Source organism: Vibrio sp. 1-2 (7-a) (assembly GCF_013048515.1).
Classification (GTDB): Bacteria; Pseudomonadota; Gammaproteobacteria; order Enterobacterales; family Vibrionaceae; genus Vibrio; species Vibrio diabolicus.
Genome location: NZ_VHSQ01000001.1, coordinates 807400 through 922742, shown reverse-complemented (window position 1 = coordinate 922742; position 115343 = coordinate 807400). Strand labels below are relative to the sequence as shown.

The following is a 115343-nucleotide window of genomic DNA, read 5'->3' as shown; positions in this document are numbered from 1 at the left end:
CGCTCTATATAAAAAATCTGCGACACAACAACAAATGCGATTTTTTATCGAGACGACAACTAAGCAAAACGAGAATTAAAATAGATGATACAAGATACAAAAATGCCGCTCATGTGAGCGGCAATGTCGTTTATTATTGACGAGCTTCTAATCTCGTTGCTCGAATTCGCAACGGACGAAGACGCTTAATGCTAGGACGCTGTTTGTTTTTTAGCTGGATATGACAAAGTTCCAGAATCAAACCAAATGCCATCGCAAAGTACACATAACCTTTATTGATATGAATTGCGAAGCCTTCTGCCATCAATAAGCCACCCAGTAAAACGAGGAACAGCAATGCCAACGTTTTAAAGCCGGGATAGCGCGTCACCAGATTATTGATTTTTTCAGCAGTCATTACCATCACGATTGCAGACGAGACAATCGCCGCGACCATAAGCGGGACATCACTTGTCAAACCGACGGCGGTAATCACCGAGTCCATTGAGAATACCGCATCCACAGCAACAATCTGCAGCAGCACTACCGCTAATCCAGTACGAGCATGAGTCGAGTGGCCAGATTCATTGTGATTTAACCAGCTCCACAACTCTTTCAGGCTTTTTGCCAATAGGAATGCACCACCCGCGATCATGATCACGTCTCTTCCGGTAAACGCTTGGTTTACGACGGAAAACAGTGGTTGAGTCAACTGCATAATCCAAGAGATAGAAAAAACCAATGCAATACGAGCAATAACAGCAAGGCCGATACCAAGGTTTCTTGCCAGTTTACGTTGATGCAGTGGCAATCTTTCACATAGGACGGAGATAAAAACGACGTTATCAACGCCTAAGACAACTTCAAGCGCAAACAAAGTGGCAAAAATCGCCCAAGCCTCTGGTTGCATGAAAAGTTCTAACATGAGTACGCCTCCAGTGATGGGAAGACATACGGTGAAGGGTTCTGTCGACTAAAGGGGTCGTCCATTAATTATTTATACCTCTGTTACTTAAGGATCTTGAGTAAATCACCAAACAATCAACAACACAATGGCTATTTTTATTAGGTAATGACGGCTTTTCATTCGTACACAAACTATTCAGCCCTCGCACTAGAAAGATAAATAAAATAGAAATTCTAAAATTGAAGAAAGAAAAACGCCAAAGACCTAACAAATCCAAGAGAGTTCTTTAATCTTACAAAGCTCAAATTATTTTTACGCAACACGTTAAATACATTGAGCTCAAAGCGAAAGATGCTCATTTACGAGATAAACAATAGTAAAAATTTGTTTCATCCTGATATACTGCCAAAAATCATAAGAAACCATGCTATTTATGGACTACATTGCTCTTTCACGCATTAGCCTAAAACATCTCACTGTATTGCATATGTTGTTAACCACTCACAGTGTTACGCTTGCCGCAGAGCGCCTGTGTGTAACACCTTCGAGCGTCAGTAAAACACTTGGGCAATTACGTGAAACGCTGAAAGATGACCTTTTCTATCGCGATGGTACTCGCTTGGTACCAACGGCATTTGCGCTGCACATTGGCCCCTCGATCCATGGCATACTCTCTAGCATGAATGGATTATTACATCAGGGCTCATTTAATCCAGCTTACTATCAGGGCAGTTTCTCATTAGCTATGCGCGAAAGTTCGTTTGAGCTTTTTGCGCCAGTTCTACAGCATTTATCTCAGCAACTCGGCAATCATGCACATTTGAATGTGCATGCAAAAGAGGAAATGAGTTTCGATGCGTTGGTAAGAGGCCAAGTGGACTTTTTGCTGCTTCCACACGATCTTAGTCAGCCGCCCACGCAAAACAAAGACTTGGTATGGCAAACCATTCTGAAAGACGAAATGGTTTGTTTAATGGGATCATCAAATCCACTCTCTAAACAGCCTTTGTCTGTTGAAAGCTACCTCTGTGCAAGACACATTGGGATTCATGATAAAGATCTCTCACAACCTTATTTCGAGCAGAACCTCACACAAAGGCACTCGAAGCGAAATATGGCTATGCGTGTAGCGGATTTTGGTTCAGCTGCAGTGATGTGTCAGCACTCAGATTACTTGTTCACCTGTTCCAAACTTTGGGCAAGGGCGGCCATGCAAGCAAAAGGCTTGGTTGAACAATCCCTTCCATTCGATTATGGACAGGTAGCCTACAGCCTCGTTTGGAACAAAGCGAGCTTGAACGATCCGGCTTTAAAATGGCTACAAAAACAATTGCTCGATGCCTGTGCCATGCTAGACGCGTGCGATGCGTGAGTAAGATAACGAATCAAAACTGCATTACGTGAGTACAGTCGGCACTGCGATGGGGTTACTCACGTAACGTAAAAGTTCTGATTTTAAGCGTTCGATATCATGGCGAGAGCACGCATCCCAGGTTAGCGCCTCCCCCATGACTCCGTGATGTTGAAATGCATTTAAACGGATAAGCACCGATTCAGGTAAAGTACTCAAATAGCGCCCAATCGCTACGATTTCTATATCTAAATCACTTTTCCCTGGAATATGCAGTAACCGAACTTCATACAATTTTTCATGCTTTGCAAGGTACTGAAGCGTTTTGAATACACGATGATTATCACGCCCAGTTAGCCACTGGTGCGTCTCTGTCTGCCACGATTTCAAATCGATCATCGCACCGTCCAGAAAAGGAAGCACACGCTGCCAACCTGTCACTGATAAAGAGCCATTGCTGTCGATGAAACAAGAAAGGTGCTGTAACTCAGGATCTTGCTTGATCCCTTTAAACAGCTCAATAATGAAAGGAAGTTGTAAGGTAGATTCCCCACCGGATACTGTAACACCACTGATGAAAAAGCGATGCTTGCGTATCAAATCGAGCATTGTTACCACAGAGTAGTCAGTAATTTTTGGATTAGATTGGTTCTGACATATCTCTATACAATGATCGCAGTGGGTGCACTCCTCTTTAAGCCAAACAACGTTGTTGTTTTCGTCGAACTTCAGTGCGTCTGCCGGACATTCACTCACACAATCACCACAGTGATTACAATGGTTTATTGTATGAGGGTTATGACAGTTCAAACACTGATAGTTACAACCCTGTAGAAAGATGACTAGACGATTTCCTGGCCCATCAACACAAGAGAAAGGAAGGATACGAGTGACTTTTGCCAAAAGGCTTCCACTTCGTCTAGACATCTTGTTCTTTCCTAAACCGACCTTTACGCCTGCGTGTAGGTCGGTGTCATTTCATGACTCACCACACGTGGTGAGCGATCTAAAATCCCAGTATTTTTTGCCGCCTCTGCTCCCAGAAACGTCGTATTGGTTCTCGAACCTTCTGCATCATATTTTGCGATATCAGAAAGTTTAACCATGTATCCCGTAACGCGAATCAAATCATTTGAGGCCACATTCGCGGTAAACTCACGATAGCCTGCATTTAATGCCCCTTTGCACAAATTGAACATCGCTTCTGGGTTTGATTTCACCGTTTCATCAATCGTCAAAATATCGCTGATACCTGCACGATAATACTGGTGATGCTCAGCTGTTGCTTGTACATAAGTGACAGGGTCTGGCTCCGTGCCATAAGGAAGACGCACACCTGGCGTAACGCCAAGATCTAAGCTAATACCACCTTGAGCATGTAAGAGCGCTTTACCATCCAAACCATATTTCACTGGGGTTGACTCCACTAGTTTCGCCAGTGTGGCTGAAACATCATGAGCAAAAGCATTCGCACGTTCATCTTTTCCGTACTGCCCCGTTTGGCCTTCTTTTTCGAACAGAAGGTTCACCGCTTCTGCCATACCATAAATGCCATACATTGGTGCGAAACGGGACTCTTCAATCAACCCTTCTTGCGTCAAAAATCCTTGAAAGAAATTGGACTTTTCATGCAAGTGCGTACTTCTAGCGTCCATCAACTCAACCATTAATTGATGGTATAGAGGTAAAACACTGTTTAAGAAGTCGTTACAATCCGATGCTCGTTCTGCGACTTCTTTTAGGTTCATTCGCACCAGCGTGTTTGAACCGCCAGCCAGTGGCAGTGAATTGTAGCAACTTACAATACCAAAACGTGAACCGCTGTAGGCTTTCGAATGCACAGGGTAATTGGCAATATGAGGCTTACTACACTCGCAAATATTCTGCGTCGCTTGACGAAGTAAATCATCAGGCGTGACCGACTCGTCGTACATGAACGTAAGATTTGGCGCAATCTGCTTGAGCTCGGCGTCCACTTTTAAAATAGTGCGACAAATAATGTTGTCTGTCGGTCCGACATTCACGTGCATAAACGCATCTGGCAATGTGCGATCCAACATGATCCAAAAATGTTTTAACTTTTTGTAAATTTGATTCTCTGTCAGGTCGCCTATGTAAGGCAGTAAGACATCATCCAACTGACCTAAATACACCGGAATATTCGTTACCGATGGAACATGATGGTAAATGATGGTGAGCATATTCAGCGCATCATCGAAATCGTCAGCTGGAAGCAACTCTAGATACTCAGAGCCTTGCGATAGGAACTTAGCGTAATCAGGCAGCACATAGCGTGGTTTGAAAGGTGCATGGCCTTCAAACATATCACAGATGATTCCTTCATCCATTGCTTGTCTTAGCGATGGGGAAATCGACATGTAAGGAATACATGCTTCCGCCTCCAAGGCCAAAAAGTTCGACTTTTGTTTTGGAGAAAGACGAACATCAGTCGCAATGTCTAGAAAACGTTGTTGTAGTTCAGAAAGGCTTTTCATCTGAGATGTCCCTGAAAAAGTAACCACAAACCCACAAGATAAAACATGGATTCTACCCCTAAAGAGTAACGTGATTTTACTCCGGCTTACCTGTTGCCACTAATGAAAATAAACAAAACGTCTATTTCCATAATGGAAATAAGCTAACGCTAAATTAGGTTATTGCAACTTACGCTATTGAAATAATCCAACCATGCACCGAACACGCACTTTCTCATCGGTTTGCCGTCGACAACATGACGCCCGCGCTAATAAATACTCCGCCAGTCAGGCGATTGAACAACTTGGCTCTTCCAGCGACAAACAGCCAGTCTGAAGCTTTTACACCTAATAATGCATAAAATGTTAGCCAACTTAGCTCAAACACCACAAATGTAGATGCAAAAATCGCGTATTGAGCCAACAAAGGCGCAGAGGGATCAATGAACTGAGGAAACAAAGCGGTAAAAAAGACAATCGCTTTCGGGTTACTAGCGCCAACAATAAAACCACTGGTGAACGCGCTGAGCGCATTCGAGGAGCTTTGGACGGCTGCCGTTTTGTCAAAATCCGTTTGAGAAGAGCGCAGCGCTTGAATGCCTAACCAGATTAAATAAGCGGCACCACACCATTTGATGATATTGAAGACCAGCTCAGATGAGGCAATCACAACCCCTAACCCGGTAAAAGAAAGCGTTAGTATAATAGTGATCGCTGATAAACTGCCTAGCGCAGTCATGAGGGCAATACGAAACCCACTGCTCACACCTTTACTTAAACACAGCAATGAGCTTGGCCCAGGCGATGCAGTAAGCACCAAAACGGCCAGAGTGTAAAAAATCCATGTATCAATTTGCATTGGCATCCCTTCCCGCAAAAAGTAGAGGGTTATACCTCAATCTTTATTGAGATATTCCTAGCTCAGTTTCCATCCATGAAACTCGATTCTTTAATAACCACCTAGTCCCTACATAATTTAGAAACCATTAATAGATAGTTATGCAATCAAAATACGCTCTGCATGCAAGGTTGTAAAGCATGTTTATTTTTCTTAATCATAAAAAGGCTTGGGATCGATTTCTAACGATGACGGAGCGACTGCTCTTTCTATTTTGTGTAGGCTATTTTTCAAATCGACCATCGCCACATCGATATAACGCTGATATTTGCGTGAGTAAAAACACTTCACTTCTGGCTTTAAAGCTTGAGAGTCATTTGAGGACCAAACAATACCAACACGCCCATCACTCAACTCAACAATAGAGCCCACTGGGTACATCCCAACGCAATTAATGAACTTGTAGACTAGGTCTGCATCTAAATGAAATGGCGTTAAACTCAATAAGATTTTAAACGCTTCTGCTGAGCTCATGCCTTTTTTGTAGCAGCGATCGGCCGTCAACGCATCGTAAATATCAACAATACAACTCATGCGGCCGTGAATCGGAATCTCATCGCCCTTCAAGCCTCTAGGGTAGCCATTGCCATCTAACTTCTCATGATGCATCAAACAGACATCGCGACTCACATCACTAAGGCCCTTTACATGGAGAATAATCTCACCAGCGAACACTTGATGTAGCTTCATGTGTTCAAACTCTTCAGGTGTTAGCTTTGCTGGTTTATGCAAAATCTTGTCATCAACTTTAATTTTACCTACATCATGAATGATGCCACCAATAGCGAGCTGCTTTAATGTCTGCTTATCTAACCCCAAGTACTTACCAAATGACACTAAAAGGCAAGCCACATTGACGGAGTGTTCCAACAAGTAGGAGTCTTTTTTTCGGAGTGCAGAAACACATTGCAACGCATCTGAGTCGATAAAAACGCTTTCAATGACATCATCAGCCCAAGCTTCTACCTCATCAACTTCAATGATTTTGCCTTCAAAAGTTTGATTCAATAGTTTCTGCGCCAGATCTTTTGCTTCCGCAATTAGCTTTTTGGCTCGTTTATGTTGAACATCTCTCGAGCGATAAGCGCGTTGAACCTTCGAAAAGTCAGAGGACTTGGGCTCTCGCTCCTCTTCTACGGCAACAATGGATTCATCCACAGGCTTAAAGACACACTTCTGAGAAGATAATGTTTGATCTACCCAAACATACTTCACGCCGCTCGCGGTAAGCTTCTTAATGCCCTCTGGGCTAGATATCCGCCCTGCATTGGCTAAATTTACGCGCTTGTTGTGCTCTATCGCGGTAACAAACATACCAACGCCGACATCAGCGAGCGCAATTTTGATTGAATTTTTTGGATCGTACTGCATAAAAAGAAAGCTTACTCGATATTAACGGCAGTATTATAAGAGATTTGATTAATTGGCGTGATAATAAATTAGAATTGATTACTATTAATGAGCATCCTGTCAATTAATAACCCATCGCGATCACTAAGCCCTTTTTGTTATTATGGTCTTTAGCCTAGCAAATATACAGATATGACACTCAAGAGCAGAACCTCTAACCGACACGTCTTAAAATAACTTGAGGATAATTATTCATAAATATTTATAGATTGCGGACAGCATCAATAACTGTATTTTATAAATGATTTTTACTGTTGACTATTTTTTATAAATGTCGATGATTAGCCGCCTAATCTTAGTATGTTATTAACCTAGTAGCGCATAAAATGATAGCCAAACAATTTGAACTGATACTTTTGTGATTGTAATGTACGCCAACAGATCAACTCTATGTTATCACCCCCACACACTCATCTCTGATGCTAACACGCTCGAGGAGGAAATATCTTGACCACCATATTTGACCAACAAGCCTCAGATAGTGACCGAGAGTTCCTGAAAATCGTTGAAGAACGATTCATTCATATCTTCGACGTATTTAACGAAGGCCTCTTCTACATGGATGAGTTTGGTACCATGGTATTTTACAACAAAGGCTTCTATGAACAGCTCGGTATTAACGCTGGCCGAATCAGTTTAGAGCAGTGGTTAGAGCTTGTTCATCCTCTTGATCGAGAAAGGCTGTCCACAAGGGTCGATGCGCACATCACGACCAACAATAAGAGGGTTACAACCACTTACCGAGTGCGTAAACCCAATGGACAATACGTCTGGATAGAAGGCGTAGCCATGACCAAAGAAACAGAACATGGCCATTACATGGTTGGCAGCCATCGCGATATTTCTGAGCGTAAGCTGATGGAAAGTTACATCCATCAAGTTGCATTTCATGACAACGCGTCAGGCATGGCTAACCGCGCCCATCTCTTGCTGGATATCGAGGACAGTGTACGTACCACCGATTCTTGCGCGTCTATTTGTTATATTCAGATCGAAGACATCAAATCTTACTTGAATCAATATGGCAGTGAACTGGTCGATGGGTTAGTAGAGAAGTTGCTACAAACTCTCAGTCACTTGCCCTCTCCAAACAGCTCGGTGTATCGCGTGCATGATGATGACTTTGCGATTTTGATTCACGATGAGTGCTCAATAGAAGCGCTACAGAGTTACGCTGAAAGTTTAAAACAAACCTACCATGAAGCGGTGATTGAAGAAGGCCAATACCTAGGTAGCAACATTAGCATTGGTTTGTATCCTTGTATTGACCCTAGTCACTCCGCAGAGGAAATTTTACGTAAAGCGGCAAGAACTTGTCAGTACGCGAGCGAACAAAATAGAGACCGCGTCGCGGTCTACAGTGAGAAGACGCAGCATGCCGTTGATCGCTACTTCTTTATTGAGCAAGGTCTTAAAAGTGCGCTAGAAAAACAGACATTAAGTGTTAAGTTCCAGCCAATTATTGACGCCAAAAGCTCAAAAGTGGTGAGCTTCGAATCACTAGTGCGCTGGCGTAGCAAAGAGTTTGGCGAAATTTATCCCGACGAGTTTATCCCTGTAGCAGAGAACAAAGGATTGATCGTCGAACTGGGATATCAAGTATTTGCCAAAGCGTGTGAATTCATCAAAAACTACCGTGAACGTTACCAAAACCAAGTTCGTGTTAACGTGAACGTTTCTGTACTTCAGTTGATGAACAGCGAATTCCCTACGCGAATTAAAGCCATGGCGGATGAAGCAGGCGTTGACCCCGAGTCTATTGTTTTGGAACTGACAGAAACGTTTATTTTGGATAATAACCAGACGGCCATTGCTCCCCTAAGCACGCTCAGGGAGTTAGGTTTTGCACTCTCGCTCGATGACTTTGGCTCTGGTTACAGTTCATTAAATAGCTTCTTCGACTTGCCGATGACACAAATCAAAATTGATAAGTCGATGGCATGGAAGACATTGACCAATCGCTCTTCTCAAGAGTATTTGAAGTTTCTTATCACTATGTGTCAGGAAAACAATATTGAAGTGGTGATAGAAGGCATCGAAGACGCAAAAATGTGTGACTTCTTTTCCGAGATGGGCGTCGATTATTTGCAAGGTTATTGGTTCTCTAAACCACTCTCTGTTGCCAGTGCCAGTCGCTATTCATTGAGCTAAACCGTTCTTCGGCGAAATAATCCCAGAATTAACGCTATTCCGCACGGCCACGTTAAGCATGCTGAACTACTCACAGTAAATTTCAGACACTAACTGGCCGTGACGAAAACAACCTTAGAGAGCCTTGATTAACGTAGGCGCTCAAAAACAACACTCTGATCTAAGTGTTCGTGATATTGAGTGTAATCTAAGCCCATATCAAAGATATATTGAGTCACCAAGTTTCTAACACACTCAATCAATTGGCTCGCTTGCCATGGCTTCTCAAAGTAGCGATCAATACCTGCGGAGTTAATCGCATTAATGGTATCCGTGTGCGTCGCCTGCCCCGTCAGAAGCACTTTACGTGTGCGAACAAAACGACTGTCTTTTGATACCTCTGTCAGTAGTTCCACTCCTGTTTTACCTGGCATGACATGATCGGAAATTATTAATGCGATCATCTCGCCTTCTGCATCAAGCTCATCCATCAGTTCTAGAACCTCACCTGCGGATTCGCAGTCTTCGATATTCAACCACTGATGTAACGGCTCTAAATCTTGTAGAACCGCGCTTAATACCTCTCGTTGGTCATCAACGCAAATTACATTAAGCTTCTCCATGTTCACCCTCTACTGGTAACTTGATTCTAAAAATTGTTTTTTCACTGTCGCTCTTTACCACAATAGAGCCGTTATATCCGGCGATAATGCGTTTCACAATCGACAGCCCTAATCCTAAACCAAACGACAACCCACCCTTTTTAGTGGTGAAGTTTGGCCGGAAAATTTTTCTGCGTGTCGCTTCATCGATTTCTGGTCCGTTGTTAGCAATCGTGACCAAAATTTTCCCCTTACTCTCTCGAGTATGTATTTCGATCCCCGGATCTTCGGTTTGACCAAGTGCATCACACGCATTCTTTAAAATATTGACCCAAACTTGGACGAGTTCGGTTTGAGAGCCGACAAAGTCCGGCAACTCCGCTGGGCTAAAACGTACGCTCACGCGTCTTAAGTCACTTTGCAATAGGGCCAGCGCTCGATTGATTGAGTCATTAATATTAAACGCTTCATCCAAATCGATATCCGTACGCCCCAATTGTTTCACTGAACGTACAATGCCAACAGTATGTTTAGAGGCAATACGCAAATCATGAAGGTCTCGCCCCATTTGCCAGAAACGTATCGCTTCTTCGGGTCTTTTTAACCAATGCTCCGACAGGAAATTATTTGGAACGGCACGAGCGAGATCACGCGCGAGATCCTTAGGTAAGCCGTAATATTTTTCGAAGTGACGCCCCCGCTTTCTCGCTTCGCTGGAAGCGACTTTCTGTCCTTGCATCAAACCAAAATCAAAAAACTGACTCGCTTCCGGATGAACTTCTTCAAGCAATTCCATGATGACCGACTCGAGTCGCTCAGATTTACTGCTTACCACACCAATAGCATTGTTCAACTCATGAGCAATACCCGCGGCAAGCTGCCCTAACGTTGTCATTTGCTCTGCGGTATGCAGCTTTTGTAACGCTTTTTCTTTAGCCAAGGCCTCTTGCATTGCACGCCGTTGACGCCGAGATAACTCGTTCACCATCACAGGCATAAATTGTGTCGTCAATGGTCCGTATGTCGCCTCTTCCACCGCGGGCGTATCACGCTGTATCCAAGCCAGTTCAACATCAGTTTGAGCAATAACTGTCGAAGAGGCCGTCCATGTACCAGAAAAGAAACTATGTACGCCAATAAACGCACCTTGAGACGCAGAAAATACCTGAATTGGCTTCTTATCATCTTCCGCATAATAGCCAGCCAACTCTCCTGACAGCACGTAGTACAACCGGTCGTTGTAGCCAGCTTGCTCGATCAGTACCGATCCGGATAAGACCGTTAATCGGCGTTCAAGATGGTTAAAATAGCGTTGTACTAACGCATCTAGTTTCGTTTCGTACATGGGTTACCCAATATGCCCAACGGTATGTAAAATCCAAACCATAACAAAACTAAGTAATACACCAATCACGCCCAGCACTGCACCGATACGAGCCATTTGGCTGCTTTCGACATGCCCAGTAGCATGAGCTAACGCGTTTGGTGGTGTACTGATTGGTAACGACATACCGAGTGACGCGGCAAATGTCACGACTAAGATCAGCGTCACTTCTCCACCCAATGGCGTTAACGAAGTCATCGAGGTACCTAGCGCAGCCATAATCGGCATAAGCAAGTTTGCAGTAGCCGTATGCGACATAAAGTTTGCCATTAGCAAGCACATGAAAGCCGCACCAAACAAGACCACATATGGCGAGAACTGATCAAACGGAATACTGTGTACCACCAGCTTCGCAAGCCCTGTTTTATCCAGAGCAAGACCCAGAGCGATACCACCTGACACCAACCAAAGCACGTCCCAAGAAATTTTCTTCAAATCTTCCTTGTTGATAATGCCCGTCAATGAGAATACCGCGACCGGAATTAATGCCACTGTGTAAGAGTTCATTCCATGTGCTGAACCCATCAACCAGAGAATAATCGTACCTGCGAAGGTGACATAGACAATCATCGCTTTTGGTGTTTTCAAAAACTTGCTCTTAATATTCAGATCGATGGTGGTTTGCTCGGCTTTATACAAAAAGCCAATCAGAAACCACGCTAGTGCCATCATTACAATGACGAATGGCACGCCAAATACCATCCATTCACCAAAGGTAATTAAATTGTCACCAACCAAATATTTCAGCGCGATAGCATTCGGGGGCGTGCCGATTGGTGTACCAATACCACCAATGTTGGCGGCAACAGGAATACACAAGGCAAACGCAATTCGACCGGGATCTTTAGGCCCAAATACCGCAATCACAGGGGTTAGAATCGACAACATCATCGCTGTTGTTGCGGTGTTTGACATAAACATGGAAAAGACAGCGGTGATCAACATCAAACCCAACATAACGAACTTTGGGTTTTGCCCAAATGGTTTTAGCAACACGCGCGCTAAGTTGACATCCAGCCTGTACTTTGTCGCCGCCATAGCTAAGAAGAACCCGCCGAGGAACAGCATAATAATCGGGCTAGCGAAAGTCGCCATTATCTCGTTATATTGCAACAGCTCACCAAAATGTGGCTGCCCTTCTTGCAAGCGAAAAAGCACGATGCTCTTATTCGAAACAAGCAATAATTCGAGCACAATGATAACGACCGAAGTCGCGTAGATTGGAATAGGTTCAAACACCCAGCAGAGTGCAGCAAGCAAGAAGATTGCGATCACTCTCTGCTGGACGATAGTAATGCCATCAAATGGGAATGCAGAGAGGGGCATTAACCAAATAAGCAATGGTATCAATGTTGGAATAATGTATTTGAGATAAGGGCGCATAGTACTACTTCTCTTCCTGAGATGGTTAGCCAGACACGTTTGGCGTTTGGAACGCCATTACCCACCGCAATACCGAGGCTTTTAGGCTCTGACTAAGCCTTCAGAGACGAAAAATGCAGTAATGGCTTGTTCCAGAGAAGATTATGCACACTGTTTTCAAACAAAACTTTGGTGCGAGATCAATGAACTTGTTTTCACATTGGAAAACATTTTATATCTGTGTTCAAGCTCACTAAATGCTCACGATTTCAGTGAAATATACTTTTCCATCATAAAGTTAGTTAAGGTTTCTCCCCTAACTTCAGCACGTTGCTGAACCTTAACTGTGAACCCCATTTTCTCGTAGAAAGGTCGTGCAGTGATACTCACCTCAGAGTACAGTCGCTCTATCCCCTGTACTTTCGCCTGTGAAAATAGAAAAGACATCAAATCACGACCAATACCTTGGCCTTGATATTCATGGTGACAAAAGAAATGGTCAATCAAGCCGTCACTTTGCAAATCACAATAGCCAACGACCTGCCCTTCTATTTCCGCAATATAGGGTTGAATAGCATCCATTGTGCGTTGCCATGAGTTGAGATCAAAATCTGATGGGGCCCAAGCTGAAACTTGTGATTCGGTATAATCGCGACGATTAATGACTCGTACAGTGTGGTAAAAAAGTGTCCACAATATTGGAGCATCCTCTGTGCGATAGCGACGTATTGAGAGCATCGGTTCAACCATTCCTATTCGATAAATACCAAGTATTAACGCAAAGTAATACTGGTGAACTCATCATTTTCAATACCAACCACTAAAGGCTTTTCAAGCTGATCGCTGTTCATCAATACGGTGGTATTCAGCTCTCGACTTGATCTGCGTATTTTGCTTTTTCTGATGATATGTATATTCACAATGTAATCGGAATATTCCTTCGTGACTCCTCCAGAAAACTCCACATGCTCACTTTCATTATCTTGGACCACATGAAATTTTCGATTTGCTTGAATATCAGCACTGAGTGAAGAGTCACCATAGTTCAGTACAATGGACGTTGGTTCACTATCTTGATTGGCAAAACAGCCAAATGCGAACATGCATAATGCAAGTATACTTTTTGATTTAAACATTGGTTATTCAATTTCTAGTTATTTTTCTGCCATTTGCATTACCAAACAGCACTCCTCAATAATCGACTATTGTGCCACAGGTGTACGCAAGTCTCTAAATACAGTAAAAGGATGTACGATGAAATTTCGCTAAAAATGGGGAAATCACAATGCAGCTGAGGATAAAACAGCCTATTTAATCGCCCCGAATAACACCCAAGCGATTGTTTTTATTGAATTTAAAAGTAATAAACAATGTAAGCAATATACGTACAAGCTCTTACTTTTTCATACGCAACTAAGCGAGTTAATAGAGAAAGACAATATTTTCTATGCCATATGTTACAAATCTACTCATCTCATTATCACGTATGATCCGATATTGTGGCACTAGCCTTCCCTTCTTTTTAACGAAGGGAAGTTTTAACAATAAGGCTTGCACCTATTTTATAGCTAAAATCAATAAAGCATTTCCAACATCAGTTGGTCTAGGAGCGATCAATGAAAAACTCTCTCAGTTTTACTCATCTATTAAAAGTTGGCTTGATATCAATCGCAGCTTTGATGGGTGGATGCACTCAAGGAGATTGGCGTACCGCAAGCAGAGAACCTGCCGGTATCGCGCCTGACCCTTCCAATGTGAAACATGCCGTAATTGAGTTTTATGCCGCAGATGCATTTGGTTGGCGAGGCTGGTTTGCGGTGCACACTTGGTTTGCGATAAAGCCTGAAAATGCGAACGAATATACCGTGTATGAAGTGGTCGGGTGGCGCGTGAATCGTGGACAACCCGCTCTGTATCAATACCAAACGGGCACACCAGATCGCTACTGGTATGGTGCGAAGCCAGAAAAAATACTCTCAATACAAGGTGAAAAAGCCGATAAACTTATCCCCAAAATACAAAGCGTTATCAACCAATACCCTTGGGCTGAAGAATACACGTTGTTTCCAGGACCAAATAGCAATACATTCCCGGCTTGGGTGGGCAAGCAAATTCCGGAGTTAGAACTCGACTTGCCATTTAGAGCAATTGGTAGCGGCTACGCCAACGAATAGAACAAAAGCTTGGTAACTGGCGCGTTTTACGTTCAGCGCATAGCACTATACCTATTGTGCGTCTTCACCCAACTCGGTTCTGTTTCTTCCGTTGCGCTTTGCTTTATACAGAGCGTTGTCAGCGTCTTTCATTACCGCTTCAATTGGCATATCGTTGCCTTTCCAGTGAGAAACTCCAAGTGATACCGTTACCTTACCAACGACCAGGAAATCGTGTTTTTCTACGTTATGCCTAATCCGCTCAGCGACATCAACCGCGTGATGAACATCCGTCGCTTCAAGGAACATCATGAACTCTTCCCCACCGGAACGGCAAAGATGATCATTCGCTCGGGCTTGCTCTTTCATCAACTGAGCGAATTCTTTGAGTAGATTGTCACCCACATCATGACCATAGTTATCATTCACGCTCTTAAAATGATCAATATCCAAAGCTAAAATAGAAAAAGCGGTGTTTTCTTGCTTAAACAAGCCTAGAACTTTGTCTAAGCCGCGTCGATTTAACAACCCAGTCATCGCGTCTGTTAGCGTATCCAGTTGCAGCTTATCAATGGTTTTTGAAACGATACCAAACGCTTTGAGGAAACTGAGCTTCAAATGTGAAGCCTCAAAATACCAAGACTTAACCAGCTTCAAATCATCGATGGATGAGGAGTGCTCTTCTACTCCTCGAACAGCGCCAGCCAATTGCCATAATGGTCTTGAAATAAGTAGAGAGAAGAACCAGATCAACAGCAGAGTTAATAAACCAATTGGAATCGATTTGAAAAATACACTCCACATCTGCTCATCTAGCACCATTAACGTCATTGATTTCGGGCGCTGAGCGACAATTCCCCACCCTGATGATTCAACTGGTGCATACCCTGCTAGCATTTCAACACCACGAGAGTTCACAATTTCTTTGTTACCACGCTGACCCATTGTCACGGCGTTAATTGCCATATTATCGTTGATCACTTCACCAACCCGCGATTTATCTGGGTGGTAGATCAGCGTATTGCTTTCGTCCACAACGTAAAGGAAAGAGCCATCTTTGTAAGCATGCTGGCTAAGTAATTCCGCAAGAATATTATCCTTCTCTAAATAGATAGTACCGCCGATATAGCCTAAATATTCATTGGACTGAGAAAATATAGGGTATGAGATCGTTAACAGATAATTTCCTGCGGGTGAGATGAATGGCTCAGTGACAACGGGCGCTTGAGCATTTAAAGATTGACGTTTTCTTTCACCAACGAGCTTTACACCTTTAACCTGAAGTGTCTCTGGTGATACAGAAATAATGACGCCTTTCGCATTAACGACAACCACAGAGTTGAATGATTTGGTTTGCTTTCTCAGCCTCTCCGCCTCTTCGTCAAGAAACTGAGCATCGTGCATCTTATCTTGTAGCAAGTTCGCACTGTATTTTAGCTGCGACATTGAGCTTTCTATGAAAGAGTCCGTCATTTCTGACATTTTTTGCGCATAAACGCGGTTGGACTCTAACGTGTTATTGATGATGAGATCTCGTTGCACTCGATAGATCGAATAAAACGCATTGATCAAAGTGACAAGCACACTGAAAACACACAAGATTACAATAAGGTTTCTAAGATTAAGTTTTTCTTTTCTTCTAAAGGACATTTGCCAACTGCCAGCTTCGATGGCTTTTTGTATGAATGAGCGTATAGGTTATATGAAATCGATTTAATTTTCAGGTAGGAAGTTGGGAGCAATATTAAATATTTTCTCACATAATAGGACGCAAAATGAGCTAATAAGAGAATTCAGTGACACAAAATAAATGCCGTGCCACTGTAATATCGCACAACTTTAAGCAAGCTCTGTGCTGGTCATTACCATTGTCTTTAATACATCGACAACAAGCTGATGATAATCTAACTGCGGTAAACCCGATACCGTCACAACCCCAATTAAACCAGAACCCATGATTCGAATTGGGAACGCGCCACCATGAGCACAATACTCACGCGCATCGAGATGTGGCTGATTTTCAAAATCACGCTGCTTTTGCTTATTGTACAGCGAGAGGTAGTAAGAGCTGTGACCATATCTCAATACTGAGTTTCGCTTTCTACGAACCCAATCCAAATGGTCAGCGCACGTTCCTGTCATCGCGTATTGAAATAGCGTTTGTCCAAAACCGTAGACCTCAATAGCCACAGCCGCGTCACAGGCTTCCGCCGCTTCTTTTAAAGCTAAACCAATAGACCACGCAACTTGATGGTTAAACTCTTTCAATTGAAGCTCATGCTCTTGTTGAGCGACGAGCTCAAGCGTTAAGCTCATGATTTCACCTGAATCGTTTTACCCGTTTTACTGCTTTCCAATGCCATCTCAATCAGAGCGATATTCTGTACTGCTTGAACGGCAGGAACCGGGTTATCAGTACCCAAACGAATGGCATCTGCTACACCAACAAAATAAGCTTGATACGCACCTCTCTCCGTTTTGATAGTTTGCGCACCGTCTTCGTCGTAGCGGACACCGTATAACGCCTCGTCCTCTTCCGACCAAGCATCGTTTTCCGGTAATCGGCCTTCTTTTAAGTAGCCTTCTTGAGGATCTAATCCGTATTTTTCATATTTAGCCTCAGTACCCAATACTTTATAACGCAGGTTTGGTTCTGGGCTGTATAAGTTTGAATGTAAATGCACAATATGGTCTGGGTAATGAAGCACTAAGTTGTAGTAATCAATCGTCGTCGCGCCCGGACGCATCATTCGACACTGTGCGTCTATCGCATCTGGCAAACCAAATAACACCAAGGCCTGATCGAGAAGATGGGGAGCAAGATCGAATAAAATACCACCGCCATCTTGAGCCTGCTCTCGCCAGCGTTGACGAACTTCAGGACGGTAGCGATCAAAGTGCGACTCAAACAGCCTCACATCACCTAACTTACCTTGTTCGATAAGCGATTTAACGGTGAGAAAATCGCCATCCCAACGCCTATTATGAAAAACGCTCAGAACCAATCCTTTTTCTTCTGCTAAGGCGATCAACTCATTCCCATCTTCTATGCGCGTTACAAACGGTTTTTCGACAATGACATGTTTCCCATTGTTCAACGCGCGCTTTGCGAGCTCGTAGTGCACGTCATTTGGCGCAGTAATAATCACAAGCTCAGCGTCACTGTCATCGAGTAAAGTATTGGCATCAGCAAACCACTGAGCATCTGGCCAATCATTTTGGACCGCTTCCTGTTGACGAGAACTTATTGCGCTCAACGTCAAGTTTGGCAGTGCTTTAATGAAGGGTAAGTGGAAAGTTTTTGCTGAATATCCGTAACCAATCACGGCGGTCTTTACGGGATCGTAAGCCATACTAAGATTCCTTATTTCGGTGAAACAACAATACATTCAATATCATTGTGGTCGAGAAGTTGTTGAAAATCTGATTGAGGAGCATGATCGGTAATAACGATGTCGATCTTTGACAAATCACATACATGGTGAAAATTGTCGCTTCCAATTTTGCGGGATTCACAAACGACAATGACTTGTTGAGCTTGCTCTATCATGGTTTGTTTCATGGTTGCTTCTAGCTCATTATTTGTCGTCAACCCTCGGGATGACAACGCGCACACACCAATAAACGCCTTATTCACATGATATTGCTTCATTTGCTGTTCTGCTTGTGCACCCAAGATCGCTCTGGCGTAGGGGTCAAAGTGTCCACCTAAGAAATGGACGTCCATTGATTCACTTTTTTCAGCAGCGATTAGTACGTCAATACTGTTGGTGACCACGTTGAGCTTATCTTCTTCACAGCGTGCTTTTTCTACGTAAAGTGGGAGCAAAGATAAGATAGTACTGGTATCAATAACAAGGTGGTCACGCTCATCCACAAGCTTAGCGGACGCTTGAGCGAGGCGATGTTTAGTGTCGCTAATTGCTCGACTGGAGTACGCCTCTGTAGAGGAAGATATCGGGGCAAGCATGACGCCACCTCGGATTCTTTGTAATCCCGGTAGTTGGCTCAACTTAACTAAATCTCGACGCGCTGAATCTCGCGAGATGCCAAAATACTCGCAGACTTCCGATAACGTTATTTTGTTTTGTAGCTCTAGCTTGGCTCTGAGCTCTATCAATCGCTCTTCTTGCGTCATTGCTTAAATTCACTTAAGTGGTTTTAAGCAATAATGCCACACAGCAATCAAATAACCAATACGGACGCACGCAATATTTGCTTATGCTGATACCAAACAGAATTGTTAAGTTGAGGAGATGAAGAGCGTTTTGCTCATCACCCCCTATCACAAAATGTTTGGTGTAATGTTTACGTTGGCTGGATCGCTACTTTTTCATCGCTTCTTTAAAAACTTGATTCCAATCTTGTTTCATATCGACAAACAACCAACCTTGCTCTTCACCCACTTTAAATGATTTGTCTAATTTCCCCACGTGAGAGTCTTTATCATACGCCCATTCACGCTTGTCATCCGTGTGATGGATAACCGCTGAAAATCGTGGGCCAGACCCCGCTTTAGTCCACTCTAGCATTTGTAAGTCACCGTCAGAATTACCAAATGCCATCACCGGGCGCTTACCAATGAAGTTCTGAATCGTGACAGGCTTCACCGCTTTATCATTCACAAAATCAATTTCTGGCAAGCGTTGAATCGCTGGCTTTCCATCAACGACCTGATACTCCGCTTTTAATGTCGTCCCAACGATATTTTGCGTTGGGATCCCGTACACTTCTGGTGCCCAAACACGCATGAAATCAATGCCACCTCCAGAAATTATATAGGTCTGGTAGTCATTTGCTCTCAAGTAGTCGAGTAACTCAAGCATCGGTTGATAAACCATTTCAGTGTATGGCTTTCCCGTCGTAGGATGCACGGCCGTTTTCATCCACTCCTTCACTTCTTGATGGAACTGATCAGTCGACATTCCAGAGTGAGTCGCCATAACAAGCTGCATCACACCTTCAAGGCCTTGCTTACCAACCCCCTCCAAGTCACCTTTTATTGCCGAAGCAAAAGGTTCTGTTGTTTTCCAATCAGGATGCTCAGAGGCCATCTCTTTCACTTTATCGATCGCAAAAAACAGCTGTAGATAAACGGGTTTTTCTGCCCACAGCGTCCCGTCATTATCAAACGTAGCGATCCTTTGGCTTTCAGGAACATAAGCGTCCGAGCCTTGAGTCGTCGTTTTAGTAACAAACGCCACAATAGCTTGCTTCGCACCGGTGTTGTTCCATGACGGCAGAGGATCTTGCACATCAGCAGCAATGCTATAGCTAGACAGAGCAAAACTTGTCGCAAGGACAATCACCTTTAACTTTATAGCCATTTTAATTCCTTATATTGAGGTACGGGATGCAAATCCAAATGAAAGTATAGTTCACGATTAACAAGCGCAATTCAGAGCAACATATGTAACGACACCAGAAAGTGACCTTGTAACTAGAAACACGCTTTAATTAAAGAAGCTTACTGATAAAGTGTTGAGTTAGCTGGCGTCAACCTGCTCTGAAGTACTTTGACGTCCCTTTTTCTGATTAAGCTCATCAATCACGTAATCAGGAGCCACTTTCTTAAGTTCCGCTAAACACTGTTCAGACTTGGGGTTATCGTACCGAATGTAGATATCACACACTGCATAAAGCTGCTCCGGCGCGCCAGAGATCAAATAAGCTTTTTCAAAAGCGTCCACAGATTTTTTAAGATCTAACTCTTCTTGCAGAACACCATTTAAGTACCAAAAATAACTGTTGTTCTTTGCCATGTTAGCGGCCTTTTCAATTTCGCTAGCGGCATCATGCTTCTCACCAAGTCTTACTAGCGCCAATGACTTCGAGTAATGCAAAGCCGCGTTATGAGGAAAAAGTGTGATTGCTTCATCAAGTACTTGGATAGCTTGTCGATCTTTTTGTTGCGCTCGAAAATTGTCCGCATAGCTTAACCAGACTTGCGGGTTACTTGGCATCAGCTTGGTTAGCTCTGGATAAATCAATACCGCTTTGTCCCACTCTCGATGCCAACGATATACATCGGCAAGGAGTAATCTAGAAACGTTGTCAGTTTTCTGCGACAAGTAGGATGTTAAATCAGTCACCGTGCCTTCAAGTGACTGTTGCTGCTCCGAACTTAAACTGGCGTAATCTCGAACCAAGTTTATCGCTGCGGTAATTCGAACCATTGCATCGTCATCACTTAGCAACGGGGAAACCAGACGCCAGCGATGCTCTATCATATAGGGTTGAGCTCCTACAATTGCTGCTTCACGAATTCCAGCATCTGCATCTTTCAAACCACGAGCGACGGCAACCAAAGCGTTTTGGCTGGGGTAGTTGGCCAGTTCACGTAAAGCATCAATACGCTTTTCTGAAGACAACTTTTTGTTTTGTGCATCATAAGACAACTTTTCGACTCGCTGTGCTAGCGTCATTGGTTCTTCTTGAGATGCTATCTCAACGGGTGAAACTTTATCTGAATTGAGCAGAGGTTTATCTTGAGCCCAAGCGCCTAGGCTTAACGCTACACTCATCGTGAACGTTAAAAGTGACTTCGTAAAACGCGTTATCTTGTGCATTGATGAGACCTTACTTTTATAAAACTGGACCAGTTGAATCTTAGAACTTAATGTCAAAAACAGGTCGATTAGACGCTTTCAGGTGCAAAGCCTTATCACTGTATTTGCCGTGTACCACAGGGTTGCCCATCGCTCGTAAAATGTACGCCATTGATTTGTCGACATGCGCAAAAAACTTCTTCCAACCTGCACATAGATAGTTAAGGCCGGGCTCACCTTCTCTGGTGCGAATAAAGCGGTTTTTAGGGCATTCTCCAAAGCATGCAAACTGATAATCGCAATGAACACACTGCTGAGGCAGTGTACGACTTTTAGCAAACCCGAATTTCTGCTGGTCAGGGCTATAAGCGAGAGTATCGAGTTTTTCACGGTGAATATTTCCGACCTTGTATTCCGGGTAAACATAGTGGTCACACGCAAAGACATCACCGTTTGGTTCCATTGCTAAACCTTTGCCACAGATTTCACCTAGCGTGCATAGTGGGTTTTTTCTTCCCATCCATGTTTCCAAACTCGCTTCAAAATACTGTACAAAAACGTTACCAATATCATGCACGACCCACTCATTGAATATCGCGATAAGGAAGTTACCCCATGCTTCATCCGCCACACAAAATGGCTCGACAACCGAATCCTTATGGCCGGGAATCAGACGTTTATCACCTTGCATTAGTTGCTCATTGGGCTTCCAAGTTTGTGGCGCTGTTATTCTGAAAGTTTTCTGCTCAACAATCGGAATAAACTGCATTTGAGGGGAACGTACTTCATCTCGTAAGAAGCGATACACTTCCAATGGGTTTCGGCTGGTCAAGTTGTTCACGCACGTGAGCGTCGCAAACTTCACTTCGTGCTTATGTAATAGCTCAACGGCGTTCATCACTTGTTTAAATGTGCCTCTTCCCGCTCGATTTGTTCGGTAAGCGTTGTGCATCATCTCAGGGCCATCGATGCTTAAACCGACAAGAAAGTGGTTCGCTTTTAGAAACTCGCACCACTCATCATTAAGAAGCGTGCCATTAGTCTGAAGATCATTAGAGATCGTAATACCATGAGGGCGGTATTGATCTTGTAGTTCAACAATTCTTTTGAAGTAATCCAACCCCAGCATGGTCGGCTCTCCACCTTGCCAAGAGAAGATAATTTCAGGTGTGTTCTGCCCTTCTATGTATTGGCGGATATAGCTCTCTAAGGTTTCGTCATCCATTATTGGCGAGCACCCTTGCTTATATTCCAACAAATCTTGTTTGCTTAAGTAATAACAATAAGTGCAATCGATGTTGCAGGCAGCACCAATGGGCTTTGCCATCACATGTAAACGCTTAGATGCTTTTCCGTTGAACTGCGGCCCTTGAGTTATGTGCATTCATCACCTTCTTAGTTGCTAACCTGTCCCCAATGATGTCAAACCTAATCATCGAGTTAATCTCCTAGGGTGATGATAATATTCAATTATTCTCGGCGCTTGTTATAGTGTGTATAACCGTTTGTTATGGTTTTGCTTGCTAGACTTTCTGACCAAAGTCGTTGACGGAGTCGCCGAATGAAGCATCCCAAAAGTAAGATTATTTCCTTTGTCTCAGCCATATCGGTCACGCTGATAATTAATGGGTGTGCAACAACCCCACCAAACTCTCTCGCTCAGAAAATCGATCAAGATATGGTTCTTGTCGAAGGTGGGCAGTTTACGATGGGCGCAGATAATCCATCAGCCAAAAAGTCAGAGGGCCCAGCTCGCACTGTTAACGTTGATGGATTCTATTTGTCAAAATTCGAGGTAACTCAATCGCTTTTTGAAGCTGTCACTGGCTCCTCTCTGAGCTACTTTCGAGATCCAAATACACCCGTCAATAACATTAGTTGGCAACAAGCCAATTATTTCATTAAGAAATTGAATGAAAAAACGGGCGAGCATTACCGTCTACCAACAGAAGCTGAATGGGAGTTTGCCGCTAAAGGCGGAATTTTAACTAAAGGCTTCACTTTTTCTGGATCAAACAATATTGACGATGTGGCTTGGTATGCGAATAACTCGCACAATAAGGCTCATAAGGTAGGTCAAAAGCAACCAAACGAGCTCGGGTTGTACGATATGACAGGTAACGTAGGCGAGTTTGTGATTGATGCTTTTGACGAAGGTTATTACAAAACAGCGCCCAGTGATAATCCGGTAAACGCAAAAGAGGAAAAAGAAAGCCTTGCACACAAGTCTGTACGTGGCGGCAGCTTTGCTTATGACGCAGACGAATCTGAAAACTATCGCCGCGATTTTGCCAGCCAATCCGTCATTATGTCTGACATGGGCCTTAGACTAGCGAAAGACGTAGACTAAACTAAGTAGAGAAAGTGGCACGATAAAGGCTCCACTTTTTACTATTGGTGTTTAATCTCTACAGATTCGCAATAGATGCTTTCAGCTGATCAATAGCCTGCTTAGGAGCATAATTACTCAGCTCTTTTAGACACCTATCGAAAGCAAAAGCGACAGCGCCGTTTTTATGATTCCTCGCTAGAACTTCGCATTGAGCATATAAATGTTGAGGGTTCCCACCGACTTTAAACGCAGTCTGCAATGCCTTACTGGCTTCCAGAACGTCACTTTTTTCCAAAGCTAGACCATAAACATACCAGTAGTGAGCGTTAGTCTTTCCTAGTTCTGCGGCATGTTTAAGTAGAGCTTTGGCCTCATCTTCCTTGCCTTGGCGTAACAAAGAAAGACCGGCACTATAAGGTAATGAGCTGGATTTAGGCTGAGCTTTCATCCCTTGTTGTAACACCCAGAGCGCAGCTTTTTCTTTCCCAAGGCGCCGATACAGGTCCGATAAATTCACGTAACTATTTTCGAAATAAGGCTCGATACTTATCGCTTCTTGGTACAACGCAATTGCCTTATCGATTTCGCCTAAGCTGCGGTATACATTTGCCAAATTGGTTCTGCCGAAACCACGATCGGCGTTAAACTTTTGAATGTCCATGTACTCTTCAAGCGGTGGTTGAATCCTATCTTTTTGTAACGGCGTCATTTGTGCATAGCTGGTCACTAATACCGAAGCCGCCTCCGCCCTCACTGAAAGTACGGGATCATCCAGCAGTGGTTCTAAAATTCGCCATCGATCATGAAACTCATAACCAGACGAGCCCGCGACTGCGCCGAGCCGAATCATTTCATTCTCATTTTTAACGGCCCTTGCGAGCGAAACTGTCGTATTTTGGTCAGTATTACCGCCCATTCGCTCTAATGCAGAAGCTCGTATGATGTCTTTTAATGATGAATCCTGAGCAGAATAAGCCAGAGCATTCGCCGCCCCTTTGTGCCCAATTGCATCGGCATAAAACGCGACAGCAAAGTGTTGTTGATTGCGGTATTGAGAGTGAGGAAACCATTCGGCTATCTGCGCATCCGCCCACTGGTTACTCTTATCCTCATGACAAGACGTACATACATTGGGCGTATCGATGTGTTTGCTCAAGTCAGGTCTAGGTACGTGCCAACTGTGGTCTCTACGAGGATCGACTTGCATATAAGTCGTTTCTGGCATGTGACAAGTCGTACATTGTGACGCTTTGGATCCCGCTTCATGGAAGGTGTGGTTTTCTGGGGTATATTCTGACGCAATATGACATTGTGAACATACCGCCTCTTCTGGGATGTTTAGTTTTGCCGAATGAGGATCGTGGCAATTGGTGCATGTTACGCCTTTTTCAGCCATTTCAGACTGAAGAAATGAACCGTAAACATAGTCTTCATCGTAAATTTGGCCATCGTGGTAGTAGAGTTCTGGAGTGATCAGGCTTAACCGATATTTATCGAAAAATGAGCCTTGAATGTGATCACCAGTCTCATTTAACTGCGTTCGACGGCTGTGACATTGTGCGCACGTCTGAACTTGATTTGTTTCTGCGATTGCTTTTGGTTGTAACGTTCTGTGACCCTTCTCAAATACCCACTCGGTTACCGCTTTAGATAAATTTCGGTCAAAACCATAGTGACTATCTGTATCGAAAGAGCCTCCTGTAGATGCGGACTTTTTCGCCAACTCGATGTGTCCACTTGCAGGGCCATGACACGCTTCACAACCAACATTGATCTCGGACCAAGACGTGTTGTAGGTATTTTTGATTGCTTCATAGTTCTTCTTTAAATTGGTCGAATGACAGTCTGCACACATGAAATTCCAATTTTGCCCAGTGTTAGTCCAGTAAAACTCATCTGTCGTTGTTGTCTCTGGATAGAGGTGAAACCAGCGCTGACCACCTTCCGATTTCGTCCTTGAATCCCATGCAAAAGGAATGAGCTGTACACGACCGTCTTCAAACTCCACCATATATTGCTGTAACGGTTTCCAGCCAAATGTGTAGCTAATTTTATAATCATGCCATTGACCATCAGGGCCTTGAATATTGACCCAATACTCCTCGCCTTGTCTAAAAAAACGGTTGGGTTGCCCATCATGCGTCACTGTGCGGTTATCAAAGTCACCTTGAACAGATTCTGAGTTTGCATGTTTCATTGCCATATCGTGATGAGAGCCCTTCCAAGCCTCCACCTCTTGTTGGTGACATTCCGCGCACGTTTGCGTGCCAACATATTCCAACCCAAGCTTCGTGGTATTTTGGGGGCTCTCTATCACTGATGCCTGGGAAAAAAACGAACCACTCACCATGACGATACCCAGAAATAGACACCGAAACCGACCTGACCACTGACTCATAACTATCCTTAGTATTTAGATGGTGCAACTTGAATCAATATAGTCGCTAACCCCTTGGTTATACAAATAATTAGAAGTGAAAGGCCTTCAAAATGAGTGCTCCATTCTTCGTCCCCCGATTAGGGAGTATCTCGGTGTTTTTGCTGAAACCTTATTCGTCTCACCAGCAATCTGCACTGGTGTTCATTAGTGACCCATCTCTATTTTTAAAACCTCCCCCAAATCATCAGAATGACAAGTATTTTTATTTAGAAACAAATAGTTAAATACCCTCGATAACTTATGGTTATAAAGAGTATAAGAGGATTTTTCTATACACATCATTAACTTATGCAGCACCTAAGCACAAGGTTTACTTGTGCTTCTCGTTACTCTCAACCACCTGGAGTTTTTTATGGCAAACCAATTGAGAAAAATCGCAGTAGGCGTCGGACTGTTAGCAACGTCCAGCGCAGCGATGGCGGCAGACAAACCCAACATACTTGCAATTTTCGGTGACGATGTCGGTTACTGGAACATCAGCGCATATAACCAAGGTATGATGCGTTACAAAACCCCTAACATCGATCGTATCGCGAACGAAGGGGCTTTGTTTACAGACCATTACGGCCAACAATCTTGTACTGCCGGTCGAGCAGCATTCATTACTGGCGAAGAACCATTTCGCACTGGCTTGCTGACGATTGGTATGCCGGGTTCCGACCATGGGATTCCAGATTGGGCACCAACTATTGCTGACTTACTAAAAGACCAAGGTTATATGACAGCTCAGTTCGGTAAAAACCACTTGGGCGATCAAGATAAGCACCTACCTACCAATCATGGTTTTGATGAATTCTTTGGTAACTTGTACCACCTTAATGCAGAAGAAGAGCCCGAAACCTACTATTACCCTAAAGACCCAGAGTTCCGTAAAAACTATGGTCCTCGTGGTGTAATTAAATCTTATGCCGACGGTAAGATTGAAGATACTGGCCCAATGACGCGTAAACGCATGGAACACGCGGACGAAGAGTTCCTCGAAAGCACTTTATCGTTTATGGAGAAAGCTGTTAAAGCAGATAAGCCTTTCTTCATCTGGCATAACTCTACGCGCATGCACGTGTGGACCCGATTACAAGAGAAGTACCGAGGTAAATCCGGTGTTAGCATTTACGCTGATGGCATGTTAGAGCATGACGATCAAGTCGGCGTATTGCTCGACAAACTCGATGAGTTAGGCGTTGCTGACAACACCATCGTTATTTATACAACAGATAACGGCGCAGAGACCATGACTTGGCCTGATGGGGGCGCAACCCCATTCCACGGTGAGAAAGGCACGACTTGGGAAGGCGGTATGCGTGTGCCTCAACTTGTGCGTTGGCCTGGTGTCATTAAGCCAGGAACGAAAATCAACGAAATGATGGCTCATCAAGACTGGTTGCCAACATTGTTGGCGGCAGCTGGCGTTCCTGACGTGAAAGAAAAGCTTGCTGAAGGTTACAAAGCAAATGGTAAAGACTGGCGTGTCCATATAGACGGCTACAACTTCATGCCATACTTCGAGGGCAAAGAAGAGAAAGGACCACGTGAGTCTCTGCTCTACTTCACCTCAAATGGTGAACTAAACGCAGTACGCTGGAATGACTGGAAACTTCACTTTGCAACTCTAGAAGGAAACCTAAGCGACGCCGTGCGATCTGTACCAAACTGGCCTAAGATCATTCACTTACGTGCTGACCCATTTGAAAAAGGACCTAGCGAGTCACAAATGTATCTACGTTGGATGGCAGACAACATGTGGTTGTTTGTACCAATTCAAGACGTTGTTGGCGACTTCTTTAAAACGTTACCTGAATACCCAATGCAACGCGGTACAACTATGAACCCTGCTTCTTTAAATTACGACTCTTTGCAGATGCAAGAAAAGATGCAGCAGTTAGAAATGCTTAAACAGGAAGTGAATAAAGTTAAGTAATCTAATTAATCACTCTAGATTGCGTTACTGAGCCAGCAGAGTTCTGCTGGCTTATCTGTATCTCGGGATGGGAACACACTTAGCTCGGTAGTTTACTCCATGCAAAGCGGGCCCATATTGAGAACACAGAAAAACAAAAAAGGAGAGCAAACCTGCTCTCCTTTGTATTTTAACCGTGAATAAACTAAGCTACGTTAACCGATTTAGTTAAACTATTGCTCTGAAAGAATTCATCATGCAACGCGCAAATCGCACGCTGATATTCTTTATCACCCACGACGAACTGAACGTTTACATTTCTCATTGATGAGTGAAGTGCAACTGGCGTTACGCCATTGTTCATCAAAGAAAGTACACCTTTCGCTAGTGTCTTGTTAGTGTCAATTTGAGAACCGATGGCTGAAATCAGCGCGACCATACGGCCTTTAATCGACGCATTCGGATAGCGTTTTTCAGCTTTATACAATACTTTGTTCAAGCTATCAGTACTGCCACCTAGATAGTAAGTAATAGAGTTCGCGTTCATCTCTTTACCAACTAAACTTACGCGAGCATCAGAGATAATTTCCATTAATTCGTAGCTAACGTTATCGGCTTTTCCCACCATCGCTTGGTCAAACAAATGCAGTGCGAACACCTTTTCTTTACCTGCGATAATTTCGACTTTGTCTTCTTCTGGGCGGTAGCTTGAAGAGATCAAAGTGCCTTCGTGTTCAGGTTCAAATGTATTTTTAATCTGTAGCTCAATACCACTCTCACGTAAACCTGCGGCTGCATTTGGGTGAATCGCTTCCATGCCAAGGTTAGCAAGTTGGTCTGCTACGTCATAGTTTGTACTACCAATTGGCAAAACTTTTTCAGGACCAACAACACGCGGGTCTGCAGAGCTCAAGTGATATTCTTTGTGAATTACCGCTAAATCCGCTTTTGTGATCGCTGCAATTCGGCTAAATGTCATCTCACTATAACCTCGGTCATAAGTGTGCATTAGGCCTTCCTTACAGTAAGCATAACCTGTAACGATTGGCAGTTCTTTTGACACATCGATATCAGCAAACGCATCACTGATCGATTCATCAAGGCTTCTTGGCGCTTGATTGTCCCAACCGGACAGGTCAACGAACTTAGCGTTAATACCCATATTTTTTAGTTTCAGTGCCGTGTTGTAAGCACTGTGCGCCTCACCGATAGACGACAGAAACTCTCGAATTTGAGGCAAATACTGACGTAGCGAAAACTGACCGTACTGACAAGTTTCTAAAATGTTCGCAATACAGTTTTTCGCTTCAGCAATACGTGAGCGAATGAATTTATCTGCACGGATACGATTCATTGGGTCCGCGAAAATATTTTCATTTGTGAGCAGCATACGGCTTTCAACGTATGCTAACGCTTCTTCCCATTTGTCATCACGTTTCGCGATAAGCTGATAAACACCTGGCTTACTGGTTTTTTTACATTCGAGTAGCGCGTCGGTCATACCGCCGTATGCAGAGACGACAAAGATACGATTGTATGGCGATTTAGGACGAAGAATAATGTTGTCGAGAACAGCATCAAATGCTGTCATTGATGTACCGCCGATTTTTTCTACGGTAAATGTCATGATAAGCCTTTTTTGATTGGTAACTTTAAAAGAAAAAAGAAGAGATAGTTGATCGTGGGGCGACAAGCACCCCACCTCTATCTTTTAGTCAACGAGAGGATAAACACCGTTTTCATCGTGCACTTCTGCGCCGGTAATTGGTGGGTTGAATACACACGCCATTACCATTTCTTTATTCTTATAAGCTCTCAAGTAGTGCTCATCGTGTTTATCAAGGATGTATAACGTACCCGGTTTAATCGGATAAGTTTCTCCACCAACGACTTCAATTTCACCTTCACCGCTCATACAAAAAACCGATTCTAGGTGATTTTGATAGTGAATGTGTGTTTCAGTACCTTCATAAATCGTAGTGATGTGGAAAGAAAAACCCATGTTGTCATCTTTCAACAACATACGGACACTTTCCCAGTTATCTGAAACCACACGTCGCTCACTGTTGCGACACTCATCGAGTGTTCTGACGATCATAATTAATAATCCTTATTAAGATGCTTGTTTGAAATGTTTCGCAGCAATGGTTTCCACTGCACTTTCAAAGATGCTTAGTCCTTGGTCTAGTTCTGACTCGCTAATCGTAAGTGGGCAGAAGAACTTAACGACTTCGTCGTCAGGGCCAGCTGTCTCAATTACCATTCCGTTTTCGAAACAGTTTTTCGCGATTTCAGATGCCATATCACCGTTGATACACTCAATACCAACCATCATGCCGCGACCTTTTTTCTGCACAAACATTTGTGGGAAGCGACGAACGCAGCGATCAATAACAGCACTTACTTTGTCTGAACACTGCTTGATGTGTGTTTCAAAGTCATCATTTGCCCAATAAATTTCTAATGCTTTCGCCGCGGTAATAAATGCATGGTTGTTGCCACGGAACGTGCCGTTATGCTCACCTGGCTTCCACTGGTCTAGCTCTGGTTTAAGTAGAACGACGGCCATTGGCAAACCGTAACCACCGATCGATTTCGATAGCGTCACGATATCTGGTTGAATACCTGACGGCTCAAAGCTAAAGAAAGTACCTGTACGTCCACAGCCAGCCTGAATGTCATCGACAATCACAAGAATGTCGTTGGCTTTACAGATTTTGCTCAAACGTTGTAACCACTCGTTTGAAGCAGCATTTAAACCACCCTCGCCCTGCACAGTTTCAAGAAGTACAGCGGCTGGTTTATCCATACCTGCAGAGTTGTCGTTTAGCATGGTTTCGAACAATGCTAGACCATCAACGCCAGCGTAACCTTCAAATGGAATACGAGTGACGTTACTTAAGCTAGAACCGTTACCTTGTCTGTGATGCTGGTTACCCGTTGCAGCCAGTGCGCCAGCTGTACAACCGTGGAAACCGTTGGTAAATGCAACGACGCTGTCGCGACCTTTTACTTTTTTCGCTAACTTAAGTGCTGCCTCAACGGCGTTAGTACCAGTTGGGCCAGTAAACTGAACTTTGTAGTCCAAGTTTCTTGGTTTAAGGATGTAAGTATCCAACGCTTCAAGAAACGATGCTTTCGCTTCTGAGTGCATATCCAAACCGTGAGTAATACCGTCCATCTCAATGTACTCAAGCAGTGCTTGCTTAAGTACTGGGTTGTTATGGCCGTAATTTAGAGATCCCGCTCCAGCAAGGAAGTCTAAGTATCGTTCACCTTGTTCTGTTTCCAGCCAGCAGCCTTTCGCTTTACGAAAAACCACTGGGAAATTGTTTGAATATGAGCGTACGTTGGATTCCTGCTTTTTGAAAATATCCATGATGAGACCGTTTTTAATTCCTATTGTTTGAGGATTATTTGAGAGGAATGCGATACAAATATTCTGTATCGTGTTTGCCTTTAAAGTGGGCTTTTTCATCCAAAAATGTGCTTACTTGGCCAGAGTTGCCGTTCATCGCATCTAACTTTTTGAACAATGCCCAAGAGGCTTTATTATCTTCCGTGATGGTAGTTTCTACCGATTTAACACCGCCCAATTCCTCTCGGGTGAGAAGTTCTTTCAACATGCGGAATGCTAAACCGTGACCTCTAAAGCGAGGTGAGACTGCAACTTGCCAGACAAATAAAACGTCTTGCTCGTCTGGTTTCTGATAACCGGAAATGAAACCTGCGATTTCGCCTTTTTGCTCAACCAAAATACTGGTTTTGCTGAAATGCGTAGACTGTAGGAAATTGCAATAAGATGAGTTCATGTCCAATGGAGGACAATCTGCAATTAAGCTGTAAATGTCGTCACCATCAGAGATTTTAGGCTCACGAAAAATCCATTTTTTACTTGAGTCTTCTCCAATCTCTGGATAAAGAACCCAAGGTGCTGATGTGATCATGTGGAAATACATATCCTTTGAGGTCTAATTAAATTTCCTTTTTATTATGGGCATCCCTCGCGACTAAAAATCAAATAATCCGCCTTTTTATCGGCATTTTTGTGACAATAATCACAAAAATAGGCCATTTAACCAAATCTTAAAATAGTTCGAGGTCTAATTTATTAAAAAATCACTTAAAGAATAAGTATAAAAAACGAACAGAAAAAACAGTCCTCCATGGTCTTCATTTCTCAGCAAAAAATTCAAAAATCAAAAAAAACGGCATGCTTTCGCATGCCGCTTTATTCAAATATTTAACTGCTGATGTTGGTTATTTCGATTTCTTCTTAGAAACCGCTTTTGGACGAGGTTCATCCATCAGGCCTTTTACTAGGGAAACCGTTGCAACAAGCAGAACAATCGTAAATGGTAGGCCTGTGGTCACGGCCATTGCTTGAGCTGCCGCTAGGCCACCACCAAGCATCAATGCAATCGCAACTAAGCCTTCAAACGTACACCAGAACACGCGTTGAGGCGTTGGCGCATCGACCTTACCGCCCGCAGCAATAGTATCAATAACCAGTGAACCAGAGTCTGAAGAGGTAATGAAGAATACCACCACCAAAATAATACCGACGAAAGATGTAATTTCAGCTAGCGGCATCACATCTAACATGGCAAATAGTTTTAACGGTAATTCCGCGTTGAACACGGCTTCATAACCATCGCTCACGTATTGGCTTATAGCGTTACCACCAAAAGCGGTCATCCATAACACACAAACAGAGGAAGGGATAAGGATAACGCAAATAATGAACTCACGAACGGAACGACCACGAGATACACGCGCAATGAACATACCGACAAATGGTGACCAAGAAATCCACCAAGCCCAGTAGAATGCTGTCCAACCTTGAGAATAGTTTACGTCTTCTCGTCCAAATGGCATTGATAGGGCAGGAATATTAGCCACATATGACACTATATTTTCGAAGAAACCCGTTAAAATCGCGATCGTCGGGCCGACAACAATAACGAAAAGTAGTAAAAGCGCAGCGAGACCCATGTTGATCTCAGATAAGATTTTCACGCCTTTGTCTAGTCCCGCAACAACTGAGATTAAAGCGAGTGCGGTGATGCCAATAATCAATAGTACCTGCGTAGTATTCGTCATTGGGACATCAAATAGGAAGTTCAAACCCGTTGCGGCTTGAGACGCACCGTAACCTAGAGACGTTGCCAGACCAAAAACTGTCGCTACAACGGCAAGAATGTCGATAATGTGACCAGTCCAACCCCATACACGCTCACCAAACAGTGGGTAAAAAATGGATCGCATGGTAAGTGGTAAGCCTTTGTTAAACGAGAAAATCGCCAAACCAAGAGCCAATAGCGCATAGATTGACCACGGATGAAGCGCCCAGTGGTAAATCGTCGCCGCCATGCCTAGTGCAGATGCAGCACTTGCATCGCCTTCTGCACCACCTAGAGGGGCCCAGTCAGTACGAACACCGTTCTCAACGTTCACGCCACCAATAGCAGAACTAAAATGAGACATAGGTTCTGATACACCAAAGAACACCAGACCGATACCCATACCTGCTGCAAAGAGCATTGCCAGCCAACCCGCATAGGAATAATCTGGCGTCGCTTCTGTACCGCCGATTCGTACCCGACCTAGCGGTGTAAAAATCAACCCAACACAGACAATGACAAAAATATTACCAGATGCGAGAAAGAACCAATCCAAATGGTGTAACAAACCCGCTCTTAGATCTGCGAAAAACGGCTCTACCTGTTCTCGAAATAATAGTGTTACTACAACAAATAGGATGATTGCTAAACCAGAAATTGCAAAAACACGGTTATGAATATCAAGGCCAAACGGGCCTACTTTTAACGCGACGTTATCCTGACCAATTTGATAGTCAGTGTCTATCGCGTTTACCTTTCCATCGGGGCGTTGAATGCCACCGTTATTATCGGTGCTCACGGATAATCTCCTTAAAAATACGTGACCAAATTTAAATTACTTTCGTCGGAGTTTGAGTGATGAAACCTCCCATCACTACCAAGCACATGTTCAAAAAACATAGTTCTTATAAGCGGTTACTCAGTCCGCCATAATAATCGCAAAGCCCCCTACCTTTCATTGCATTTTATTGTCTTAATCATAAACAACGCTTATTGCCAAATCGAAGAGATTGGCATGCTTCGATTAAAATGATATTGCAACTGTGCTTGAAACAGTTCAGCAGTTGCCAGCGCATCGGTCAAAGCATGATGAGGTTGATAAGCAGGAAGGCGATACCTTTCACGAGCATGCCCCAGCCTGACAGAGCCTGGCTTCTTACCTTTTAACTTATTGAATAGGCCACTGCATTCACGGCGCTGTATCGCATGTTCAATGTCTAGCGTATCGACAACGGGAAACTGTATTCCCTCCCCAATGTTATTTAGCAACGCGTTATTAAAAAACTGCCTTTCGATATTTTTATAATGAACAAGCACAACTTTGCCAGACAGCGCATCCAATATTTCCCCTAAAATGTGGGTTAATTGGGGCGCGTTTTTGACTTCAGAATCAGTGATGCCATGAATCACGACTGACTCTTCGTTTAACTCACGATTAGGGTTAACAACCCAATGCGCAGAGCCACTACATTGAACACGATCAATGGTAAACGGCACAAGTCCAATCGTGAGAATTGCATCCTCTTCCGCATTCAAACCTGTCGTTTCAAAATCTACCGAGACAAATGGCACTTCCTCAATTGGTGTTTCCCCATTAACCATCGGTGTCGAGTAATAACGTTTGAGCCTCTCGTCTCTTGCTTCTTTCGCGAGCTGTTTGAATAACGTTGACCACTCTGGCGTCCGAGACGTATCCAACAACGGCTGATCTTTTGCTGCCTTTTTTGAGAACCACATTATTTGCTACTTCTCTGGTATCGGAACTTGATGAAGTTCTGTGCATTACTAAGGATTTGGAAAGCAGCTTTTAAGTTTCGGCGCTCAAACTCTGACATGTTCTCTGGCTCAATGTTGTTATCTGGTTCATCTCCATTTTCGATATCGAGTGCTTGATGACGAATTCGAACCATGTAGATCAATTCCATTGCATCCCTCAAGTCCATTCCTCGACCTTTAGGTAAAATGCCCGCATCATTAATATCGTCTAATCGGTCAAACGAGTTTTGCGAACGGGAACCAATTGCCAATGAATGTACTCGAATCAAATCTGCCAATGGCGCAGTTCCTCTTCTTTTCAAGTTAATAGAATTGCGGTGACGACCATCTTTCTCCATAACAAAATCTTTGAAGAAGCCCAATGGCGGTGTACGACGTATCGCGTTGTAAGCCATACATGCAAGGAAACGGTTGTTTCTTTTCGCGCGCCTAACAATAAAGCTGCTTAATTGTTCCGCCCACTTCACTCGCCCATGAACACCTAATAAATCAAAAAAGATATTACTGTTTAACAACCTTTCAGGAGTTGGGTTATCTATCCAGTTGCCAAAGCACTCCTCCCACTCCGCTCGGGTTTTTCGCCACTCTGGATTGGTTGCCATAATGTCGCCAGTACAGTAAGCATAGCCGCATGCTGCTAAACCATCACAAACAAATTTGGCAAACTTTTCAAAGTACTCCCCGTGCATCTCAACATCATAACTGTTGTCGAGAATAAGGGCGTTGTCTTGGTCCGTTACAATTAACTGCTCATCCCTGGCCATCGATCCCATAGCGACCAAACAATACGGAATTGGCGCAGGGCCAAGCTCTTGCTCTGCTAATTCAGCCAAACGCTGTTTAAAGCTACTACCAATGACCGACATGGCTCGACCAATCATATGAGCGTTGGCATCTTCATTCACCATTCGCACAAAACAGTCTTTCACTTGTTCAGAAACTTGCTTGAGATCTTCAACGCTGGTTTGTTGGAAGATAGAGCTAACTAGCAGCAAGCTGTTTTGAGATTCATAACGGACAATATCCGTCATGCCAATAATTCCTATCGGCTTTTTATCTTTTAAAATAGGGAGATGGTGCACGTTGTAGCGCAACATGGTTAACATGGCTTCAAAGACATAAGCGTTGTAATCCAGAGACACCACGTCATAACTCATGACCTCACTCACTGGGATGTTGGTATCAATGCCCTGAGCTAATACGCGAATACATAGATCGCGATCAGTCAATATTCCAAGTAGTTGTTCATCGTCTTCTTCTGTGAGTTCTTCTGCTGGGCGAACAATAAGCAAAGAGGTGACATTTTCCTCCGCCATCAGTATCGCGGCTTCTTGAATCGATGCCGTCGCCTCCAACGTTACCGGATCTCTCGCTAAGATCTTACGTGCTTTGGCAGTGGTAAAGTCATTACTTTCTGAGCGGCTGGATATTGCGCTTCGCAAGCGCGCGCTGTCTTCCAGTTCCATATAGTCAGCAAAGTTTTCAAACTCATCACAAAGCTCGTTGAAAATATCCTCCGGAATACAGTAAACCAAGGTGTCTTCTATCGCTTTGGCAGGCATACGCACACGGTTGTTCATTAACAACCCCATCTGTCCAAACAGTCCACCAGCGTCAATCCTGTTATAGAGTTCGCCTTTACGTCGGTAGATCTCCACAGCGCCGCTTCTCACCATATATAAGTCGCGGATCGTGTCTCCAAAATTGAGTATCTCTGTGCCTTGCCGAAAGTATGCAACCTCGGCATTTAGAGCGATCTTTTTTAACTGCTCTTCGGGTAGATCATCGAAAGGTGGGTACTGGCTAATGAAGTTGAGCACTTCTAACTGTTCGGCTTCCATCTTTTATTCCATACGTTGCCTAAACTACAGCGATAAATATCACCAAGATTGAAATCAATCAATGAATAAATCTAAGAATAACAACACCTAACCTAGTTCGCAGAATAAAACTCCAACCAAAAATTAGAGCTCTAATGTTTTTAAATATAGACCTCTAATCTATTTCTCCTTATAGCTATGCAGATGGGCTGAGTTGAAATGTACTAAAAACTTCAAAATAAATTCAAACCAATGTCATGGAAAAGTTAAGCGAAGACAAAACCAACCGTAAATATCTATTTTTGTTAATAAAAACACTATTTAACCACACCACCTTCATTGTTTATTGTATGCACATAAAATCCGGTTAACCGAACCCCATTCGTTGAAAATTGAACTAAAATTAATTAGAGTACAAATCGTTAAACAGTTATAAACACACAAAAAAGGACAGATAACATGGATCCCATACTGGAAGTTAAGGGACTGTATAAAGTGTTTGGAGAAGACCCAGAAAGAGCCTTCTCGCTTATCGAAAAAGGTATCGATAAAGACGGTATTTTTGAACAGACAGGTTTAACAGTCGGCGTAAACGATGTATCTCTCACCATTAACGAAGGTGAAATTTTCGTAATCATGGGGCTTTCTGGTTCGGGAAAATCTACTCTCGTTCGACTCCTAAACCGACTCATTGAGCCAACGAAAGGCAGTGTTTATCTCAAAGGGAAAGATATTGCCCATATCTCTGAAGACGAACTTCGAGAAGTTCGTCGCAACAATATCTCAATGGTGTTTCAAAGTTTCGCACTTATGCCTCACATGACGGTGATCGAAAACGCTGCATTCGGTTTAGAACTTGCTGGCATTGATGTTAATGAACGTCAGAAAAGTGCCCTTTCCGCCTTGGAAAGAGTTGGCTTAGACCCTTATGCAGAATCTTTCCCTGACGAGTTATCCGGTGGTATGAAACAGCGCGTGGGTTTAGCAAGGGCATTGGCTTGTGACCCAGACATTCTATTAATGGACGAGGCGTTTTCCGCTTTAGACCCATTAATCCGTTCTGAGATGCAGGATGAGCTTATTCGTCTACAAAACGATGACAAACGCACAATTGTCTTCATCTCTCATGATTTGGATGAAGCAATGCGTATTGGTGATCGTATCGCCATCATGCAAAACGGTGAGGTTGTTCAGGTTGGCACACCTGATGAAATATTGCACAGCCCAGCAAATGATTATGTCGAAGCGTTTTTCCGCGGCGTAAACATCGCAAGTGTCTTGACAGCAAAAGATATCGCTCGCAAGAAGCCAGCCGCCGTCTTTAAGAAATCGGAAAATGATGGCCCAGGCTCCGCGATGCAGATTCTGATGGATCATGACCGTGATTACGGCATTGTCGTCGATAAATCTAGCCGATATTCCGGCATCGTGTCTCTTGACTCACTACGTTTGGCTCACAAAGAAAACCGCTCTCTAGCCAGTGCTCAATTGACGGATGAAGTCACTCTTCAGCCAGAGCAGTCAATCAATGACATTTTGGGGCTAGTTGCAGGCGTTCCTTATGCCGTACCTGTCGTTGATGAGCAAGGTACTTACTTTGGTGTCGTGACTAAATCACGTCTTCTACAAACACTAGATAAGGATTAACACGATGTCTTCAGAGCAAACTAACAATGATCCCTGGTCGAATACCGCTCCTGCACAAGATGATCCTTGGTCACAAGGTGCAGGTGCTGACGCTGCCCCAAGTAATGACTGGTTGAGCTCAGAAACTGTAGAGCAAGCGCCATTCGATATTATGAACCCATTCCAAGATGCGGTTCTACCACTTGATAGCTGGGTGGAATCGGGATTGAACTGGTTGGTGGAACATGGTCGCCCTGTTTTCCAAGCAATTCGAGTTCCAATCGACTTTATTCTTACCTCGTTTGAAACTGCTTTGGTGTCCACACCTGCGCCTATCATGGTACTCATTTTATTTTTGCTGGCGTGGCAGTTTTCCAATGTAAAACTCGGTTTTTCAACGCTTGTATCCCTTGTTTTTATCGGCCTAATTGGTGCTTGGTCACAGGCGATGACAACGCTCGCACTGGTTTTAACCGCCGTCTTCTTCTGTTTGCTTATCGGGCTACCGATGGGGATATGGTTGGCGAGAAGCCAAACCGCAGCCAAATTTGTTAGACCAATACTCGATGCAATGCAAACGACCCCCGCGTTCGTTTATCTAGTGCCAATCGTTATGCTATTCGGTATTGGTAACGTTCCAGGCGTTGTAGTAACCATCATTTTCGCACTGCCTCCCGTTGTGCGCCTGACTATTTTAGGGATTCAGCAAGTACCTGAAGAGCTGATCGAAGCGGGCCACTCTTTCGGGGCAAACAAAAAACAGATGCTTTATCGCATCCAATTGCCATTGGCGTTACCAACGATTATGGCAGGGGTAAACCAAACCTTGATGCTTTCACTTTCTATGGTAGTGATCGCTTCAATGATTGCGGTTGGCGGCTTGGGCCAAATGGTACTTCGTGGTATCGGCCGACTTGATATGGGTCTTGCTGCTGTCGGTGGCTTAGGCATCGTAATTCTTGCCATTTTATTAGACCGTATTACCCAAGTATTAGGGGTTAATGCGGGTAACACCAAGCTTCGCTGGTATCACACAGGTCCTGTTTCATACCTATTAAAACTGAAAACAAAGACGAACCAAGACGATCTAAAACTTAGGAGAAACATCAATGAATAATTCATGGAAGAAAGCGCTCTCTGTTGGAGCTCTAAGTACTATCGCATTTTCAACTTATGGTGTGGCAAGCGAACTACCGGGTGAAGGTGTGACTGTTCAGCCAGTTCAATCAACCGTTGCAGAGGAAACGTTTCAAACATTGATCGTAAACCGTGCACTTGAAGAGCTTGGTTACGATGTAAAACCAACTAAAGAAGTGGATTACAACGTAGGCTATACCTCTATTGCTAAAGGCGACGCTACTTTCTTAGCAGTAGGTTGGTTCCCTCTTCACGCCGATAAGTACACAATGTCTGGCGGTGATGATAAGTTTTTCCGCAAAGGTCAATATGTAAGTGGTGCTGCGCAAGGCTACTTGATCGATAAAAAAACCGCTGAAAAATATGGCATCACAAATATTGGTCAATTAAAAGATCCAAAACTGGCCAAGCTTTTCGATGCCAACGGTGACGGTAAAGCGGACTTAACAGGTTGTAACCCAGGTTGGGGTTGTGAAATGGTCGTTGAGCATCAGTTGGATGCGTTCAAGCTTCGTGACACAGTAACGCACAACCAAGGTAACTACGCTGCGATTATCGCTGACACGATTTCTCGTTACAAAAAAGGCGATCCGATTCTTTACTACACTTGGACACCTTACTGGGTAAGTGGCGTCTTAGTTCCGGGTAAAGATGTTGTTTGGTTAGAAGTGCCATTCTCTTCACTTCCTGGTGAGCGTAAGGACATCGACACAACACTAGAGAACGGTAAGAACTACGGCTTCGAGATGAACTCTATGCGCATAGTTGCGAACAAAGAGTTTACTGAAAAGAACCCAGCAGCAGCGAAGCTGTTTGAAATCATCAAGCTAAACATCAATGATGTTAGTGCGCAGAATATGATGATGAGCCAAGGTAAGAATAGCTCAGCAGACATCGAGTCTCATGTAAATGGCTGGATCAAAGCGAACCAGAAAAAGTTCGACGCATGGGTAGACGAAGCTAAAAAAGCAGCCATGTAATCGGCACGACCATTAAAATACGTGACACCTAACTTTAGAGCCAACCTATCACATCGGTTGGCTCTAATTTTATTCACCGTAGTAAAAAGGATTGCAACAATATTGAGCCCTGCTCCTCAGTATTTTCTTAAAGTTTCTACTTAATTTCATTCCTTAAGAGTTTCTTAAGTTTCGCGTTTTATTTTGTTGATAACCAATCAAACAAAGGAAGCGCTCATGAAACACCATGCACAAATTTCCGCAGATGGCTTTACTTTAGACATCGTCTATCCAATGCATCCGCTTTGGAGCCAAGTTATCGAGCATGTTTCTCAGCGTTATCAAGAAGCATTCTTTGCCGAGCTCAAACAGTTTATGCCGGCGTATTTAACCCTCATTGAAGGCGCTCACATTGTTTCCGTATGTGGCTTTCGCATCGCCGAAGATGAACCCTTGTTCCTTGAACAGTATTTAGAAGACGACGCCCAAAAGCTGGTTTCTAACGTATTTAACTGCGACGTAAAACGTTCGAACTTAGTGGAGTTTGGTCACTTGGCATCTTTCGCTAAAGGCATGTCATCTCTGCACTTCTACCTCATCGCAGAAATGCTGGTCAATCTCGGTTTTGAATGGTGCATCTTCACCGCGACAGACCCACTTCACGCCATGATGGCGCGCCTAGGATTGGAGCCTCATATCATCGCGCAGGCCGATCAAAATAAAGTCCCCGATGCCGAGTCCACTTGGGGGGCGTACTACGAGCATCAACCGCGTGTGTTAGCTGGCAATTTGCAAAAAGGACTCGAACGCCTTCGATTAGTCCAAGAAAGAAAACGCAAACAAGCCTAGATAGAAAAGTAAACGTCGTTAAAACCGCAAACACAACCAGAACAACTTGGTTAAACACCACGCCAGAATATAGGTGACGTATGAATATTCTCCTCGATGCCATTACAAAATGGGCAAAAACGACACCATGTCGAGTAGCACTTGTCGGCTACGAAGCGAATCAAACCGTTGAACTGACTTACTCTGAATTGTTAAACAAGATCGAACTCGTTGCCGCCGAACTTATTGCACAGAACATCAAAGCACTCGCGCTACGCGCAGAAAACAGCATCAATTGGGCCATTGTTGATTTGGCGGCGATGGCGGCAGACATAGTCGTCGTACCTATTCCGACTTTTTTCTCTGATGCACAGGTTGAACATACGTTGGAGCAATCACGCGTCGATGCTTTAGTCGGCGATTGGCAAGCATGGTTGGCTTCTAACCCTAAGCAAAGCTTTAATCAGCAAGACCATCCGTTTTCCATTACCAATTTGCCTTTGCTGCGTCGTAACCAGTTGGGAGATGAAGATACACAGGCAGCTTATCTACCAGAAACCGGAAAAATCACATTTACGTCTGGCTCGACTGGTCAGCCTAAAGGCGTGTGTTTAAGCAATGATCATTTGTGTTTGGTGGCGAAATCGCTCGCCGATGCAGTAAATAGCACGGCGCACTCGCACTTAGTACTGCTTCCGTTATCGACGCTTCTCGAGAACATAACCGGTGTTTATGTACCACTCATGTTGGGCGTGACGTCATATATTTTACCCGGAGAGCAAACCGGCCTACTCGGTTCAAGCCAATTCGAACCGCGTTTGTTTGCACAAGCATTAGCGACCATCAAACCAGAAAGTTTAGTGCTAACACCGGCTTTATTGCTTGCGCTCATTCACATCGCGAAACAGCAGCCCTCTCTTGTGGATTCTCTAAAATTTGTCGCCGTTGGCGGTGCAAGAGTATCGCCACAACTGATTAACACCGCGCATGCGCTGAACATCCCTGCATTTGAAGGTTATGGCTTGTCTGAATGTGGCTCCGTCGTTTGTTTGAATACACCAGCCGCATTTAAAGCAGGAACGTGTGGCAAACCGCTTCCCCACGCTCAGATTCGTATCGCGGAAGATGGTGAACTGCTCGTCAAAGGCAACGTTGCTCTTGGTTATTTGAATGAGCCGTTTACTCAAGAATGGTTAGCGACTGGCGACTTAGCCCAAATTGACGCACAAGGTTTTGTCACTCTCTCGGGGCGTAAGAAGAACCTTATCGTCACCGCATACGGCAGAAATGTCTCACCGGAGTGGATTGAATCAGAAGCGTTGGCGTATTTGCCGATGACGCCACTGATCGTTACAGGCGATAGCCAACAAACATTATGCGCTGTCATTGCCAATAGCGAAGACGTCGAAGCAAAGGTTCATGCATTAAACCGAACCCTACCCGATTACGCTCAAATCCGAACCTTATTGCTGCTGGACAACCCACGAGCCATCTCTGGTTGGTACACGGATAACGGCAAGCTCAAACGAAATCAAATCGAACATGATGTGGCTCAGTTATTAGCGTGCACAACGCCTGAATTAACGCTGCAAGTGCAAAAGATCCAACGCATCGATTTGCCCTTTCAGCAACACATTACATCTTTCCAAACTGTATCTTAGTTAACGGCTTCTTAAGGAGAAGGTTATGACTTTATTTTTCGAACAACTCAAACAAAGCACTGCCGCTGCTCAACAAGCAATGTTAACTGCGCCAGTCATCGCAGACGTTCAACAAGGCAACATTTCCAAAGATATGTATATCGCCTTTCTAACCCAAGCTTACCATCACGTTAAGCACACTGTTCCCTTGCTGATGGCGTGTGGAGGCCGACTATCTGGCGAATACGAATGGGTACGAGATGCCATTGCCGAGTACATCGAGGAAGAGAAAGGCCATCAAGAATGGATTTTAAATGACATCAAAGCGTGCGGCGGCGATGCCGAAGCAGTGCGCAATAACAAAGATGTAGGTCAAGTAGGTGCACCGATTGAACTGATGGTTTCCTACCTTTACCACAACATTGACCGCCACAACCCACTCGCGCTGTTTGGCATGGTGTGGGTATTAGAAGGCACCAGCGTCGGTATTGGTGGCCAAATGGCTGAAAAAATCCAGTCAACGCTAAGCCTACCGCCTTCGGCAATGACTTACCTAGTTTCACACAGCGTGTTAGACCAAGATCATCTGCAATTTTTTGAATCACTGATGAACAAAATCACCAAAGTGGAAGATCAACAAGTCATCATCGACTCCGCAAAAATGGTGTACGCATTGTACGGACAAATGCTGCGTTCTTTGCCTTCTTTCTCAACCCAACAAGCGGCGTGAGGTGAAGCATGATCATTAACAACAGCACCATTCTCTTGACAGGCGCAACGGGCGGAATTGGGCAAGCCATCGCGCAAGAGTTAGCAAAACGCGGTGCCAACCTCATTCTTGTTGGGAGAAACGAAGAGAGCTTGCAAACACTACAGCGTGAACTGTCGAATCCAGAGCGCCATAACCTAGTCGTTGCAGACATCACCTCATCAGAAGGATTAACTGCGATTAAAGATCGAGCACGCCAACATCAAAAAGTGGACGCACTGATTAACAATGCGGGCAGCAACGATTTCTCGTTGTTAAGCCACAAACGACCAACGCAGATTGCAGACGAAATCCAGCTCAATCTCGTTGCGCCGATGCTACTGTGCCAATCGGCGTTGACGTGGTTAAAGCAACCTGGGGTGATTCTCAATATTGGTTCAACATTCGGCTCAATTGGCTACCCAGGCTATACCTCCTATTGCGCGGCAAAAGCGGGGTTGCACCGTTTTACCGAATCGCTCGACAGAGAGCTGTTCGCAACCGGAATCCGTGCGCTGTATTTGGCACCAAGAGCGACAGAAACCTCGCTCAATAGCGATGCCGTCAATGAAATGAATCGACAACTGGGTAACAAAACGGACTCGCCGCAAGTTGTAGCCGATCACGTTGTCACCATGTTGGAAAAAGAAATGTCCGCGAAATGGATTGGTTGGCCAGAAAAGCTTTTTGCGCGCATCAATCAACTGCTTCCAAGTGTGGTTTCTTCTGCGATTCGTAAGCAGCAAGAAACCATTCACCAATACGTAAACCGAGTCAGTCACTGAAGAGGACATAGACGATGAAGGCCAAACAACTACTTTGCGCTTTGACAGTTTGTTCAACGTTAGCTTCGACCGCTGCGTTGGCAAGTAATACTCCACTGCAACAGGTTCAAAAGAAATGGGCGGAATGTCAGTACAGCACGCCCGATGGAGACGAAAAGGAACAATGCTTCCATCGCGCGATTGCCAAAACCAGTATTTATCTCGACAGAGAACCGGGCAATCCCGAACTCACTGTTTGGCTGGCAATCAATAAAGCATCGCTGGCTGGTGCTCAAGGTGGCTTGGGTGCACTATCACTCGCCAAAGAAGCCAAATCTTTACTCGAAGGGGTAATCGCAACTTCACCGCAAGCGCTTGATGGATCTGCATACACCAGTTTAGGTTCTCTGTATTACAAAGTTCCGGGGTGGCCAATTGGCTTTGGTGATGACGATAAAGCCGAAGAAATGTTGAAAAAAGCGTTAGAGATCAATCCAAAAGGCATCGATCCGAACTATTTTTATGGAGACTTCCTTGCAGAAGAAGGTCGAGACAAGGAAGCGAAAGTGTATTTGACTCGCGCAATGCAGGCGTCACCTCGCCCTGACCGACCTTTGGCTGATAAAGGTCGAAAACTGGAAATTGAAGCGACTCTTGGGAGTTTGAAATAATCCATGCGCTTATTACTCGTAGAAGATGACAAACTACTCGGTCAATCCATGGTGACTTCATTAAGTCGCCATGGGTACACCGTGGATTGGGTGGAAAAAGGCTCTGGCGTGACTAGCGCACTCAAAACAGAAGCGTTCACCGCCGTAATATTGGATCTCACTCTCCCCGATATCGATGGATTGGAAGTTCTGCGTAATATTCGCAAAGGCGGATTTAAGCTCCCAGTGATGATACTTACCGCACGAGACGACATTCGCGATCGCGTTCAAGGCCTTGATGGCGGCGCAGATGATTACCTCGGAAAACCGTTTGCACTCGAAGAGTTGCTCGCTCGCTTGCGTGTGTTGATTCGCCGTCAATCCGGTAGTGCAGAAGAAATCATTCAAGTTGGGCAGTTATCTTTATCCTTATCGGAACAAAGCATTCGCTACGATGACGCGCCGCTTAAACTCACACGCAATGAATTTAAAATCCTCACCAGCTTGATGACGAACGCCGGACGCGTGCAAAGTAAGGAGCAATTGCAACAATCACTGCACGGCTGGGATGAAGGTTCAAGCGACAACGCTATCGAAGTTCATATTCACAATTTGCGTAAAAAAGCGCCCAAAGTGGTCATTAAAAATATTCGCGGTGTGGGGTACATTCTTGAAAGATAAGAAGTCGTACTCGATCAAACGTCAGTTAACTCTATCAGTAGGCGTGTTGGTAAGTGTTCTCTTACTCATCTCACTTTATTTCAGTTTCCAATCTGCGAAGCACGAGGTCGAAGAAGTTTATGACGCTAGGCTTGGACAATCCGCAAAATTAATGTTGCTGACGCTCTCAATTTCAACGGAAGAGAGGGCTCTCGCTAACCATCGAGAATTATTTAATGAGTGGATGGAAAACATTGAGTCAATGTCAAAGTCTGACGATGACAATGTCACAACGTTCGGCCACCCTTATGAACAAAACTTGGTTTTTCAATTCTATCGAGACAACACACTAATCTGGAGCTCTGATCAAACCTTGCACGCACTCTCTACATCCTTTGATAATAACGGCTACGCTGATATCGTAAAAGACGGCACACAATGGCGTACATTTCAGATTTCACTGCCACAAACAAAACATGATAATGAATACGTCGTGGTTGCAGAAAAATACAAGATACGTAAAGAGATCATTCACGAAATTGCCCTATCCACATCAATAGAACAATTGCTGATACTACCAACTTTGTTGCTTTTGCTGTTTTGGTTGATCGATAAACATTTCCGACCGATTAACGACCTGCGCACCGCCATCACACAAAGAAACGTACACCGATTAGATCGCATTCATGTAAAAGACAACACCGTTGAGCTCGCACCACTTGTCGATTCGCTCAACTCTCTCCTCTCTGAACTAGAGTTAGCCTGGCAAAGAGAGAAACGCTTTACACGTGCTGCAGCGCATGAACTAAAAACCCCACTAACAATCCTTCGTCTTAACGTAGAAAATGCACTTGAAAGTAATGATCCGGAGCAACTGAGAGGAGATTTACACAACATTCTGCAAGGCATTGAACGCACTGACCGCCTTATCCATCAGCTACTGACTTTAGCTAAAGTAGATAGCTTATCAGAACGTGTATTCGACACCGTTGAGCTAACCCCTTTGTTGCAAACCGTTGTTGCTGATTTGGCACCGTTAGCATTGAAGCATAAGCAAGACATCAGTTTATCATCTTCCAACATCGCTATATCCGGTGATCGAATGTTGTTAGAGGTGTTATTTCGTAACCTCGTCGATAATGCGATTCGTTACTCCGGCGAGCGCAGTGACATCCAAGTCAGCGTCACAGAGAATAATAATACAATCAAAGTCTTAATTTCCGATACAGGCCCAGAGATTCCACAAGAAACGCGAGAAAGGATCTTTGAACAATTCTACCGAGGTCACTCAGAAAAAGGCGATGGCGCGGGGTTGGGAATGTCTATTTGCAAAGACATCGCTACGCTACACAGCGCAATAATAGAGCTGATTCCGAGAGAAAATGGCAAGAACACGTTTGTCGTCGCATTCCCAAAGTACTAGCGAAAAAAGACAACTAAAAAGGCGATATGGAGCACACTTCTATCGCCTTGTTTCGCCCCAGACATGAGACGCCTCCCACTCTTACATAGACATACGAATACTTACAATTCAGTCCATAGATTTTCATTATAATTCACGTTTATTTCACGCTCGCTTTGCTAGAAACGACACAACATCACGACTAAGTCCATCACAAAATAAATATGAAAAGTTCATCTAAGAGACCCATGTTTGGGCCATTGCAGCCTCTCGCTGTTTTTTCTTTGTTTTCACTTACATTTTTGTCCATATCACGCATTTTACTCGCCTTTTGGCAGTTTGATCGTATTGAATCCTTCAACGACTTCCTTTACATCCTAGGCCAAGGCGTGCGTGTTGATATCGCAACGTTATGCTGGTTGTTCATCCTCCCTGCTCTACTTTCTTCTTTCATGCCACTAAAAGGCAAGGTCGGAGAATGCTGGAAATGGGTATTGCGCCTGTGGATGGTCGCAGGGCTATGGATTCTTGTGTACATGGAGCTGGCAACGGCGCCATTCATTCAAGAATATGACCTGCGTCCGAACCGCCTGTTTGTTGAATACCTCATCTACCCGAAAGAAGTGATGAGCATGCTTTGGACTGGCTACAAACTAGAACTGTTTATTGGTGCAATCGGCACCGCTTTGACGCTAGTTTTAGGCTGGAAATCGAGCAAAAAACTGACCGATAGCGCGCAACAAATCAATTGGAAATGGCGCCCTCTTTTGGCGGTTTTCGTTGTGCTTCTTTGTGTTGCAGGCGCTCGTTCGTCTTTGGGACACCGCCCGCTCAACCCTGCTATGGTGGCGTTTTCGAACGATCCACTGCTTAACGACTTAGCATTAAACTCGTCTTACTCATTGCTATTTGCTGTCAACAATATGAAGTCAGAAAAGAGCGCTGAGCAGTTCTACGGCAAGATGGACAATCAAAAAATGCTGGAGCTAGTTCGCGCTTCGTCAAAAAAGTCCGACTTTGATCCAACATTGCTTCCAACCATGAACAGTAACCCTGCGACTTACCATGGTAAACGTAAGAACTTAGTGATCTTGCTACAAGAGAGCTTAGGAGCGCAATTTGTGGGTTCTTTGGGTGGTCTACCTCTTACGCCAAACCTGGATGAACTCATGGCTGAAGGTTGGCAGTTCACGCAAATGTACGCAACGGGTACTCGTTCTGTTCGTGGTATCGAAGCCGTAACCACGGGTTTTCCACCATCCCCTTCTCGCGCAGTGGTGAAACTAAGCAAAAGCCAAACAGGCTTCTTTACCATCGCAGACTTACTAAAAGCACAAGGCTATCACACGCAATTTATTTATGGCGGTGAAGCAAACTTCGATAATATGAAAACCTTCTTCTTCGGTAATGGTTTTGATCAAATCGTCGAAGAAGATGATTACAATAACCCAAGCTTTGTTGGCTCTTGGGGGGTCAGTGATGAAGACTTATACAACAAAGCAGACGAAGAGTTTGAACGCCTTTCAAAAAGCGACAAACCTTTTTTCAGCTTAGTTTTTACGTCAAGCAATCACAGTCCTTATGAGTATCCGAAAGGTAAAATTGAGCCATACGATTCTGAACACATGACGCGTAACAACGCTGTGAAATATTCAGATTACGCTTTGGGTACGTTCTTTGAAAAGGCGAAAAACTCATCCTACTGGGATGATACTATTTTCATTGTCATTGCAGACCACGATGCCCGCGTGTCTGGCGCTAACTTGGTTCCAGTTAAGCACTTCCACATTCCTGCATTGATCATTGGTAAAGACATTAAACCACGTAAAGATGACCGTATCGCAAACAACATAGATATGCCGCCTACGCTGTTGTCTCTTATTGGCGTAGACGCCAAAACGCCGATGATTGGTCGTGACTTAACGAAACCACTGGCTCGCGAAGATGAACGCGCAATGATGCAATACGACAAAAACTTTGGTTATTTAACGCGTGACAACCTAGTTGTGCTTTCTCCTGGTGAAAAAGTGTCGACCATGGAATACGACTTTGAAAGCCAAACCATGAAACCGCTAGAAGTCGATGAATCCGTTATTGAACGCGCAAAAGCAAACGCATTGTTTGCATCTAAGGCGTATCAAAACAACTGGTACGCTTCGAAACGTACCAACTAATATCCGCTGATTCAGTGAAAAGGGAGCCAACTGGCTCCTTTCTTTATTCTTACACTCTCCTTCGAATCTTCTACTGACAAAACCTGTCTTAGCCTTCCGTTAGATTCAACCTCATACTTCTAGTAAATTGAGAAACAGACCATGCTAACTATCAATTCATTCGTTCTATATGTTGAGGACATCCAAGTAAGCCAAGCTTTTTACTCGAAACTGTTTGATTGTGAGGTCACGTTTTTGTCTCCAACATTTGCTTCTATGCCACTCGCAAATGGCTTAAAACTGACACTCAAGCAAAGTGATGTTCTTTCCCCTTCCAGCGACATCAAAGGTGGTGGCACCGAGTTATCATTTGCAGTGCGCAACCGCCATACGTTAGAGCACGTTTACAACAGTTGGAAAAACATGGGCGTTGAGTTTGCTCAACCACCAATGACTTCGGTGTATGGGTTAAATTTTGTGGCTACCGATCCGGATAAACATCGCATTCGCGTTTTTATTAGTGAATAAAAATGCGTTAAAAATGCTTTTTACCCATTCCCAATGTGACTTCAATAAATTAGACTCAGGGAAACATCAAAAGCTGCGTTGTATATAAGAAGGAATGCCCATGAGCTCAAGTATGATCCTTAGCGAATCTCTAATCGAGAGTGGAAGAGATATCCCCCTCAAAGAACTGCTTTATGCAAAGCGCGTGCTGGATAACTACATGGCGGTAGCAAAAGAGAGCAGCCCACTTGAGCTGTTGACAGAGATGAAATCGGCAGCAAAGCAAGTGGAATACTTTACCACTACGAGTAACCCGTGTGAGGCTCGTAATGTCATCAGTCAGATGATTGATAAAATCGACACCGCGGAATCTTTTGAGTCGTTCAAGGCTTTAGCAGGCAAGCCCTCACTGGCTCTCAATGAACTGATTGAAGATCGCGCCCAACTGATTAAACATGAGCGAGAATTGCTGCTTGCTTCAGGCTATGACGCCTCGCGTATCTAAGAATAAACGCTAGCTCCCGAGTTTAACGCTAGCAACGAAAAAGGAGCTCTTAAAGAGCTCCTTTACTTTCCAAAACAGGTATAAAAGATCTAGAGGCCGATATCTTCAGTTATTGCTTTGATTTGCTTGAGATCCATTTTATAAACTTCAATCATTTGATCGACCTGACTTAGTCGTGAATTGGCTTCATCGTGTTTATCACACGCGTCCGATTTCACGTCCCAAGATTTACCTTCCAAAAACACATCACACTCTTTTTTGAGTTTCTCGATCTTAGGCAATAATTTCGCCCTTTCTTTCTCTAGAGACTCCAATTCTTGCGAAATTTTCAGCTCTTTTTGAAACACCTCGCGCGATCGTTCAAAGATAGTCGCTTGCATATCCGCTTGACGACTCAGCTTCTCATTTTCTGACTTTGTCGTATTGATCTTATCTGCTTGTTGTTTCAATTGAGACTCTAGCGACAGGTTAACTTTCTCGACCTCAGTCAATTGCTTTTGTAACTTCTTAAGCGCTTTCTCGTGCGCTTCATCTTTCGCTGCGAGCAGTTCAGTGACTTTATCTTGTATTTCTTGGTCGAGCGCTTCTTCGCGCACTTTTACTTGAGACACCAACTGCGTTTTATCTTGCGTCAACGCTTGGTATTTTTCTTCTAGCACATGATAAGTCGATTCCCACTTATTCGCAGTGACAATCGATCCAACAAGGCCACCAAATGCCAAGCCTAATACCGCAGCAATCGCGATATAGATATGAGTACGTTTGTCACGCTCTTCAATGACAACAACGTCGTCTTGTTCTTCCATCTTGTTCTGAGAACTCACCGTATACTACTCCAAGGACTCTTTTACTTTGCTAGCGGATCAATTCCGCAAACATAATCGATGCCGTATAAATCAGAAAGGCGCCAATTAATGTTATAACGGTCGCTTTTTGGACTTTTTCATTGGTTCGATAACGAAACAGCACAAATGCTACTGCAATCAACACCGCAATGGCTAATAATCTGGTCATACCGCCTCCTTGTCCACTCATGAAAAACTGCCTAGGTCCATAGACGGTTTCACAAAGATTTATTGTAACTCATTTATACGCCCCATAAGGTCAACTTAGCGTAGATTTTAAAATAAGTGCTTCGATTTTAATCAAATTTGTGTTCTCAATTGAATAACTTATGCCGTAATAATCGAAACACATTTATCGTTCTGAAGTGTGTTCTTGGTTCTATTCCCTAGCCCAATGAGTTTTGTTTATGCAGTTGCTCACACAAAAAACTTGGTAAACGTAGCTTCGTGAAAATAAGTAGGGTTATTTCGTTGAAAATAAATTGATATAGGGTGTTGAAATGGACCAAAAACATGATAGAGTTCACACGTTAATGATGACCAGCATCATTAACTAACCTTTACTCATTTAATTGAGTAATTGTTCCGATGAAGACTGCAGGAGAGTGGTTATTAATCAAATTTTAACATTTGATTAGCATAACTCGCCGAAGAATTAACTATTTCAGGTGCTACCTAGGTAGCGGGGACTGTAGTTGGAGGAACCTCTGGAGAGAACCGTTAAATCGGTCGCCGAAGGAGCAAGTCTTGCACTCACGCAAGGTGAAACTCTCAGGCAAAAGGACAGAGGAGTGGAAAGTTACAACCTAACTATTTTGCTTGGCCTTCCCGCCTACAACCAATAGCTTAGTTCTTTTAGAGATCGTTGATCTCGTCCTTTCCCTCTTCTCCTTATTAGTTGTTTTATTAAGGGGAAATCATGAACGACCTACAATCTTTACTACAAACCATCGATAATTTTGTCTGGGGTCCACCACTGCTTATTTTGCTAGTGGGTACCGGTGTTTACTTCACTTTTAGCCTCGGCTTGATCCAGTTTAAACATCTCCCAACAGCGCTAGCGATGGTGTTCAGTAAAGATAAGTCATCTGATAAACAAGGTGACGTTTCTAGCTTTGCAGCACTTTGTACTGCGCTCTCAGCAACGATTGGTACTGGTAACATTGTTGGTGTTGCCACCGCGATCAAACTTGGTGGACCAGGTGCCCTATTCTGGATGTGGCTCGCCGCCCTTTTCGGAATGGCGACTAAATACGCCGAATGTTTGTTAGCGGTTAAGTACCGAAGAGTCGATGATAAAGGCCAAATGATTGGTGGCCCGATGTACTACCTGCAATACGGTGTTGGCTCAAAAGCCCTCGCGATCATGTTTGCAGTGTTTGCTTTGGGTGTTGCTTGTTTTGGTATTGGTACGTTTCCACAAGTAAACGCGATTCTGGATGCAAGTGAGATATCTCTCGGTGTTGACCGTGAGCTCTCTGCCTTTGTACTGACTCTTTTGGTTGCTTTCGTAACTTTGGGTGGCATCAAATCCATTGCTAACGTTGCAGGAAAAGTGGTTCCTACCATGGCTGTATTTTACGTGTTGGCGTGTTTAAGCGTGATCATCATGAATGCAGACCAATTGTTCAATGCCGTTGAATTAGTGTTGGTCTCAGCATTTACATCAACAGCAGCGACCGGTGGTTTCTTAGGTGCAAGTATCATGCTGGCAATCCAATCAGGTATCGCTCGTGGCGTATTCTCAAACGAATCAGGTTTGGGTAGCGCGCCTATGGCAGCAGCGGCAGCGAAAACAGACTCTTGTGTGAAACAAGGCCTGATTTCAATGACAGGTACCTTCTTTGATACCATCATTATTTGTACCATGACGGGCCTAGCGTTGATCCTTACTGGCGCATGGCAAAGCGACTTTTCTGGTGCAGCAATGACGACTCATGCCTTTGCGGTAGGTTTGAATGCGGATACATTTGGCCCAATGCTGGTGTCAATTGGTTTGATGTTTTTTGCATTCACAACCATTCTTGGATGGAACTACTACGGTGAGCGTTGCGTTGTGTTCCTCTTTGGTACAAAAGCGGTGCTTCCTTATAAGCTGATTTTCGTTGGTTTGGTGGCATCAGGCGCGTTCCTCCATCTAGACATGATTTGGCTACTCGCCGATATCGTAAATGGCCTGATGGCGATTCCTAACCTAATCGGTTTGATCGCACTGCGTCACGTCGTGCTGGCAGAAACCAAGCTGTTCTTTAGCTCAGCATCGCAATCTGATGAAATTGAAGCAGTAAAAGCTTAGTGACATGACAAGTGTTCAGTAATGAACCGTCAATCGCTGAAAGTAAATTGGAAATGGTAAAAACATAAAGCCCGCTGGTATTCAGCGGGCTTTATTTTATCTTAAGTTTAGCGGTTAATCTCTCAACCATTGATGCTCAACCTTTTCTCCACGTTCTTGAAAAAACTTCGCATTTTTTTGCTTGAATTGATCCGACTTCAGCTCTGATAGCGGCCAGTCTGAAAACGCCTCTGTTACGAACGAATCTCCAACCCCAACTTCAATCGATTCAAGATGCTTCCCGATGTAGCGATAAAAGTAGCTCTGCCCCAGTGCATCACAAACCATCGGCACATGTCTCATGCGTTGATGGTTGACGGATACTGAAGCCCAAGTTGTCGTTTTAGGTTCGCAACTTTGCTCTTTTACAACATCAACTTCAAATTTATTGTCCATTGTTGTCGAGACAAAAACGACAATACCGTCATTCATATACACACGTCGAAGTAATAGCTGTTTCGTATCTTGAGTTCGCGTCTGTTGTATTCCATTGGAAAATGGCTCGAAATAGCCCCAGTGCCAAGACCAGGTCATGCCACGTTGCACAAACTGTACCTGTGGCCATGTCTGCCAAACAATGGCACCAACCACGCCAGTAATAAACACAACGAGTAATATCAAAAGGTGGTAAATATTGCGCATTACACGGGCTTTTCAATCAATAACTTTACGCCAAGTGCGACTAAGACAGCGCCCGTCGCCCCTTCCATCCACTTCATAAAGCTTGCATTCTTTAACAGGCTCTTAGCTGAGTTAAGTGCGCCAGCCAAACCACACTGCCAAACCATCGCAATAATAAAGTGCACGGATGCCATCATCATTGATTGAAGCAAAGGAGAACCTTCTGGATTCACAAACTGTGGCAAGAACGCCAAGTAGAAAACTGCCGTTTTTGGGTTCAAGACGTTAGAAAGAAAGCCCTCTCTAAAAGAGCGTTTGCCATTAAACACTTCATGAACCTGCTCCGTCACTGACAAACCATTCTTCGACGACATCAGAGCTTTTAAACTGCTCAGACCAAGCCAAATAAGATAAGCTGCACCAATCATTTTTACGATTTGGAATAACTCTGCAGATTGCGCCAGAATGGCCGAAATTCCAACCGCTGAAAAGAAAGCATGCACAAATAAGCCAAAGCAAATCCCTAAACTGGTTGTACATCCGTCTTTTAAACCCGCGCGACTGGTATTACGGATAACAAGGGCCGTATCTAAACCCGGCGTTAGCGTTAAAATAGTGATGGCAATAATAAATGCCTCAAAATTCAAGATATCCATATTATCGTGATAATTAATTGTTAATCCGTCATCAATACCGTCAATCCACGAGATTCGCAAGCTTCTTTTTTAAGAGAGCTATACAACTGAGTGAATTTATGGACAATGAGTGACGATTAATTGTTAATTATTAGTAAATTAACGCAGGTTGTTTCGTGCAACTCGACGTAAAGGACCCGTTATCGGGTGTTTAGGGAAAGAACAAAAGAATAAGAGTAGTCACATGAAAGCATTTACAAAACTCATTGAACATTCCAAAAAAGTGGCAAACTTTGAGCACCTCTCTGCCATCATAGGTTGGGACCAAGCAGCGGTCATGCCATCTGGTGGCGCTGAAGCACGCTCCAATGCTATGGCAGAGCTTGATGTACACATCCACTCATTGATGACTCAGCCACACTTGGGCGAGCTTTTCGCTCAGGCAGAAGAAGAGACGCTATCTGCGAGTGAAAAGTCCATCCTACGAGAAATGAAACGTGAATGGCAACAAGCTAACTTGCTACCAGAATCATTAGTTCAAGCTCAATCTCTTGCTGGCTCCAAATGTGAACATGCATGGCGTACGCAACGAGGAGAAAATGACTGGTCTGGCTTTGAAAAGAACTGGGCAGAAGTCGTCAAGCTATCGCAAGAAGAAGCGCAAATTAGAGCCGAAGCAAACGGCACAACGCCTTACGATGCCATGCTTGATATTTATGAACCAGGCACAACGTCTGCATCGTTAGACGCGCTTTTTGCTGACGTAAAAACGTGGCTACCTTCCTTGATAGACGAAGCGCTTGAAAAACAGCAATCAGACAACATCTTATTGCCAACTGCGCACTACCCTGCGGAAAAACAAAAAGCACTAGGGCTGGAAGTCATGAAGCTACTTCAATTCGATTTTGAACACGGTCGGCTTGATGAAAGTGTCCATCCATTTTGTGGCGGTGTGCCAACAGATGTGCGTATTACAACACGTTATGATGAAAGCGAGTTTGTCCAATCATTGATGGGGATCGTCCACGAAACTGGCCATGCCCGATACGAGCAAGGGCTACCAAAAGATTTAGCAGGAACGCCAGCTGGTCAAGCCCGCTCTATGGGAATTCATGAGTCACAATCGCTCTTCTTTGAAATGCAAATAGGACGAAACAACGCATTTATCGACCATCTTGCTCACATGGCTTCCAAGCATTTTTCTGGAGATGAGTTTGAAAAAGACAATCTAGCCAAAATCTACACTCGCGTAGAGAAAGGCTTTATTCGCGTAGATGCGGACGAATTAACATACCCTGCCCACGTTATTCTTCGATATGAGATTGAACGTGATCTTATGAACGGTGCCATCAAGCATACAGACGTACCAGAGCTCTGGAACGAAAAAATGAAAGCGTATTTGGGACTCTCAACGGAAGGGAATTTCAAAAACGGTTGTATGCAGGACATTCATTGGACGGATGGAAGTTTTGGATATTTCCCGTCCTACACTCTCGGTGCGATGTACGCAGCCCAATTCATGGCCGCAATGAAGCAAACGGTAGATGTGGACGCGGTTATTCGCTCTGGCGATCTGACGCCGATATTCGATTGGCTGTCGAAGAACATCTGGAGTAAAGGCAGCTTATTAACAACGGATGATCTCGTAAGAGAAGCAACGGGTGAAACACTAAATGCTAAGCACTTCCAAGCGCACCTAAAAGGCCGCTACCTGTAAATAGAAAAAGAATAGAACGTAAAAGCCCAAGGTTCGTATGTTCCTTGGGCTTTTTTAAGCTCTTTCTATGCTATGCCAAGCTAGGGATAAGTCTAGGCTTGTACAAACAATCCTCGCCTTCAGGTCTGGTTTTAAACCGACGGTGAAGCCACATATATTGGCTCGGACTTGCCATGATTGACGTTTCAACTATCTTATTCACGAAAACTGCCGCACCTTGAGGATCTTCTTTCGGGAAACCGTCGACTGGCGCACTAATCGTCAAGGTATAGTGTCCGTCCTTTCCTCTTACCATCGTAAAAGGCACGATGGCACAATCTGTCGAATCAACCAGCAGACTTGTACCTGTCGTCGTGCAAGCATTTTTAACGGCAAATAATGGCGCAAACGTTGAACGTCGGTTTCCATAATCATGATCCGGTGCATACCAGACCCGCTCACCCGTTCTAAGCGCTTCAAGCATGGCTTTAACGTTCTTGCGGTCAATAAGTGTACGATTAGAGCGAGAACGACCCTTGTATTGAAAGTAATCAAAACACGGATTGTTGTTTGGACGATAAACACCAGTTCCAGACTTTTTAATGCCAAAAGCACGAGCACCTAACTCTAAGTTCATCGAGTGTACGGCCAACATTAATGCCCCTTTGCCTGATTTTTCTAAAGCCTCGAGGTGCTCCATTCCTTTTATCGTAACGTGTTTGTTTACCCGTTTATCAGACCAAAACCATGCCATCGCCGTCTCAAATAGCGCAATACCTGTATTGTCGATATTGTCTTTTAAAATTGCTTCGCGTTGGCATTCTTCCATCTGAGGAAAGCAAAGCTCAAGATTGCGCCTAATCGTAATTTGACGTTTTTTCATGATTCGCATAGCTAAACGGCCAATGCCACGTCCTAATGCTAACTGAACTTTGAAAGGAAGGAGACTGAGTAAGTACATTACGCTGATGATAATTAAGGTTCCCCAGTAACGAGGCAAAAGAAATTCAGCCTTGAATTCAGGCTTTTGGTATTTATTCATGTGAGTATTGTCAGATGTGCCCATCTATAAGTGATAAAAACAATGATAATGGACTGCACTTTTATCATTGATAGCGCTAATAACATAAATTAAAGCGCGCGGATTCTATGGTTCTTCGACACACTACACAATAAGAACTTTGCAGAAATATGTAGGGGGATGAAAAAGCAGCAAAGATGAATCACCACGTTAACATCGATTGGAGTGATTAATCTACCGCACTTTCATAAAGTTTGGACAAACATAACTTTGTGTTTTCAATGCGCTAGATAATGGTGTTTTTTTAACCCCATAATGCAGCTGTCATGAAAATAACAATAAACATGATAATCATTACCCTGAACAAGTAAGACAACTTTCCGGTGCCACCTTTTGGCGCTTGGTTACAGCATCCCATTGTGTTTCTCCATCGTTTCATTTCGATATAGCATTAATGTACTCCTTGACCTTAGAGGAAAGTCAAACCTTTACCCAAAGGTTCTAGTTCACCGCTATAAGTGTTTATTTATCCGACATATCACTCGTTTATATCCCATGGAAATAAAGCGCGTTGTTTTCAGCTCATTTTCGGATAAATACATACCGTTTTTCGCTATATACCCACTATTTATGAGGAATCTACAATACGCGAGTCTTACTTGTAGCACGCTACTTTTACAACCTAGAAGTTGTGCGCTCATCCATTAAAGGTATCGAATGAGCAATATCGTTAAATCCGCCGTTAAATTGAGTGTTTTCTCTATCATCATGATTACCGTAACTTCGGTCGACAGCATAAGGAACATTCCTGGGGCGGCTTTGTTTGGTAGCCATGCCATTTCTTTCTTCTTACTTGCTGGACTTTGTTTTTTTGTCCCTACAGCGCTAGTGTGTGCTGAGCTAAGTACCACTTATCCAGAGCAAGGTGGTGTATATCTTTGGGGCAAAGAAACACTAGGGCCAAACTTTGGCTTTGCCACCGTGTGGTATCAATACGCTGAAAATATTGTTTACTATCCACCTTTAATTTCATTCATTGTTGCAACGGGGGCCTACCCTTTTTTCCCAGATCTGGCGCAAAACAACATGTTTATGTTGGTGATGATTAATGTGATTTTTTGGGCGTTAACTTTAGTTAATATCTTTGGCTTGCGCCTCTCTTCCCTGATTACAAATGTATTCGGCACCCTAGGTTTGATATTTCCGATTCTATTGATTATCGGATTAGGCGGATACTGGGCGTATACCCATCCTGGTGAGTCTCATATCTCGCTTCGCCACGTATCTGACTGGTTGCCGGACCTTTCTCAAGATGGGATCGGAGCTGGTTTTACTGCGGTAGTTCTGTCACTTACAGGCCTTGAAATCACGACCTCTTATGCAAGCGAAGTAGAAAATCCGCAAAAAGCCTATCCCAAAGCTCTGCTGATCTCCACAACCTTAATCTTGGTTTCTCTGACGGCGTGCTCACTGTCTATTTCTTCGGTCGTCTCAAGTGATCATTCTAGTTTGAGTGAAGGAGTGATACTTGCCTTCAAAGCTTTTTTTGATGATCTGCACCTCTCATTCCTGCTGCCTGTCATTGCCCTTGCTATTGTTTTTGGCACGCTTGCAAGCCTGAATAACTGGATAATCGCCCCGACTAAAAGTCTGCATGTTGCCGCAAAAGATAGTTTCATGCCGATGTCGCTCGCCAAAGAAAACCGCAACCAAGCTCCCGTCTCATTGTTGCTCTTGCAAGGCACGATTGTTAGCGTGCTCTCTTTGGTTTTCATTTTTGTTCCTAACGTCAATCAAGGCATGTGGTTATTGAATATCCTGATGACTCAGCTCTATATGGTGATGTACATCTGTATTTTTGTTAGCTTTTTGGTCTCACGCTACAAACACGCAGATATTGAGCGCCCATTTCGAGTTGCGGGCGGAAAAATAGGAATGTGTTTAGTGGCTGGGTTAGGCTTGATGAGTTGCTTGGTGACGATTGTTGTATCTTTTGACGTGCCAGCAGGAATTAGCGCAAAAACTGGTGCATATGCACTGATATTAGGATTTATCACATTTAGCCTCCCAGCGTTCGCCGCCGTGATGTATCGCAATCGAAAACATCGTCAACAAAGCAAAATGCTTGAGGTACTAGTAAGTTAACTATTGGATTGACATTAAAAAGCCGCAGCAATTTCTCGCTACGGCTTTTTATTTGGCATCACTAGTTGTGTTAGTTATCCGTGTCCTACAGTCTTGGATAACAGGTTAACAATCATCACACCAGTGAGGATAAACCCAATGCCAACAAGCGCCGGCAAATCTAGCCGCTGTCCATAAACAAAGTAGCCAACCGTCGCAACTAAAACAATACCCGCCCCACTCCATATGGCGTAAACAACCCCAACAGGCATCGTTTTTACCGTGACGGAAAGCAAGAAGAAAGCAATGCCGTAACCAATCAGAACGACTGTACTCGGCATCATTTTCGTAAATTGCTCTGTTTTGGGAATATAGGAAGTGGCAATCACTTCACATACAATCGCGATCGACAGCGCCAACATTGGCGGCATAGAGACAAGCATTTTGAACATAAGGCATTAACGCTCAACAGAAATGTAACCGACAACACGTCCGGATAATTAGGTCGCGCATTATACCCAACTCATCTCTCGATGGAATACCTCTTACTCAAGCGGCTTCAAAATGCAGGATTCACAGCGTGATCACTTGAATATAGAGACATTCACACGCCATCGCTTTCACTCACTTCTTGATGAGTAAGCGACAGGCCTGCTTTTTGGTGCTGCCGAGCAATTTCAAAGTAGATGTGCATATCAATTGGCTCTGGTGTATTGAGCAGCATCTTGCCCACTTCTCGTTGAAAGTGACCATAATTACCTAACTCATCCGTCAACCCTAACTGCTCGTAAGAAGGTTCATTGGCAAACATTCCATAGGCATACTGATAATGACTTAGATCCTTGCTCTTATCATAACCAAGCTCTTGAAGGGCTTGATCAATTTCTTTCGGCGTATAAGTGTCTTTATCGCCAAACAAGCGCAATAGTACGCTAGGAACCTCTTGAGCGATGCTCTGAATTTTTGTCTTTCTTTTAAAAATACCGAACATAATGTCCTCCACTGACGATGTTTCCAAATACACACTTTAATGCATATTGGTGAGCTGATTGTTTTTAGTATGGCTCATTAATCTGAGACTTCCTTACAACGAAGTCACTTTCGCATATTAACGTGATCACATAATTACCAGCAAATAGTACGACCAGCGTTTCAAACATATCTCATCAGAAACTCCGCTCTAGTCACAATTGTGTGACAGCTTCGAGATCGGTTTACCATAATGTAAAGAGTAGATTGAAAAGTCATATTTCGTATCGACATCTAAACTTAATTAAGTTAGCTTTAGAAGTATAGACGTCTAGATTGACTATACTTAGGGAGAGAAAGTCGTGCCAATTAGAATTCCAGATCAACTACCAGCTACCGATGTGCTAAGGACAGAGAACATCTTCGTAATGAGTGAAACGCGTGCTGCGAGTCAGGAAATACGTCCTTTACGAGTGCTGATCCTGAATCTGATGCCCAAAAAAATAGAAACTGAAACTCAGTTTTTGCGTCTACTCTCAAACAGCCCATTACAAGTCAATGTCGAGTTGTTACGCATTGATAACCGCCCAAGCAAAAATACGCCAACCGAACATTTGGATACTTTTTATCGTCAATTTGAAATGGTGAGAGATAAAAATTTCGATGGCATGATCATTACTGGAGCCCCACTAGGTTTGGTTCAATTTGAAGATGTCATTTATTGGGACCACCTAAAAACCATCATGGAATGGGCAAAAGATCATGTGACATCGACTCTTTATGTCTGCTGGGCAGCACAAGCAGGACTGAAGTTGCTCTACGATCTACCTAAAAAAACGCGTAAAGAGAAACTTTCAGGCGTGTACCATCACCAGATTCATCATCAATTCCATCCTATGTTACGTGGGTTTGATGACACATTTTTAGCGCCTCATTCACGCTATGCCGACTTTTCACCTCACTTTTTAGAAGAACATACCGACTTAGACATCCTAGCCACATCGGATGTTGCAGGTGTTTATTTAGCTACAACAAAAGACAAGAGAAATGTGTTTGTTACTGGGCATCCTGAATACGATTCGCATACCTTACATAACGAATATATCCGCGATTTAAGCGAAGGCATGGAACCAGCCATTCCCGTCAACTACTATCCAAACAACAATCCTGATAATCCACCAATTGCCAGTTGGAGAAGTCATGGACATCTCCTCTTTTTAAACTGGCTGAACTACTGCGTTTACCAGCAAACACCTTATGATCTTGATCACTTCAGTGAAGACGCTTTTACTAAAGACGATTAACCTCAAAGCACGCAAACAAAGCGCTTATGATGCCTAAATGTAATATGTGAACCAAGCCGCCATATGGCGGCTTTTTCATACCAGTTTGCAAACCTGATCGCATAGTGTTTTTTCCTCAATAGGCTTTTGCTACGTAATTCATATCATGCTGGGAGATTCAGGGACGTAGGGACAAAGAATGAAAACAACAAAGCTCGGTGCACTACTATTAATCTCTCAGTTTGCACTTGTAGGCTGCGTGACGGTGAAAGAAGATGGTAGCCCTGTCGTTAAAGCCGATCCTGTAGCAATGGCAGAATCACGTATCGCACTTGGCCTAGGTTATTTAGAAGGCGGCAATATGATTCGCGCGCATGATAACTTGCAACAAGCCTTAACCCACGCACCTCAATACTATCGTGCTCAGTTATCGATGGCTCACTACTATGAAACGGTTGGCGAAGATGCTAAAGCCGAGCAAATGTATAAACGCTCTCTACGCCAACACACCAAAAACGGTAACGTGCTCAATAACTACGGCACCTTTCTTTGCAAGCGGGGTGACTTCGAGAAAGCCGATCAAATGTTTAATCGAGCCATTGAGCAGCCTTATTACTATCTCATTCCGGCCAGTTATGAAAACGCCGCATTTTGCGCGTTGAAGTCACAAGATAAAGACAAAGCGAAATACTACTTCGCCCGAGCTATTGATCATGACCCTCATAGGCCAAAATCTATTTTGCAGCTAGCCAAGCTAGAAATTGATAACGGCAATTACACTGAAGCCAGAATTCGATTAATGAGATTTAATCAAATGTATGGCGTTAAGAAACCCTCTTTACAGCTCATGATTCAACTTGAACGTGCAGCAGGTAATGAAGCACTCGAGAAAAAATATCAAAAGCAATTGGAGAGATTTTCTTAACACGACATCATGATAAAGAAGGTGTACTCGCTCACAGACACTACTGAACTTGACTAAGAATCCAGTGAATTCAAACCCACGGTGAAACATTCATCCTGTACATAAACTTCAAATTCGGTACTATTTGAACGGAATAAGTGACCAAGTCACGTTATAAAAGTGCGCTAGTAAAACGAAATTTGTACATCATACTGTTTTTACTATTGATTTGGGGCGCATTGATAAATGCTAAATATTACTGACATACACCAGAAGGAAGTTGAAGCCGGATGAAACCTGCCTGCACTCTGCTATCATTCACTTTGCTGAGTTCGCCTTTTGTCGTCAGTGCACAAGAAAATATTGAAAAAACATTCACGTTTGGCATTGTTTCCAATAAAGCTCAAAGCAAAATCAAAAAGTCGACGCCTTTTACGCAGTACGTGACCAATGGTTTGGCTGAATACGGATACACTAAGGGTGCTGTAAAAGTATTTAAAAATTATCGTCAGCTCGCGGTGGCACTTGAAAATGGCACCGTTCAAATTGCAACAGCCACCCCCTTCAATGCAATGACCCTCGAGGCAGAGTCTGGCAGCCAAGCCATTGCCATACGCTGGAAAAAAGGTTTACAAAAATATCATACGGTATTCTTTACCCACAAAGAGAGTGGTATCGAGTCGATTTCTGACCTGCGCGGAAAAACACTTGTTTTTGAAAAGCGTACATCCACCAGCAGCTATTACTTACCCGCTATTACACTGCTTAATCAAGGGGAGAAATTAGAATACCTCCCCTCCTCCGATGACAAACCAGCCAAAGACAGTATTGGATATTTATTCCTTGACGAGCACTTGGCTCAATCGAATGAAATCAACCTTTCAGTATGGGTGTATAAGCAGAGAGTCGCAGCAGGAGCGTTCAGCAATTTCAATTGGAGCAACCCTAAAGATCTTCCAGAAAGCATGAAAGACAAACTAACGATTTTCGCTCGCTCGGTAGAAATACCTAGAGACTTAATTCTCGCCTCTCCGACCTTAAGCCAAGATCAGCAACATAAAATCACGTCAATATTGCTCGGTATGGAGGCATCTCAGCAAGGTGCTTTAGCACTTAAACAGTTCCAAAACACGAAAAAGATCACCGCTCTAACGCCAGAAATGTCCGTGTCCTTAAATACCGTTCGAACATCTATTCACTTGTTACCGAAGGTGGATTGATGTTCCACAAACTCTCACTCGAAACTAAATACATTTGCTCGACCATTTTTGTTGTCCTGTTTGTCGTAGTGATAAACCTCGCACTATATATGCATGGTTACGATACGTACTCAAATAACTTAACCCGCCAAATCACCGAGAACTCACAAGAAAAAACAGAGTCTTACGTCAAGCAAAAAGGATTGGTTTACGCAGAGTTATTATCAAAACAACTTTTTGACCCACTCTATACGGATAATATCAGCCAAGCGTACGAGCAAATTAAAGCGACATTAAGCCAACCAGATGTCTCGAAGATACACGTTGTTGATAATGAAGGGCTAATCTTTCACGACGGTACGACTCAGCTGAGTATGTTTGCCCAGCCTCATTACCGTTCTCGCTTTATTTTAAAAGCAATAGAAGAGTCTAGAATTCTCATTTCTTTTTCTAAACATCAATTAGAAATTGCTGCACCGATTCAGCAATCGAATATCACACTGGGCGCGGTGTATCTTGAACTCAACCTAGCACATCTATTAGAAGAGAAAGAACAAAACATTGCGCAAGTACAAGCGCTTACCTCAAACGATAAGCAAAAGATGTTTAACTTGCTGCTCACGATCAGTGCGATATCCGTTCTGCTCGGAAGTGCCATCGCGTATGCTTTGGGTCGCTCATTAATAAAACCACTCAAACAACTTAAAGAACAATTTACAGAGTCAAAGACTCAAGCACTGCCAATCACTGATATAAAAAGTAAAGATGAAGTGGGTGATCTTATTTCGGCGTATAACAAAATGTCCAACAAAGTGAACCGATACACAAGCCGGGTGGAGTTCATGGCGTATCACGACATTCTTACCTCCCTGCCTAACCGAGAAAAGTTGCTCATTGATATCCAAAAGCAAATAACGAACCGCAAATCACCCTCACTCGCGGTTGTTTTTATTGATCTGGATGACTTTAAACATATTAACGATAACTACGGGCATAGCATCGGAGATAAATTGCTAGGTCATCTCGCCTCAGAACTTCAAGGTCGTTTGCCGAGTTACTTCCAGCCTCTTTACCGTCTTTCAACCATCGTAAGCCGAGTCGGCGCTGACGAATTTGTGCTGGTCTTTCCATGCAAAGACAGCCTCCACGCTAGAGAAAAAGCGGACGATATTCATCGCCAATTGCTTTCTCCTTTTAATTTGGAAGAGAACGATATTCAAATTACGGCAAGCCTTGGAGTCGCGGTGTATCCGGAATTTGGCTCAAACGCAGAGTCTCTTTTACAACTCTCCTCACTGGCGGCGCAAGAATCTAAACGACGCGGTAAAGATATCATGACGATATACGATTCCGCGTTTGATGAGACAGTGAAGCAGCGCTTATACATAGAAAAAGAACTGCGCCGCTCAATACGTGATTTGTCTCAGTTCGAGCTTTGGTATCAACCCCAGTTCGACCTCAACACCTACCAGTTGATTGGTGTTGAAGCATTGGTTAGGTGGAATCATCCGGAGAAGGGTTATATTAGCCCAGAATTATTTATCCCGATTGCAGAACAAAGTGACTTAATTTTAGAGCTTGGTGAATACCTCATCGAGACAGCAATTAGCCAGCGAGCACAATGGGCGGATCATTTCGCTGCTGATTTTCATATCGCATTAAATTTGTCTCCTAGGCAGATCTACCGCCAAGATTTAAGTCAGCTCTTTTCGAAATATTTACAACAATATCAAGTCCCCCCTAAAACCATTCATGTTGAAGTGACAGAGTCTCTGTTTATTGATGATATTGAGAAAGCGCAGTACGTGCTCAAAAAATTACAAGCTAACGGCGTAGAAGTGTGGCTAGATGATTTTGGAACTGGGTACTCAGCCCTCGCCTACCTACAACAAATGTCGTTTGATGGGCTTAAAATTGACCGTTCATTTATCGCTCAAATCCAAAACAATGAACAAGATGATTCATTAGTCCGTGCGATTATATCCATGGCTCATAACCTAAGAATGAGAGTGGTAGCTGAAGGCATAGAAACCCAGACCCAACTAACAAGGATGGAATCGCTTCACTGCGACGTTGTTCAAGGCTTTTTCTTGGGTAGACCGGTGCCGGCAGAAGAAATCATAGAGTTTGAGCAACAACGCCAAGCAATAGATGACTCAACCGCCAGCAACTATGCTTAACTGAATAATTTATCGCGTTCATTTAATTAAAGGGGATTCGTTCTGCAATATTGGTCACACTTCGCCATCTCGCAAGTATGAATTTCCTCTTAAAATCTAACATTTGAGATAGGTAAACTACACTTTTCATATCAACTCTTTGGATATGGAAACGCGTGTGGTCGGGATATTTGCTTGGAACAACCTGTCTGTAAAGCAGAAACTTTTTGGATTGGTCCTACTACCAATCTTATTGTTATTGCTTCTGGCGGGCAAACATGTACAAAACCTCTCTATCCAAGCTCAAGAACTTCAAAAAGCACAACTCTTCTCCCAATATATAGATCGTGTTTCCTCACTGTATTATTTGATGAGCGATCCAAAGGTCGTGAATAACGCTCAAGAAACCCGCCAACTCGTTCAAACTTTACAAGATACAGCTTCACCTGTTTTTGGTGACAATGCCGATATATTAAATCAGCTCACGAATTTCGAAGAAGCAACACTGTCAATGCTCTCGTCCAATAATACAGAAGATAAGTTAGATGCAGCTGAGTGGCGTGCCGACACATTCAAAGAGATTCTTTTGAGTTTGGATAGAGTCTATTTCAGCCATGTAAGTTATGAAACCAACACTCACCTCTCCTCATTGATGCAGCTTGAGTGGTTAATGTTTTGGTCAACAGAAGAGCATAGACTCAGCAAATACTTGGTGGAATCTACAGAGCAGGGGCAGATTTACGATCCAGCTATCCAAGCCAGTATTCAATCATTAATCCAGAACCAACAACTGCTGTTCGAACGCTTTGTCACACTTAATGCGAATAAGCAGCAAGTCAACCTCCTCATCGAAACCTTTACCGATAATGTCTTTGCTAAAAGCCAAGCATTTCGAGCCAATTTGTTGCAGCCATCAAACCTTAGAGTATTGACACCCACTCAAATAGATGACGGGTTATCTGCGCTTTATAAACGCTTAAGTTTATTACGTAACGTTGATGACCAGATGGAACAGCAACTTATTAAGGATATATCCAGGACGATCAGTGAAACAACACAGCACCGCATTGGCTTCATTGCGCTAATGAGCCTCGTGACATTGCTGGTTGTGAGTTTGACACTGAGGTTAGTGCGTAAGGTCACTGGCAACTTGAATTTAGTCCTCGAATTCCTAAGTCGAGACACATACGAAGAGGACAACAATGAAAACTCACCACTAACAGAGTTGACCAAAGGGAAAGATGAGCTCAGTAAGTTTGCTAAAGAGGTAAAAAAACTGAGTTATGAACGTGAGCAGTCAAGACAAAAGTTAACTCAAGCCAAAGAAGATGCTGAAAAGGCGAAAGATGATGCCATCGAGGCAAGCAAAGCCAAAAGTAGCTTTCTGGCAAATATGTCTCATGAGATTCGAACCCCTTTAAACGGCGTTATTGGCATTTCAGAAGTTTTGTCAGACACGCCGCTAACGGCGACACAGCGTGATTATGTCGACACGATAGAAACCTCCTCGCAATTACTGTTGAGCCTAATAAATGACGTTCTGGACTTCTCTAAAATTGAATCTGGTATGTTGCTTATCAGCCCTCATTCAACCTGTGTTCGTGAATCCATCTACGATATTGCTTCTATTATTTCCCCGAAAGCGAAAGAAAAAGGCATCGATGTTCAAGTCAGCATCAGCCGCAATACGCCCTATCACGTTATGTTGGATGATCACCGTATACGCCAAATTATCATGAACTTCATGTCCAATGCCGTAAAGTTCACCGAACAAGGCTGCGTTGAACTCTCTGTCATCACTAGAGAAATCAAAAATGGTGAAGCGAGCATCGAGTTTTCAGTCAAAGACTCAGGGATCGGTATTGATGAGCAGCAACAAAAGAAGATATTTGCTCCTTTCGCCCAAGAGGATAACTCCACCACCCGACAGTTTGGAGGGACAGGGCTTGGGCTTGCAATTAGCACGCAGCTGGTAGAATTGATGGGAGGTGAGATTCAGCTTGAATCCGAGAAAGGCAAAGGTAGCCGATTTTTCTTCGAACTTACGGCTCCAATTGTGACTCAAGAGTTCAATGGCTATCACTCCCTTAATCACAACGATATATGGATAGTTTGCAACAACCCTACTTTGGAGCAAAAGCTGCGTGACGAGTTGAGCTTTTTCCACATCAATGTTCAGCAATCAGTAAATACACTGGATGCTCTGCCAACGTGGATTGATAACGAGCGCATCATTGTTATCAACGTAGAAACTTCTCCAAATACCGCAGCCAAACATCTAGGTGAAATGAAAAGACTTTGCATGCAAAATGTTCGAGTGTGTCTTATTAAACACCTTCATAGTGCCCAACGTGATTTTGGTAACAGCATTAGTGCATTGGTCACTCAACCCCTCTTAGGACAGCGCTTAGTAAAAGCACTTGAAACTTGTGCTGCAAACTTCCCTCAAGCAAACCAGGAGAACACGACAACACCCAATGCTAAGACTCTCCCAAAAATCTTGGTGGTCGACGACAACACCGTTAATCAAAAAATCGCTGGATTACACGTCACAAAAGCGGGCTTCGACTTTGATATCGCCGTAAACGGAGAAGAAGCCGTAGATATGTTTCAACAGAATCAATACAGCTTAATCTTAATGGATTGCATGATGCCTGTGATGGATGGGTTTGAAGCAACCAAAATGATCCGTCAAATTGAAGCAAAAGAAAAACGGACGATCAGAATCCCAATTATCGCGCTAACAGCAAGTGTAGTCGATGATGACATTCAAAAGTGTTTTGATGTTGGAATGGATGATTATGTGCCCAAACCTTTTAAAGCGGGTTTGTTGAAAGAGAAATTAGATAAAGCCATTGGACTACGCATTTCCAATATTGCTTCTGATGAAAAGCGACTGGCAACAAACACCACTCACACTCCTGAAAAAACCTCGCATGCTGAACAATCAGAAGCGACCGTGACGCCTATTCGCTCAGAACGGATTTTGCTCGTCGAAGATAACAGAGTAAATCAAAAAGTCGCTTCGCTGCTTTTATCCAAAGCTGGTTATCAATTTGAAGTAGCCGAAAACGGACAGGTTGCGGTCGAAATGTTCCAAAAAGATGGCGGGTTCGACATCATTTTGATGGACTGCATGATGCCGATCATGGATGGGTTCGAAGCCTCGCGACAAATACGCGCCTACGAAGCAAGTAAGGGTCTTCCGAAGACTCCCATCATCGCGCTAACGGCAAGTGTTGTGGATGATGACATTCAACGCTGCTTCGATTCAGGCATGGACGCTTATGTACCCAAGCCTGTTCGTAGAGAAAAGCTGTTGTACCAGATTGAAAATGCGATATAGGTAGCGATGATGAGCGGCGACATATCTCTCCTCTGTTTTCTTTTGCGCTGCATAAAACGCTACCTATTCATTGTTGTTTTCCTTCTACCCATAGATAGTCAAGTACTTGCTGCAGAGAGCTACGCTGTTTTCTCGTTTAATAGTGAGTTCTCGCCCCTGACCATCAATAAAGCGCGAAAGTTGTACAGAGGAAAAACGCAACTCTTACAAGGGCAGAGAATTGAGATATCTGACTGGCCAGCGACATCAGCGGAGAGAGCGGAGTTCTATCGCTACCTTCTCAATAAAAACTTGGCGCAAATGAACGCGCACTGGGCGAGCTTGTCTTTTTCAGGCAAAGCGAGACCACCCAAAGTGATTGCAAACTCTAGCATTGATGCGCTGATCACGTGGATGCAAGAAAAGCCCAATCGGATTGGTTATGCCCCTGCTTCGAGCGTGCCTGGAAATGCTCGTATTTTGTGTGTAGTGAGCTCGGAGGATTAATATGAAAAAATATTTGACCATGTTATCACTGAGTATTGTCGCCTTTCCGAGCTTAGCCACCATTGAGTTATCAGATCACCTGTCTTTGAGTGGCTTTGGTTCGACATCTTGGTCTAAGTCCGATAACTCTACAACGGTTCTCGTCAACCGCTTTATTCATGATGAAGCCTGCTACGATTGTGACACAACCTTCGGCCTGCAGCTTGATTACTTTTACAAGGCATTTCGAGCATCCGCACAAGTAGTCAAGCGTCCGCAAGATCATTGGAGCTCGCCCCAATTAGAGTGGGCATATTTAGCTTATACCTATAAAAATATAGAGATACGTGGGGGACGATTGAGGCTGCCGCTGTTTTTGATGTCTGAGTATAATTATGTCGGTCACGCTTTTACCCAAGCTCGACCACCAAATGAAGTGTATGACAGCATATTAGGCATCACCGCTTACAATGGTTTATCCATTCGCTGGAATCACGACCTCAATGAGCAAATCATGCTTACTGCAATGCCGTTTATAGGGTTTAAAGACAGCAGTGATGTCACCCTCAACGAAGACACTGAACTGAAGATCGAATCAGACAACACAGCCGGAATAAACTTAACACTCAGCGGAAATGCCTACCGTTTAAACTTATCTTATCTACATGGCGACTATGACCAAACTACGGTTCTCTCCAACACCAAGCAATCCACACATGAAGGGGGAACCATGTTAATTGACCGTTTGGTTCTAAAAGAAAAAGGCAATACGATTGACCAGTTTTCTCTAGGAGTAAGGTATGAGCTTGATAACGTTGTGATAATGGCGGAAGGACAAACCAGCAACATTTCCTCCTCTTGGTACGCAACAACGAGTTACAACGTGAATAAATTGACCCCCTACATAGTTTACGGCCAGCAGTTTAATAGCAGTGATACAAAGAATGGGGACAGCTATCTGTTTGGAGTGAGATACGACCTAGATTATAACGTGTCACTGAATGCTGAATGGCAAAAGTTTAACGCCCACAATAACGATACTGGCGCGTTTTCATCAATACCAGAAGATAACAGCGCCAACCTTTACACCCTGATGTTAAATTTCGTTTTTTAACTTTTCTATACTGACACCGTATAAACCGTGGGAATTTACCTTTGTTATCGTTGATACGTGTTGTGCGTGATTTGACGCTCTTTGTAATAGAATTCTTTGTCATGTTCGCCTGTCTCTCGCAATACACGACACGGGTTCCCTACCGCAACAACATTACTTGGTATATCTTTCGTTACCACGCTACCAGCACCAATTACGCTGTTTTTTCCAATCTTGACGCCAGGCAATACCACTGAGTTAGCGCCGATCCATACATTATCACCAATATAAATAGGGATATTGAATTGCGCAACTTCTCTTCTGAGCTCTGGTTCAATCGGGTGGCCTGCCGTTGCTAGTGTCACATTGGGCCCAATCATGACACTATTGCCAATGTAGATATACGTATCATCGACTAGGGTTAAGTTAAAATTTGCATACACGTTATCACCAACGTATGTATGCCTCCCCCAATTAGCTCGAAGCGGCGGCTCAAAATAGCAGTTGTCACCAACAGCGCCGAGCAAACGTCGTAATATTTCTGTACGCTTTTCAGATTCAGAAGGCCGAGTTTGATTGTAATCGTAAAGAACTTCTAAACACTGTGTTTGCTGCTCGACTAACGCTTCATCATTACAAAAATATATTTTCTGACTATGAAGCATTGATTCACTATCCATAATATCCTCCGTTCTATCTGCCCAGTAGCTTCAGGCTGCTGGAACACCTCGCAATACAAGTTCCTGTCAAGATTGGCTAACAGAATGCATGATGTCGTTTTTTACAATAAGTTTAATGACATTCTTGCGAGGCCTAACGCAAAATACCGAATAACTTGGAAGAAATATGTGAATCAGACGATTAAATAACACAAAGATCGATGCAGAGTTAGCTTTGTTTATCTCGATTCATTTTCAAGCGCTTTTCTTTACGTCGTAACGCTCGGAAAAACTTCGACTCCTCGTGATACCAGCCGATAACACTAACCGGGAAGCCCACTAGCATCATGATAAAAAGATCCGCGGGCAGCTGCTCCAAAATATCACTCAGGGAGTGCAGCTCACCAAAAATGAATAAACCAATGACTTTACCAAGCAATAGTGCGCAACAAATCATAAAAAAAGACTTCATGATGTAATGCCATTTGCCTTTTTTACGCTCTTCTCGCCAATAGGCATATTTATGTTGTCGGTCGTACATTCATCCCCCCAAGTGACAATGTCACTAGCCACAAACATTCAGGCAAAGTAACGGCTTTAGCTGCACTCTAATGATAGTGTGAATCAGAAGCGAATGCTTGTCATGGCAATGAGAAAGCGGCACATCATGCTGCGCATTTTACGACCTTATGGACGCTAGCATGATCGTGCAATACAGAGAGATATCAGCTTGTTAATTACGGAGTGAGTTAATGTTTTCGGAACACCCAAATTGGACCAATAAGAAGAAACTGCAAATCTTCGAAAAAAGACGGTTTCTTCCCTTCTATTTTGTGACCAATGAACTGCAAGATCCACAGGACACCGAATAGGAGCATCGAAATATGCAGTACGGGCAGCGCCAATACCTCCAAAGACCATATCAGGCCGATGCACGCTAATGTATACCCTAACATCATCATAAAGACGCTGAGAGACAAACGAAAATAGAAAACCCATACCGGTATGACAGCAATCCAGACCCAGTTAAACTCGAAACCCAAGATGGAGATTTGAGGAATTGACCAAATTAGACCGACCACAGATAGGTAAATACCCGGAACTGCGATTGTGTGAATCTTTTGGTTGATGGGGTTTTGATGGCTCTCCCCATATTCTTTTAGCCATTCAGATAATGCTCGCATATCATTCCTACTTTTCCGCCTACTTATTCTTATATAGCTTGAGGATGGAAAAGGTGCGAATTTTTCTGTAATAGCTATTACTGACCAAGCAATGCTCGTTGCACTTTTGGTAGTTTGGCAACGACGAGAGTATAAGAGCGTTCACATAAATCCTGAATCAATCCATCTTCCACATCACCATTAAAATAAACCGTTATCCAGTGACGCTTATTTAGGTGATAACCAGGAGTGATGTCCGTAAACTGCGATGTTAAGACTTCTCCATCTTCTGGTTTTACTTTTACGCTGACATACTCCCGACCGTTTCTCTCTGCAATAATCGCAAACATTTTACCTTTGATTTTGTATACAAGCGCTTCTGGCCCAAATGGGAAATCACTCTCTGCACACATAAAGGTACTTAAATAACCTTCTAACTCTTTGCTTCTCATTCCGTCCCACCCTTCCTGTATCTTTTACTCAAACAAAGGCAATAGTAGCCTTAACGCCTGGTTAACCTGCGCTTTCTCATTGCCTTCTAAACCATGTAGCAGCGATTGCTGAACGTCCACATGCTCTAAGATCAACTTGTCAATTAAGGTTAAGCCCTTTTCGGTTAACTCAACGGTGACACTGCGTCTATCTTCTTTACTGTGTGTTCTGGTAATAAAGCCTTTCTTCTCGAGTTTATCTAATCGGTTCGTCATCGCGCCCGAAGTGAGCATCATCGAATCAATTAGCGCCGAGGGAGTAAGGCAGTATGGTGAACCTGCTCGGCGAAGTGTCGCCAACACATCAAATTCACCCATCTTAAGATCGTACTTCTTATGTAGGTCAGCGACCCGACACTCCATGTGCTTAGCAATTCGCATTAGCCGACCCATAATTGCCATCGGTTCAGTGTCGAGCTCTGGTTTCTCCTTAGCCCACTGCTCTACCACTCTATCAATTGCGTCCATGGTTTCTCTCCAAACGTCATTTAATTTTTATTTTAACATAAAGATACTTTACAAAAAGTAACCTTACCGATATCTTTACAATTAATTATCTCAACGTAAAGATATTTAACATGAATATTTTGCTTGCAATGATCCCGGCTTTTTTTTGGGGGACAACTTATGCTGTTACTCAGTTTACGCTTCCGGACTGGCCTCCCGTTTTACTTGGTGCGCTAAGAGCATTGCCTGCGGGTCTTTTGCTCCTCGCAATAAAGCCATCTTTCCCGAAAAAGAGTGAATGGAAAGTGCTGCTTGTTTTAGGAACTATCAACATCGCTTGCTTCTTTGGTCTCATTTTTGTCATGGCGTTGACGCTTCCTTCTGCGATCTCAGGTGTCGGTATGGTATCAGTGCCCGTTTTTGCGATGCTATTTGGCTGGGCAGTCTATAAGCGCCAGCCAAGCGCAATACAGGCAATAAGCGGAGCGACTTTGATTGCTTTGGCTTGGTTCTTATTTGATCCTAGCTCTATTTCGCTCAACCCTATGGGCTTGCTGGCGATGATCTCCGCCATCATGTGTATTGTGGTAGGCAGTAGCGTAACGAAGTCACTAGGAACGAAAATGCATTGGTGGACAGTATTAACATGGCAGCTCATTTTGGGTGGTGTGATTATGTCTGTCGCAACAAGCATGCTGGCAATAAACAATCCAGAGCCATACGTTACAGCCATTCAAAACTTATCAATGACGAACACCCTTGGGCTGCTGTGGGTGATCATTCTGAACACTGCATTAGGCTACGGCATGTATGTTTGGCTATTGCAGCGTATGTCGGTCGTTGACTTTACTTTTGGTGGTATTGCCAACCCCGTTGCGGGCATTGTGTCAGGTTTGCTGCTATTAGGTGAGACTTTCACCCCTCTCCAATACAGCTTGATGCTAGGGATGATTGTTATGTCATTGCTCCCTCAATTGATCGCTTCATTAAAAACCAAAAAAGCCGCCCTTTCTTCCTAAGTAAAATCCTAACGCCCGATGCTAGAATCGGGCGTTCATATTCTCTGTAAACTCCGTTTGAATTCTAAGACCTCAACAGGTGTTCTATCGAACAGTGAACCCAAAAAAGTTCAGTAATAAAAAAGGTGCCGAAAGACACCTTTAATAATGAATACGCCCCATTATGCCTTGCTTTAAGTCATCACAAGGTTGTTAATAGGCTCTGGTTTAGCGTAGACATACCCTTGAATAAGGTAAATAGAATGCTGAGCCAAATACGCGACTTGAGCCTCGCTCTCTACACCTTCTGCAATCATCTCACATTCCGCTTTCTTTGCTGCCGAGACAATAGAATCCAACACTTTCAATTTTTGGTCATCAGAGCCTATTGGGTCGATGAACATCTTATCCACTTTCAAGCATCGGATACCCAGATCTTGCAAATAAGAAAAGCCGCCATACCCAGTCCCAAAATCGTCAATTTTGAACTTGTAGCCTTTATTCGCCAGATACAAAATCTCTTTTTTCGCTGCCTCTGTATCTTTTACAGGAATTCGCTCGGTCAACTCAAAATGCACTCTCTTCGGACATGGCCAATTCAGTTCTGACAGTAACTTAGTGAGTTCACCTGACTCTAAATGGGAAGAAACAATATTGATGCTGAGCCACACATGCTCAGGTAACACACTAAGATCTTGTATGATTTTACGAATAAGCTGATTCGTCATTGGGACAATCAGACCACTTTCTTCTGCAGCGCCGATGAACATGTTTGGCGGCACCATACCATCACGGCGAGACCACCGAATCAGTGCTTCATACCCCACTGTTACACCATCACGGCTATCGACAATCGCTTGGTAATAAGGGATAAATTCCGCATTATTAATCCCATTCTGGATCAAGCCTTTGATAGACTTTCTCAAGCTCTTACTGGACACATATACAAACGCAAGAGCCAGCCCCATAAGCACACTGGTTAGGCCTCCCCATAGAAAGACTCTTTCCTGAGCATAACTCTTCAGTTTCTCGCCACTGTGTATTTTGATGAGCATATTGGCTTGAGAATCAGCCGAGAAGAATAACTCCTTTGAAACTGCCGCTTCTTCTGCTGCAATGGCTGGTTTTCCTCGACTTATTGTTAAATCTCCAAATACAGGCTCATCATATATAAACTCGACGAACAAACAGTCTTCACAAGGCGTTTTGATCACTTCTTTAACCCAACTATTATCGAGAACCCAGATAACTTCGACATGTTCATTTTCATAAATGACCATCCACTCAACTTGATCTTGGTGTTCCGGTAAAATAAGTGATACAAAAAAGTTTTCGCCAAGCTGAAATCGTTGCGCATTGGATAAATGAGATACTTCGCGACCAATCGTGGAGCATGTTTTACCGTCATTCGTTTCCATCGCAATAAAACGGATGTAACGATTATAAAAACGTGGGTCGCGTAATGTTCTAACATCACTATTACTGCACGTGAAATCTAACTGCGAAACCTGCTTTACAATCGCCTCATCCAAATACATGGATCGTTGGTGTAAATAATCGACATAGGTGTCTATTTTAGTCTCTTTGATATAGCTGATGTAAAAATTGGCTATTGAATTAAAAGCCACAACAAAAACTGCAATGGGAACTAGGCCAAGCAAAATGGCATTTCTTGTTATCTTTGTAATCAAAGTTCCTCCTAACGTTCAGCCAAACAACTTAAATTAAAGAGTGACATGAATACTATCTCACGTTCACACACCAAAAAGTGAGGATCGAATCTCAATAAGAAGTATAGAAGCGCAAGGCTTGCCACAGAAAATGAGAGTACTGCTGCATATCCAAGATAGCAACTCTCTTGAGTGAGACTTACCGACGATAATCGCGAGAAAAGAGGGGCTTATGCTCAACATAACCAATGTATAAAACGACTTTTTTGCCATCCAATGACTCGCCACAGTCACTAACTTTCTAATTGACCTTTGAAGGCACTAGCAACACACTGCATGATAAAATAGGAAAAGCTACTTAGAGCTTTTTACCAGCATTACAGGCTTATCGACCAGGGAGGGTCATGAAATGAAATTAGCTCAATTAAATATTGCGCTTGCTAAATACCCTTTGGATGCACCAGAAATTAAAGAGTTCGTAGACAATTTGGACTTAATTAATGGTATAGCTGAAGAAAGTGAAGGCTTTATCTGGCGTCTAAAAGACGACTCCGGCGATGCAACAAGCATTAAATTATTTGATGACCCGAACATGATTGTAAACATGTCTATTTGGGAAAGTACTGACTCGCTTAAAAACTTTATGTTTCGTACCGGTCATAGAGATTTCATGCGCCGAAAAAGCGAATGGTTTCATCGTTTAGCGGAGGATAGCTATGTTCTGTGGTGGGTAGAAGACGGTTATATACCAACACCACAAGAAGCCTTGTTACGCCTTCAGCATTTGCGCGAAAACGGAGATACGCCATTTGCTTTCACATTTAAAACAAACTTTACAGAAGCAGATCTTGTGTAAAGTACGTGTATAACAAAAAATCGCGTTCAAATTTATACTGACTATAAGGTTAATTGGTGTGAATCACTGTCAGTTCTACCGACTTACTCGGAAAGGCGCGCAAGTGAACGCATAAAATGCGTTCACTAGGTTTATCATTCATAGGGTGTTCTATTTTAGAAATAAAGTTCATTCGTGTTAAATTTACGGTACCATGCACAATTGACCAAATTGTAGTTATTCATGATTATACCAACTAAAACTCCCTCTCCCCTGCCCTCTGATGTATCTTGCTCTAACTGTAAGGCTTGTTGTTGCCGTCTCGAGGTTATGATTATTTCAGATACTGGCGTACCTGAAGAGTTTATTGCACGTGACCAGTATGGAGGCGAAACCATGATGCGGCTAAATGATGGTTGGTGTGCAGCTTTAGACAGAGACACATTAATGTGTACGATTTATGAAAATAGGCCTTGGATTTGCCGCGAATTCGAAATGGGCTCCAATGAATGTTTAGATGAACGAGTTAAATTCTTGTAAAACCACTCAAATTTACACTGATGGCAATGCGGAGTATTTGTAGAAAGTGTGCAAAGGAAAAGTAAGGTGTTTAAATCTGAGTATCAACAAATTATGGATACAAAAAAGCCCACCGTTTGGTGGGCTTTTTCTAAAATTTGGTGGGTCCGGGCGAACTCGAATCGCCGACCCCTACCATGTCAAGGTAGTACTCTAACCAACTGAGCTACGGACCCAAATTTTGTGTTCCTAACCATTCAATTCAGAATGGTGCGTCCGAGTGGACTCGAACCACCGACCCCCGCCATGTCAAGGCGATACTCTAACCAGCTGAGCTACGGACGCATTTCTCTGGAACGACGAGGATATTAGCTATAAGCGAACGACGGTGCAAGCACAAATTTGCCAACTTTGAACCGTTTGGCGAAAATGTAAACTCAACACGCGTTTTCAGATGATTTTATCGACAAGGACTGGGCCTGTGGGGTTTAAAAGTGTGATCTATATAACTTTTATTATCTCACTTAATTGTCGTAAGGCACTTCACTGAGCATCCAAATCTGTAAGGTTTGCGATACATTGGGGCAAGTACCAAACAAAATCTGATATTTAGGTTTAAATGGTTCGCCGATATAGGTTGTACGGATCAACTCTCCTGTTTTAACATCCACTTGAGTGCTCACCCTGCCTTTGAAGTTTTGAAATATGACAAACTGCTCACTGTGGTAAACCATTTGCTCTCGGTAAAACAAGAAATGATCTTGGGGTGTCTCCGTTAACTCACACTCCAGTGGTTTCAAATTAGGTATCGCACTAACATTAGATGCGATGAACAATGCTGACAAAATCCATCCGTATCGCATATGGCTGCCCTATTCTGCACTCTTTTTCAAAGTATAGGTCTTGCCTTGAGGACAGATACAAAAAAGGCTTTGATCATCTCTAATCAAAGCCCCTTATTTCTGCAGGTTAATTGTCGTGTTTAGTCGTCCGCCTCAAACACAACGTTATAATTTTCGGTGTATGTACAATTCGGCTGACGGCTACAAGTAAAGAAACGTCTCCCTTTGAACTCACCTTGGCTTGCGGTTTTAATGATCATCGGACTGCCGCATTTTTTGCAAAAGCGCACTTCTTTATCAGGCTCAATCAAATCTATATGTGCCGCAAGCAAACGACGTAATCGCCCAACTTGATAACTGTGCTTTACAGAAGCGCCGATTAAAGGCAGGTTGGCCGTCTTACAAACATGAATCAGTAACTTTTGTCTTTCTACCTTGCCCTTGCTTAACTCTTGCCCGTTATCCAATTCAACGATCACACGCGGCTCTAGCGTCCTAGGATCACAAATAACGTAATCAAAATAACTTCGAGATATGCGATTGTTCGCGACAAAAAACTGCTTCTTATTTTTGATTTCTTTTGGCGTAACCAAACTGGACATGTTTACTTTCGCGAATACCACCGCATGTTCACCTACCGCTGCCCTCAACGCATTATAGAATGCGCTCTCTTGCCCCCTGAGTAACGGTCCTTTCGAGCGATAAGGATAATCACGCGTGTCGTCGTGCTTAATCACGTACTTTTGAATAACAAAGAAGAATAAAACCAGAAGAACAACAATGATAAAAATGTTGGTCATAAATAAAGTGCATCCAAAACAACTCGTTGCTCAAAGCGTAAATGGAAATGCTATGCAGAGCAACAAAACCTCGCAATTTTGAGGAGCCACGACGATAGCGAGAAACAGAAAATTTTGCTCCCCAATAAAAAAGAGCCAATCACACACTCTGATTGGCTCGTTTAAATTTTGTTAGTACATTATGATGCTAAGAATCAACTATTAGCGTCTGGCTGGTTCTCTGGCATCGCATCAATAAAAGCAGGCAATTGATTACATGCTTGCACAACAGCGTTAATGGTTGGGTAAAGAGAAGTATCTACACCAAAGCGTTGTGCGTTATAAAATTGTGGTACCAGACAAATATCGACAATAGATGGCGAGCTTGTCAGGCTAAACTTACAATCACCATTTAGTTTACGATGCTTCTGAAGTTTCTCTTCTAATGCCGTAAAACCTTTGTGGATCCAGTGATGAATCCAAGCGACTTTGCGCTCTGGCTCGCAAGCTAACTCCCCCTCTAAATACTGTAGAACTCTTAAGTTATTCAGGGGATGAATCTCCATTGCAATATCCTGAGCCAAAGCTAGCGCTTGGTATCGAAGCGGCGTTTGCTCGGGGATCACAGTGACATCCGGATAGTGTTCTTCTAAGTATTGAATGATGGTCAGTGACTGGGTTAACTGAACCTCCCCATCCACCAGCACAGGAACCAGTTCAGAAGCGTTTAACTCATGGTACTCGTCACTGTGTTGTTCGCCACCATTGCGCACCAAGTGTACCGATTTTGAATCATACGATAACTCTTTAAGATTCAAACAAATACGCACACGATACGCCGCCGATGATCGCCAGTATCCGTATAAAATCATGCCATCGCTCATATCATCTCCCAACTGGCGCTCTTAATGCTTGAGATATTGGCTAACTTGTTGGTCAATCGAACCGAATATGTTGTTGCCATCCGCATCGAACATTTCCAATCTGATTGAATCTCCAAACGACATGAAGTTAGTCGACGGTTTACCATCACGAATGGTTTCAATCATGCGAACTTCCGCGATACATGAATAACCAACACCACCCTCCTCAATCGAAGTGCCATGTTCGGTGCCTTGCTTATTAGATACCGTACCTGAGCCAATAATCGCCCCAGCGGATAGCGGGCGCGTTTTAGTCGCATGAACAATTAAGTCTGCAAAATCAAACGTCATATCGATACCTGCATTCGGGCGACCAAACGGCTTGTGGTTGTAGGTCGAGACCAATGGTAAATGCACTTTGTTTTCGTACCACGCATCGCCTAGTTCGTCAGGTGTTACTGCCACAGGAGAAAACGCAGAAGAAGGTTTAGATTGGAAAAAACCAAACCCTTTAGCTAATTCTGCCGGAATTAGGCCACGCAGTGAGACATCATTCACCAGCATGATCAAACGAATAGACTCCTGAGCCTCTGCAACACTCGCGCCCATTGGTACGTCACCAGTTACCACAGCAACTTCGCCTTCGAAATCAATACCCCATTCATCACTGGCAAACTCGATGTTGTCACAAGGACCAATAAAGGCATCAGAGCCTCCTTGGTACATCAACGGATCCGTCCAAAAACTTTCAGGCATTTCAGCGCCGCGAGCTTTTCTAACCAACTCAACGTGGTTTACGTAAGCACTGCCATCAGCCCACTGATAAGCGCGAGGAAGCGGCGACTCACAGTAGTGCGCTTCAAACTCTTCATACCCTGCAACTGTGCCATTATTCAGTGCAACGTATAGCTCTTCCAGTTGCGGTGCTAGCGCATCCCAGTTATCAAGTGCCACCTGCATCGTCGGTGCCAAATTCATTGGGTGGAATATTTCTGTCGCAGGTACGCAGCGCGTTAAGTCTTTGCTCACGACCATCAACAAACCGTCACGAGTGCCATTTTTCTTGGTTGCTAATTTCATCCTTGCCTCTTACTTCTCTTGCCAGCTATAGACGTATTCTTTGTTTTCTACTTTTTCCAGCTCATCCGAAAACTGAAGTGCGTGACGCGTATCAATCATGACCGCGACTTCGTCGGTAAAAGTCTTCTTATGCTCTCGCCCTGCTTTGAAAGCTTTCGGGTGAGGACCATGTGTAAAACCTGCTGGATGGAATGTCACCATACCCGCTTCAATGTTGTCACGACTAAAGAAGTCACCAGCATGGTAGAACAAGACTTCGTCATAGTCGTCATTGTTGTGGTAGAACGGTACTTTGAGCGCTCCGGGATCACTTTCAATCGGACGAGGAACAAAGGTGCACACCACAAATCCTGCTCCTACAAATGTAGTATGTGCAGAAGGCGGTAAGTGGTAACGATGTGACATAAGTGGACGAATATCACGCCAGTTCACTTTTACTACCGCCAAATCACCATGCCAGCCAATCGCATCCAACGGGTTGAATGGGTAAGTGATAACACTGACTTTATCGTGGCGTTTCACCTGAACCTGTGTTTGATTCTCAGAATATTGATCACGGAACTGATCGTTGATCGACGGCGTTTCCAAAACCGCTGGATCAAACACCGCGTGGTTTCCAACCATGCCTTTTTCGGGCAATGTATAGGCCGCATCGGTGTTTTCGATCATCAAAATGAACATCGGCTCGCTTGGCTCTAAACGCCAGCTCGTCGAGCGTGGGATCATGACATAATCCCCTTCACTCACTTTCAAATGACCATAATCACAATACAGATCTGCCGTACCTTGGTGGATGAATAGCAGTTCGTCGCCATCCGCATTTCTCACCAAGAAGTCCATTTTTTCATCCATACGCCAAACACGAACTTTACAATTCGCGTTGTGTAATAGATGCGGGACTGCCCAAGGGGTAATATGGCTGGCTTTCTCGACTAAATTAAAATCGAACGCTCGTGGACGTAGCTCGCCCTCCCACTCAGACCATCCCGTTGGGGCATGTTGATGATGAAAATGTGTTGCGGGGCCGAAGAAGCCACTTCGACCTGCCTCACGTTCATAAATTGCCTCTTCCGGGAAGTCAGCATGCGCTTGTTTAGAGCACACTCCCTCCCGGTGAGGGAATGTGATCCATTTATGCATCGCTCAATACTCCTCGGCGAATTTGGTCTTCTTCTATCGATTCAAACAACGCTTTGAAGTTACCCTCGCCAAAGCCTTCATTGCCTTTACGTTGGATGATTTCGAAGAACACAGGGCCGATAACGGTTTGAGTAAAGATTTGTAGCAAGATGCCATCTTTCGTTGGCGCGCCATCAATAAGAATCTGTAAATCACGAAGCTTGCTTACATCTTCACCGTGGCCTTCAACACGCTGATCGACTTTCTCGTAATAAGTATCTGGCGTTGGCATAAAGTCCATGCCTCGCTCACGCAAGGTTTTGACCGTTTCGTAGATGTCGTCAGTGGTCAATGCGATGTGTTGAATACCTTCGCCATTGTATTCACGGATAAACTCTTCAATCTGTGATTTATCATCTGACGACTCATTGATAGGAATTCGGATTTTGCCGCAAGGTGCGGTCATCGCACGGCTGACAAGACCAGTCAGCTTACCTTCGATATCGAAATAACGAATTTCTCGGAAGTTACCAATGCGCTCATAGAAACCAGACCAGACATCCATGTTGCCTTGCTTAACGTTGTGCGTTAAGTGGTCGATTTCGTAAAGACCAACATTCGCTTTTGATAAACGCTCATCAGCATCATCATAAAAACGAAAATCGACATCATAAATACTCTGCTTTCCATAACGATCCACAAAATAAAGCAAGCTTTCACCGATGCCATAAATAGCAGGAATGCTTAGCTCCATCGGCCCAATTTCCGTTTTATATTCTTTACCGCCATTCTCTAATGCATGCGCCAGAGCAACGGTGGCGTCTTTCACACGAAATGCCATGCCACAAACCGACGGACCGTGAACTTTGGCGAATCCCTCAGCTTGGCTATGCGGCTGCGCATTCACAATAAAGCTAATGTCACCTTGTCGATATAACCACGCTTCTTTTGAGCGATGCTTTGCAATTTCCGCAAAACCTAACGATATAAACAGATCTTTAAGCTGTTGAATGCCTTTGTTGTCAGCAGCGGTATATTCAACAAACTCAAATCCGTCTGTTCCTAGTGGGTTATATGCATCAACCATGACTTTCTCCTTGTCTCAGTAGCTTTTGTTTGGACTTATTTTTCTAACTTGGCGCAGGTCTTGAGAAATTGGAATACGTTGGGAGAAATCTTTACCTTGGCGATTTTTACGCATAATTGTAAAATATATGTTACACACAGAAAGCCCATCGAACCCACTTTAGTAAACATCAAATAAACTACTTATTTTCAATATATTAGATTTATATTTTCGGCTTTACGCCAACATACAAAATGTAAACAAGTTGTTACCTTGGCATTTTATCTTGGCAACGTAGCTCAAAAAGTAAAAGGGGATGGAAAGTCTATTGCACCCTATCTCTATCCGATTTATTCATTTGATCCTGCAAAACATCAAAAGTAATGTTTCGTGACGCTTCATACAGTTCGAAAGACTCATCGGTCAGAATCGTGTCATGGATACCCCTTTATTGATTCACCTCAGTTTTATTCAAAAGTAACTGTGCCATAAGTGGTGCTCTGTTCCCTATCGAGCCCTAGCCACAGTGCTTCACGCTCGATCAGAAAAAGAGACATCTAATGACACACATCAATCAAGAACGCCTAGTTGAACACTTTTGCCAACTAGTACGTATCGACAGCGAATCAAAAAACGAAAAACAAATTGCAGAAACACTGGCAGAACAGCTAGGCGAGCTAGGCTTTACCGTGCACAAGCTTCCAGTGCCTGAGCACATTTCTAACGGTTTTAACTTGTACGCCCGTTTAGACGGCAAAAAAGACGGCTCTATCCTAATGAGCTGTCATATGGATACGGTCACACCGGGCATTGGCATTGAGCCAATCATCGAAGACGGCGTTATCCGTTCAAAAGGCAATACGATTCTTGGTGGCGATGATAAATCTGGTATTGCTGCCATCATGGAAGCCGTTCGTTGTATTCAAGCGGAAAACCTTGAGCACAAAACGTTAGAGCTTGCTTTCACCGTGTATGAAGAAGGCGGCTTATTCGGCTCACAATACTTCGATATGTCACATGTCAATTCAACGGAAGCAATCGTGTTAGACACGGGCGGCCCTATTGGCACCATTGTGACCGCAGCCCCAGGCCAGCAAAAGATCATGGCAAAAATCAAAGGTCGACCAGCACACGCAGGGCTTGCGCCAGAAGAAGGCATCAGTGCGATCATGGTGGCGGCTGATGCTATCAACCAAATGAAGCTGCTGCGCATCGACGAAGAAACGACAGCCAACATCGGTATGGTTAACGGCGGTCAGGCCACAAACATTGTTATGCCTGAATTAAAAATCGTCGCAGAAGCACGCTCCCTGAATGGCGATAAACTAGATGCTCAGGTCAATCATATGATCTCAACATTAGAGTCTGTCTGTGAAAAACACGGTGCAGAAGTCGACATTGAATCTAGCCGAGCCTACGATGCATTTGTTATTGAAGAAAACCACCCACACGTTAGCGCTATAAAAGCGGCGTTTGCAGAGTTGGGAATTGAGGCTTTCACAAAAGGCACTGGCGGCGGTAGCGATGCTAACAACTTTAACAAGAAAGGTCTCACAACGGTCAATCTTTCAACTGGCATGGCAAAAGTACACACGACAGAAGAGTTTATCGCGGTAAGTGATATGGTCAAAATCACTGAGTTCGTAAAACATTTCCTAGTCAGTTAACGTCGTACCTTTTGAAGAACAGACGAACTACCCTCCCCTTTTAGCGCGCGCTTGAAGGGGATTTTTTATTTGCGCGAAACAAAGCCTACCCCGTAATGCAGACTTAGTACCAGCTCCATATCAATCCCCCAGCTCACTTTTTGATACCAAATAGCCCAACATTTGGCACCCTGTTACAACATTGTTAAAACTCGATTGTGTAGATAATTTATACAATATACATTTCTAGCATCTTTCAGGATGAAAAGAGTGAGACAAGGATGAAATTACCTAAGTTGCTTTTATTAGCGTCGATGATGAGTCCAATACTGGCAACATCAAGCTATGCCGCGCCGTATCCCGCAGGTGTGACCCTCGATGAGACACAAGAAATTACGCTAAACAATGGAGCTGAAGTTACTTCTATTGACCCAGCCAAGCAAGCCGCAGAGCCCGCTTTTAATCTCGGTCGAGACCTGTTTGAAGGTCTGGTCATTCAAGATAAGCAAGGTAAAACCATTCCTGGTGTTGCTGAGTCTTGGTCAGTCAATGACAACAATACGGTTTATACCTTCCACTTACGTGATGCAAAATGGTCAAATGGCGAAACGGTCACTGCACAAGATTTTGTCTACAGCTGGCAACGCTTACTGAATCCAAGCACTGCTTCACCCTACGCTTGGTTTGCGGCCATTCCAAATATCGAAAACTCGCAAGCGATTATGAAGGGCGAAGCCGAACCCGAGTCCTTGGGCGTGAAGGCGCTGGATGAAAAAACATTCCAGGTAACACTCGAAGAGCCTATTCCCTTCTTTACGAAACTATTAAGTCATCCAGTGCTTGCCCCCGTTCACAAAGCGACCGTTGAAAAACATGGCAACCGTTGGACCCAGCCTGAGCATATCGTTACAAATGGTGCGTTTACTGTCTCTGAATGGAAAGTTAACGAAAAACTGGTGATGGTTAAAAATCCACATTATTGGGACGCAAGCAATGTAGTGCTGGACAAAGTCACTTGGCTACCAATTGGTGATGCAAACGTAGTGCTAAACCGCTACCTAGCTGGTGAGATAGACCAAGCGGTTTCCATTCCTGCCGCTCAGAAGAAAAAGTTAATTCAACAACGCCCACAAGAAGTGGCAAGCACCAGTGCATCTCTTGGCTCCACATTCTATTACCTCAACACTCAACAAGGACCAACAAAAGACGTGCGGGTCCGTAAAGCCCTCTCATATGCCATTGACCGTCAACTGTTAACGAGTGCTATCTTGAGAAACGGTGGGGTTCCAATGTATACCCTTGTGCCCCCTCAAACAGATGGTTTTAAATCTCACACTCCTGAGTTCGCAACTTGGAACCGCCATAAACGTATCGAAAAAGCGCAGCAATTACTGTCAGAAGCTGGATACGATAAAAGCAATCCGCTTAAGTTAACGTTTACCGTACCAACTTTCTCGATGGACGTAAAAATGGCAACAACCATGGCAGGCATGTGGAAAAGCCGATTGGGTGCGCAAGTCACGATAAAACAGATAGAACCGAAAGTGTTCTACGCACTTAAAGAGCCGACCGACATTACTCGCGGCGGCTGGACGGCCGACTACAATGAAGCCTCTACGTGGTTAGATATCTTTGTTTCTAGTGGCGAGTACAACGATTCTCGTTATAACAACCCGCAATACGACGAGTTAATGGCTCGCTCAAAGACCATGAGCAACCCATCAGAACTGTATCTACAAGCAGAAAGCATGCTGATTGAAGACATGGCCATTATTCCTATTTATCGTCCGGGTAACGATCAATACCTCATCAAGCCTTACGTGGGCGGCTACGAACTGACAAACCCTGAGTCGTCGTACTACCGCAAGAATGTCTATGTAAAAGCCCACTAAAAGCATGTTTTCGGTCTGAGTCGGCAAGTTCAATGTTTACTTGCCGTTCCTCATATCTCTCGGTGGAGAAGGCAACCTGAGCTCAGACCATTTTTTATTCATAACCGTTCGAAGTGATTTCGGATGACCAAAGGATGATGGATCATGATTTGGTACATTGTTAAGCGATTAGCTATCGCTATCCCCACGCTTCTATTCATCGCACTCGTATCATTTTGGCTGATGCACATTGCACCAGGGGGGCCATTTGATATGGAACGACCTATGCCAGAGGTGGTACGTGCGAATATCGAAGCAAAATTCCATTTGGACCAGCCCTTCCTTACTCAATTTTGGATTTACATTGGTAATTTCATACAAGGAGATCTCGGTCCGAGCTTCGTTTATCAAGACTTCAGTGTTACACAGCTCGTCGCACAATCATGGCCAGTTTCAGCAGTATTAGGCGTACTCTCTTTTTGTATCTCCGTTCCACTTGGCATGTTACTTGGCACCATTGCGGCATTGAACCGAAATAGCCGCCTAGATTACGGCCTGATGACACTTTCGATGACTGGAGTTGTGGTTCCGGCTTTCGTGCTTGCTCCAGTTTTAGTCATGATCTTCGCTGTTCAGCTCGGCTGGTTACCTGCTGGTGGTTGGGAAGGAGGAAAGCTGGCTTTTCTTGTTCTTCCCGTGCTCAGCCTGGCGATTGGCTCCATTGCGAGTATTGCACGCGTCATGCGTGGCGCAATGATTGAAACGCTCAACCAACCATACATTCGAACGGCAAAAGCCAAAGGTTTGTCCACAACCTACATTTTATTCCATCACGCTTTGCGACCATCCTTGATTCCCGTCGTTGCGATGCTCGGCCCTGCGTTTGTGTCTGTCGTGACAGGCTCGGTGATTATCGACATTTTCTTTGGTACAGGTGGCATGGGACAACACTTTGTGTCTGGGGCTCTCAACCGCGACCACGGCCTAGTAATGGGCATTACTCTGATTGTCGCTTCACTCACTATCTTCTTTAACCTTGTGGTCGACTTGCTATATACGATTATCGACCCTCGTATACGCGTTTAGGAGTCCGGCATGTTAACGATCAAAAAACTGGATACACAAGCTCTTCAAGATCAAGTCGTCGACAATATTGAAGCCGTCGAAGGTCGCAGTCTTTGGCAGGATGCATGGACTCGATTTCGTAAAAACAGAGCCGCGATGACATCAGTGTATGTTTTGGCGTTCATTACCTTATGCATTACCTTCGGCCCCTCTCTTGCCGCTTTTGGCCATGATGAAATTGACTGGGAAGTGCTCATCGATCCATACGAGCTAGGGAAACCTTCACTGAGCAGTGGTCATTACTTTGGTACTGATGACCTCGGGCAAGATGTCTTTGCTCGCACGATGCAAGGCGGCAGGCTCTCTATTTTGGTGGGTTTTGTTGGAGCCTTAGTCGCCGTTGTTATTGGTACGATTTGGGGAAGTATTTCCGGCTATCTTGGCGGCGTTGTCGATAGCGTAATGATGCGCATTATTGAGGTGCTCGATTCGGTGCCATTTATGTTTATGGTTATCCTGTTTGTTACCCTTTTTGGCAACAACATCTACCTGATTTTTATCGTGATCGGAATGGTATCTTGGCTGGGCATTGCCCGTGTTGTACGTGGTGTCACCTTCGGTCTCAAAAAGCGAGAATTCATCGAAGCCGCACACTCTATTGGGGTTTCTAAATTGACAATTGTCCGACGCCACGTTCTGCCTAATGTGCTTGGTATCGTGATGGTTTACTCCTCCTTAATGGTGCCTGGATTCATTATGTTCGAATCGTTTTTAAGCTTCTTAGGGCTTGGTGTTCAACCACCGGATACAAGCTGGGGGATCCTGATTTCCGAAGGCGCAAAAACGATTGACGTTGCATTGTGGATGCTGCTTTTTCCATCTCTGTTTTTAGTTGCCACCCTCTTTTGTTTTAACTTCATCGGCGATGGCTTACGTGATGCTCTTGACCCGAAAGACCGATAAGGACAAACCCATGCTATCTATTGAAAACATGAACGTGCGCTTCGATACGCCAGATGGGCAAGTGCAAGCGGTCAGTAATCTCTCCTACTCGATTAAAGCAGGCGAAACTCTTGGGATTGTTGGAGAGTCAGGTTCGGGAAAAAGCCAGTCTGTCTTCGCGTTAATGGGGTTAACCGCGGATAACGGCGCTGTGTCTGGCAGCGCGATGTTCCACGATGATGATTTACTCGCGATGTCGAAAAAGCAGCTCAACCGCATCCGTGCAGAGAAAATCGGAATGATCTTTCAAGATCCGATGACGTCACTCAACCCATTTATGAAAATTGGCAAACAGCTTTGTGAAGTTCTCATGATTCATAAAGGAATGACCCGAAAACAAGCAAAAATTGAATCGATTCACATGTTAGATGCGGTGCGTATTCCCTCTCCCGAAACTCGGATGAGCCAATACCCTCACGAGCTATCTGGCGGAATGCGTCAGCGAATCATGATAGCGATGGCGTTGTTGTGTAAGCCCGAGCTGTTAATTGCAGACGAACCAACCACCGCGTTAGATGTAACCGTTCAGGCTCAAATTTTGACGCTATTACGAGACTTACAACAAGAGTTCAACACGGCTATTTTACTGATCACTCACGACATGGGCGTCGTCGCCGAGATGTGTGATCGCGTATTGGTCATGTATGGTGGTCAAAAAATGGAGCAATCAGATACCGAGACATTGTTCGCTCAACCTGCGCACCCCTATACTCAAGGCCTGCTAAAGGCTATTCCTTCTATCACTGAAGATATGCCACGTTTACCAACCATCCCAGGTAACCCACCAAGTGCGTTGATTAACCATCAAGGGTGTCCGTTTAGAGAGCGGTGCGAGCATCGAGAGACGCGTTGCCAATACGAAACCCCACGGTTTTCTCCATTAAACACGAGCCAGTCCATTGCCTGTCACGTTAACGCACCCAGTGTTATCACTCCTATTCAAATAAAAGCTTAAGGAGGCGTTATGAATAAAAAAGAAGTCCTCATGTCTGCTCGTGATTTAAACGTCCACTTTCCTGTTTCGCGTCACCTTATTCCAAGTCAACGTAAAATCGTGAAAGCGGTCAATGGTATCGACTTAGATGTTTATCGAGGTGAAACACTTGGCATTGTGGGGGAATCAGGATGCGGAAAATCAACGCTTGCACGCGCCTTACTTCGCTTAATTGAACCTACACATGGCGAGTTGACTTGGAAAGGTCAAGACATGCTCGGGTTTAGTAAAAAAGAGCTTTCCTCTCGACGTAGAGAATTTCAGATGGTGTTTCAAGACCCATCCGCTTGTTTGAATCCGAGATTAACCATCTCAGAATGCATCGCCGAACCACTGCTCACCCACGAGCCGCAACTTAAACGGGCAGAGGTAGAAAAGCGTGTCATCGCTATGATGGATAAAGTGGGTCTCTTGGCGAGCCAGCGAAACCGCTATCCACATGAATTTTCCGGAGGTCAATGCCAGCGTGTGGGCATTGCCAGAGCATTAATTCTCAATCCAGATTTGGTCGTGTGTGATGAACCCGTTAGTGCGCTAGATGTCTCCATACAAGCTCAGGTCATCAATCTTCTAGACGATCTTAAACAAGAAATGGGGTTAACACTGGTGATGATTGCGCACGACTTAAGCGTGGTGCGCCATATCAGCGACCGCGTTATGGTGATGTATCTTGGTAAACCTATGGAAGTAGGACGTTACGATAAAGTATTTGATGATGCTCAACACCCCTACACCAAAGCACTGTTATCTGCTGTCCCGATAGCTAATCCGCAATTAGCACGTGACCGCGAGATACAACTATTGCCCGGCGATCTTCCTTCTCCACTTAACCCACCGAGCGGTTGCGTTTTTCGTACTCGATGCCCAGAAGCCACAGAAGTATGCGGGCAACAGAACCCAATAAAAACAGGCTCGGAGCAGCATCATATCTATTGCTCAAATATGACCTTAGGAACCATTTAATGAACAATACTAACTCAGTAAACCAACGCCTTACATTATTGCGTGAGGCAATGTCTTTTCACAACGTGTCTGCATATATCGTGACCAACAATGACCCGCATAACAGCGAATACTCAGCGGATCACTGGTTAGCGCGAAGCTGGATTTCAGGTTTTACCGGCTCAGCAGGCGATGTCGTCATTACCCAACAAGGTGGTGGCCTTTGGACTGATGGTCGTTACTATATTCAAGCTGAAGAACAGTTACACGGCACAGGACTTGAACTGTTTAAAGCCAAACAACCAGAAACGCCGACAATTGCCAAATGGCTGGCTACCACGCTCCCAGAAAGCAGTATTGTCGCAGTTGACGGGCGCGCCATCAGTTACGCTTTTTATCAAGGCCTCAAACAAGCCTTTGAAGTGAAAAACATTAAGATCATTCTCAACCTGGATTTACTCGCACCGATTTGGCTTGAAAGACCACCTCGCCCAAGTGCACCCGTATTCGAGCACCCCACCGCTTTTGCTGGCGTTGACACAGAAAATAAGTTAGCGAGAATCCGTTCTTGGTTAACCGAGAACCAAGTAGATAGCTTATTAGTGTCAACGCTAGATGATGTCATGTGGACAATGAATATTCGAGGTGGTGATACGAATTATTGCCCAGTTTCTGAAGCGTATCTAATCGTAGAGCAATCACTTGCGACACTGTTTATTGATAAAGCCAAACTGCCTCAAGACGTTGAAAGAGCGCTGACCGAGCAGAGTGTACACATTCGCCATTACAACTACGTAAGCCAGTATTTAAATCAGCAATGTGAGGGATTATCGCTCGCTTTTAGCCCGACCCACACAGACAGCTTATTGGTAAGTTCGATTGAACGGGATGTGAATCTAAAGCCAATGGCTTGCCCTGTAACGGCAATGAAGGCCATAAAAAATGCGACCGAGCTAACTAGCCTAGAACAGGCATTAACAAACGATGGTGTGGCAATCGTAAGGTTTATGAACTGGCTAGAAGAGCAAGTTCCAAGCGGACTCGTTACAGAATTATCTGCTGAGGCACAACTGAATCACTATCGCCGTCAAACCCGACATTATGTAAGTGACAGTTTCCGCACTATTGCAGGCTTCGCAGCTCACGGGGCAAAAATGCATTATGCCGCCGATGAAGAGAGCAATGCAGTAGTCAATGAAAGCAACTTCTTTCTCGTCGATTCTGGTGGCCAATACCTTGGCGGGACAACAGACATCACCCGTACTTTCCACTTCGGGTCACCGACCATTAAGCAGCGCAAAGATTATACCTTGGTGCTCAAAGCGGTCATCCGACTGACTCAGACTCGATTCATGAAAGGCTCAACGGGTGCCAATCTTGATATCATGGCGCGCGGCGTCTTATGGCAACGTGGTATTGATTACAAGTGCGGCACTGGACACGGCGTAGGCATTTGCTTGAATGTTCACGAAGGCCCACAAAATTTCTCGCAAAGCCACCACGAGGTTGAACTAAAACCGGGTATGGTCATTACTAATGAACCAGGCGTTTATCGCGAAGGTGTGTACGGGGTAAGAATAGAGAACATTCTTAAAGTTGTAGAAGTAGAACAAAATGAGTTCGGCACGTTTTACGGTTTTGAGACCATCACTCTTGCTCCAATTGCGACCAACGCCCTTGATTTATCAATGCTAGATCAAGCAGAGCTAGACTGGCTCAATCATTACCATTCACGAGTCTATCAAGCACTTAGCCCTTTTCTTGATACGCAAGATAAAAACTGGCTTCAACGCACAACCCAACTTATTGAGAAATAGGATATCAGCAAGCTTTATAACGTTTTCATTTTCATCTCAAACTCCTTGTTTGCCAGCCTTCGGGCTGGTTTTTTTTATAGAGATAACGGCGTGAAAAACAAAAACGCCCCGCAATGTTAGCGAGGCGATCAATTAAATTAAAATGATGCAGTTAAAATGCCCTACTGACGACACTTCTGAGCATCAAAATCAACGACGATGGCGGCATTCTCAAAGTCACCAGAGACTTTAACGTAGCCCCAGTAGTTACTCTGATTTGACAACGTAATACACTCTCCATTACCAATATTATCTGACCACCCGTGACGATTAGTATCATCCGGCCAACCGGAGTTACTGTATTCAAGCTTTAGGTTGCCCGTACCGTTCCCCGTCGTTATCGCCAGATTTGAGCTCTCATTCACCGCTGGCACGCTCAGCCAAATGGTTTGTTGATTTGCCAAGCAAACAGGCTCTCCTGCTGTTAGGCGTCCACCGCTTACTTTACTTTGCACCGCGCAGTCTTGTGGCAATGTGTCATTACCGCCCAACGCTGAGATAACAACAGTATGAGTGGCGGTTGCCGTCAAGCCTTCACTGTCTGTCACACTTAGGCTGACCGAATACTCCCCTTCACTCCCATATTGGTGCGTCGGCTTGGTTTGTGTACTTGTCGAGCCATCACCGAAGTCCCATAAGACGCTGACGATCTTCCCGTTTGGGTCTGTACTGTTTTCACTGCTAAATGTAATGCTTTCACCGACTTTCCCCTTGTTGTTTGCGGTTATGACTGCATTAGGTGCACCATTTGAGACAAGGGCTTGCTGCCACTGCTCAAACTCACTTTGATATAAATTCGCCCATTGGGTGATCGTTGCTTTGTAATTGCTCCAATTCCCTTGGCGTGTTTCCACCAGCATTTGGTTTACGTCATCTTTATGATTTTCAAACATAAAACGTACAGCTAAGTACCCCCAACGATAAATTCGATCGACATCAAACCCATCATAAGTAGTCTCGAAAATCTCACTTAAGGTATACGTCGAGCCGTCTAAAATCGTCTCAAGTGCTGCTTGGTTGTCATTTTCTTGAGCGACATACTCTGCAATACCTTCACTCCACCACACTATTTTTTCAGTTGGATGACTAAACCCTCCATAGAGATCAAATCGACCATCTAAGTAATGCACATATTCGTGCTCTAGGTTCCAGACAAAGTGATCCGCGTTCGCATAAGAGGCTTCATAAGCAATAAAGTTGGGAATATTCCCCGGCTGGGAAGGGTCGCCCTCCAAGTACATACCGCCATTGTCAGTACTAATATCGAAAATTGGCCCTGCGTACTTACCATAATCAGTGCTTGAATCGAAGATATTGACTTGGAGCTGAGTGTTGTGGTCATCTTTTACTGGCTGTTCACCAGTTTCTAATGACTGATGAAAGTAACCCTCTTCGTAGCCCATTTTAGAACATGCGGCCGCGTGTTGCTCTTGCGTCATATTCTGGGACAATATTCGAATTGTCGGGCTACAAATATAAGTTTGCGATAGCACCAAGCCTTTTAGCTCAGTTTCGAAGTTACAAATTCCGAACTCACTACAATCTGCGTAATATGAGGCGGTGTCCGCCGCCGCAAGCCAAACCGCGTCACCCCGACCATACATTTCATACTGTTCAAAGATTCGACTTAGCTGACTCTTCACCACAGAACTCGCGTTACCCGTATACTTGGTCAGACGCCCGAGCTCTCGCCCCGCATTCGCGGCCATAAACTCATCTTCAGCACCGATTGATGACGCCCTTAGAGCAAAATCGCCTAAAGCTTTGGCAAGGTCTGTTTGGTTACCAATTACTTGCACAAATTGCTCGTTCCACTGCCCACCAAACAAAATAGTGAAAACACCATTAACCGCATTGCGCATATACCAGTGCTGGGCGTATTGATCATTCCAACGTGTAAGCCACTGGGTCACTTGCGGTAAGTACGCGTGCTGCAAGCCCGCACTATCCATAGTGATGATGACCTCACTAAGCACTTTGCCGTGACGGTCGCTGTTCTCGTAGAAGCTTGCGTTGTTAACAAACGCATCCACTGATTCTTTCACCGCTGGTGTGACCCATTCAATAAATGAGATGTTGTCATTGTAAAACTCGGCGTAATAGCCCGCGCGTAGGTATAAGAACAACGTTTCTAGTTCATCGCTCCCGCCACCTGTATACCCCTTCGCCAATGTCGTAGTGTGCTTAGCGATGTTGTACATATGGTCGGAGCTAAATACCGACTCTTGAACCCGACTTTCAGCAGAGAATAACTGGTTCACGCACGTCGCGCCCTGACTTAAAATTTCGCTGATCAATTGGTTACTGCTTTCGGTAACCAATGCCTCTAAATCACAAGCTGTGCTCGACTCATCAAGGCTTTCAAGTGACTGTACTCGAGTTACCTTGGAGTTCTGAATAGGGAGAGTTGCGGTTGGTTGGTATTCAACTCGATTGGATTCAACACCGTGTGTATGAGCCGAATGTGCATGTTGCTCTGTAACTTGAGAAACTGGCTCGCTTAACGCAAATACGCCAGTGCTGGTTAATGTTGTCGCAATCGCGACACTCAAAATCTTCAGTTCCATCTAATTTCTTCTATATTGAGTTTTCCTTAGATGCATTACGTCTTTTGCATCGCCACTGCCCTTATTACTGCAAGAGCATCTCCATATAATCTACTCGCAAGACAAGAAGAAACATTTTGTTAACAACTGGGTGTGGCGGTATCAGTTTTTGGTACCAGAAGGAACACGGAGTGAGCTTTAAAAATTCGTATTTGTTAAAAAATAGAGATGAGCTAGAGAAGAAACGTGTAGTTAAACGGGTATACCCAGCACGTTAAATGGCTAGGTATACTCCAAAGCGGGTCGGTAAAAATTCGCGAATCAAAGCCCCTAAAGAAGGAATCGGACAATGGGCTAATACTCTGTAGGTTCTAGGCTGCTTTGTGGTCGAAGAGTGCGGTAATTTGTTCTTTTAACGCGTGCAAAAATTCGGTATTTGGTGTGTTTTCAAGGTACATTTCATACTCTTTAGAGTTATAAAAGTACTCATGTGCAGATGCGTTAAGGATCTTACTAAAAGATAGTGTTTCCAACTCGTCTTCAAGGGAACGACTGCTCAATTCACCATATCCTAAATCGCTATCCTCAGCGAATTGGGACTCAATGTTGCTGATATATAAAGCACAATCCTTGATAAAGAGCTCAACGTTACTTATGCGCTGTTCGATATCTTTAAGCTGACCGCTGTTCCACTTAGACTTTTCTTGCTCGAGCTTATCAATAAGTCCACTTTCACGTAGTCTGGTATTGTTATCTTTAATTCTTAGTAACTCATCGAGCACTTTATTAAACTCAGACTCAGCCCTAAGTCTTAAGATTTCCAACTCCTTGGAGAACAGCTTTGCTTTTAACTCACTTGCTTGATACAAGCCAGATATAGCAGCATTTCTTTTAACTCCAAACATAAAAATCCACCCAAAAGATACTTACTAAAAAGTAGCACACAAAAAGCAAGATAGAAGACGCGAGGTTTTCGTCAGCACGCTACACATTACTACCTAATCTCGATTGTAACGTAATAAACAGAATTTTCATCACTTAGAACCACCAACTATTTGAATGAGAATCACACAGTTACTTTGATAAAAGTATTTATTTTAGAAAAGGCAATCCCAAGTATGTAACGGTATAAAATTGACACTATAAAAACAAAAACGCTCACACTCTACTACCAAAGTCAAATATCAATGTCAGAGATTGGACAAAACACTCACTATTTACAGTAATGAAAAGCCACTATTTCATTGAGAACCAAAATTTCAACATACTACATCGGACTATGCTGATCATAGACGGGGTTACTGATGAAACGTTAGAATGCCACTACTTTAGTAATCTTCCATAATATTTATGACCGACGCTGATATTGAGCTACAACACCTTTGGTTAGAAGTCCAAGCCGAACGCTGGCAAAATCTGCCACGCTTTTTATTCAGTTACTACTGCTACAAGCACAACCTTGTCAGTAAAACCAACAAAGTTTGCTGGGAGACGGCACGTGCAAACCTGCCCGCTTCAACATCAATAAAAGAGCGAAAAAACGCGGTGGTTGAACCGTTAGTCTCTGAGGAAACCGTCGTTGGGTTATTGAAAGCCATCAGCAAAGATGGGGAAATGACGTTTGACGTGATGGTAACCACACTTAATACGTTTTTGCACTATGTTGTGATTAGCAAGGAAGAAAAAGCGCAACTTAAATCAAACATGCCAGCTAGTTGGTATCAGCAATCGAACAAGTCGCCTTTGGCACGTTTCGAGCAAGCTGGCATTAAGCTACAAGAGTGATATGTCAGTCATCGCTGACGACAAACACAAAAGAAAAGCGCCTACAATAAGGCGCACTTGGTCAAAAATTGAGGTGTCCCTAAACAAAAGTGCATAGTGACCAACAAAGAAAAAGTCTGGTTATTCTTGAATGCCCCGAATGCGTACATTACGTCTACGTAAAACTTCTAATGTCACGAGCAAACACACCGACATAAAAATCAACAACGTAGCGACCGCCAATATGGTCGGACTAATTTGCTCTCGAATTCCTGACCACATCTGCCTCGGAACGGTTTTTTGTTCTGCCCCAGTCAGGAATAACGCCACCACAACCTCGTCGAACGAGGTGCCAAAGGCAAACAAGCCGCCAGAAATCATCCCCGGACGAATCAGCGGAAAGGTAATGTGTCTGAAAGTATAAACAGGGTTTGCTCCTAAGCTAGCCGCCGCTTTTACCAGGCTATGATCAAAGCCGCTTAAGGTCGCAGTAACGGTAATGACGACAAAAGGCGTACCTAACGCAGCGTGTGCCAAAATGACGCCTAGATAAGTTTGTGATAAGCCAAGGCGTGTGTAGAAAAAGTACATCGCAGCAGCAGAGATAATGACTGGTACGATCATGGGTGAGATCAACAGCGCCATAATGGTATTGCGAAAAGGCAAATTACTACTGGCTAAACCCAACGCCGCCAGAGTTCCTAGCCCTGTTGCAACGAGTGTCGCCATAAAAGCAATGAACGTGCTGTTTTTCAGCGCCAACAGCCACTGATCACTAGTAAACATTTCTTGATACCAGCGAGTAGAATACGCTGCCGAATCAAGGTTTAGCATCCCCTCGGTAAAAGTAAAGTAAGGCGTTGCATTAAACGATAACGGGATGATGGTCAGAATTGGAGCGATTAAAAAGAACAGCACCAACCCACAAAAAACTAAGTAGCCTGCGTAAGCGACTCGCTCTACTTTTGATGCATAGTTTGGTAATGCCATGGTTATCCTCCTACCTTAAGGTTATTCATGCCAACCACACGGTTGAATATATAAAACAGAACCAGTACAACGAACAAAAGCAGTCCACCCAATGCGCCAGCCATCCCCCAGTTCAGTGATGTCTGCATATGATAGGCAATCATATTGGATATCATCTGTCCGCTTCTTCCACCAACCAAAGCGGGCGTAATGTAGAAACCAATAGAAAGAATGAAAGTGAGCAAGGCCCCCGCACCTATCCCCGGTAACGTAAGCGGCATATAAACTTTGATGAACGCAATGAAAGGCGTCGCGCCTAGAGAACGAGCGGCACGGAAATAAGTTGGGCTAATTCCTTTCATTACGCTGTACAGAGGCAGGATCATAAACGGCAGCAGAATGTGAACCATAGACACCACCGTTCCGAAGGTATTGTGAATCATCTGAATTCGTTCGGAAGTAAAACCCGACCAAATAAGGAGATCATTAATGACCCCTTGGTTTTGCAGCAGAACAATCCAAGACGTGGTTCTGACTAATAATGACGTCCAAAATGGCAGCAGCACAATGATTAAAAGTAAGTTCGCGCGCTTATCAGGTAAATTGGCAAGCAGGTAAGCAACGGGGTACGCCATCACCAAACAAATTAAGGTGATTGAAATAGACATCCAAAAAGTTTTAAAGAAAAGGTCGACGTATATTTGGCGTTTTTCTGGTTGGGGCTCAATGTCTCCAAACTCATTCACTTGCAAGTCTAGCGCAGCAAGATAATGACTGAATGTTAATGCGCCACTAAGATTCTTAAACGCCGCCCAATATTTAGGATTAGCCCATCGCTTATCCAGCTTAGCCAGCTGTGTCACCGAGCTCGGCAGCGACGCCAAACGAGACAACTTTCTACCTGTTTTCATCAATAAGCTGCGCATACCAGACACTTCAATATTCATTCGGCTGGCTATTTTCGGTAGCTCTTTGCTTTGATAAAGCGCAAGTACTTCAACAGAGAATGCCTCAATGACTTCTTGATGAGGCAGACCTTGATAATCCCAACTTTCTAATGCTTGAATAGTTTGTGGTAGTGACTGGGATATTTCTCGGTTATCCACGCTTCGATAAAGCATATCGAGGATAGGAAAAGCAAACGTAAGCAGAATAAAACACACCAATGGCGTTGTGAGCATAATGGAGCGAAGCTTTTTTCGGCGCTCTGCCTTTTGCAACTGCGCTTTCAGATTGGTTTCTTGCTGATGAACTTGGCGTTCGATCTCCAATACAGAATCTAATACGGTTAGCTCTCGACTCATGCTGCTACCTCGCTACTTTGAGTTTGTGTCCCATCAAGAGCATGGCAATCGTCACTTTGCCAACCAATACGACAAATTGAGCCAGGCGTTAACTGCAAGTGTTTACGATTATCGTTAGGTACTTTAACGATGAAGTGACCAACGCTCTCTACTTCGACGACCAAACGATAATGATCACCGTGATAAATCAATTCTCGTAGGACGCCTGAGACTTGGTTCTCACAAGACGCTTTCTCTGGTTGAATAACAATCTTTTCTGGTCGAATGGAAAGTGTTGTCCTCTGCCCTTGCTCAGATACTCTGACAGGTTTCGCAGTAAATAACTCTTTCCCAACGAGCACTTGGCAATACTTTCCGTTCCACTCTTTGACTAAACCTGAGAGTTGGTTGTTTTCTCCAATAAACTGCGCAACAAACGTATTACTCGGAGATTCATAAAGCTCGGTAGGTGTCGCGAGTTGTTGCACTTCGCCGTGATTAAAAACCGCAATACGGTCGGACATAGTGAGAGCTTCGTCTTGATCGTGCGTCACATACAAAATGGTGATGCCAAGCTTTTCATGCAAATGTTTAATCTCCATCTGCATTTGCTCACGCAGCTGCTTATCTAATGCGCCTAGCGGCTCATCCATCAACACGAGTTTAGGTTCAAACACTAATGCTCGCGCTAACGCGACACGCTGTTGTTGACCACCTGATAACTGCTTTGGGTATCGAGTCGCAACATGCTCAAGCTCGACCATTTCTAATACACTCTGAACTTTGCTTTGAATCGTGTCACTGTCGAGTTTTCGTACCTTTAAAGGAAACGCAAGATTCTCAGCAATGGTCATATGTGGAAACAACGCATAGTTTTGAAACACCATACCAATATCGCGCTTGTGCGGCGCGAGATGATTAACAGGAACGCCATCAATATAAATGTCTCCACCGGTCGCAGTTTCAAAGCCTGCTAGCATCATCAAGCAAGTGGTCTTGCCCGATCCTGACGGCCCCAACATAGTAACAAACTCTCCAGGAGCAATATCTAAGTTGAAGTCTTTCACCACCAAATTCGTGCCATCGTAGGTTTTCTTAACGTGTTGAAAGCTGACATAGTCCTTGTTTTCCGTGCTCATGACTTCCCTCTTCTCATTTTTTGAATATTACGAATGAGTAGAGCGTCAGTTAACGCTCTACTAAACAGCACAATTACAGATTGTATTTGGATAGGTCTAAGCGGGTTTCTAACGCATGTTCAACCATTTGAATGACTTGTTGACGCTCTTCACCTTGTAAAAGTTGGCGTGGCGCACGAACTTGTTCAGAGCCACGTCCGCAGACTTGCTCGGCCAGTTTAATGCACTGAACCAGCGTAGGAATGGTGTCTAAACGCAGTAGCGGTAAGAACCAACGGTAGATTTCTAACGCTTCAGCATAACGACCTTGGCTTGCCAGTTTATAAATCGCGACGGACTCTTCTGGGAATGCGTTGGTTAAACCAGAAATCCAGCCAGTCGCACCTAGCATCAATGATTCAAGAGCGATGTCATCAACACCACTGAACACGGTAAAGCGGTCATCAAATTTATTGTAAAGCTCGGTGATACGACGAGTATCAGTGGTCGACTCTTTGATAGCTACAATGCTTTCAAACTCAGCCAGTTGCGCCATGATATCGAGGTTTACATCGACACCATAAGCAACCGGGTTGTTGTAAATCATGATTGGCATTTCTGGCGTTGCTTCTGCTAGCGTGCGGTAATATTCGAACGTTTCGCTCTCAGACGTGCGGTAAACCATGGCAGGCATCACCATACAACCATCGATACCAATTTTGTACGCATCCTGCATGTAATCAACAGCTGCTGTAGTAATAGACTCTGCTGTACCAGCAATCAAAGGCACACGGCCATTTACGACTTCTTTTGCCGCTTGCAAGACCTGGCGTTTCTCCTCCGGGTACAACGCGCAGTTCTCACCGACGGTACCCAAGCAGATAATGCCATTCACACCATCTTTAATTTGGTTATCTATAACAGTTTGCGTTGCGTCTAAGTCGATTGACTGATCTTGACGAAATTGCGTACTGACCGCCGGATAAACACCTTTCCAATCAATTTTCATGAACTACTTTCCTTATATGTATATTGTATGCAATTTAAATAAACGAGCAAAAATGCTCAGGCATGGCTATCTATGCCATTTTCTAACAACACCGCCTTTACAGCGGCCAAATCAGCCAAAGCACTGCCAACTGATTTGTATAAAGTAATGACCTCATCGTTTTGACGTCCTGAGATTTGTTGGGCGCAAAGCTGTGGTAATTCCCCTTTGATATCCTCTGAAGTGAACACGCCCTCTTGAATTGGAATGAGAAGATCGCCCGCTTCGGCTAATACATTAATGCGGCTATCGACATACACCTGCGCTCGTTGCACTGCTTCGGAGTCGCATTCACGCTTATCCAAGTCATGATTACCGACCAAATCAATATGGGTACCCGGCTGCACGTCCGCGCCATTAAACAAAGGCTCAGCTGATGCAGTGATACAACTGATGATGTCAACGTGTTTGATAACTTGGTCCACATTTTCTACGACTGAAACGCGAAACCGACGCTCATCAGGAAGCGACTGATACTCTGAAGATGACACAATGGCATCTACCGTCGCCTCGGCTTTGTCTGAGTTGCGCCCCCAAATGTAAACCTGCTTAAGCGGGCGAACCGCAGCGTATGCCCAAGCAAAATAAGGCGCAAGATTACCCGTTCCGCAGATCAACAAACGATCAGCATCGGGGCACGCTAAGTAGTCCGCTGCCAACGCAGAAGCTGCGGCGGTGCGCCAAAACGTTAAAACTTTACCGTCTACGAGTGCGATCGGCTCACCATCGTTTCGTCTAAAAACAAGCAGCTTAGATGCAAGCGTATCTTTGCCGTGCTCAGGGTTATGCGGGAAATACGTAAAGGCTTTCACCGCAATCAACTCCTGGTTCCAAGCTGGAAGTAGCACAAACGCCTCGTATTCTCCCTCTTCTAAGGGCATAACTCGGCGTTGAGGTATTGTCGCTGGCCGCGAGTACATTTCACGCATCGTTTCAATAAGAGACTTCATTGTTAAACATTGCGCGACTTGCTGTGCTTCGATGACTTTCATCATTTCTCCGAAAACATAAATAAAACATAAATACAGTTGAGGAAAAGTACGGAACCTCGCTTATGGATGAAAACTCGGCCCCATACACAAATTAACGCCTAATTAAGCAGCCAAGTATTAAACTCTTCATTTAGTTCATCCGCGTAGTCTGACCACCATTCATCGTTAATCAGGAAGGCGGCTTGGAAGTTTTGAGGTGCGGTAGGAAGGTTCGCTAAAATGTCTGGGTTCACCTCCGCCGAAGACGATTTACGCGTAGGCCCATAGGCAACATACTTAGCTTGATCAGCTAATGGTTTTGTTCCTGAAGAAAAAGCGATGAAGTCCAATGCAAGCTTTGTGTTCTCACTCCCTTTAGGTATCGCCCATCCATTCATGTAACCCATTTGACGGTCCCATATAATCCGAAATGGTTGACCTTCATCTTTACGGGCATTGTGAATTCGGCCGTTAAACGCCGAGGCGATCACCACTTCTTTGTCTGCAAGCATTTGAGGTGGCTGGGCACCGGTTGTCCACCACAGCACTTCTGATTTGATCGTATCCAACTTAGCAAAAGCACGCTCACGCCCCGCTTCGGTTTCGAGCAGGCTGTAGACCTCTTCTGGCTTTACACCATCAGCCAATAGTGCCCACTCAAGATTGCCCTGAGGTTGTTTTTGCAATGCACGTCGACCTGGAAAAGTTTTTAGGTCAAAGAGATCGGTCAACTTGCTAGGCAAAGCCTTACCTTTAAACGCGTCTTCGTTCACCGCTAATACTGTGGACACAACGATGGTATTGATTGCGCACTCGTGAATCGCACCATCAATGAAATCCTCTTGTGCTGGTGTTCCATCTGCGCCCGGAGGCAAAATACTTGGGCTCACTGGTTCTAATAGCCCTTCTGCACAACCACGAACAATGTCCGGCTTGTCGAGAGAAACCAAATCCCAGCGCACGTTGTTCGCTTCCACCTGCGCTTTAATTTCGGCTAATCCGCCGCTGAAATCCTCGGATACGATCTCGACACCTGTTTTTTTAATGAAAGGCTTGTGATATGCCTCCACTTGGCTCTTGGTGAATGCACCACCCCAAGATACGACCGTCAATTTGTCTTCAGCATAAGCAGAGGTCCCCAACAGCATTCCTGAAATCAACAGCGCCAATGGTGCTTTGGTCATTCGTGACATGTTTTACTCCTTTTGGTTGTTTTTCTGGAGGCATCCGAGTACGGCTGTTGGATACCAGTTTTGTTAAAATTAAGTTAACACTAGCATTTAATATATTTTATACAATATTTAATATTAAATTTTTCAGGCAAATCGTTGTAATGAAAAAGGTGAAAGATCAATCGATGTCGGCTTTCCTTCAATAAGCTCTAAAAGGAGATCTGCCGTAATCGCCGCTTGAGTTAATCCAAGGTGTTGGTGGCCAAATGCCAGTAATACATTTCCATCCCAAATGCTATCAATAACCGGTAACGAGTCGACTGTTGAAGGCCGATTACCCATCCACTTTTCTCCTTGCTTGAGTGGATGTAACCCCGATTCAAACATCTCATCGCCTAACTGAAAAAGCATTTCTGAACGTTTCATATTGGGTGGTGACTCTACATCGGCATACTCAACAGTGCCTGCCAATCGTAGCCCACCTGACATCGGAGTCATGATGAATTTTCTATCGGCAGAGCTAATAGGAAATGGCAATACATCACGCTTGTCATCCACCATTAGGTGATAACCACGCTCGGCTTGAATAGGCACTTTGACTCCGGTTAGTTGCCGTATCAAAAGCTTAGAATGTACACCAGCGGCAACAATGATTCGGTCAAATGAATGTGTTTGAGACTCAACCAACACATCACCATTTTTCTCCAACGCAGATACACCTTTTTGTAAAATCTTACCGCCAAGAGCTTCAAAAGCTTCACTTAGCTCAACACAGATCTGATAAGGGTCTAGCGTATGTCCTGTATCGGGAAAAAAGACTCCGACACGAACCTTATGGCTGAGATCAGGTATCCGCTTTCGAATCGCCTCTTGCGTCCAAACTTGATACGCCACACCGTTTTTAGCCAGTGAGTTAAGCGTACTTTGGTAGTCTTTAAACAGTTTCTCGTTTTCAAAAGTGAGCAATGAACCATTCATTTTTATTAGATGCGCTTTTCCGATTGAATCAAGCACGCCACGCCAACTTGCCACTGACCGCTCGTTAAGAGTTTTAATCGCGTTTTTTGCCTGCTCCGCGGCTGATGGCTTTGTTTGTAATAGAAAACGAATCATCCACCCGATAGTGCTTGGAATATCTTGCCAACGGATCGAAACCGGACTTTTGGGATCTAGCAGCATTTTAGGTAATTGTGGAAGCAGCGCTGGCGTTGCAAGAGGGAAGATTTGCTCAGTCGCGATATGACCTGCATTTCCCTTAGAGCATCCATTCGCCACGCCATTGGGATCAAAAATCGTGACTTGATAACCTTGCTGCTGCAATTTCAACCCAATTGATAAGCCAATAATCCCCGCACCTATCACAGCTATCCTTTCCTTTTTAGTTTCATCCTTGACCAACATAAATATGCTCCGAGTCACACTTGAAAACGCAGATTGTATACAATATATTTTACATTACGTTAACATCACTATTGTTTAATTCAACCATTTTTTCAGCAAGGAGCGAAAAATGAGACAAGGAACTTTTTTCTGTATTGATGCCCACACCTGCGGCAACCCAGTTAGGCTGGTCGCAGGCGGTGTGCCTCCACTCGAAGGCAATACCATGAGCGAAAAGCGCCAATACTTTCTTGAGCATTATGATTGGATTCGTCAGGCACTCATGTTTGAGCCTCGCGGACACTCAATGATGTCGGGGTCAGTTGTCTTGCCTCCTTGCAGCGATAACGCAGACGCTTCAATTCTGTTTATTGAAACCAGTGGCTGCTTACCAATGTGTGGCCACGGCACCATTGGAACCGTCACCACCGCTATCGAGAATCGCCTTATCACTCCCAAAAAAGAAGGTCGTTTGATACTTGATGTCCCAGCAGGACAAATCGAAGTGCACTACCAAACAAAAGGTGACAAGGTCACGTCGGTAAAGATATTTAACGTACCAGCTTACCTTGCCCACCAAGACGTAACCGTGGACATAGAGGGCTTAGGTGAGCTCACTGTCGATGTTGCTTATGGAGGAAACTATTACGTAATCGTCGACCCTCAAGAAAACTACGCCGGACTTGAACACTACTCTCCAGATGAAATTTTGATGCTTTCTCCAAAAGTTCGCGAAGCGGTATCTCGAGCGGTTGAGTGCGTACATCCAGAAGATCCAACAGTGTGCGGTGTTTCTCACGTGCTATGGACCGGAGAGCCCACTCAAGAAAACGCTACCGCTCGAAATGCTGTGTTTTACGGCGACAAAGCGTTGGATCGCTCGCCATGTGGTACGGGAACAAGTGCACGCATGGCGCAATGGCATGCAAGAGGCAAACTCAATCAAGGGGAAGACTTTGTTCACGAAAGTATCATCGGCAGCCTATTTCAAGGACGTATAGAAGGCATTACCGAAGTGAATGGCAAAGCCGCTATTTTGCCAAGTATTGAAGGATGGGCACAAGTATACGGTCACAACACGATATGGGTAGACGATGAAGACCCATATGCGTACGGATTTGAAGTGAAGTAATAAGGATAGTAAGGAAGAATGATGAACCCACAAGAACCAACCACTTTTTACGCAGTCAACGCCTTTACTGGTGAGCCTCTACCCACAGCGTTTCCGGTGCATGGAGAGCAAGAAGTTAATCAAGCCGCCTCCGCCGCCCAAAGCGTTGCGCGTGAGTTTCGCCAACTAAGCAATGCAAAGCGAGCGAGCTTACTTTGCTCTATCGCCTCTGAATTGGAAGTGAAGAGTGAAGAAATCGTTGCTCGTGCTCATTTGGAAACTGCTCTTCCCGAAGCACGTTTAAGCGGTGAAATAGGACGTACCGCGAACCAATTACGACTATTTGCCGAGGTCGTGAGATCGGGCAATCACCATCAAGCAATTTTCGATACGCCAAACCCAGACCGCCAACCACTGCCAAAACCAGATATTCGTCGTCAGCAAATCGCAATTGGCCCTGTCGCCGTGTTTGGTGCGTCTAATTTTCCGCTCGCATTTTCCACTGCAGGTGGTGATACGGCGTCGGCACTTGCGGCTGGCTGTCCTGTGATTGTAAAAGGCCATACCGCCCACCCTGGCACCAGTCAACTTGTTGCTGAGTGTATTGAGGCTGCACTTGAGAAAGAGTGCTTACCGCAAGCCATCTTCACGCTATTGCAAGGTAACAAACGTGCACTTGGCCAAGCACTCGTTACCCATCCAAAAATTAAAGGGGTTGGGTTTACAGGTTCAGTCGGTGGTGGCCGTGCGCTGTTCAATCTAGCCCAGCAAAGACCAGAGCCAATCCCCTTCTATGGCGAACTAGGGGCGATTAATCCAACATTTATTCTCCCTTCAGCCATACGGGCAAACGCATCATTGGCTGAAGAATTTGTGGCTTCTATGACTTTGGGCTGTGGACAATTTTGTACAAAACCAGGCGTTGTATTTGTCTTGAATTGCCCAGAAACGCAAGCCTTTATCGAAACCGCTCAAGGGTTAATTCGACAACAATCAACGGCCACTTTGCTAACGCAAGGAATCCGAGAAACATATGAATCCGAAGTGGATAAGCGAGCTTCCGAAACAGGCATTAACGTCACTCGTTCTGAACAAGCAGAAGCGACCAATGTCTCACCAGCACTGTTCGTGACGGACAGTAAAAACTGGCGTAAAAACCCACAATGGGAGGAAGAAATATTTGGTCCTCAATCGTTAATCGTAATCTGTGAAGATTTCGATGACATGTTGAAACTGAGTGATTCACTGACTGGCTCGCTCACCGCAACCCTTCACACTACCGCTGAAGACGAAGAACAAGCGAAGCAACTGCTTCCAAGTTTGGAAGAAATCGCGGGACGCATTGTATTCAACGGTTGGCCAACTGGCGTCGAGGTTGGTTACGCTATGGTTCATGGTGGACCATATCCTGCTTCAACCAATTCTGCCTCAACATCTGTCGGTGCGGAGGCTATTCATCGTTGGTTGCGTCCCGTCGCTTATCAAGCTTTACCAGAATCTTTATTGCCGGATTCATTAAAAGCGTCGAACCCACTGGGTATTCAACGCGCCATAGATGGCAGAGTCTCCCAATAAGATCACCAAATGGCTCAAAAAGGCATCAACTGATGCCTTTTATTTCACTCTACTTCTCAAAACCTTCTTTCCTAGTTGGTTTGTGTCAGAAAAACAATAAACTACTAAAGTAAAATGGATTGGATACAATATTAATTTCACGGGAGACTTCAATGTCACAGAAACCTGTTTTTAAAACGCGCACTCAGCTCGTTGAGGAAGCAATTCGAACTCAGATCTTGAAGGGCGAGTTAAAAACTGGTCAACCTTTACGTCAAGATGCGTTAGCAAAAGAGTTTAATGTTAGCCGCATTCCTGTGCGTGAAGCGTTAGTTCAATTGGAAGCACAAGGACTCGTTAGCTTTGAACCTCACAAAGGTGCGACGGTCACTGAGCTATCTCCAGAGAAAATCAATGAGCTATTTGAACTGCGTGCTGTCGTGGAATGCCACATTTTAGAGCGTGCGATTCAAAATATGACAGACGCTGACCTTGAACGCGCGCGCGAAGTTCGCGAACGTTTCGAGTCAGTAGTGAACAGTGGCGACGAAGTAGAAGAATGGAGCAACTACAACTACGAATTCCATAAAGCCCTATATGCGCCAGCCAACATGCCTGAAACTATGGACGTCATTTACAGCCTGAACACAAAGTGTGACCGATACATACGCATGCAGCTATTGTTTACAACAGGCATTAAAAAGGCAGAAGAAGAGCACTTAAGCTTGTTTGAAATGTGCCAGAATCGCGATATAGAAGGCGCCAAGTACCTGCTGAAAAAACACATTCTAGAAGCAGGCACAGCGATTCGAAACCTGCTGCTTGAAAGGCAAAATATCAGCCAGTAAACGGAATAACGAATAAGGTGATATTCAAGGATGAATGTTGGACCAAAGTTTTTACTCGCAGCGCTACGACAAAAGATTAAAGAAGAAGGGCTTTGCTATAATTCCTTGTCAGAGAAAAGTGGCATCCCTTTATCTAGTATTAAACGCCACCTACATAATCCTGCTTTAGGTTTGGATAAAGTACTTGTTTATCTGAACTACCTGAATACCGATCTCATCGAACTCGCAACCTTAGCCAACGAGCTTCAGCACCAAAACGAGCAAATGCTAACAGATGAAGAGAGTGCCCTTTTCGTTGAGCATCCTTATTTACTTGATTTTATTTATATGCTGACTTCTCGTGATATTAAACCGCAAGAGATAGCCCATACATACGGACTTTCTGATACAAGCTTACGATTCTATTTGCGTATCGCGGAAATTCTAGGATATGTCGAAAACTTCGGAGACGGCTTGTTTTACCGTTCTGGTCGTCGATTTATTATGGAAGAAGGTACCGCATTGGACACCTTATTCAAAGAGCGATTTCAACAAGAGTCGCTTTCTCATAACATCAACCCAGGTGTGTGTGTGGGTCGCATTAGGCTCACCGAAGAGCAAAAAGTGCAAATAGAGGACGAGCTTTGTAATAAATTAGCGAAACTTAACGCAGTTAACACTTCCAACAACGAAGGTGAACTAACAAATATATTAATGCGCTGCACTCCTGGCGCTCAGATATTTTTCGCAGATGACTTGCCGGATATTGATGGAAGCCTGTTAAAGCACGTCGCCCAATTGACTAAAATAAATTAAAACATCAGATTAAAAATTTACCCCAAACCTAGAACGCATCATTTATTCCTACCAAATCTCTAATAAGTAGAGTTTCCCGTCCCGAAACTTACTTTCTATTTAGCAAACAACAATTAGTCGACTAAGAGAACCCTCCATTTCATCTTTGTTTTTTTCCTTATTATTACGCTGAAACTACTAAGGAACTTAAGGAATAACTAATGGATTTATAAGAATAAAAGATAAACATTTTTACGTTATTTACCTCACACTCTTTAAATATAAATTTGCAGACGAACGAATTAAATTAATACATTCACTTAGCTAATAAAAACAAAAGCAAAACAGATAATTATAATTCTATTATTTATAAGGACATAGAAAAGTGAAATTTAAGTATTCTTTAGCAACGGCAGTCACTCTCGCATTATTACAAGGTTGTGGCGGTGGCGGCGGTGATGGTTCATCTACTCCGTCAACTAGCAGCGCAACCGGACCAACATGGAAAGCCGGTGATTTTAGCCAACCATCAAGCTCGTTTGTCAACCAATGTGAAACCCCACGAGTGGGTCGAGACCCATATAACAATTATGCCGCCTATCCAGATGAATTAGGTTCTGCTTTACACGAAAAACTCTTTTTAAGAGCTTTTACTAACGAAACTTACCTTTGGTATGACGAAGTTCCTGATAATAATCCAGCAAACTACAAAACCGTGACGGATTACTTCAACACATTGGTCACCTCTGCTACTACCACGACTGGTAAACCGAAAGATCGCTTCCACTTTACCGTCCCTTATGAAAATGATATGAAGTCATCGCAATCTGGTTTAGTCGCTGGGTTTGGTTTTAACTGGGCATTCCTACGTGGCGTACAACCTAGAGACGTTCGTATCTCCTATACTGAAGAAGCCTCTCCAGCTGATAGAAGCGGCATTGCTCGTGGTGATAAGCTTCTGAAAATCAATAATATTGATGTGGTTAACACCGGTAGTCAGTCCGACATTGATTTTATTAATAGAACGCTGTTTAACCCTGACATCAATCAAGATTACACCTTCACATTTGAGAGTGTTGACGGCCTAGAGAAAACCGTGACGCTTACCGCCTCTGATGTCATGACTTCTCCAGTTAAAAATGCCAAAGTGATCGCACACAATGGTATGCAGATCGGCTATCTACAATACAACTCCTTTGAACCAAGCGCTCAAGCCTCACTTATTGAGGCGTTCAGTACGCTCTCGGCAGAGAATGTTGACGAGATCGTCGTTGATTTACGTTACAACGGCGGTGGCTTAGTACTTCAGTCCTCGCAAGTAGGCTACATGCTAAGCGGTGCTGGTCAGAACCGAGTCTTCAGTGAGTTGATTCACAACGACAAAGTGATGCGTACCATTAAAGATGGGGATAACATCTATCGCTTTACGAATCTAGCAATAGACTGGGCAGCACAAAAGTATTCGGACCAAATGCTGCCGACACTGAACAAAAAGCGGGTATATGTGCTGACTTCAGGAGGCACGGCTTCCTCAAGTGAACTGTTGATCAACGCTTTGCGCGGCATTGATGTTGAGGTTATCCAAATAGGCTCAACAACCACAGGTAAACCGTATGGGTTCTCAGCAGAACAAAACTGCGGCACTATGTACTACACTATTCAGTTCAAGTCAGCGAACGAGAAAAAATTTGGCGACTTCTCTGATGGTTTTATTCCTACTCCAAAGAGCCAAATCAATACCGAGCTAGGCTTAAACAATAGAGTAGAAGGTTGCTGGGTCAATGATGACCTAACAAAACCATTAGGCGATCCGTCTGAAGGTATGCTTTCTGCGGCACTAAACTACATGGAAACTGGAACCTGTCCGCCAGTCTCCTCTTCAAGTTTCAACGCCATGCCGCGTAACATTTCATCTCCGGAGTTAAGCGATCTTCGCTCTCCGCTACGAACAGAGGCAATTCATGTTGAGATCAACTAACTTTTTACGAATGCTGATTCGGGTTGCGCTTTTCTTAGGCACTTCGATTTCTTTGATAGGATGCCAAGCTATGTCACAAGAACCCGTTGAAGCATTGAGTAAAAAGAACTCTCCGGAAACAGTCATAGAGATTCAAAACGCGATCGCAGAAATCCAAGGGACACCAGCACCTAGAATCGCAAATAACGTATTTGAATCCTCACCGCATTTGTTGATTGAAAAAGGACGAGTAAAAGGGAACAACAATCAACTGTTGGATGGCAGCTATACGGATCTTCCAGACCAATATACGTTGCAGATAAGAGGTGAAACCTGTGGCTTGTACTATGCCAAAACAGATACTTTTGTCTCTCTCAGTTCACTAGATTGTGAGCCCATCATTAAGTTTTAGATCTCCCAAAATAGAAGCCCGCTGATATCAGCGGGCTTCCTACTTTATTGTTCAGTGTGAAACGGTCAACGTTACTTTAATTCAATCCATGCTTTACGCTGTTGTTTATCCATGTATGACCAAGCTACAAAACGGCTCACTTTCTGTCCTTGGCTCATTTCAACCACACGAATGGCTTTCACACCCAATTTTTCAAGCTGCTTGCGCATCGGGCGAACGTTGTCTTTTTTGGATATAAGTGTTGTAAACCACAAGACCTGCGCGGCAAAAGCTTGGCTTTCATTCGCCATTTTTCGGATAAACGCCGCTTCTCCACCTTCACACCACAATTCAGCGTTTTGACCGCCAAAATTCAACGCAGGCTTACTTGTCTTTACTTGTGCGGTTTGAGGTTTTAGCCCTTTCTTACGCTGGTTTGCTTTTAGATTATCGATTTTACGCTGGCTGCCCATAGCGGCATCTTCCGCCGAACGATGGAATGGCGGATTACATGTCGTCACATCATAACGATCATTCGGTTGAATGATACCTCGATAAATATTGGCATCATTGTATTGCTGTACCAGTGCAATTTTTCCCGTCAAAACACGATTGTGCTCTACGATCGTTTGAGCCGATTGGATGGATTTTGGATCGACATCGCTGCCCGTATAGTGCCAACCGTATTTTGTTACACCAACAATCGGATAAATACAGTTTGCTCCCACGCCAATGTCCAACGCTTTCACGTTTTGGTGCGCGTACTGACCTTTTACTTCACCATCAAGTAGTTCTGCCACTCGGTGAATGTAATCAGCGCGGCCCGGAATCGGTGGGCAAAGATAGGTGTCGGGAATGTCCCAGAACTCGATACCATAATACGCAGCAAGCAATGCTTTATTGAGCATTTTGACAGCGTTAGGCTCAGAGAAGTTTATGGAGTCTTCCCCTTTCGGATTTTTGATAACGAATGGCTTTAACTGTGGTTCACTTTCCACGAGTTTTTTAAAATCGTAACGACCTCGATGAGCATTACGCTCATGCAAACCATTCTTCGCTATTTTTATGAACTCGACTTCGCTCTTTCCTGCAAGCTGCGGGGATTTGCGCGCAACTTTGTCTTTAACACGCTTCGGCTTGGCTTTATTCGCGTCTTTATTCTGAGCCGCCTTTGAAGTCTTTGGCTTTGCTTGCTTCGCGTTGTGATTATTGTTCTTCATTCAAATTCGCTTTTAAATCGAGGTAAATCATAAACAAACGAGCATCAAATTCGAGTTGGTGATACTCAGGCTCCATGTAGCAACATAGCTGATAGAACGCCTTGTCGTGGTTTTTCTCACGAGTATGCGCCAACTCATGTACCACCAGCATTCTTAATAGTGGCTCGGGCGCATCCTTAAATACATTGGCAATGCGAATCTCGTTTTTCGACTTCAGCTTACCGCCATGGTTTCTACTGATTACACTGTGCAAACCAAGCGCGTTGTTTACCGCGTGAATTTTCTTATCGTAGACAACTTTACTGATTGGCGCGGCTTTCTTCATGTAGCGGTTTTTGATTGCCATGGCGTACTCATAGAGCGCCCTTTCGCTTTTGATTTGGTGCCTATCGGGATAACGCTTTTCGAACCAAGGAACAAACTCGCCACTCGCTATCAATGAGCTCACCTGCTCTACGATGTTTTGTGGGTAGCCTTGAATGTATCGAAGTGACGGATGCATAGAATTAACGTCTGTTATGACAAAATAAAGGCGCTCAATATACCTGAGATAAAGGACAGTTTCACCTTAGCTTTCGCCTTTCATTTATGGTGAAAGGCCGTTAAACTTCGCCTCCCAATGATAATGGAGAGAAACTCAATGAAACGTGTCGTCCTTTACGTCAAAGACAAATGCCCTCACTGCAAAGATGCTCAACGTTATCTGGATTCGAAAAATATTAACTATCGTTTGTGCAATGCTAAGATGCAACGCGGTCGCAAAGAACTTGATGCGCTTGGTGCTCGTTCAGTGCCAGTTTTAAAAATTGGTGATCGGGTAATGATTGGCTGGAACCCAAAGAACTTCGAGAAGATGTACAAAGGCGACTAGTGCTCGGACGATGAATCTGCGCTGCGTTTAAACGTAGCGCTTGATAAAGTCGATAAACGTTCGATCTGCTATTGATAAGTACCCCTGCTTGCGCCAAGCAAGTGCCAGATCCAGCGTCACTGGTGGTTCAAACGGTAGGCCAACAACGCCCGACTCATGTTGAGTCACCAGTTCCAGTAACGCGGTAATCGCAAACTCTTGTTTCACAATACTCAAAATCAAAGGCAGTAAGTTGGTCTCGAATGATGACTTCATGGTAAACCCATGCTCCTCACTCACCTGATCCAAAAATTCGCGGTGAAAATAGCCATGCTGAAACATAACCAAATCGTGTTCAAAGAACTCATCAAAAGTAAGAGAGTCTCGCTGGGCTAACTCATGCTCAGGTGAAACAACTGCGACCATTTGGCTAGTAAACAAATGGTCAGTTTCTAGGTCATCAGGCACGTTATCACAACTGATCACACCGATATCGAGTTGACCATTGAGCAGCATACGACGAATCGATTGAGTCCCAGCTTCGACCAAGGTCAATTTTAACTCCGGGAACTGGCTTTTAAACGCCATCACAATTCGTGGAAAGAAATAACTGCCCATCATTGATGGCGTTCCGAGTCGTACTTCGCCTTTCGCTAAACCTTTCAACTCATCAATCGCGAGCTGCGCGTCGTGCAACTGTTGAATCACCCGCTTGGCATGTACAAGTAGCGTTTCGCCCTCTTTCGTTAAGCTGATTTTTTTATCATCACGGCGAAATAGGGTAACGCCCAAAGACTGCTCAAACTTTTTGATAGAAATGCTTAATGCGGGCTGGGCAATATGCAGGGCTTTCGCCGCATGGGTAATATTTCCATGTTCAGCGACCGCCAGAAAATGTTTAAGTTGTTTCGATTCCATTAGATCAAAAATATATGGTGTCCATATTTTTAATATATTTTTTTAATTTACAACGAACTGATAGATTGATCACAGTCTCTCCATTTGTTCACATTAGGCAGGATTCATGGTCAGTTTTGGCACACCGGAATACAAACGCATTACGCTCTCGCTAGCGCTTGGTTCCTTCTTGGTTTTTTCAAATTTATACCTACTACAGCCAATGCTGCCCACTTTTGCCCAAATTTTCACGATCTCAGAAACACAAGTGAACTGGCTATTTGCGGCCTCAACACTCGCTCTCTCTTTTAGCCTCGTTCCAATGGCTGTGTTATCAGAGTCAGTGGGACGAAAGCCAGTCATGATGGCCGGCCTGTTTTCGATTCCTACCCTTTCTGCTTTGATGCTGTTTGGTGACTCATTCCTGTTTTTGGTGGTATGTCGAGCACTGATCGGCGTCGCGCTCGCGGCTTTTGCTGCGGTCGCCGTGGCTTACATGGCAGAAGAGCTCGACAAGCACGCCTTCTCGATGGCAATTGGAACGTACATTGCGGCTAACTCATTAGGCGGTATCGCAGGACGTATTAGCGGCGGCTTATTGGCGGACAATTTCAGTGTTGATGTCGCCATTGAAGTTATGATGGTGTTCACTCTTCTTGGTGTCATTGGTGTTCACTATTTATTGCCAACACAGCGCAACTTCACCCCGTCATCAAGCAGTTT

103 protein-coding genes, 2 tRNA genes and 1 riboswitch (1 of these 106 running past the window's edge) are annotated in these 115343 nt (G+C 44.1%); of the genes, 47 read left to right on the top strand and 58 right to left on the bottom strand.

Annotated features, from left to right (window positions below):
- Positions 1–133 precede the first annotated feature (133 nt).
- Positions 134–904, bottom strand: coding sequence for a TerC family protein (locus tag FKN08_RS04145; protein WP_047008736.1), 771 nt, complete (start codon positions 902–904; stop codon positions 134–136).
- A 415-nt stretch (positions 905–1319) separates the two neighbouring features.
- Between FKN08_RS04145 and FKN08_RS04140 the strand changes: the two genes are divergently transcribed.
- Complete coding sequence (locus FKN08_RS04140; RefSeq protein WP_048626349.1) at positions 1320–2258, top strand: LysR family transcriptional regulator; 939 nt, start codon at positions 1320–1322, stop codon at positions 2256–2258.
- Between the two features lie 24 nt (positions 2259–2282).
- Here the strand turns inward: FKN08_RS04140 and FKN08_RS04135 are convergent, their stop codons facing one another.
- The 4 genes from FKN08_RS04135 to FKN08_RS04120 all read right to left on the bottom strand — a co-directional run bounded on the left by FKN08_RS04135 (position 2283) and on the right by FKN08_RS04120 (position 6980).
- The gene (locus FKN08_RS04135) at positions 2283–3164 is read right to left on the bottom strand and encodes a YjjW family glycine radical enzyme activase (RefSeq protein WP_139060277.1); all 882 of its coding nucleotides are present in this window, start codon (positions 3162–3164) and stop codon (positions 2283–2285) included.
- A 23-nt stretch (positions 3165–3187) separates the two neighbouring features.
- Positions 3188–4732 carry a YjjI family glycine radical enzyme gene (locus tag FKN08_RS04130; RefSeq protein ID WP_139060276.1) on the bottom strand — a complete coding sequence of 515 codons (1545 nt, stop codon included), beginning with the start codon at positions 4730–4732 and terminating at the stop codon, positions 3188–3190.
- 214 nt (positions 4733–4946) lie between these two features.
- A complete protein-coding gene (locus FKN08_RS04125) occupies positions 4947–5570 on the bottom strand; it encodes a LysE family translocator (RefSeq protein WP_053807364.1) in 624 nt (207 codons plus the stop codon).
- A 192-nt stretch (positions 5571–5762) separates the two neighbouring features.
- The gene (locus tag FKN08_RS04120; RefSeq protein ID WP_005394162.1) at positions 5763–6980 is read right to left on the bottom strand and encodes an HD-GYP domain-containing protein; all 1218 of its coding nucleotides are present in this window, start codon (positions 6978–6980) and stop codon (positions 5763–5765) included.
- A 486-nt stretch (positions 6981–7466) separates the two neighbouring features.
- Between FKN08_RS04120 and FKN08_RS04115 the strand changes: the two genes are divergently transcribed.
- Complete coding sequence (locus tag FKN08_RS04115; RefSeq protein ID WP_104974149.1) at positions 7467–9170, top strand: EAL domain-containing protein; 1704 nt, start codon at positions 7467–7469, stop codon at positions 9168–9170.
- A gap of 128 nt (positions 9171–9298) precedes the next feature.
- Here the strand turns inward: FKN08_RS04115 and FKN08_RS04110 are convergent, their stop codons facing one another.
- The 5 genes from FKN08_RS04110 to FKN08_RS04090 form a co-directional block, all read right to left on the bottom strand.
- Positions 9299–9772: a response regulator gene (locus FKN08_RS04110; RefSeq protein WP_012841869.1), complete on the bottom strand. Its 474-nt coding sequence runs from the start codon at positions 9770–9772 to the stop codon at positions 9299–9301.
- Positions 9759–11096, bottom strand: coding sequence for an ATP-binding protein (locus FKN08_RS04105; protein WP_170891404.1), 1338 nt, complete (start codon positions 11094–11096; stop codon positions 9759–9761). The genes FKN08_RS04110 and FKN08_RS04105 overlap by 14 nt, the downstream gene beginning before the upstream one ends.
- A gap of 3 nt (positions 11097–11099) precedes the next feature.
- Complete coding sequence (locus FKN08_RS04100; RefSeq protein WP_047008727.1) at positions 11100–12518, bottom strand: SLC13 family permease; 1419 nt, start codon at positions 12516–12518, stop codon at positions 11100–11102.
- Between the two features lie 240 nt (positions 12519–12758).
- Positions 12759–13235, bottom strand: coding sequence for a GNAT family N-acetyltransferase (locus FKN08_RS04095; protein ID WP_048626344.1), 477 nt, complete (start codon positions 13233–13235; stop codon positions 12759–12761).
- Positions 13236–13270: 35 nt separating this feature from the next.
- Positions 13271–13633, bottom strand: coding sequence for a hypothetical protein (locus tag FKN08_RS04090; protein WP_074191410.1), 363 nt, complete (start codon positions 13631–13633; stop codon positions 13271–13273).
- Between the two features lie 480 nt (positions 13634–14113).
- Here FKN08_RS04090 and FKN08_RS04085 point away from each other — a divergent pair, with 480 nt between their 5' ends.
- Positions 14114–14671 carry a DUF3750 domain-containing protein gene (locus tag FKN08_RS04085; protein ID WP_012841873.1) on the top strand — a complete coding sequence of 186 codons (558 nt, stop codon included), beginning with the start codon at positions 14114–14116 and terminating at the stop codon, positions 14669–14671.
- A 51-nt stretch (positions 14672–14722) separates the two neighbouring features.
- On the opposite strand, the gene FKN08_RS04080 is transcribed toward FKN08_RS04085, so the two are convergent.
- The 7 genes from FKN08_RS04080 to FKN08_RS04050 all read right to left on the bottom strand — a co-directional run bounded on the left by FKN08_RS04080 (position 14723) and on the right by FKN08_RS04050 (position 22582).
- Complete coding sequence (locus FKN08_RS04080; RefSeq protein ID WP_114322376.1) at positions 14723–16300, bottom strand: sensor domain-containing diguanylate cyclase; 1578 nt, start codon at positions 16298–16300, stop codon at positions 14723–14725.
- Between the two features lie 189 nt (positions 16301–16489).
- Positions 16490–16966, bottom strand: a complete 477-nt coding sequence (locus tag FKN08_RS04075) for a heme-degrading domain-containing protein (RefSeq protein ID WP_170891403.1) — start codon at positions 16964–16966, stop codon at positions 16490–16492.
- Positions 16963–18003: an oxidoreductase gene (locus FKN08_RS04070; RefSeq protein WP_065646769.1), complete on the bottom strand. Its 1041-nt coding sequence runs from the start codon at positions 18001–18003 to the stop codon at positions 16963–16965. The genes FKN08_RS04075 and FKN08_RS04070 overlap by 4 nt, the downstream gene beginning before the upstream one ends.
- An 11-nt stretch (positions 18004–18014) precedes the next feature.
- Positions 18015–18788, bottom strand: a complete 774-nt coding sequence (locus FKN08_RS04065) for a DeoR/GlpR family DNA-binding transcription regulator (protein ID WP_104969491.1) — start codon at positions 18786–18788, stop codon at positions 18015–18017.
- A gap of 187 nt (positions 18789–18975) precedes the next feature.
- On the bottom strand, positions 18976–19977 hold the full coding sequence (locus FKN08_RS04060) for an HAD family hydrolase (protein ID WP_170891402.1): 1002 nt from the start codon (positions 19975–19977) through the stop codon (positions 18976–18978).
- A 159-nt stretch (positions 19978–20136) separates the two neighbouring features.
- Positions 20137–21219 carry a hypothetical protein gene (locus FKN08_RS04055; protein WP_170891401.1) on the bottom strand — a complete coding sequence of 361 codons (1083 nt, stop codon included), beginning with the start codon at positions 21217–21219 and terminating at the stop codon, positions 20137–20139.
- A gap of 40 nt (positions 21220–21259) precedes the next feature.
- Positions 21260–22582: an anaerobic sulfatase maturase gene (locus tag FKN08_RS04050; protein WP_170891400.1), complete on the bottom strand. Its 1323-nt coding sequence runs from the start codon at positions 22580–22582 to the stop codon at positions 21260–21262.
- A 177-nt stretch (positions 22583–22759) separates the two neighbouring features.
- On the opposite strand from FKN08_RS04050, the gene FKN08_RS04045 reads away from it, so the two are divergent.
- Complete coding sequence (locus FKN08_RS04045) at positions 22760–23548, top strand: SUMF1/EgtB/PvdO family nonheme iron enzyme (protein WP_170891399.1); 789 nt, start codon at positions 22760–22762, stop codon at positions 23546–23548.
- A 58-nt stretch (positions 23549–23606) separates the two neighbouring features.
- Here FKN08_RS04045 and FKN08_RS04040 read toward each other — a convergent pair whose 3' ends face one another.
- Positions 23607–25928: a multiheme c-type cytochrome gene (locus tag FKN08_RS04040; RefSeq protein ID WP_170891398.1), complete on the bottom strand. Its 2322-nt coding sequence runs from the start codon at positions 25926–25928 to the stop codon at positions 23607–23609.
- Between the two features lie 394 nt (positions 25929–26322).
- Here FKN08_RS04040 and FKN08_RS04035 point away from each other — a divergent pair, with 394 nt between their 5' ends.
- Entirely contained in the window at positions 26323–27888 is a 1566-nt protein-coding gene (locus FKN08_RS04035) for an arylsulfatase (protein ID WP_012841879.1), read from the top strand.
- Positions 27889–28072: 184 nt separating this feature from the next.
- Here the strand turns inward: FKN08_RS04035 and FKN08_RS04030 are convergent, their stop codons facing one another.
- The 7 genes from FKN08_RS04030 to FKN08_RS04000 all read right to left on the bottom strand — a co-directional run bounded on the left by FKN08_RS04030 (position 28073) and on the right by FKN08_RS04000 (position 36607).
- Positions 28073–29494: an aspartate kinase gene (locus FKN08_RS04030; protein WP_005393366.1), complete on the bottom strand. Its 1422-nt coding sequence runs from the start codon at positions 29492–29494 to the stop codon at positions 28073–28075.
- Between the two features lie 84 nt (positions 29495–29578).
- Positions 29579–29965, bottom strand: a complete 387-nt coding sequence (locus tag FKN08_RS04025; RefSeq protein ID WP_005393369.1) for an ectoine synthase — start codon at positions 29963–29965, stop codon at positions 29579–29581.
- A 15-nt stretch (positions 29966–29980) separates the two neighbouring features.
- Positions 29981–31246 (bottom strand): diaminobutyrate--2-oxoglutarate transaminase, encoded by a 1266-nt coding sequence (ectB, locus tag FKN08_RS04020; RefSeq protein ID WP_005393371.1) that lies wholly within the window; start codon positions 31244–31246, stop codon positions 29981–29983.
- A 34-nt stretch (positions 31247–31280) separates the two neighbouring features.
- Positions 31281–31814: a diaminobutyrate acetyltransferase gene (gene ectA, locus FKN08_RS04015; RefSeq protein ID WP_170891397.1), complete on the bottom strand. Its 534-nt coding sequence runs from the start codon at positions 31812–31814 to the stop codon at positions 31281–31283.
- Between the two features lie 313 nt (positions 31815–32127).
- A complete protein-coding gene (locus FKN08_RS04010; protein ID WP_005393381.1) occupies positions 32128–33789 on the bottom strand; it encodes a BCCT family transporter in 1662 nt (553 codons plus the stop codon).
- Between the two features lie 191 nt (positions 33790–33980).
- Positions 33981–34727 carry a 3'-5' exonuclease gene (locus FKN08_RS04005; protein ID WP_170891396.1) on the bottom strand — a complete coding sequence of 249 codons (747 nt, stop codon included), beginning with the start codon at positions 34725–34727 and terminating at the stop codon, positions 33981–33983.
- The gene (locus FKN08_RS04000; RefSeq protein WP_006741594.1) at positions 34727–36607 is read right to left on the bottom strand and encodes a DUF294 nucleotidyltransferase-like domain-containing protein; all 1881 of its coding nucleotides are present in this window, start codon (positions 36605–36607) and stop codon (positions 34727–34729) included. The genes FKN08_RS04005 and FKN08_RS04000 overlap by 1 nt, the downstream gene beginning before the upstream one ends.
- A gap of 438 nt (positions 36608–37045) precedes the next feature.
- On the opposite strand from FKN08_RS04000, the gene proV reads away from it, so the two are divergent.
- The 13 genes from proV (at position 37046) to FKN08_RS03935 (ending at position 50165) form a co-directional block, all read left to right on the top strand.
- Positions 37046–38233 carry a glycine betaine/L-proline ABC transporter ATP-binding protein ProV gene (proV, locus tag FKN08_RS03995; protein ID WP_005393388.1) on the top strand — a complete coding sequence of 396 codons (1188 nt, stop codon included), beginning with the start codon at positions 37046–37048 and terminating at the stop codon, positions 38231–38233.
- Positions 38234–38237: 4 nt separating this feature from the next.
- Complete coding sequence (gene proW, locus FKN08_RS03990; protein WP_046874899.1) at positions 38238–39329, top strand: glycine betaine/L-proline ABC transporter permease ProW; 1092 nt, start codon at positions 38238–38240, stop codon at positions 39327–39329.
- Positions 39322–40329, top strand: a complete 1008-nt coding sequence (proX, locus tag FKN08_RS03985; protein WP_005393392.1) for a glycine betaine/L-proline ABC transporter substrate-binding protein ProX — start codon at positions 39322–39324, stop codon at positions 40327–40329. The genes proW and proX overlap by 8 nt, the downstream gene beginning before the upstream one ends.
- 216 nt (positions 40330–40545) lie before the next feature.
- Positions 40546–41157, top strand: a complete 612-nt coding sequence (locus FKN08_RS03980; RefSeq protein ID WP_170891395.1) for a thermostable hemolysin — start codon at positions 40546–40548, stop codon at positions 41155–41157.
- Between the two features lie 80 nt (positions 41158–41237).
- Complete coding sequence (locus FKN08_RS03975) at positions 41238–42797, top strand: AMP-binding protein (protein ID WP_170891394.1); 1560 nt, start codon at positions 41238–41240, stop codon at positions 42795–42797.
- 25 nt (positions 42798–42822) lie between these two features.
- Positions 42823–43506, top strand: coding sequence for an iron-containing redox enzyme family protein (locus FKN08_RS03970; RefSeq protein ID WP_170891393.1), 684 nt, complete (start codon positions 42823–42825; stop codon positions 43504–43506).
- A gap of 8 nt (positions 43507–43514) precedes the next feature.
- Positions 43515–44309, top strand: coding sequence for an SDR family oxidoreductase (locus FKN08_RS03965; RefSeq protein WP_170891392.1), 795 nt, complete (start codon positions 43515–43517; stop codon positions 44307–44309).
- Between the two features lie 14 nt (positions 44310–44323).
- On the top strand, positions 44324–44959 hold the full coding sequence (locus FKN08_RS03960) for a hypothetical protein (RefSeq protein ID WP_170891391.1): 636 nt from the start codon (positions 44324–44326) through the stop codon (positions 44957–44959).
- A gap of 3 nt (positions 44960–44962) precedes the next feature.
- A complete protein-coding gene (locus tag FKN08_RS03955) occupies positions 44963–45619 on the top strand; it encodes a response regulator (protein ID WP_005393404.1) in 657 nt (218 codons plus the stop codon).
- Positions 45609–47021, top strand: a complete 1413-nt coding sequence (locus tag FKN08_RS03950) for an ATP-binding protein (protein ID WP_170891390.1) — start codon at positions 45609–45611, stop codon at positions 47019–47021. Before FKN08_RS03955 ends, FKN08_RS03950 begins: the two co-directional genes overlap by 11 nt.
- Positions 47022–47224: 203 nt before the next feature.
- Entirely contained in the window at positions 47225–49174 is a 1950-nt protein-coding gene (locus tag FKN08_RS03945; RefSeq protein ID WP_170891389.1) for an LTA synthase family protein, read from the top strand.
- Positions 49175–49315: 141 nt separating this feature from the next.
- Positions 49316–49681 carry a VOC family protein gene (locus FKN08_RS03940; RefSeq protein ID WP_012841881.1) on the top strand — a complete coding sequence of 122 codons (366 nt, stop codon included), beginning with the start codon at positions 49316–49318 and terminating at the stop codon, positions 49679–49681.
- Positions 49682–49781: 100 nt separating this feature from the next.
- A complete protein-coding gene (locus FKN08_RS03935; RefSeq protein ID WP_005393414.1) occupies positions 49782–50165 on the top strand; it encodes a hypothetical protein in 384 nt (127 codons plus the stop codon).
- Positions 50166–50254: 89 nt separating this feature from the next.
- Here FKN08_RS03935 and FKN08_RS03930 read toward each other — a convergent pair whose 3' ends face one another.
- Together FKN08_RS03930 and FKN08_RS03925 are read right to left on the bottom strand one after the other, a co-directional pair.
- Positions 50255–50989, bottom strand: coding sequence for a hypothetical protein (locus tag FKN08_RS03930; RefSeq protein ID WP_046874891.1), 735 nt, complete (start codon positions 50987–50989; stop codon positions 50255–50257).
- A 31-nt stretch (positions 50990–51020) separates the two neighbouring features.
- On the bottom strand, positions 51021–51179 hold the full coding sequence (locus FKN08_RS03925) for a hypothetical protein (protein ID WP_005377784.1): 159 nt from the start codon (positions 51177–51179) through the stop codon (positions 51021–51023).
- 528 nt (positions 51180–51707) lie between these two features.
- Positions 51708–51807: riboswitch (glycine riboswitch) on the top strand.
- Positions 51808–51929: 122 nt separating this feature from the next.
- On the opposite strand from FKN08_RS03925, the gene FKN08_RS03920 reads away from it, so the two are divergent.
- Entirely contained in the window at positions 51930–53306 is a 1377-nt protein-coding gene (locus tag FKN08_RS03920) for a sodium:alanine symporter family protein (protein ID WP_006741605.1), read from the top strand.
- Between the two features lie 114 nt (positions 53307–53420).
- Here the strand turns inward: FKN08_RS03920 and FKN08_RS03915 are convergent, their stop codons facing one another.
- Both FKN08_RS03915 and FKN08_RS03910 read right to left on the bottom strand, forming a co-directional pair.
- A complete protein-coding gene (locus FKN08_RS03915; RefSeq protein ID WP_170891388.1) occupies positions 53421–53987 on the bottom strand; it encodes a threonine transporter RhtB in 567 nt (188 codons plus the stop codon).
- Entirely contained in the window at positions 53987–54622 is a 636-nt protein-coding gene (locus FKN08_RS03910) for a LysE family translocator (protein ID WP_005393419.1), read from the bottom strand. Before FKN08_RS03910 ends, FKN08_RS03915 begins: the two co-directional genes overlap by 1 nt.
- 223 nt (positions 54623–54845) lie before the next feature.
- On the opposite strand from FKN08_RS03910, the gene FKN08_RS03905 reads away from it, so the two are divergent.
- Positions 54846–56318, top strand: a complete 1473-nt coding sequence (locus FKN08_RS03905; RefSeq protein ID WP_152812244.1) for a carboxypeptidase M32 — start codon at positions 54846–54848, stop codon at positions 56316–56318.
- Positions 56319–56388: 70 nt separating this feature from the next.
- On the opposite strand, the gene FKN08_RS03900 is transcribed toward FKN08_RS03905, so the two are convergent.
- The gene (locus tag FKN08_RS03900) at positions 56389–57339 is read right to left on the bottom strand and encodes an LpxL/LpxP family Kdo(2)-lipid IV(A) lauroyl/palmitoleoyl acyltransferase (RefSeq protein WP_139060222.1); all 951 of its coding nucleotides are present in this window, start codon (positions 57337–57339) and stop codon (positions 56389–56391) included.
- Between the two features lie 696 nt (positions 57340–58035).
- Here FKN08_RS03900 and FKN08_RS03895 point away from each other — a divergent pair.
- The gene (locus FKN08_RS03895; RefSeq protein ID WP_170891387.1) at positions 58036–59463 is read left to right on the top strand and encodes an APC family permease; all 1428 of its coding nucleotides are present in this window, start codon (positions 58036–58038) and stop codon (positions 59461–59463) included.
- A 74-nt stretch (positions 59464–59537) separates the two neighbouring features.
- Here FKN08_RS03895 and FKN08_RS03890 read toward each other — a convergent pair whose 3' ends face one another.
- Both FKN08_RS03890 and FKN08_RS03885 read right to left on the bottom strand, forming a co-directional pair.
- Positions 59538–59894: an SMR family transporter gene (locus FKN08_RS03890; RefSeq protein WP_005393429.1), complete on the bottom strand. Its 357-nt coding sequence runs from the start codon at positions 59892–59894 to the stop codon at positions 59538–59540.
- 152 nt (positions 59895–60046) lie between these two features.
- On the bottom strand, positions 60047–60433 hold the full coding sequence (locus tag FKN08_RS03885) for a hypothetical protein (protein WP_065646791.1): 387 nt from the start codon (positions 60431–60433) through the stop codon (positions 60047–60049).
- A 340-nt stretch (positions 60434–60773) separates the two neighbouring features.
- Between FKN08_RS03885 and metA the strand changes: the two genes are divergently transcribed.
- The 7 genes from metA to FKN08_RS03850 all read left to right on the top strand — a co-directional run bounded on the left by metA (position 60774) and on the right by FKN08_RS03850 (position 70881).
- Positions 60774–61715, top strand: a complete 942-nt coding sequence (metA, locus tag FKN08_RS03880; protein WP_006741610.1) for a homoserine O-succinyltransferase — start codon at positions 60774–60776, stop codon at positions 61713–61715.
- 178 nt (positions 61716–61893) lie between these two features.
- On the top strand, positions 61894–62619 hold the full coding sequence (pilW, locus tag FKN08_RS03875; protein WP_170891386.1) for a type IV pilus biogenesis/stability protein PilW: 726 nt from the start codon (positions 61894–61896) through the stop codon (positions 62617–62619).
- A gap of 269 nt (positions 62620–62888) precedes the next feature.
- Positions 62889–63818, top strand: a complete 930-nt coding sequence (locus FKN08_RS03870) for a phosphate/phosphite/phosphonate ABC transporter substrate-binding protein (protein ID WP_170891385.1) — start codon at positions 62889–62891, stop codon at positions 63816–63818.
- On the top strand, positions 63818–65977 hold the full coding sequence (locus FKN08_RS03865) for a GGDEF domain-containing phosphodiesterase (RefSeq protein WP_170891384.1): 2160 nt from the start codon (positions 63818–63820) through the stop codon (positions 65975–65977). Before FKN08_RS03870 ends, FKN08_RS03865 begins: the two co-directional genes overlap by 1 nt.
- A gap of 145 nt (positions 65978–66122) precedes the next feature.
- Positions 66123–69302 carry a response regulator gene (locus tag FKN08_RS03860; protein WP_170891383.1) on the top strand — a complete coding sequence of 1060 codons (3180 nt, stop codon included), beginning with the start codon at positions 66123–66125 and terminating at the stop codon, positions 69300–69302.
- A gap of 9 nt (positions 69303–69311) precedes the next feature.
- Positions 69312–69788 (top strand): hypothetical protein, encoded by a 477-nt coding sequence (locus FKN08_RS03855; RefSeq protein ID WP_170891382.1) that lies wholly within the window; start codon positions 69312–69314, stop codon positions 69786–69788.
- 1 nt (position 69789) lies between these two features.
- Positions 69790–70881 (top strand): sulfate ABC transporter permease, encoded by a 1092-nt coding sequence (locus FKN08_RS03850; RefSeq protein WP_170891381.1) that lies wholly within the window; start codon positions 69790–69792, stop codon positions 70879–70881.
- A 44-nt stretch (positions 70882–70925) separates the two neighbouring features.
- On the opposite strand, the gene FKN08_RS03845 is transcribed toward FKN08_RS03850, so the two are convergent.
- From FKN08_RS03845 to FKN08_RS03825, 5 genes are all read right to left on the bottom strand, one after another.
- Positions 70926–71540, bottom strand: a complete 615-nt coding sequence (locus FKN08_RS03845; RefSeq protein ID WP_170891380.1) for a sugar O-acetyltransferase — start codon at positions 71538–71540, stop codon at positions 70926–70928.
- A gap of 208 nt (positions 71541–71748) precedes the next feature.
- Positions 71749–72060: a hypothetical protein gene (locus FKN08_RS03840; protein WP_005393448.1), complete on the bottom strand. Its 312-nt coding sequence runs from the start codon at positions 72058–72060 to the stop codon at positions 71749–71751.
- Positions 72061–72268: 208 nt separating this feature from the next.
- Positions 72269–72703 carry an Mpo1-like protein gene (locus tag FKN08_RS03835; RefSeq protein WP_012841889.1) on the bottom strand — a complete coding sequence of 145 codons (435 nt, stop codon included), beginning with the start codon at positions 72701–72703 and terminating at the stop codon, positions 72269–72271.
- A gap of 77 nt (positions 72704–72780) precedes the next feature.
- Entirely contained in the window at positions 72781–73134 is a 354-nt protein-coding gene (locus FKN08_RS03830) for an MmcQ/YjbR family DNA-binding protein (RefSeq protein WP_005393450.1), read from the bottom strand.
- Positions 73135–73158: 24 nt separating this feature from the next.
- Positions 73159–73641 (bottom strand): MarR family transcriptional regulator, encoded by a 483-nt coding sequence (locus tag FKN08_RS03825; RefSeq protein WP_005393451.1) that lies wholly within the window; start codon positions 73639–73641, stop codon positions 73159–73161.
- Positions 73642–73751: 110 nt separating this feature from the next.
- On the opposite strand from FKN08_RS03825, the gene FKN08_RS03820 reads away from it, so the two are divergent.
- Positions 73752–74639: a DMT family transporter gene (locus FKN08_RS03820; protein WP_170891379.1), complete on the top strand. Its 888-nt coding sequence runs from the start codon at positions 73752–73754 to the stop codon at positions 74637–74639.
- 173 nt (positions 74640–74812) lie between these two features.
- Here FKN08_RS03820 and FKN08_RS03815 read toward each other — a convergent pair whose 3' ends face one another.
- A complete protein-coding gene (locus tag FKN08_RS03815; protein ID WP_170891378.1) occupies positions 74813–76309 on the bottom strand; it encodes an EAL domain-containing protein in 1497 nt (498 codons plus the stop codon).
- Positions 76310–76697: 388 nt separating this feature from the next.
- Here FKN08_RS03815 and FKN08_RS03810 point away from each other — a divergent pair, with 388 nt between their 5' ends.
- Together FKN08_RS03810 and FKN08_RS03805 are read left to right on the top strand one after the other, a co-directional pair.
- Positions 76698–77144 (top strand): DUF3291 domain-containing protein, encoded by a 447-nt coding sequence (locus FKN08_RS03810; protein WP_046874876.1) that lies wholly within the window; start codon positions 76698–76700, stop codon positions 77142–77144.
- 222 nt (positions 77145–77366) lie between these two features.
- Entirely contained in the window at positions 77367–77663 is a 297-nt protein-coding gene (locus FKN08_RS03805) for a YkgJ family cysteine cluster protein (RefSeq protein WP_074191235.1), read from the top strand.
- Positions 77664–77801: 138 nt separating this feature from the next.
- On the opposite strand, the gene FKN08_RS03800 is transcribed toward FKN08_RS03805, so the two are convergent.
- The 8 genes from FKN08_RS03800 to hppD all read right to left on the bottom strand — a co-directional run bounded on the left by FKN08_RS03800 (position 77802) and on the right by hppD (position 83412).
- Positions 77802–77878: transfer RNA gene (locus FKN08_RS03800), tRNA-Val, on the bottom strand.
- A gap of 32 nt (positions 77879–77910) precedes the next feature.
- Positions 77911–77987, bottom strand: a tRNA-Val gene (locus tag FKN08_RS03795).
- 179 nt (positions 77988–78166) lie between these two features.
- Positions 78167–78505 (bottom strand): hypothetical protein, encoded by a 339-nt coding sequence (locus FKN08_RS03790; RefSeq protein ID WP_046874875.1) that lies wholly within the window; start codon positions 78503–78505, stop codon positions 78167–78169.
- Between the two features lie 119 nt (positions 78506–78624).
- Positions 78625–79284 (bottom strand): DUF2726 domain-containing protein, encoded by a 660-nt coding sequence (locus FKN08_RS03785; protein WP_047008692.1) that lies wholly within the window; start codon positions 79282–79284, stop codon positions 78625–78627.
- Positions 79285–79478: 194 nt separating this feature from the next.
- On the bottom strand, positions 79479–80147 hold the full coding sequence (maiA, locus tag FKN08_RS03780) for a maleylacetoacetate isomerase (protein ID WP_006741619.1): 669 nt from the start codon (positions 80145–80147) through the stop codon (positions 79479–79481).
- Positions 80148–80168: 21 nt separating this feature from the next.
- The gene (locus FKN08_RS03775; RefSeq protein WP_047008690.1) at positions 80169–81206 is read right to left on the bottom strand and encodes a fumarylacetoacetate hydrolase family protein; all 1038 of its coding nucleotides are present in this window, start codon (positions 81204–81206) and stop codon (positions 80169–80171) included.
- A 9-nt stretch (positions 81207–81215) separates the two neighbouring features.
- Complete coding sequence (locus FKN08_RS03770) at positions 81216–82346, bottom strand: homogentisate 1,2-dioxygenase (RefSeq protein WP_031780345.1); 1131 nt, start codon at positions 82344–82346, stop codon at positions 81216–81218.
- Entirely contained in the window at positions 82339–83412 is a 1074-nt protein-coding gene (gene hppD, locus FKN08_RS03765; protein WP_005377835.1) for a 4-hydroxyphenylpyruvate dioxygenase, read from the bottom strand. Before hppD ends, FKN08_RS03770 begins: the two co-directional genes overlap by 8 nt.
- Positions 83413–83951: 539 nt before the next feature.
- Here hppD and FKN08_RS03760 point away from each other — a divergent pair.
- The 7 genes from FKN08_RS03760 (at position 83952) to FKN08_RS03730 (ending at position 92728) form a co-directional block, all read left to right on the top strand.
- Positions 83952–85058, top strand: coding sequence for a M20/M25/M40 family metallo-hydrolase (locus tag FKN08_RS03760; RefSeq protein ID WP_170891377.1), 1107 nt, complete (start codon positions 83952–83954; stop codon positions 85056–85058).
- Positions 85059–85318: 260 nt separating this feature from the next.
- Entirely contained in the window at positions 85319–86929 is a 1611-nt protein-coding gene (locus FKN08_RS03755; protein ID WP_170891376.1) for a peptide ABC transporter substrate-binding protein, read from the top strand.
- 144 nt (positions 86930–87073) lie between these two features.
- A complete protein-coding gene (gene oppB, locus FKN08_RS03750; protein WP_170891375.1) occupies positions 87074–87994 on the top strand; it encodes an oligopeptide ABC transporter permease OppB in 921 nt (306 codons plus the stop codon).
- A 9-nt stretch (positions 87995–88003) separates the two neighbouring features.
- Positions 88004–88936, top strand: a complete 933-nt coding sequence (locus FKN08_RS03745; RefSeq protein ID WP_005377839.1) for an ABC transporter permease subunit — start codon at positions 88004–88006, stop codon at positions 88934–88936.
- A gap of 10 nt (positions 88937–88946) precedes the next feature.
- Positions 88947–89930, top strand: a complete 984-nt coding sequence (locus FKN08_RS03740) for an oligopeptide/dipeptide ABC transporter ATP-binding protein (protein ID WP_170891374.1) — start codon at positions 88947–88949, stop codon at positions 89928–89930.
- A 9-nt stretch (positions 89931–89939) separates the two neighbouring features.
- Positions 89940–90932, top strand: coding sequence for an oligopeptide/dipeptide ABC transporter ATP-binding protein (locus FKN08_RS03735; protein WP_170891373.1), 993 nt, complete (start codon positions 89940–89942; stop codon positions 90930–90932).
- Positions 90932–92728 carry an aminopeptidase P family protein gene (locus FKN08_RS03730; protein WP_065646807.1) on the top strand — a complete coding sequence of 599 codons (1797 nt, stop codon included), beginning with the start codon at positions 90932–90934 and terminating at the stop codon, positions 92726–92728. Before FKN08_RS03735 ends, FKN08_RS03730 begins: the two co-directional genes overlap by 1 nt.
- 161 nt (positions 92729–92889) lie before the next feature.
- Here the strand turns inward: FKN08_RS03730 and FKN08_RS03725 are convergent, their stop codons facing one another.
- Positions 92890–95334 (bottom strand): collagenase, encoded by a 2445-nt coding sequence (locus FKN08_RS03725; RefSeq protein ID WP_065646808.1) that lies wholly within the window; start codon positions 95332–95334, stop codon positions 92890–92892.
- Between the two features lie 350 nt (positions 95335–95684).
- Positions 95685–96218 carry a DNA repair protein gene (locus FKN08_RS03720; protein ID WP_170891372.1) on the bottom strand — a complete coding sequence of 178 codons (534 nt, stop codon included), beginning with the start codon at positions 96216–96218 and terminating at the stop codon, positions 95685–95687.
- A 445-nt stretch (positions 96219–96663) separates the two neighbouring features.
- On the opposite strand from FKN08_RS03720, the gene FKN08_RS03715 reads away from it, so the two are divergent.
- Positions 96664–97098: a hypothetical protein gene (locus tag FKN08_RS03715; RefSeq protein ID WP_047008684.1), complete on the top strand. Its 435-nt coding sequence runs from the start codon at positions 96664–96666 to the stop codon at positions 97096–97098.
- A gap of 120 nt (positions 97099–97218) precedes the next feature.
- On the opposite strand, the gene FKN08_RS03710 is transcribed toward FKN08_RS03715, so the two are convergent.
- The 7 genes from FKN08_RS03710 to FKN08_RS03680 all read right to left on the bottom strand — a co-directional run bounded on the left by FKN08_RS03710 (position 97219) and on the right by FKN08_RS03680 (position 105039).
- Positions 97219–98067 (bottom strand): ABC transporter permease, encoded by an 849-nt coding sequence (locus tag FKN08_RS03710; RefSeq protein WP_005393492.1) that lies wholly within the window; start codon positions 98065–98067, stop codon positions 97219–97221.
- Positions 98068–98069: 2 nt separating this feature from the next.
- Positions 98070–99350: an ABC transporter permease gene (locus FKN08_RS03705; RefSeq protein WP_170891371.1), complete on the bottom strand. Its 1281-nt coding sequence runs from the start codon at positions 99348–99350 to the stop codon at positions 98070–98072.
- The gene (locus FKN08_RS03700) at positions 99347–100468 is read right to left on the bottom strand and encodes an ABC transporter ATP-binding protein (RefSeq protein WP_048626301.1); all 1122 of its coding nucleotides are present in this window, start codon (positions 100466–100468) and stop codon (positions 99347–99349) included. Before FKN08_RS03700 ends, FKN08_RS03705 begins: the two co-directional genes overlap by 4 nt.
- 73 nt (positions 100469–100541) lie before the next feature.
- Positions 100542–101456, bottom strand: a complete 915-nt coding sequence (locus FKN08_RS03695) for a dihydrodipicolinate synthase family protein (RefSeq protein ID WP_047008681.1) — start codon at positions 101454–101456, stop codon at positions 100542–100544.
- A 56-nt stretch (positions 101457–101512) separates the two neighbouring features.
- Positions 101513–102487, bottom strand: a complete 975-nt coding sequence (locus FKN08_RS03690) for an ornithine cyclodeaminase family protein (protein ID WP_170891370.1) — start codon at positions 102485–102487, stop codon at positions 101513–101515.
- Positions 102488–102585: 98 nt separating this feature from the next.
- Positions 102586–103659, bottom strand: a complete 1074-nt coding sequence (locus tag FKN08_RS03685) for an ABC transporter substrate-binding protein (RefSeq protein WP_170891369.1) — start codon at positions 103657–103659, stop codon at positions 102586–102588.
- 123 nt (positions 103660–103782) lie between these two features.
- A complete protein-coding gene (locus tag FKN08_RS03680) occupies positions 103783–105039 on the bottom strand; it encodes an FAD-dependent oxidoreductase (RefSeq protein ID WP_170891368.1) in 1257 nt (418 codons plus the stop codon).
- A 109-nt stretch (positions 105040–105148) separates the two neighbouring features.
- On the opposite strand from FKN08_RS03680, the gene FKN08_RS03675 reads away from it, so the two are divergent.
- The 6 genes from FKN08_RS03675 (at position 105149) to FKN08_RS03650 (ending at position 111674) form a co-directional block, all read left to right on the top strand.
- Positions 105149–106150: a 4-hydroxyproline epimerase gene (locus FKN08_RS03675; RefSeq protein WP_005389764.1), complete on the top strand. Its 1002-nt coding sequence runs from the start codon at positions 105149–105151 to the stop codon at positions 106148–106150.
- A 21-nt stretch (positions 106151–106171) separates the two neighbouring features.
- A complete protein-coding gene (locus tag FKN08_RS03670) occupies positions 106172–107704 on the top strand; it encodes an aldehyde dehydrogenase (NADP(+)) (protein ID WP_170891367.1) in 1533 nt (510 codons plus the stop codon).
- A 152-nt stretch (positions 107705–107856) separates the two neighbouring features.
- The gene (locus FKN08_RS03665) at positions 107857–108531 is read left to right on the top strand and encodes a GntR family transcriptional regulator (RefSeq protein ID WP_005393513.1); all 675 of its coding nucleotides are present in this window, start codon (positions 107857–107859) and stop codon (positions 108529–108531) included.
- Between the two features lie 30 nt (positions 108532–108561).
- Positions 108562–109326: a transcriptional regulator gene (locus FKN08_RS03660; protein ID WP_139060185.1), complete on the top strand. Its 765-nt coding sequence runs from the start codon at positions 108562–108564 to the stop codon at positions 109324–109326.
- 364 nt (positions 109327–109690) lie between these two features.
- Positions 109691–111283, top strand: a complete 1593-nt coding sequence (locus tag FKN08_RS03655; protein WP_170891366.1) for a S41 family peptidase — start codon at positions 109691–109693, stop codon at positions 111281–111283.
- Between the two features lie 70 nt (positions 111284–111353).
- Entirely contained in the window at positions 111354–111674 is a 321-nt protein-coding gene (locus FKN08_RS03650; RefSeq protein WP_005397755.1) for a hypothetical protein, read from the top strand.
- A 71-nt stretch (positions 111675–111745) separates the two neighbouring features.
- Here the strand turns inward: FKN08_RS03650 and rlmF are convergent, their stop codons facing one another.
- The gene (gene rlmF, locus FKN08_RS03645) at positions 111746–112873 is read right to left on the bottom strand and encodes a 23S rRNA (adenine(1618)-N(6))-methyltransferase RlmF (protein ID WP_170891365.1); all 1128 of its coding nucleotides are present in this window, start codon (positions 112871–112873) and stop codon (positions 111746–111748) included.
- Positions 112860–113375, bottom strand: a complete 516-nt coding sequence (locus FKN08_RS03640) for a M48 family metallopeptidase (protein WP_170891364.1) — start codon at positions 113373–113375, stop codon at positions 112860–112862. Before FKN08_RS03640 ends, rlmF begins: the two co-directional genes overlap by 14 nt.
- 138 nt (positions 113376–113513) lie before the next feature.
- On the opposite strand from FKN08_RS03640, the gene FKN08_RS03635 reads away from it, so the two are divergent.
- Positions 113514–113744 carry a glutaredoxin family protein gene (locus FKN08_RS03635; protein WP_005377871.1) on the top strand — a complete coding sequence of 77 codons (231 nt, stop codon included), beginning with the start codon at positions 113514–113516 and terminating at the stop codon, positions 113742–113744.
- 27 nt (positions 113745–113771) lie between these two features.
- Here the strand turns inward: FKN08_RS03635 and FKN08_RS03630 are convergent, their stop codons facing one another.
- The gene (locus tag FKN08_RS03630) at positions 113772–114641 is read right to left on the bottom strand and encodes a LysR family transcriptional regulator (RefSeq protein ID WP_005397760.1); all 870 of its coding nucleotides are present in this window, start codon (positions 114639–114641) and stop codon (positions 113772–113774) included.
- Between the two features lie 106 nt (positions 114642–114747).
- On the opposite strand from FKN08_RS03630, the gene FKN08_RS03625 reads away from it, so the two are divergent.
- Positions 114748–115343, top strand: the beginning of a protein-coding gene (locus tag FKN08_RS03625) for an MFS transporter (RefSeq protein WP_114322429.1). It continues 628 nt past the right edge of the window; the window shows 596 of its 1224 coding nt (coding positions 1–596); it begins with the start codon at positions 114748–114750; its stop codon lies beyond the right edge, outside the window.

Coding starts and splice junctions, on each gene's coding strand:
- FKN08_RS04005 (WP_170891396.1), bottom strand. CDS start 34,727: ATGTGGTTCTCAAAAAAGGCAGCAAAAGATCAGCCGTTGTTGGATACG.
- FKN08_RS04045 (WP_170891399.1), top strand. CDS start 22,760: ATGAAGCATCCCAAAAGTAAGATTATTTCCTTTGTCTCAGCCATATCG.
- FKN08_RS04130 (WP_139060276.1), bottom strand. CDS start 4,732: ATGAAAAGCCTTTCTGAACTACAACAACGTTTTCTAGACATTGCGACT.
- FKN08_RS03840 (WP_005393448.1), bottom strand. CDS start 72,060: ATGTACGACCGACAACATAAATATGCCTATTGGCGAGAAGAGCGTAAA.
- FKN08_RS04125 (WP_053807364.1), bottom strand. CDS start 5,570: ATGCAAATTGATACATGGATTTTTTACACTCTGGCCGTTTTGGTGCTT.
- hppD (WP_005377835.1), bottom strand. CDS start 83,412: ATGGTTGATGCATATAACCCACTAGGAACAGACGGATTTGAGTTTGTT.
- FKN08_RS03715 (WP_047008684.1), top strand. CDS start 96,664: ATGACCGACGCTGATATTGAGCTACAACACCTTTGGTTAGAAGTCCAA.
- FKN08_RS04065 (WP_104969491.1), bottom strand. CDS start 18,788: ATGACGCAAGAAGAGCGATTGATAGAGCTCAGAGCCAAGCTAGAGCTA.
- FKN08_RS03865 (WP_170891384.1), top strand. CDS start 63,818: ATGTTCCACAAACTCTCACTCGAAACTAAATACATTTGCTCGACCATT.
- FKN08_RS03935 (WP_005393414.1), top strand. CDS start 49,782: ATGAGCTCAAGTATGATCCTTAGCGAATCTCTAATCGAGAGTGGAAGA.
- FKN08_RS03735 (WP_170891373.1), top strand. CDS start 89,940: ATGAATAAAAAAGAAGTCCTCATGTCTGCTCGTGATTTAAACGTCCAC.
- FKN08_RS03835 (WP_012841889.1), bottom strand. CDS start 72,703: ATGCGAGCATTATCTGAATGGCTAAAAGAATATGGGGAGAGCCATCAA.
- FKN08_RS03720 (WP_170891372.1), bottom strand. CDS start 96,218: ATGTTTGGAGTTAAAAGAAATGCTGCTATATCTGGCTTGTATCAAGCA.
- proV (WP_005393388.1), top strand. CDS start 37,046: ATGGATCCCATACTGGAAGTTAAGGGACTGTATAAAGTGTTTGGAGAA.
- FKN08_RS04055 (WP_170891401.1), bottom strand. CDS start 21,219: ATGCACAAGATAACGCGTTTTACGAAGTCACTTTTAACGTTCACGATG.
- FKN08_RS03980 (WP_170891395.1), top strand. CDS start 40,546: ATGAAACACCATGCACAAATTTCCGCAGATGGCTTTACTTTAGACATC.
- FKN08_RS04140 (WP_048626349.1), top strand. CDS start 1,320: ATGGACTACATTGCTCTTTCACGCATTAGCCTAAAACATCTCACTGTA.
- oppB (WP_170891375.1), top strand. CDS start 87,074: ATGATTTGGTACATTGTTAAGCGATTAGCTATCGCTATCCCCACGCTT.
- FKN08_RS03850 (WP_170891381.1), top strand. CDS start 69,790: ATGAAAAAATATTTGACCATGTTATCACTGAGTATTGTCGCCTTTCCG.
- FKN08_RS03895 (WP_170891387.1), top strand. CDS start 58,036: ATGAGCAATATCGTTAAATCCGCCGTTAAATTGAGTGTTTTCTCTATC.
- FKN08_RS03825 (WP_005393451.1), bottom strand. CDS start 73,641: ATGGACGCAATTGATAGAGTGGTAGAGCAGTGGGCTAAGGAGAAACCA.
- FKN08_RS04035 (WP_012841879.1), top strand. CDS start 26,323: ATGGCAAACCAATTGAGAAAAATCGCAGTAGGCGTCGGACTGTTAGCA.
- FKN08_RS04070 (WP_065646769.1), bottom strand. CDS start 18,003: ATGGCTTACGATCCCGTAAAGACCGCCGTGATTGGTTACGGATATTCA.
- FKN08_RS03630 (WP_005397760.1), bottom strand. CDS start 114,641: ATGGAATCGAAACAACTTAAACATTTTCTGGCGGTCGCTGAACATGGA.
- FKN08_RS03690 (WP_170891370.1), bottom strand. CDS start 102,487: ATGAAAGTCATCGAAGCACAGCAAGTCGCGCAATGTTTAACAATGAAG.
- FKN08_RS03810 (WP_046874876.1), top strand. CDS start 76,698: ATGAAATTAGCTCAATTAAATATTGCGCTTGCTAAATACCCTTTGGAT.
- FKN08_RS04040 (WP_170891398.1), bottom strand. CDS start 25,928: ATGAGTCAGTGGTCAGGTCGGTTTCGGTGTCTATTTCTGGGTATCGTC.
- FKN08_RS03785 (WP_047008692.1), bottom strand. CDS start 79,284: ATGACCAACATTTTTATCATTGTTGTTCTTCTGGTTTTATTCTTCTTT.
- FKN08_RS03965 (WP_170891392.1), top strand. CDS start 43,515: ATGATCATTAACAACAGCACCATTCTCTTGACAGGCGCAACGGGCGGA.
- FKN08_RS03910 (WP_005393419.1), bottom strand. CDS start 54,622: ATGGATATCTTGAATTTTGAGGCATTTATTATTGCCATCACTATTTTA.
- FKN08_RS03940 (WP_012841881.1), top strand. CDS start 49,316: ATGCTAACTATCAATTCATTCGTTCTATATGTTGAGGACATCCAAGTA.
- FKN08_RS03920 (WP_006741605.1), top strand. CDS start 51,930: ATGAACGACCTACAATCTTTACTACAAACCATCGATAATTTTGTCTGG.
- FKN08_RS03730 (WP_065646807.1), top strand. CDS start 90,932: ATGAACAATACTAACTCAGTAAACCAACGCCTTACATTATTGCGTGAG.
- FKN08_RS04030 (WP_005393366.1), bottom strand. CDS start 29,494: ATGACATTTACCGTAGAAAAAATCGGCGGTACATCAATGACAGCATTT.
- FKN08_RS03695 (WP_047008681.1), bottom strand. CDS start 101,456: ATGAAAATTGATTGGAAAGGTGTTTATCCGGCGGTCAGTACGCAATTT.
- FKN08_RS03775 (WP_047008690.1), bottom strand. CDS start 81,206: ATGAAATTAGCAACCAAGAAAAATGGCACTCGTGACGGTTTGTTGATG.
- FKN08_RS04095 (WP_048626344.1), bottom strand. CDS start 13,235: ATGCTCTCAATACGTCGCTATCGCACAGAGGATGCTCCAATATTGTGG.
- FKN08_RS03885 (WP_065646791.1), bottom strand. CDS start 60,433: ATGTTCGGTATTTTTAAAAGAAAGACAAAAATTCAGAGCATCGCTCAA.
- FKN08_RS03760 (WP_170891377.1), top strand. CDS start 83,952: ATGACACACATCAATCAAGAACGCCTAGTTGAACACTTTTGCCAACTA.
- ectB (WP_005393371.1), bottom strand. CDS start 31,246: ATGGATATTTTCAAAAAGCAGGAATCCAACGTACGCTCATATTCAAAC.
- FKN08_RS03665 (WP_005393513.1), top strand. CDS start 107,857: ATGTCACAGAAACCTGTTTTTAAAACGCGCACTCAGCTCGTTGAGGAA.
- maiA (WP_006741619.1), bottom strand. CDS start 80,147: ATGAGCGATGGCATGATTTTATACGGATACTGGCGATCATCGGCGGCG.
- FKN08_RS03890 (WP_005393429.1), bottom strand. CDS start 59,894: ATGTTCAAAATGCTTGTCTCTATGCCGCCAATGTTGGCGCTGTCGATC.
- FKN08_RS04025 (WP_005393369.1), bottom strand. CDS start 29,965: ATGATCGTCAGAACACTCGATGAGTGTCGCAACAGTGAGCGACGTGTG.
- FKN08_RS04135 (WP_139060277.1), bottom strand. CDS start 3,164: ATGTCTAGACGAAGTGGAAGCCTTTTGGCAAAAGTCACTCGTATCCTT.
- FKN08_RS03915 (WP_170891388.1), bottom strand. CDS start 53,987: ATGCGCAATATTTACCACCTTTTGATATTACTCGTTGTGTTTATTACT.
- rlmF (WP_170891365.1), bottom strand. CDS start 112,873: ATGAAGAACAATAATCACAACGCGAAGCAAGCAAAGCCAAAGACTTCA.
- FKN08_RS04075 (WP_170891403.1), bottom strand. CDS start 16,966: ATGAGCTTAACGCTTGAGCTCGTCGCTCAACAAGAGCATGAGCTTCAA.
- FKN08_RS03960 (WP_170891391.1), top strand. CDS start 44,324: ATGAAGGCCAAACAACTACTTTGCGCTTTGACAGTTTGTTCAACGTTA.
- FKN08_RS03710 (WP_005393492.1), bottom strand. CDS start 98,067: ATGGCATTACCAAACTATGCATCAAAAGTAGAGCGAGTCGCTTACGCA.
- FKN08_RS04145 (WP_047008736.1), bottom strand. CDS start 904: ATGTTAGAACTTTTCATGCAACCAGAGGCTTGGGCGATTTTTGCCACT.
- FKN08_RS03955 (WP_005393404.1), top strand. CDS start 44,963: ATGCGCTTATTACTCGTAGAAGATGACAAACTACTCGGTCAATCCATG.
- FKN08_RS04050 (WP_170891400.1), bottom strand. CDS start 22,582: ATGCACATAACTCAAGGGCCGCAGTTCAACGGAAAAGCATCTAAGCGT.
- FKN08_RS03685 (WP_170891369.1), bottom strand. CDS start 103,659: ATGTCACGAATGACCAAAGCACCATTGGCGCTGTTGATTTCAGGAATG.
- FKN08_RS03975 (WP_170891394.1), top strand. CDS start 41,238: ATGAATATTCTCCTCGATGCCATTACAAAATGGGCAAAAACGACACCA.
- FKN08_RS03670 (WP_170891367.1), top strand. CDS start 106,172: ATGAACCCACAAGAACCAACCACTTTTTACGCAGTCAACGCCTTTACT.
- FKN08_RS03660 (WP_139060185.1), top strand. CDS start 108,562: ATGAATGTTGGACCAAAGTTTTTACTCGCAGCGCTACGACAAAAGATT.
- FKN08_RS03970 (WP_170891393.1), top strand. CDS start 42,823: ATGACTTTATTTTTCGAACAACTCAAACAAAGCACTGCCGCTGCTCAA.
- FKN08_RS04000 (WP_006741594.1), bottom strand. CDS start 36,607: ATGGAAGCCGAACAGTTAGAAGTGCTCAACTTCATTAGCCAGTACCCA.
- FKN08_RS04080 (WP_114322376.1), bottom strand. CDS start 16,300: ATGTCCTTTAGAAGAAAAGAAAAACTTAATCTTAGAAACCTTATTGTA.
- FKN08_RS03870 (WP_170891385.1), top strand. CDS start 62,889: ATGAAACCTGCCTGCACTCTGCTATCATTCACTTTGCTGAGTTCGCCT.
- FKN08_RS04110 (WP_012841869.1), bottom strand. CDS start 9,772: ATGGAGAAGCTTAATGTAATTTGCGTTGATGACCAACGAGAGGTATTA.
- FKN08_RS03790 (WP_046874875.1), bottom strand. CDS start 78,505: ATGCGATACGGATGGATTTTGTCAGCATTGTTCATCGCATCTAATGTT.
- FKN08_RS03700 (WP_048626301.1), bottom strand. CDS start 100,468: ATGAGCACGGAAAACAAGGACTATGTCAGCTTTCAACACGTTAAGAAA.
- FKN08_RS03945 (WP_170891389.1), top strand. CDS start 47,225: ATGAAAAGTTCATCTAAGAGACCCATGTTTGGGCCATTGCAGCCTCTC.
- proX (WP_005393392.1), top strand. CDS start 39,322: ATGAATAATTCATGGAAGAAAGCGCTCTCTGTTGGAGCTCTAAGTACT.
- FKN08_RS03905 (WP_152812244.1), top strand. CDS start 54,846: ATGAAAGCATTTACAAAACTCATTGAACATTCCAAAAAAGTGGCAAAC.
- FKN08_RS04105 (WP_170891404.1), bottom strand. CDS start 11,096: ATGTACGAAACGAAACTAGATGCGTTAGTACAACGCTATTTTAACCAT.
- FKN08_RS03650 (WP_005397755.1), top strand. CDS start 111,354: ATGTCACAAGAACCCGTTGAAGCATTGAGTAAAAAGAACTCTCCGGAA.
- FKN08_RS03855 (WP_170891382.1), top strand. CDS start 69,312: ATGAGCGGCGACATATCTCTCCTCTGTTTTCTTTTGCGCTGCATAAAA.
- pilW (WP_170891386.1), top strand. CDS start 61,894: ATGAAAACAACAAAGCTCGGTGCACTACTATTAATCTCTCAGTTTGCA.
- FKN08_RS03705 (WP_170891371.1), bottom strand. CDS start 99,350: ATGAGTCGAGAGCTAACCGTATTAGATTCTGTATTGGAGATCGAACGC.
- FKN08_RS03635 (WP_005377871.1), top strand. CDS start 113,514: ATGAAACGTGTCGTCCTTTACGTCAAAGACAAATGCCCTCACTGCAAA.
- FKN08_RS03845 (WP_170891380.1), bottom strand. CDS start 71,540: ATGGATAGTGAATCAATGCTTCATAGTCAGAAAATATATTTTTGTAAT.
- FKN08_RS03860 (WP_170891383.1), top strand. CDS start 66,123: ATGGAAACGCGTGTGGTCGGGATATTTGCTTGGAACAACCTGTCTGTA.
- FKN08_RS03725 (WP_065646808.1), bottom strand. CDS start 95,334: ATGGAACTGAAGATTTTGAGTGTCGCGATTGCGACAACATTAACCAGC.
- FKN08_RS04085 (WP_012841873.1), top strand. CDS start 14,114: ATGAAAAACTCTCTCAGTTTTACTCATCTATTAAAAGTTGGCTTGATA.
- FKN08_RS03680 (WP_170891368.1), bottom strand. CDS start 105,039: ATGTTGGTCAAGGATGAAACTAAAAAGGAAAGGATAGCTGTGATAGGT.
- FKN08_RS03820 (WP_170891379.1), top strand. CDS start 73,752: ATGAATATTTTGCTTGCAATGATCCCGGCTTTTTTTTGGGGGACAACT.
- FKN08_RS03830 (WP_005393450.1), bottom strand. CDS start 73,134: ATGAGAAGCAAAGAGTTAGAAGGTTATTTAAGTACCTTTATGTGTGCA.
- FKN08_RS04090 (WP_074191410.1), bottom strand. CDS start 13,633: ATGTTTAAATCAAAAAGTATACTTGCATTATGCATGTTCGCATTTGGC.
- FKN08_RS03640 (WP_170891364.1), bottom strand. CDS start 113,375: ATGCATCCGTCACTTCGATACATTCAAGGCTACCCACAAAACATCGTA.
- FKN08_RS03755 (WP_170891376.1), top strand. CDS start 85,319: ATGAAATTACCTAAGTTGCTTTTATTAGCGTCGATGATGAGTCCAATA.
- FKN08_RS03900 (WP_139060222.1), bottom strand. CDS start 57,339: ATGAATAAATACCAAAAGCCTGAATTCAAGGCTGAATTTCTTTTGCCT.
- ectA (WP_170891397.1), bottom strand. CDS start 31,814: ATGATCACATCAGCACCTTGGGTTCTTTATCCAGAGATTGGAGAAGAC.
- FKN08_RS03770 (WP_031780345.1), bottom strand. CDS start 82,346: ATGCATAAATGGATCACATTCCCTCACCGGGAGGGAGTGTGCTCTAAA.
- proW (WP_046874899.1), top strand. CDS start 38,238: ATGTCTTCAGAGCAAACTAACAATGATCCCTGGTCGAATACCGCTCCT.
- FKN08_RS03925 (WP_005377784.1), bottom strand. CDS start 51,179: ATGACCAGATTATTAGCCATTGCGGTGTTGATTGCAGTAGCATTTGTG.
- FKN08_RS04120 (WP_005394162.1), bottom strand. CDS start 6,980: ATGCAGTACGATCCAAAAAATTCAATCAAAATTGCGCTCGCTGATGTC.
- FKN08_RS03805 (WP_074191235.1), top strand. CDS start 77,367: ATGATTATACCAACTAAAACTCCCTCTCCCCTGCCCTCTGATGTATCT.
- FKN08_RS03745 (WP_005377839.1), top strand. CDS start 88,004: ATGTTAACGATCAAAAAACTGGATACACAAGCTCTTCAAGATCAAGTC.
- FKN08_RS04100 (WP_047008727.1), bottom strand. CDS start 12,518: ATGCGCCCTTATCTCAAATACATTATTCCAACATTGATACCATTGCTT.
- FKN08_RS04060 (WP_170891402.1), bottom strand. CDS start 19,977: ATGGCTATAAAGTTAAAGGTGATTGTCCTTGCGACAAGTTTTGCTCTG.
- FKN08_RS03675 (WP_005389764.1), top strand. CDS start 105,149: ATGAGACAAGGAACTTTTTTCTGTATTGATGCCCACACCTGCGGCAAC.
- FKN08_RS03740 (WP_170891374.1), top strand. CDS start 88,947: ATGCTATCTATTGAAAACATGAACGTGCGCTTCGATACGCCAGATGGG.